This is a genomic window from Paraburkholderia monticola, from assembly GCF_001580545.1.
Classification (GTDB): domain Bacteria; phylum Pseudomonadota; class Gammaproteobacteria; order Burkholderiales; family Burkholderiaceae; genus Paraburkholderia; species Paraburkholderia monticola.
Genome location: NZ_LRBG01000004.1, coordinates 1 through 111,938 on the forward strand (window position 1 = coordinate 1; position 111,938 = coordinate 111,938).

The 111,938-nt window shown below is 65.1% G+C and carries 110 protein-coding genes and 1 riboswitch (1 of these 111 running past the window's edge); of the genes, 46 read left to right on the forward strand and 64 right to left on the reverse strand.

Annotated elements, in window-relative coordinates:
• The 4 genes from CI15_RS04905 to CI15_RS04920 form a co-directional block, all read left to right on the forward strand.
• A partial coding sequence (locus CI15_RS04905) for a 2Fe-2S iron-sulfur cluster-binding protein (RefSeq protein ID WP_153041048.1) occupies positions 1-674 on the forward strand: 674 nt, incomplete at its 5' end.
• 176 nt (positions 675-850) lie between these two features.
• Positions 851-1,666 carry a DUF1835 domain-containing protein gene (locus CI15_RS04910; RefSeq protein WP_062124876.1) on the forward strand — a complete coding sequence of 272 codons (816 nt, stop codon included), beginning with the start codon at positions 851-853 and terminating at the stop codon, positions 1,664-1,666.
• A gap of 17 nt (positions 1,667-1,683) precedes the next feature.
• Positions 1,684-2,295: a TetR/AcrR family transcriptional regulator gene (locus CI15_RS04915; protein ID WP_062124878.1), complete on the forward strand. Its 612-nt coding sequence runs from the start codon at positions 1,684-1,686 to the stop codon at positions 2,293-2,295.
• 278 nt (positions 2,296-2,573) lie between these two features.
• The gene (locus CI15_RS04920; protein WP_062124880.1) at positions 2,574-3,242 is read left to right on the forward strand and encodes a GNAT family N-acetyltransferase; all 669 of its coding nucleotides are present in this window, start codon (positions 2,574-2,576) and stop codon (positions 3,240-3,242) included.
• 84 nt (positions 3,243-3,326) lie between these two features.
• Here CI15_RS04920 and CI15_RS04925 read toward each other — a convergent pair whose 3' ends face one another.
• Positions 3,327-3,824: an Lrp/AsnC family transcriptional regulator gene (locus CI15_RS04925; protein ID WP_062124882.1), complete on the reverse strand. Its 498-nt coding sequence runs from the start codon at positions 3,822-3,824 to the stop codon at positions 3,327-3,329.
• A gap of 189 nt (positions 3,825-4,013) precedes the next feature.
• Here CI15_RS04925 and hppD point away from each other — a divergent pair, with 189 nt between their 5' ends.
• The gene (gene hppD / locus CI15_RS04930; protein ID WP_062124884.1) at positions 4,014-5,111 is read left to right on the forward strand and encodes a 4-hydroxyphenylpyruvate dioxygenase; all 1,098 of its coding nucleotides are present in this window, start codon (positions 4,014-4,016) and stop codon (positions 5,109-5,111) included.
• A 138-nt stretch (positions 5,112-5,249) separates the two neighbouring features.
• On the opposite strand, the gene CI15_RS04935 is transcribed toward hppD, so the two are convergent.
• Positions 5,250-5,450 (reverse strand): hypothetical protein, encoded by a 201-nt coding sequence (locus tag CI15_RS04935; protein ID WP_062124886.1) that lies wholly within the window; start codon positions 5,448-5,450, stop codon positions 5,250-5,252.
• 388 nt (positions 5,451-5,838) lie between these two features.
• On the opposite strand from CI15_RS04935, the gene CI15_RS04940 reads away from it, so the two are divergent.
• On the forward strand, positions 5,839-9,441 hold the full coding sequence (locus CI15_RS04940; protein WP_062124888.1) for an indolepyruvate ferredoxin oxidoreductase family protein: 3,603 nt from the start codon (positions 5,839-5,841) through the stop codon (positions 9,439-9,441).
• A 160-nt stretch (positions 9,442-9,601) separates the two neighbouring features.
• On the opposite strand, the gene CI15_RS04945 is transcribed toward CI15_RS04940, so the two are convergent.
• Together CI15_RS04945 and CI15_RS04950 are read right to left on the reverse strand one after the other, a co-directional pair.
• Positions 9,602-11,884, reverse strand: coding sequence for an NADP-dependent malic enzyme (locus CI15_RS04945; RefSeq protein ID WP_062124890.1), 2,283 nt, complete (start codon positions 11,882-11,884; stop codon positions 9,602-9,604).
• Positions 11,885-12,258: 374 nt separating this feature from the next.
• The gene (locus CI15_RS04950; protein WP_062124892.1) at positions 12,259-13,497 is read right to left on the reverse strand and encodes an MFS transporter; all 1,239 of its coding nucleotides are present in this window, start codon (positions 13,495-13,497) and stop codon (positions 12,259-12,261) included.
• A gap of 302 nt (positions 13,498-13,799) precedes the next feature.
• Here CI15_RS04950 and CI15_RS04955 point away from each other — a divergent pair, with 302 nt between their 5' ends.
• Positions 13,800-14,486 carry an orotate phosphoribosyltransferase gene (locus CI15_RS04955; RefSeq protein WP_062124894.1) on the forward strand — a complete coding sequence of 229 codons (687 nt, stop codon included), beginning with the start codon at positions 13,800-13,802 and terminating at the stop codon, positions 14,484-14,486.
• A gap of 148 nt (positions 14,487-14,634) precedes the next feature.
• Here CI15_RS04955 and CI15_RS04960 read toward each other — a convergent pair whose 3' ends face one another.
• Positions 14,635-15,324: a response regulator gene (locus CI15_RS04960; RefSeq protein WP_062124896.1), complete on the reverse strand. Its 690-nt coding sequence runs from the start codon at positions 15,322-15,324 to the stop codon at positions 14,635-14,637.
• Positions 15,325-15,593: 269 nt separating this feature from the next.
• On the opposite strand from CI15_RS04960, the gene CI15_RS04965 reads away from it, so the two are divergent.
• The 3 genes from CI15_RS04965 (at position 15,594) to argC (ending at position 18,048) form a co-directional block, all read left to right on the forward strand.
• Entirely contained in the window at positions 15,594-16,190 is a 597-nt protein-coding gene (locus CI15_RS04965) for a YbhB/YbcL family Raf kinase inhibitor-like protein (protein WP_062124897.1), read from the forward strand.
• 91 nt (positions 16,191-16,281) lie between these two features.
• Positions 16,282-16,854 (forward strand): flavodoxin family protein, encoded by a 573-nt coding sequence (locus tag CI15_RS04970; protein WP_062124899.1) that lies wholly within the window; start codon positions 16,282-16,284, stop codon positions 16,852-16,854.
• Between the two features lie 246 nt (positions 16,855-17,100).
• Positions 17,101-18,048: an N-acetyl-gamma-glutamyl-phosphate reductase gene (gene argC / locus CI15_RS04975; protein ID WP_062124901.1), complete on the forward strand. Its 948-nt coding sequence runs from the start codon at positions 17,101-17,103 to the stop codon at positions 18,046-18,048.
• A gap of 146 nt (positions 18,049-18,194) precedes the next feature.
• Here the strand turns inward: argC and CI15_RS36335 are convergent, their stop codons facing one another.
• The gene (locus CI15_RS36335; protein WP_153041049.1) at positions 18,195-18,482 is read right to left on the reverse strand and encodes a hypothetical protein; all 288 of its coding nucleotides are present in this window, start codon (positions 18,480-18,482) and stop codon (positions 18,195-18,197) included.
• Between the two features lie 66 nt (positions 18,483-18,548).
• Here CI15_RS36335 and CI15_RS04980 point away from each other — a divergent pair, with 66 nt between their 5' ends.
• From CI15_RS04980 to CI15_RS04990, 3 genes are all read left to right on the forward strand, one after another.
• Positions 18,549-19,937 carry a DUF2957 domain-containing protein gene (locus tag CI15_RS04980; RefSeq protein ID WP_062124903.1) on the forward strand — a complete coding sequence of 463 codons (1,389 nt, stop codon included), beginning with the start codon at positions 18,549-18,551 and terminating at the stop codon, positions 19,935-19,937.
• A gap of 121 nt (positions 19,938-20,058) precedes the next feature.
• On the forward strand, positions 20,059-21,315 hold the full coding sequence (locus CI15_RS04985; protein ID WP_062124905.1) for a DUF2957 domain-containing protein: 1,257 nt from the start codon (positions 20,059-20,061) through the stop codon (positions 21,313-21,315).
• 153 nt (positions 21,316-21,468) lie between these two features.
• Positions 21,469-22,293 (forward strand): OmpW/AlkL family protein, encoded by an 825-nt coding sequence (locus tag CI15_RS04990; protein ID WP_062124907.1) that lies wholly within the window; start codon positions 21,469-21,471, stop codon positions 22,291-22,293.
• 243 nt (positions 22,294-22,536) lie between these two features.
• On the opposite strand, the gene CI15_RS04995 is transcribed toward CI15_RS04990, so the two are convergent.
• Together CI15_RS04995 and CI15_RS05000 are read right to left on the reverse strand one after the other, a co-directional pair.
• Positions 22,537-23,172, reverse strand: a complete 636-nt coding sequence (locus CI15_RS04995) for a LysE family translocator (RefSeq protein ID WP_062124909.1) — start codon at positions 23,170-23,172, stop codon at positions 22,537-22,539.
• A 109-nt stretch (positions 23,173-23,281) separates the two neighbouring features.
• The gene (locus tag CI15_RS05000; protein ID WP_062124911.1) at positions 23,282-24,151 is read right to left on the reverse strand and encodes an NAD(P)-dependent oxidoreductase; all 870 of its coding nucleotides are present in this window, start codon (positions 24,149-24,151) and stop codon (positions 23,282-23,284) included.
• 92 nt (positions 24,152-24,243) lie between these two features.
• On the opposite strand from CI15_RS05000, the gene CI15_RS05005 reads away from it, so the two are divergent.
• Positions 24,244-25,002, forward strand: a complete 759-nt coding sequence (locus tag CI15_RS05005; RefSeq protein ID WP_062124913.1) for a Mut7-C RNAse domain-containing protein — start codon at positions 24,244-24,246, stop codon at positions 25,000-25,002.
• Positions 25,003-25,055: 53 nt separating this feature from the next.
• Positions 25,056-25,334 (forward strand): hypothetical protein, encoded by a 279-nt coding sequence (locus CI15_RS05010; RefSeq protein ID WP_062124915.1) that lies wholly within the window; start codon positions 25,056-25,058, stop codon positions 25,332-25,334.
• A gap of 148 nt (positions 25,335-25,482) precedes the next feature.
• On the opposite strand, the gene CI15_RS05015 is transcribed toward CI15_RS05010, so the two are convergent.
• Together CI15_RS05015 and CI15_RS05020 are read right to left on the reverse strand one after the other, a co-directional pair.
• Entirely contained in the window at positions 25,483-25,692 is a 210-nt protein-coding gene (locus CI15_RS05015; protein ID WP_062124917.1) for a hypothetical protein, read from the reverse strand.
• Between the two features lie 267 nt (positions 25,693-25,959).
• Positions 25,960-26,712: an IclR family transcriptional regulator domain-containing protein gene (locus CI15_RS05020; RefSeq protein ID WP_018418696.1), complete on the reverse strand. Its 753-nt coding sequence runs from the start codon at positions 26,710-26,712 to the stop codon at positions 25,960-25,962.
• Between the two features lie 209 nt (positions 26,713-26,921).
• On the opposite strand from CI15_RS05020, the gene CI15_RS05025 reads away from it, so the two are divergent.
• Positions 26,922-27,851, forward strand: a complete 930-nt coding sequence (locus CI15_RS05025) for a DMT family transporter (protein WP_062124919.1) — start codon at positions 26,922-26,924, stop codon at positions 27,849-27,851.
• A 68-nt stretch (positions 27,852-27,919) separates the two neighbouring features.
• On the opposite strand, the gene CI15_RS05030 is transcribed toward CI15_RS05025, so the two are convergent.
• The 4 genes from CI15_RS05030 to CI15_RS36020 all read right to left on the reverse strand — a co-directional run bounded on the left by CI15_RS05030 (position 27,920) and on the right by CI15_RS36020 (position 30,903).
• A complete protein-coding gene (locus CI15_RS05030) occupies positions 27,920-28,171 on the reverse strand; it encodes a hypothetical protein (RefSeq protein ID WP_062124921.1) in 252 nt (83 codons plus the stop codon).
• Between the two features lie 779 nt (positions 28,172-28,950).
• Entirely contained in the window at positions 28,951-29,790 is an 840-nt protein-coding gene (locus CI15_RS05035; RefSeq protein WP_062126086.1) for a DUF2242 domain-containing protein, read from the reverse strand.
• Between the two features lie 153 nt (positions 29,791-29,943).
• Complete coding sequence (locus tag CI15_RS05040; protein ID WP_062124923.1) at positions 29,944-30,645, reverse strand: lytic transglycosylase domain-containing protein; 702 nt, start codon at positions 30,643-30,645, stop codon at positions 29,944-29,946.
• Between the two features lie 63 nt (positions 30,646-30,708).
• A complete protein-coding gene (locus CI15_RS36020; protein WP_062124924.1) occupies positions 30,709-30,903 on the reverse strand; it encodes a hypothetical protein in 195 nt (64 codons plus the stop codon).
• Between the two features lie 235 nt (positions 30,904-31,138).
• Here CI15_RS36020 and CI15_RS05050 point away from each other — a divergent pair, with 235 nt between their 5' ends.
• Positions 31,139-31,399 carry a DUF6723 family protein gene (locus tag CI15_RS05050; RefSeq protein ID WP_062124926.1) on the forward strand — a complete coding sequence of 87 codons (261 nt, stop codon included), beginning with the start codon at positions 31,139-31,141 and terminating at the stop codon, positions 31,397-31,399.
• A 52-nt stretch (positions 31,400-31,451) separates the two neighbouring features.
• On the opposite strand, the gene CI15_RS05055 is transcribed toward CI15_RS05050, so the two are convergent.
• The 6 genes from CI15_RS05055 to CI15_RS05080 all read right to left on the reverse strand — a co-directional run bounded on the left by CI15_RS05055 (position 31,452) and on the right by CI15_RS05080 (position 37,929).
• The gene (locus CI15_RS05055; protein WP_062124928.1) at positions 31,452-32,051 is read right to left on the reverse strand and encodes a rhomboid family intramembrane serine protease; all 600 of its coding nucleotides are present in this window, start codon (positions 32,049-32,051) and stop codon (positions 31,452-31,454) included.
• A gap of 176 nt (positions 32,052-32,227) precedes the next feature.
• Positions 32,228-34,045 (reverse strand): glutamine--fructose-6-phosphate transaminase (isomerizing), encoded by a 1,818-nt coding sequence (gene glmS, locus CI15_RS05060; protein ID WP_062124930.1) that lies wholly within the window; start codon positions 34,043-34,045, stop codon positions 32,228-32,230.
• A gap of 59 nt (positions 34,046-34,104) precedes the next feature.
• Positions 34,105-35,466, reverse strand: a complete 1,362-nt coding sequence (glmU, locus tag CI15_RS05065) for a bifunctional UDP-N-acetylglucosamine diphosphorylase/glucosamine-1-phosphate N-acetyltransferase GlmU (RefSeq protein ID WP_062124932.1) — start codon at positions 35,464-35,466, stop codon at positions 34,105-34,107.
• A gap of 141 nt (positions 35,467-35,607) precedes the next feature.
• The gene (ttcA, locus tag CI15_RS05070) at positions 35,608-36,609 is read right to left on the reverse strand and encodes a tRNA 2-thiocytidine(32) synthetase TtcA (RefSeq protein WP_062124934.1); all 1,002 of its coding nucleotides are present in this window, start codon (positions 36,607-36,609) and stop codon (positions 35,608-35,610) included.
• A gap of 3 nt (positions 36,610-36,612) precedes the next feature.
• The gene (locus tag CI15_RS05075) at positions 36,613-37,008 is read right to left on the reverse strand and encodes a dihydroneopterin aldolase (RefSeq protein WP_062124935.1); all 396 of its coding nucleotides are present in this window, start codon (positions 37,006-37,008) and stop codon (positions 36,613-36,615) included.
• 93 nt (positions 37,009-37,101) lie between these two features.
• The gene (locus CI15_RS05080; protein WP_062124937.1) at positions 37,102-37,929 is read right to left on the reverse strand and encodes an SDR family oxidoreductase; all 828 of its coding nucleotides are present in this window, start codon (positions 37,927-37,929) and stop codon (positions 37,102-37,104) included.
• A 13-nt stretch (positions 37,930-37,942) separates the two neighbouring features.
• Here CI15_RS05080 and CI15_RS05085 point away from each other — a divergent pair, with 13 nt between their 5' ends.
• The gene (locus CI15_RS05085) at positions 37,943-39,145 is read left to right on the forward strand and encodes a class I SAM-dependent methyltransferase (RefSeq protein ID WP_062124938.1); all 1,203 of its coding nucleotides are present in this window, start codon (positions 37,943-37,945) and stop codon (positions 39,143-39,145) included.
• Positions 39,146-39,176: 31 nt separating this feature from the next.
• On the forward strand, positions 39,177-39,371 hold the full coding sequence (locus tag CI15_RS05090; protein ID WP_008919451.1) for a DUF2905 domain-containing protein: 195 nt from the start codon (positions 39,177-39,179) through the stop codon (positions 39,369-39,371).
• 31 nt (positions 39,372-39,402) lie between these two features.
• Here CI15_RS05090 and CI15_RS05095 read toward each other — a convergent pair whose 3' ends face one another.
• From CI15_RS05095 to CI15_RS05110, 4 genes are all read right to left on the reverse strand, one after another.
• Positions 39,403-40,635, reverse strand: a complete 1,233-nt coding sequence (locus CI15_RS05095) for a multifunctional CCA addition/repair protein (RefSeq protein ID WP_062124940.1) — start codon at positions 40,633-40,635, stop codon at positions 39,403-39,405.
• The gene (locus CI15_RS05100; protein ID WP_062124942.1) at positions 40,632-41,285 is read right to left on the reverse strand and encodes a glutathione S-transferase family protein; all 654 of its coding nucleotides are present in this window, start codon (positions 41,283-41,285) and stop codon (positions 40,632-40,634) included. The genes CI15_RS05095 and CI15_RS05100 overlap by 4 nt, the downstream gene beginning before the upstream one ends.
• 29 nt (positions 41,286-41,314) lie before the next feature.
• Entirely contained in the window at positions 41,315-42,268 is a 954-nt protein-coding gene (locus CI15_RS05105; RefSeq protein WP_062124944.1) for a complex I NDUFA9 subunit family protein, read from the reverse strand.
• A 94-nt stretch (positions 42,269-42,362) separates the two neighbouring features.
• Positions 42,363-44,330, reverse strand: a complete 1,968-nt coding sequence (locus tag CI15_RS05110; protein ID WP_062124946.1) for a lytic transglycosylase domain-containing protein — start codon at positions 44,328-44,330, stop codon at positions 42,363-42,365.
• Between the two features lie 77 nt (positions 44,331-44,407).
• On the opposite strand from CI15_RS05110, the gene CI15_RS05115 reads away from it, so the two are divergent.
• Positions 44,408-44,950, forward strand: coding sequence for a 5-formyltetrahydrofolate cyclo-ligase (locus CI15_RS05115; protein WP_062124948.1), 543 nt, complete (start codon positions 44,408-44,410; stop codon positions 44,948-44,950).
• A gap of 50 nt (positions 44,951-45,000) precedes the next feature.
• Here CI15_RS05115 and CI15_RS05120 read toward each other — a convergent pair whose 3' ends face one another.
• Complete coding sequence (locus CI15_RS05120) at positions 45,001-45,513, reverse strand: winged helix DNA-binding protein (protein WP_062124950.1); 513 nt, start codon at positions 45,511-45,513, stop codon at positions 45,001-45,003.
• A gap of 211 nt (positions 45,514-45,724) precedes the next feature.
• On the opposite strand from CI15_RS05120, the gene pxpB reads away from it, so the two are divergent.
• From pxpB to CI15_RS05145, 5 genes are all read left to right on the forward strand, one after another.
• Positions 45,725-46,378, forward strand: a complete 654-nt coding sequence (pxpB, locus tag CI15_RS05125; protein ID WP_062124952.1) for a 5-oxoprolinase subunit PxpB — start codon at positions 45,725-45,727, stop codon at positions 46,376-46,378.
• Positions 46,375-47,427, forward strand: coding sequence for a 5-oxoprolinase subunit C family protein (locus CI15_RS05130; protein ID WP_062124954.1), 1,053 nt, complete (start codon positions 46,375-46,377; stop codon positions 47,425-47,427). The genes pxpB and CI15_RS05130 overlap by 4 nt, the downstream gene beginning before the upstream one ends.
• A gap of 16 nt (positions 47,428-47,443) precedes the next feature.
• Positions 47,444-48,196: a 5-oxoprolinase subunit PxpA gene (gene pxpA, locus CI15_RS05135; RefSeq protein WP_062124956.1), complete on the forward strand. Its 753-nt coding sequence runs from the start codon at positions 47,444-47,446 to the stop codon at positions 48,194-48,196.
• 281 nt (positions 48,197-48,477) lie between these two features.
• Entirely contained in the window at positions 48,478-49,245 is a 768-nt protein-coding gene (locus CI15_RS05140) for a DUF969 domain-containing protein (RefSeq protein WP_062126089.1), read from the forward strand.
• Positions 49,242-50,198 (forward strand): DUF979 domain-containing protein, encoded by a 957-nt coding sequence (locus tag CI15_RS05145; RefSeq protein WP_062124958.1) that lies wholly within the window; start codon positions 49,242-49,244, stop codon positions 50,196-50,198. Before CI15_RS05140 ends, CI15_RS05145 begins: the two co-directional genes overlap by 4 nt.
• A 55-nt stretch (positions 50,199-50,253) precedes the next feature.
• On the opposite strand, the gene CI15_RS05150 is transcribed toward CI15_RS05145, so the two are convergent.
• The 15 genes from CI15_RS05150 to CI15_RS05220 form a co-directional block, all read right to left on the reverse strand.
• Complete coding sequence (locus CI15_RS05150) at positions 50,254-50,532, reverse strand: hypothetical protein (protein ID WP_062124960.1); 279 nt, start codon at positions 50,530-50,532, stop codon at positions 50,254-50,256.
• A complete protein-coding gene (locus CI15_RS05155) occupies positions 50,529-51,011 on the reverse strand; it encodes a DUF2778 domain-containing protein (RefSeq protein WP_062124962.1) in 483 nt (160 codons plus the stop codon). Before CI15_RS05155 ends, CI15_RS05150 begins: the two co-directional genes overlap by 4 nt.
• A 4-nt stretch (positions 51,012-51,015) precedes the next feature.
• Positions 51,016-51,492: an Hcp family type VI secretion system effector gene (locus CI15_RS05160; RefSeq protein WP_062124969.1), complete on the reverse strand. Its 477-nt coding sequence runs from the start codon at positions 51,490-51,492 to the stop codon at positions 51,016-51,018.
• A gap of 189 nt (positions 51,493-51,681) precedes the next feature.
• Entirely contained in the window at positions 51,682-52,908 is a 1,227-nt protein-coding gene (locus tag CI15_RS05165) for a TraB/GumN family protein (protein WP_062124971.1), read from the reverse strand.
• The gene (locus CI15_RS05170; protein WP_062124973.1) at positions 52,901-53,920 is read right to left on the reverse strand and encodes a peptide ABC transporter ATP-binding protein; all 1,020 of its coding nucleotides are present in this window, start codon (positions 53,918-53,920) and stop codon (positions 52,901-52,903) included. Before CI15_RS05170 ends, CI15_RS05165 begins: the two co-directional genes overlap by 8 nt.
• Positions 53,917-54,921, reverse strand: a complete 1,005-nt coding sequence (locus tag CI15_RS05175) for an ABC transporter ATP-binding protein (protein WP_062124975.1) — start codon at positions 54,919-54,921, stop codon at positions 53,917-53,919. Before CI15_RS05175 ends, CI15_RS05170 begins: the two co-directional genes overlap by 4 nt.
• A gap of 2 nt (positions 54,922-54,923) precedes the next feature.
• Positions 54,924-55,841 carry an ABC transporter permease subunit gene (locus CI15_RS05180; RefSeq protein WP_062124977.1) on the reverse strand — a complete coding sequence of 306 codons (918 nt, stop codon included), beginning with the start codon at positions 55,839-55,841 and terminating at the stop codon, positions 54,924-54,926.
• Positions 55,842-55,847: 6 nt separating this feature from the next.
• The gene (locus CI15_RS05185) at positions 55,848-56,858 is read right to left on the reverse strand and encodes an ABC transporter permease subunit (protein ID WP_062124979.1); all 1,011 of its coding nucleotides are present in this window, start codon (positions 56,856-56,858) and stop codon (positions 55,848-55,850) included.
• 154 nt (positions 56,859-57,012) lie between these two features.
• Positions 57,013-58,644 (reverse strand): ABC transporter substrate-binding protein, encoded by a 1,632-nt coding sequence (locus tag CI15_RS05190; protein ID WP_062124981.1) that lies wholly within the window; start codon positions 58,642-58,644, stop codon positions 57,013-57,015.
• A gap of 202 nt (positions 58,645-58,846) precedes the next feature.
• Complete coding sequence (locus tag CI15_RS05195; RefSeq protein WP_062124983.1) at positions 58,847-60,505, reverse strand: ABC transporter substrate-binding protein; 1,659 nt, start codon at positions 60,503-60,505, stop codon at positions 58,847-58,849.
• A 166-nt stretch (positions 60,506-60,671) separates the two neighbouring features.
• Positions 60,672-61,502 carry a methylenetetrahydrofolate reductase [NAD(P)H] gene (metF, locus tag CI15_RS05200; protein WP_062124984.1) on the reverse strand — a complete coding sequence of 277 codons (831 nt, stop codon included), beginning with the start codon at positions 61,500-61,502 and terminating at the stop codon, positions 60,672-60,674.
• A gap of 2 nt (positions 61,503-61,504) precedes the next feature.
• Positions 61,505-61,867, reverse strand: a complete 363-nt coding sequence (locus tag CI15_RS05205) for a phage holin family protein (RefSeq protein WP_062124985.1) — start codon at positions 61,865-61,867, stop codon at positions 61,505-61,507.
• Between the two features lie 160 nt (positions 61,868-62,027).
• A complete protein-coding gene (ahcY, locus tag CI15_RS05210; RefSeq protein WP_062124986.1) occupies positions 62,028-63,446 on the reverse strand; it encodes an adenosylhomocysteinase in 1,419 nt (472 codons plus the stop codon).
• A gap of 33 nt (positions 63,447-63,479) precedes the next feature.
• A riboswitch (S-adenosyl-L-homocysteine riboswitch) is annotated at positions 63,480-63,614 on the reverse strand.
• A gap of 65 nt (positions 63,615-63,679) precedes the next feature.
• On the reverse strand, positions 63,680-64,405 hold the full coding sequence (locus CI15_RS05215; protein ID WP_062124987.1) for an LrgB family protein: 726 nt from the start codon (positions 64,403-64,405) through the stop codon (positions 63,680-63,682).
• Positions 64,402-64,893 carry a CidA/LrgA family protein gene (locus CI15_RS05220; RefSeq protein WP_062124988.1) on the reverse strand — a complete coding sequence of 164 codons (492 nt, stop codon included), beginning with the start codon at positions 64,891-64,893 and terminating at the stop codon, positions 64,402-64,404. Before CI15_RS05220 ends, CI15_RS05215 begins: the two co-directional genes overlap by 4 nt.
• A 112-nt stretch (positions 64,894-65,005) precedes the next feature.
• Here CI15_RS05220 and CI15_RS05225 point away from each other — a divergent pair, with 112 nt between their 5' ends.
• Positions 65,006-65,974 carry a LysR family transcriptional regulator gene (locus tag CI15_RS05225; protein ID WP_062124989.1) on the forward strand — a complete coding sequence of 323 codons (969 nt, stop codon included), beginning with the start codon at positions 65,006-65,008 and terminating at the stop codon, positions 65,972-65,974.
• A 47-nt stretch (positions 65,975-66,021) separates the two neighbouring features.
• Here the strand turns inward: CI15_RS05225 and CI15_RS05230 are convergent, their stop codons facing one another.
• Complete coding sequence (locus tag CI15_RS05230) at positions 66,022-67,683, reverse strand: GMC family oxidoreductase (protein ID WP_062124991.1); 1,662 nt, start codon at positions 67,681-67,683, stop codon at positions 66,022-66,024.
• Positions 67,684-68,023: 340 nt separating this feature from the next.
• Here CI15_RS05230 and CI15_RS05235 point away from each other — a divergent pair, with 340 nt between their 5' ends.
• Together CI15_RS05235 and CI15_RS05240 are read left to right on the forward strand one after the other, a co-directional pair.
• Positions 68,024-69,712 (forward strand): isovaleryl-CoA dehydrogenase, encoded by a 1,689-nt coding sequence (locus tag CI15_RS05235; protein WP_062124993.1) that lies wholly within the window; start codon positions 68,024-68,026, stop codon positions 69,710-69,712.
• A gap of 107 nt (positions 69,713-69,819) precedes the next feature.
• Positions 69,820-71,238, forward strand: a complete 1,419-nt coding sequence (locus tag CI15_RS05240; RefSeq protein WP_062124995.1) for a coniferyl aldehyde dehydrogenase — start codon at positions 69,820-69,822, stop codon at positions 71,236-71,238.
• A 605-nt stretch (positions 71,239-71,843) separates the two neighbouring features.
• On the opposite strand, the gene CI15_RS05245 is transcribed toward CI15_RS05240, so the two are convergent.
• The 5 genes from CI15_RS05245 to fliE all read right to left on the reverse strand — a co-directional run bounded on the left by CI15_RS05245 (position 71,844) and on the right by fliE (position 75,092).
• Positions 71,844-72,182 (reverse strand): EscU/YscU/HrcU family type III secretion system export apparatus switch protein, encoded by a 339-nt coding sequence (locus CI15_RS05245; protein ID WP_062124997.1) that lies wholly within the window; start codon positions 72,180-72,182, stop codon positions 71,844-71,846.
• Positions 72,182-73,600 carry a flagellar hook-length control protein FliK gene (gene fliK, locus CI15_RS05250; RefSeq protein ID WP_062124999.1) on the reverse strand — a complete coding sequence of 473 codons (1,419 nt, stop codon included), beginning with the start codon at positions 73,598-73,600 and terminating at the stop codon, positions 72,182-72,184. The genes CI15_RS05245 and fliK overlap by 1 nt, the downstream gene beginning before the upstream one ends.
• A gap of 104 nt (positions 73,601-73,704) precedes the next feature.
• Positions 73,705-74,031, reverse strand: a complete 327-nt coding sequence (locus CI15_RS05255) for a flagellar protein FliT (protein ID WP_062125001.1) — start codon at positions 74,029-74,031, stop codon at positions 73,705-73,707.
• Complete coding sequence (gene fliS / locus CI15_RS05260; protein WP_062125003.1) at positions 74,028-74,462, reverse strand: flagellar export chaperone FliS; 435 nt, start codon at positions 74,460-74,462, stop codon at positions 74,028-74,030. The genes CI15_RS05255 and fliS overlap by 4 nt, the downstream gene beginning before the upstream one ends.
• A 294-nt stretch (positions 74,463-74,756) precedes the next feature.
• Positions 74,757-75,092: a flagellar hook-basal body complex protein FliE gene (fliE, locus tag CI15_RS05265; RefSeq protein ID WP_062125005.1), complete on the reverse strand. Its 336-nt coding sequence runs from the start codon at positions 75,090-75,092 to the stop codon at positions 74,757-74,759.
• Between the two features lie 236 nt (positions 75,093-75,328).
• On the opposite strand from fliE, the gene fliF reads away from it, so the two are divergent.
• The 13 genes from fliF to fliR all read left to right on the forward strand — a co-directional run bounded on the left by fliF (position 75,329) and on the right by fliR (position 87,657).
• The gene (gene fliF, locus CI15_RS05270) at positions 75,329-77,116 is read left to right on the forward strand and encodes a flagellar basal-body MS-ring/collar protein FliF (RefSeq protein WP_062125008.1); all 1,788 of its coding nucleotides are present in this window, start codon (positions 75,329-75,331) and stop codon (positions 77,114-77,116) included.
• Positions 77,106-78,101 (forward strand): flagellar motor switch protein FliG, encoded by a 996-nt coding sequence (gene fliG / locus CI15_RS05275; RefSeq protein WP_062125010.1) that lies wholly within the window; start codon positions 77,106-77,108, stop codon positions 78,099-78,101. Before fliF ends, fliG begins: the two co-directional genes overlap by 11 nt.
• Entirely contained in the window at positions 78,094-78,777 is a 684-nt protein-coding gene (fliH, locus tag CI15_RS05280; protein ID WP_062125012.1) for a flagellar assembly protein FliH, read from the forward strand. The genes fliG and fliH overlap by 8 nt, the downstream gene beginning before the upstream one ends.
• A complete protein-coding gene (gene fliI / locus CI15_RS05285; protein ID WP_062125014.1) occupies positions 78,771-80,366 on the forward strand; it encodes a flagellar protein export ATPase FliI in 1,596 nt (531 codons plus the stop codon). The genes fliH and fliI overlap by 7 nt, the downstream gene beginning before the upstream one ends.
• A gap of 17 nt (positions 80,367-80,383) precedes the next feature.
• Positions 80,384-80,833: a flagellar export protein FliJ gene (gene fliJ, locus CI15_RS05290; protein WP_062125016.1), complete on the forward strand. Its 450-nt coding sequence runs from the start codon at positions 80,384-80,386 to the stop codon at positions 80,831-80,833.
• A gap of 61 nt (positions 80,834-80,894) precedes the next feature.
• Entirely contained in the window at positions 80,895-82,439 is a 1,545-nt protein-coding gene (locus CI15_RS05295) for a flagellar hook-length control protein FliK (RefSeq protein WP_062125018.1), read from the forward strand.
• Between the two features lie 727 nt (positions 82,440-83,166).
• A complete protein-coding gene (gene fliL / locus CI15_RS05300; RefSeq protein ID WP_062125020.1) occupies positions 83,167-83,667 on the forward strand; it encodes a flagellar basal body-associated protein FliL in 501 nt (166 codons plus the stop codon).
• Between the two features lie 58 nt (positions 83,668-83,725).
• Positions 83,726-84,724: a flagellar motor switch protein FliM gene (gene fliM / locus CI15_RS05305; RefSeq protein WP_062125022.1), complete on the forward strand. Its 999-nt coding sequence runs from the start codon at positions 83,726-83,728 to the stop codon at positions 84,722-84,724.
• Positions 84,717-85,181 (forward strand): flagellar motor switch protein FliN, encoded by a 465-nt coding sequence (fliN, locus tag CI15_RS05310; RefSeq protein ID WP_062125024.1) that lies wholly within the window; start codon positions 84,717-84,719, stop codon positions 85,179-85,181. Before fliM ends, fliN begins: the two co-directional genes overlap by 8 nt.
• Entirely contained in the window at positions 85,178-85,708 is a 531-nt protein-coding gene (fliO, locus tag CI15_RS05315) for a flagellar biosynthetic protein FliO (protein WP_062125025.1), read from the forward strand. Before fliN ends, fliO begins: the two co-directional genes overlap by 4 nt.
• Positions 85,708-86,517 (forward strand): flagellar type III secretion system pore protein FliP, encoded by an 810-nt coding sequence (fliP, locus tag CI15_RS05320; protein WP_062125027.1) that lies wholly within the window; start codon positions 85,708-85,710, stop codon positions 86,515-86,517. The genes fliO and fliP overlap by 1 nt, the downstream gene beginning before the upstream one ends.
• A 43-nt stretch (positions 86,518-86,560) precedes the next feature.
• Positions 86,561-86,830 carry a flagellar biosynthesis protein FliQ gene (gene fliQ / locus CI15_RS05325; RefSeq protein ID WP_062125029.1) on the forward strand — a complete coding sequence of 90 codons (270 nt, stop codon included), beginning with the start codon at positions 86,561-86,563 and terminating at the stop codon, positions 86,828-86,830.
• A gap of 44 nt (positions 86,831-86,874) precedes the next feature.
• The gene (gene fliR / locus CI15_RS05330) at positions 86,875-87,657 is read left to right on the forward strand and encodes a flagellar biosynthetic protein FliR (protein WP_062125031.1); all 783 of its coding nucleotides are present in this window, start codon (positions 86,875-86,877) and stop codon (positions 87,655-87,657) included.
• Between the two features lie 81 nt (positions 87,658-87,738).
• Here the strand turns inward: fliR and flgL are convergent, their stop codons facing one another.
• From flgL to flgB, 12 genes are all read right to left on the reverse strand, one after another.
• Positions 87,739-88,965 (reverse strand): flagellar hook-associated protein FlgL, encoded by a 1,227-nt coding sequence (flgL, locus tag CI15_RS05335; protein ID WP_062125032.1) that lies wholly within the window; start codon positions 88,963-88,965, stop codon positions 87,739-87,741.
• 11 nt (positions 88,966-88,976) lie between these two features.
• Entirely contained in the window at positions 88,977-90,971 is a 1,995-nt protein-coding gene (gene flgK, locus CI15_RS05340; RefSeq protein ID WP_062125033.1) for a flagellar hook-associated protein FlgK, read from the reverse strand.
• Positions 90,972-91,195: 224 nt separating this feature from the next.
• Positions 91,196-91,969, reverse strand: coding sequence for a flagellar brake protein (locus CI15_RS05345; RefSeq protein ID WP_174543209.1), 774 nt, complete (start codon positions 91,967-91,969; stop codon positions 91,196-91,198).
• A 337-nt stretch (positions 91,970-92,306) separates the two neighbouring features.
• Positions 92,307-93,305, reverse strand: coding sequence for a flagellar assembly peptidoglycan hydrolase FlgJ (flgJ, locus tag CI15_RS05350; protein ID WP_062125035.1), 999 nt, complete (start codon positions 93,303-93,305; stop codon positions 92,307-92,309).
• A gap of 12 nt (positions 93,306-93,317) precedes the next feature.
• Positions 93,318-94,487: a flagellar basal body P-ring protein FlgI gene (locus CI15_RS05355; RefSeq protein WP_062125036.1), complete on the reverse strand. Its 1,170-nt coding sequence runs from the start codon at positions 94,485-94,487 to the stop codon at positions 93,318-93,320.
• 2 nt (positions 94,488-94,489) lie between these two features.
• Positions 94,490-95,188, reverse strand: coding sequence for a flagellar basal body L-ring protein FlgH (gene flgH / locus CI15_RS05360; protein WP_062126090.1), 699 nt, complete (start codon positions 95,186-95,188; stop codon positions 94,490-94,492).
• Positions 95,189-95,217: 29 nt separating this feature from the next.
• Positions 95,218-96,006 carry a flagellar basal-body rod protein FlgG gene (flgG, locus tag CI15_RS05365; RefSeq protein ID WP_062125037.1) on the reverse strand — a complete coding sequence of 263 codons (789 nt, stop codon included), beginning with the start codon at positions 96,004-96,006 and terminating at the stop codon, positions 95,218-95,220.
• Between the two features lie 27 nt (positions 96,007-96,033).
• Entirely contained in the window at positions 96,034-96,792 is a 759-nt protein-coding gene (flgF, locus tag CI15_RS05370) for a flagellar basal-body rod protein FlgF (protein ID WP_062125039.1), read from the reverse strand.
• A 17-nt stretch (positions 96,793-96,809) separates the two neighbouring features.
• Entirely contained in the window at positions 96,810-98,336 is a 1,527-nt protein-coding gene (locus CI15_RS05375) for a flagellar hook protein FlgE (RefSeq protein ID WP_062125041.1), read from the reverse strand.
• A gap of 43 nt (positions 98,337-98,379) precedes the next feature.
• Positions 98,380-99,102 carry a flagellar hook assembly protein FlgD gene (locus CI15_RS05380; RefSeq protein WP_062125043.1) on the reverse strand — a complete coding sequence of 241 codons (723 nt, stop codon included), beginning with the start codon at positions 99,100-99,102 and terminating at the stop codon, positions 98,380-98,382.
• Between the two features lie 10 nt (positions 99,103-99,112).
• Positions 99,113-99,538: a flagellar basal body rod protein FlgC gene (gene flgC, locus CI15_RS05385; protein WP_062125045.1), complete on the reverse strand. Its 426-nt coding sequence runs from the start codon at positions 99,536-99,538 to the stop codon at positions 99,113-99,115.
• 125 nt (positions 99,539-99,663) lie between these two features.
• The gene (flgB, locus tag CI15_RS05390; RefSeq protein WP_062125047.1) at positions 99,664-100,161 is read right to left on the reverse strand and encodes a flagellar basal body rod protein FlgB; all 498 of its coding nucleotides are present in this window, start codon (positions 100,159-100,161) and stop codon (positions 99,664-99,666) included.
• Positions 100,162-100,379: 218 nt separating this feature from the next.
• Between flgB and flgA the strand changes: the two genes are divergently transcribed.
• The 5 genes from flgA (at position 100,380) to CI15_RS05415 (ending at position 103,804) form a co-directional block, all read left to right on the forward strand.
• Positions 100,380-101,849, forward strand: coding sequence for a flagellar basal body P-ring formation chaperone FlgA (gene flgA / locus CI15_RS05395; RefSeq protein WP_062125048.1), 1,470 nt, complete (start codon positions 100,380-100,382; stop codon positions 101,847-101,849).
• 177 nt (positions 101,850-102,026) lie between these two features.
• Positions 102,027-102,386 carry a flagellar biosynthesis anti-sigma factor FlgM gene (gene flgM / locus CI15_RS05400; protein WP_062125049.1) on the forward strand — a complete coding sequence of 120 codons (360 nt, stop codon included), beginning with the start codon at positions 102,027-102,029 and terminating at the stop codon, positions 102,384-102,386.
• Between the two features lie 94 nt (positions 102,387-102,480).
• Complete coding sequence (locus tag CI15_RS05405) at positions 102,481-102,927, forward strand: flagella synthesis protein FlgN (RefSeq protein ID WP_062125050.1); 447 nt, start codon at positions 102,481-102,483, stop codon at positions 102,925-102,927.
• 287 nt (positions 102,928-103,214) lie between these two features.
• On the forward strand, positions 103,215-103,397 hold the full coding sequence (locus tag CI15_RS05410; RefSeq protein WP_062125051.1) for a type II toxin-antitoxin system HicA family toxin: 183 nt from the start codon (positions 103,215-103,217) through the stop codon (positions 103,395-103,397).
• On the forward strand, positions 103,394-103,804 hold the full coding sequence (locus tag CI15_RS05415; RefSeq protein WP_062125052.1) for a type II toxin-antitoxin system HicB family antitoxin: 411 nt from the start codon (positions 103,394-103,396) through the stop codon (positions 103,802-103,804). The genes CI15_RS05410 and CI15_RS05415 overlap by 4 nt, the downstream gene beginning before the upstream one ends.
• Positions 103,805-103,897: 93 nt before the next feature.
• Here CI15_RS05415 and CI15_RS05420 read toward each other — a convergent pair whose 3' ends face one another.
• From CI15_RS05420 to CI15_RS05445, 6 genes are all read right to left on the reverse strand, one after another.
• On the reverse strand, positions 103,898-104,632 hold the full coding sequence (locus CI15_RS05420; RefSeq protein ID WP_062126095.1) for an RNA polymerase sigma factor FliA: 735 nt from the start codon (positions 104,630-104,632) through the stop codon (positions 103,898-103,900).
• A gap of 30 nt (positions 104,633-104,662) precedes the next feature.
• On the reverse strand, positions 104,663-105,532 hold the full coding sequence (locus CI15_RS05425) for a MinD/ParA family ATP-binding protein (protein WP_062125053.1): 870 nt from the start codon (positions 105,530-105,532) through the stop codon (positions 104,663-104,665).
• Positions 105,525-107,567 (reverse strand): flagellar biosynthesis GTPase FlhF, encoded by a 2,043-nt coding sequence (flhF, locus tag CI15_RS05430; protein ID WP_062125055.1) that lies wholly within the window; start codon positions 107,565-107,567, stop codon positions 105,525-105,527. Before flhF ends, CI15_RS05425 begins: the two co-directional genes overlap by 8 nt.
• A 302-nt stretch (positions 107,568-107,869) precedes the next feature.
• Positions 107,870-109,972, reverse strand: coding sequence for a flagellar biosynthesis protein FlhA (flhA, locus tag CI15_RS05435; protein WP_062125057.1), 2,103 nt, complete (start codon positions 109,970-109,972; stop codon positions 107,870-107,872).
• Positions 109,969-111,201, reverse strand: a complete 1,233-nt coding sequence (gene flhB / locus CI15_RS05440) for a flagellar biosynthesis protein FlhB (protein WP_062125059.1) — start codon at positions 111,199-111,201, stop codon at positions 109,969-109,971. Before flhB ends, flhA begins: the two co-directional genes overlap by 4 nt.
• A 175-nt stretch (positions 111,202-111,376) precedes the next feature.
• Positions 111,377-111,938, reverse strand: the final stretch of a protein-coding gene (locus CI15_RS05445) for a DUF3443 domain-containing protein (RefSeq protein ID WP_062125061.1). 755 nt of this gene lie beyond the right edge of the window; only the last 562 of its 1,317 coding nucleotides appear in the window; its start codon lies beyond the right edge, outside the window; its stop codon occupies positions 111,377-111,379.

The window sequence follows — 111,938 nt, forward strand, 5'->3', positions numbered from 1 at the left end:
CGACGCTCGAAGTCGAGCCGCGCAGCACCTTCACGCTGGTGTACGGCAACCGCAGCGTCGAGCAGATCATGTTTGCCGAAGAGCTCGAGGATCTGAAGAACCGCTTCATGAACCGCTTCGTGCTGTATCACGTGCTGTCGGACGATCTGCAGGACGTGGAGCTGTTCAACGGCGTGCTCGACCAGCAAAAGTGCGCGGCGTTCATCGAGCAGCTGCTGCCGGCCGACGCGATCGACGAAGCGTTCATCTGCGGCCCCGCGCCGATGATGGACGCGGCCGAAGCCGCGCTGAAAGCGGCCGGCGTGCCGCAGGCGAAGGTGCACGTGGAGCGCTTCGGCACGCCGCTGCCGCAGGCGGGCGTGCCGGCGGTCGAGATCACCGAGGACACCCCCGCGGCCGACCTCGAAATCGTGCTCGACGGCAAGCGGCGCCGCCTGCGCCTGCCGTATCAGGGCGTCAGCGTGCTCGACGTCGGGCTGCGCGCGGGCCTCGCGCTGCCTTATGCGTGCAAGGGCGGCGTGTGCTGCACCTGTCGCGCGAAGGTGCTCGAGGGCGAAGTGAAGATGGAAAAGAACTACACGCTCGAAGAGCACGAGGTCCGCGACGGCTTCGTGCTGACGTGCCAGTGTCATCCGGTCAGCGACAAGGTCGTCGTCAGTTACGACGAACGTTGAGCCGAAGACTGTCGTGACTCGAGCGTGGACTGGCTTCGCGTGATAGCCGTCGCCGCTTTCGGCCGTTTCGCGATCCGCTTACACTAGGGGCCGCTCATCGATGGGGACATGGATCTCCGGTCGATGAGCGGCCTCTTTCCGTTACAGCTGCTGGCGTCATAGCAAGCCCCTTGCCCATGAGTACGACTCACCTCACCAACGGCGACGTCGCCGCCGAGTCGCTGCGCACCGCGCTGGCCCAGGCGGGTCGCGACGATCGCGTGCAGCCTTTGCGAGACGATCTGGCGGTCGGTCCGTTACGCGGCGCCGACGACGGTCCGCACGAGCGTGCCGACTTCTGGGAACGTGTCAGCGCCGACCCTCAACGCGACTTCGTGCGCGAGTTCCGCGAACAGGCCGCGGTGCTCGACGGCCTCGCAAGCAGCACCGCCAATCTGGTGGTGTGGCACGGCGAAAGCTCGTCCGATCAACTGATGCTGCGCCGTATCGGCTACCTGCTGCGCGATAGCCCGCAGCGTTTGAACGAAGTGCGTCTGTCGATCGCCGACCTCACCGACCGCCAGGCGTGGGCGCATACCCGCAAGGATCGCGCGACGTCGGTCGGTATGTTCGCGCCGGACGTGCTGCAGACCCACCTGCCGGACGCCGCGCCGATTTCCGTGCTGCGCATCAGCCGCCTCGCGCTCGAATGGCAGGAGGTCAAGCAGGCCAACGGCGAGACGCGGCCCTGGCGTGACAACACGTTCACGAGCAGCAGCTTTGCCGAGATCGACGCGTTGATCCTCGAACGCACGACCGCCGACTGGCAACCGGCCGCCCGCCTCGCCGCTCACGTCATGAGCGCCGAGTTGTGGTTCCTTGTCAGCGACAGCATCGTGCTGTGGCGCATGCGCGAACTCGCGGCGCAGCGGCGCATTCACCTGCGCGGCGACGCGAACGCATGGCGCTCGCTCGAATTGCGCGCGGCGCCCGCCCCCTGCTCACCTCAATAACATAAGAACACACGACTATGGCCCGCACCCGAGCCCCCGACCACGAAACCCAACGCGAACAGATTCTCGAACTGGCCGCGGCGAAATTTGCGCAGAGCAGCTATCCGAGCACGTCGATGGCCGATCTCGCCGCGGCGAGCGGCACGTCGAAGGCGCGCCTCTATCACTATTACGAGAGCAAGGAAGCGATCCTGTTCGACCTGCTCGATCGCTACACGAAGCGACTGATGCTGATCATCGCCGAGGTGGAAGGCGCGAGCCAGCGGCGCGGGCTCAGCGAGCGCGAAACCTTCGCGGAGCTGATTCGCGCGTTCCTGTCCGAGTACGAGACATCGCACAGCCGGCACGTCGCGCTGCTGAACGACGTCAAGTATCTGGTCGACGCGCAGCGCGAGATCATCCTGAACCGCCAGCGCGACGTGGTCGCGGCGTTCGCGCGGCAACTCGCGCGCGCCTACCCCGAACGCGCGAAGCGCGACAACCAGACCGCGCTGACGATGATGGTGTTCGGCATGATCAACTGGACCTTCACGTGGCTCAAACCCGATGGCCCCATGGGCTACAGCGAGTTCGCCGAGCAGGTGGTCGACATGGTCGAGCATGGTCTGGGGACGTCGTCGGGCAGGTGAAGTGGCAGCCTGACTGCGCCTGCAGCCAACCAGATGACGCAAAGCAACAACATCCAGACCACAGAAACCGGTCGATTCGATGCATGCGGCATTGTGTCACGAACGTGCGTTCATTTTCATTTTTTTTGATTTAAATCAACGATTTAAAATTTTTACTGGTGCATTTTAGGTATTCACTTCGGATTTTGATACGGGTTTTCCCTAGTGAATGACTTGGGTTTCCGCTAGAATCGGTTTTGCGGTGCACAACACCGCCTGATTAAAAGGAGAACCCGACCATGAACACGCTGACCCATAGCACCGCCGAGCCGATCGCATTGAACGATCGTGCGTCGCTGTCTGCAGGACGCGCGCCCGTTCTGGTCCGTGAACTCACTACGCTCGATCGCGAACGCCTGCTCACCCACTTCCTCGCCCTCGAGGAAGACGACCGTCTGCTGCGCTTCGGCCAGGTCGTGCCGAACCACGTGATCGAAAACTACGTGCGCTCGATCGACTTCACGCGCGACACCGTCTTCGGCGTGTTCAATAGCAAGCTGGAGTTGAGCGGTGTCGGCCATCTGGCCTATCTGCCGGCCGAAGGCGACAAGCGCACCGCCGAATTCGGGGTGTCGGTGCTCGAAAGCGCGCGCGGCCGGGGCATCGGTACGAAGCTGTTCGAGCGCGCGGCGATCCGCAGTCGCAACACGCATGTGACGATGCTGTACATTCACTGCCTGTCGCGCAATTCGACCATGATGCACATCGCCAAAAAGGCCGGCATGAAGATCGAATACGCGTACGGCGAAGCCGACGCCTATCTGACGCTGTCGCCGGCCGATCAGTCGAGCATCCTCGCGGAAATGCTGCAAGAGCAGGCCGCCGTGTTCGACTACGCAATCAAGCGCCACGCACGCCAGGCATCGCGACTGTTCGAGTCGTTCATGCCGGTGGCTGTCGCTGCCTGAATAATCGCTACGGGGAAATGAGAAGGGGGCGGCCGCAAGGTCGCCCTTTTTTCTATCTGCGAACTAGGGACTAAAGTCTAGGGCCTAAAGAATCGGCAGCGCTGTCGTTTCCTTGATCTTTTCCAGCGAGAAGCTCGATCTCACGTCGATCACCGACGGATGCCGCAGCAACTGATCCTGCACGAAGCGCGAAAAGTGCGCCATGTCCTCGACCTGCACGCGCAGCAGGTAATCCATCTCTCCGGTCATCGCGTGACACGCCACCACCTCGGGCCACGTCTGCACGGCCGCGCCGAACAGATCGGCATGCGTGGCCTCGCCATGCGGGCTGAACGCGCGGCCACCGCCCTTCTCCAGCCGCACGCTGACATACGCGAGCAGGTCGAGCCCGAGACGCTGCGCGTCGAGTAGCGCGACGTAGCCGCGAATCACGCCGCTTTCCTCGAGCCGGCGAATCCGCCGCAGGCACGGACTCGGCGACAGATTGATCCGCTCCGCTATCTCCTGATTCGACAGCCGGCCATTCTCCTGAAGGATCGCCAGAATGCGCCGATCGATCGCATCTATCTCACTATTAGCCATGTTCTGCCGCACACTGCGCGAATGGAGCCATAAACTGGCTCAAGCGTATCGATGCGCGATTAAGTTCGCAAGTTTTCGCCTCCATCGCAGTTCTACACTTGCCCTATCCGGTCGCGTTCAGCCGACCGTCCGCGCGCTCCCCGCCAGCGCACCTCGGCAATGCCATTTGCATGGGAATGGAGACAGACAATGCAGGTATCAACTTGGGAAAACCCCGTCGGCACCGACGGCTTCGAATTCATCGAGTACACGGCGCCGGACCCGAAAGCGCTCGGCAAGCTGTTCGACCGGATGGGCTTCACGGCCGTTGCGCGGCACCGTCACAAGGATGTGACGCTGTATCGCCAGGGTGGGATCAACTTCATCGTCAATGCGGAGAAGCATTCGTTCGCACAGCGCTTCGCGCGCCTGCACGGCCCGTCGATCTGCGCGATCGCGTTTCGCGTGCGGGACGCCGCGAAAGCCTATAGCCAGGCGCTCGAAAAAGGCGCGTGGGGCTTCGACAACAAGACCGGCCCAATGGAGCTGAACATTCCGGCGATCAAAGGTATCGGCGATTCGCTGATCTATTTCGTCGACCGCTGGCGCGGCAAAAACGGCGCGGCGCCGAACAGTATCGGCGACATCGACATTTACGACGTCGACTTCGAGCCGATTCCGGGTGCGAACCCGAACCCGGTCGGCCACGGCCTGACCTACATCGATCACCTGACGCACAACGTGCATCGCGGCCGCATGCGGGAATGGGCCGAGTTCTACGAGCGCCTGTTCAACTTCCGCGAGGTGCGCTACTTCGACATCGAGGGCAAGGTGACCGGCGTGAAGTCGAAGGCGATGACTTCGCCGTGCGGCAAGATCCGCATTCCGATCAACGAGGAAGGCTCGGACACCGCCGGCCAGATCCAGGAATATCTGGACGCGTACCACGGTGAAGGCATCCAGCACATCGCGCTCGGCACCAGCGACATTTACCGCACCGTCGACGGCCTGCGCGCGTCGGACATTTCACTGCTCGACACGATCGACACCTACTACGAACTCGTCGACCGGCGCGTGCCGAATCATGGGGAGCCGCTGGAGGAACTGCGCAAGCGCAAGATCCTGATCGACGGCGCACCGGACGATCTGCTGCTGCAGATCTTCACCGAAAACCAGATCGGCCCGATCTTCTTCGAGATCATCCAGCGCAAGGGCAACCAGGGCTTCGGCGAAGGCAACTTCAAGGCGCTGTTCGAATCGATCGAACTCGACCAGATTCGCCGCGGCGTCGTGCAGGACAAGACCTGATCACGATACCTCGCGGGTAAGCAGCGTGCCGATGCAAAAAGGGCGAGGATCACAGGATCCTCGCCCTTTTATCTTGCTACGCCGCCGCTCGCGTCGGAACGGCGGCCGGTTGTCAAAAGACGCACACGATGTGGCGCGTCATGAATTCTGCCGGTACTCGTCGCCGCCGACCGAAGCGTCGATCCGGCTCGTCCCGGCACGCGCCGGCGCGACCTGCGCGGTGCGGATGAGCGCGTTCGACAGCGCCCCCGTGCTGCCCGGATTCGAGCGCAGCGGCGCGCTCATTGCGAAGAAAGCGGCGGAAACCATCAGGAAGGTCTGGACGTTTCTCGTGTTCATGCGTACTCCTTTTCTAACTTTCCCTGCTGTCCTGAAGCCGCGCAGAATGCGCGACGTTCGGCATCGCTCGCAGGTCGGGGTTAGACAGTGGTTTTCACTACAGTTCCGCGAATTTGTAGGTTTTACAGCTTGTTACATGCGCAATCGCAATAGAAGCCAATTTCAATGGAAATGCAGTGCAACTGCCTGCAACACGTAAGCAATTTGCCGCGAAACCGCGCGAATGTGGGCACGGCACGACCGATTTTTGATCCGCTGCGGCGGGTTTCCACCAGTGCTACCATCGTTTAAAACCCGTCAATATGACGACCCCGGCCCCAGCATTCACGAGATGCCGGGGGCCAGAAAAGTTTTGGTGATCCCAAGCTGAAGTGGAGGAGTACACATAATGAATGCCCCGCTAGACGCAGGTCAGCGAGCCTCGCTCGAAGCCGCGTTGTCTTCCGTCACGCTCGACGACAAATACACCCTCGAACGCGGCCGCGCGTACATGAGCGGCATCCAGGCGCTCGTGCGTCTGCCGATGCTGCAGCAGGAACGCGATCGCGCCGCCGGCCTCAACACCGCCGGCTTCATCTCAGGCTACCGCGGATCGCCGCTCGGCGGACTCGACCAGTCGCTGTGGAAGGCGAAAAAACATCTGTCCGCGCATCAGGTCGTGTTTCAGCCCGGCGTCAACGAAGACCTGGCCGCCACCGCCGTGTGGGGCTCCCAGCAGGTCAATCTGTACCCGAGCGCCAAATACGACGGCGTGTTTTCGATGTGGTACGGCAAGGGCCCCGGCGTCGACCGTTCCGGCGACGTCTTCAAGCACGGCAACTCGGCCGGCTCGTCGCGGCACGGCGGCGTCCTCGTGCTCGCCGGCGACGACCACGCAGCCAAATCCTCGACGCTCGCGCACCAGTCCGAACACATCTTCAAGGCGTGCGGGCTACCGGTGCTGTTTCCGTCGAACGTGCAGGAATATCTCGACTTCGGCCTGCACGGCTGGGCGATGAGCCGCTACTCGGGCCTCTGGGTCGCGATGAAGTGCGTGACCGACGTGGTCGAATCTTCCGCCTCGGTCGACATCGACCCGCACCGCACGAAGATCATCCTGCCGGAAGACTTCCTGATGCCCGACGGCGGGCTGAACATTCGCTGGCCCGATCCGCCGCTCGTGCAGGAAGCGCGCCTGCTCGACTACAAATGGTACGCGGGGCTCGCCTACGTGCGCGCGAACAAGCTCGATCGCGTCGAGATCGATTCGCCGCATGCGCGCTTCGGCATCATGACCGGCGGCAAGGCCTATCTCGACGTGCGTCAGGCGCTGACCGACCTCGGTCTCGACGACGAAACCTGCTCGCGCATCGGCATCCGGCTGTACAAGGTCGGCTGCGTGTGGCCGCTCGAAGCGCAAGGCGCGCAGGCATTCGCGCGCGGTCTAGACGAGATTCTGGTGGTCGAGGAAAAGCGCCAGATCCTCGAATACGCGATCAAGGAAGAGCTATACAACTGGCCCGACGCGCAACGCCCGCGCGTATTCGGCAAGTTCGACGAAAAGGACGGCGCGGGCGGGGAATGGTCGGTGCCGATGGGCAACTGGCTGCTGCCGGCGCATTACGAGCTGTCGCCCGCGATCATCGCGAAGGCAATCGCCACGCGGCTCGACAAGTTCGATCTGCCGTCGGACGTGCGCGCTCGCATCGCCGCGCGCATCGCCGTGATCGAGGCGAAGGAAAAGGCGCTCGCGCGGCCGCGCGTCGAAGTCGAGCGCAAGCCGTGGTTCTGCTCGGGCTGCCCGCACAACACCTCGACCAACGTGCCGGAAGGCTCGCGCGCGATGGCCGGCATCGGCTGTCACTACATGACCGTCTGGATGGACCGCAGCACCAGCACGTTCAGCCAGATGGGCGGCGAAGGCGTCGCGTGGATCGGCCAGGCGCCGTTCACCAACGACAAGCACGTGTTCGCCAATCTCGGCGACGGCACCTACTTCCACTCGGGACTACTCGCAATCCGCGCGGCGATCGCGTCGAAAGCGAACATCACGTACAAGCTGCTCTACAACGACGCGGTCGCGATGACGGGCGGCCAGCCCGTCGACGGCGTGCTGACGGTGCCGCAGATCACGCACCAGCTCGCCGCCGAAGGCGCGGTGAAAATCGTGATCGTCACCGATGAGCCTGAGAAGTATCAGGCGAACGTGGGCCTCGCGCCCGGCGTCGACATTCATCACCGCGACCAGCTCGACGACGTGCAGCGCCAGCTGCGCGAGATTCCTGGCACCACGATCCTGATCTACGACCAGACCTGCGCGACCGAAAAGCGCCGTCGCAGGAAGCGCGGCGCGTTTCCCGATCCGGCGCGGCGCGTCGTGATCAACGAGGCGGTTTGCGAAGGCTGCGGCGACTGCTCGGTGAAGTCGAACTGCCTGTCGGTCGAGCCGCTCGACACCGAGTACGGCACGAAGCGCCAGATCAACCAGTCGACTTGCAACAAGGACTTCTCGTGCGTGAACGGCTTCTGCCCGAGCTTCGTCTCGGTGGAAGGCGGTCAGTTGCGCAAGCCGAAGGCGGCGTCGGGCGTCGGCGCGGAAATGCCCCCGGTGCCGGACCCCGAGTTGCCGGCCATCGACCGTCCGTACGGCGTGCTGGTGACAGGCGTCGGCGGCACGGGGGTCGTCACGATCGGTGCGCTGCTCGGTATGGCCGCGCATCTGGAGAGCAAGGGCGTCACCGTGCTCGACGTCACCGGCCTCGCGCAGAAAGGCGGCGCCGTGATGAGCCACGTGCAGATCGCGAACCAACCCGCCGATATCCACGCGACCCGCATCGCGATGGGCGAAGCGAGCCTCGTGATCGGCTGCGATGCGATCGTGACCGCGAGCGACGAATGCGTGTCGCGCATGCATGCGGAGCACACGCGCGTCGTGCTGAACAGCGCGCACACGCCGACGGCCGAGCTGATCAAGAACCCAAACTGGCGCTTCCCCGGCACCAGCACCGAAGCGGACGTGCGTGCCGCGGCCGGCGACGACAACGTCTCGACCGTCGACGCGAATCACTTCGCGGTGGCGCTGCTCGGCGACGCGATCTACACCAACCCGTTCGTGCTCGGCTACGCGTGGCAGCGCGGCTGGGTCCCGCTCACGCACGAGTCGCTGACTCGCGCGATCGAACTGAACAACGTGCAGGTGGAGAAAAACCTCGCGGCGTTCGAATGGGGCCGGCGCGCCGCGCACGATCTGGCTGCCGTGCGCCAACTCGTGCAGTCGCAGGGACGCGGCATGGCAGCGGCAGATGCGGCAGGCGGCAAGATTATCGCGCTGCACACACCGAAGGCGCTCGACACGCTGATCGACAAGCGCGCCGACTATCTCACGGCGTGGCAGAACCGTGCGTATGCGGAGCGTTATCGCGCGCTGGTGTCGCAGGTGCGGGCCGCGGAACAGGCGCTCGATGCCGCCGACGGCCAGCTACCGCTCACCGAAGCGGTCGCGAAGAATCTGCACAAGCTGATGGCGTACAAGGACGAATACGAAGTCGCGCGTCTGTACAGCGACCCGGCGTTCATCGAAAAACTGAACGCAACGTTCGAAGGCGACTGGAAGCTGCATCTGCATCTCGCGCCGCCGACGCTATCCAAGAAAGACGCGCACGGCCATCTGGTGAAGAAGAAGTACGGTCCGTGGATGTTCCGCGCCATGCACCTGCTCGCGAAGCTCAAATTCCTGCGCGGCACCGCGTTCGACGTGTTCGGCAACACCGAGGAGCGTCGCACCGAGCGCGCGCTGATCGGCGAATACGAGGCGCTGGTGCGCGAGCTGATCGGCGGGCTGACGACACAGAAACGCGATCTCGCGGTCGAGCTGGCGAATCTGCCCGATGCGATCCGCGGTTATGGGCACGTGAAGGAGAACAACCTGAAAGGCGTGCGCATCAAGTGGAACGAGTTGCTGGCGCGTTGGCGTTCACCGGATGCGGGCAAGACGACGCAGCACGCGGCTTGATCGACTCTCACGGCTGAACTGAAAAAGCGGCGGTCTTCACGGACCGCCGTTTTTTTTGCCAGAAAAAAAGCGCTACGGAACCGCAGTTCCGTAGCGCTTTTGCCGAGGCGACGCGCGAGCGCGTGACTACCGCGCCAGCGTCAACCTCACCCGATGCACCTTACTTCGCGTTCACCGACTTGCGCGCGTTCGCCGAAGCGACCGCCGTCATGTTGATGATCCGGCGCACGGTCGCGGCCGGCGTCAGGATATGCACCGGCTTTTCCGCGCCGAGCAGGAACGGGCCGACCGTCACGCCCTCGCCGCCGACGACCTTCAACAGGTTGTACGCGATGTTCGCCGCTTCGACGTTCGGCATGATCAGCAGGTTCGCTTCGCCGGTGAGCGTCGTGCCGGGGAACGACTGCTTGCGGATCAGCTCCGAAAGCGCCGCGTCGCCGTGCATTTCGCCGTCGATTTCGAGCGACGGCGCGCGTGCCGTGATCAGTTTGCGCGCGGCGGCCATGCGCTGCGACGACGACGACGGCGCGCTGCCGAAGTTCGAGTTCGACAGCAGCGCGACCTTCGGCGTGATGCCGAACTTCTCGATTTCGCGCGCGGCGAGCATCGTCATGTCGGCGAGCTGCTCTGAGGTCGGCACTTCGTTCACGTACGTGTCGCAGATGAACAGGTTGCGGCCCGGCAGCATCAGCAGGTTCATCGCGGCGAAGTTCTGCACGTCGTCGGCCTTGCCGAGCACCTGCTCGATGAAGTTCAGGTGCGTGTGATACTGGCCGATCATGCCGCAGATCATGCCGTCCGCTTCACCGAGGCGCACGAGGATCGCACCGATCAGCGTGTTGAACTTGCGCATCGCGGCCTTCGCGACGTCCGGCGTCACGCCCTGGCGCGCGCCCAGTTCGTGATACGCCTGCCACGCCCGCTGATAGCGCGGATCGTCTTCCGGATCGACGATCTCGAAGTCGTCGCCGCACTTCAGCTTCGAGCCCATCTTCTTCAGACGCATCTCGATCACCGACGGACGGCCGACCAGGATCGGCTTCGCGATCTTTTCGAGCAGCACGAACTGCGCGGCGCGCAGCACGCGCTCGTCTTCGCCTTCCGCGAACACGATGCGCGCCGGCGCCGACTTCGCCGCCGCGAACACCGGACGCATCACCATGCCCGTGCGATAGACGGTCGCGCCGAGCTGTTCGCGGTACGCGTCCATGTCCTGGATCGGACGGGTCGCGACGCCCGAGTCCATCGCGGCTTGCGCGACGGCCGGTGCGATCTTGATGATCAGGCGCGGATCGAACGGCTTCGGAATCAGGTATTCGGGACCGAATTCGAGCGAATGGCCTTCGTACGCCTTCGCGACCTCATCGCCCTGGTCGGTTTCCTCGGCCAGCTCGGCGATCGCGCGCACGCAGGCGAGCTTCATTTCCTCGGTGATCGTCGTCGCGCCGACGTCGAGCGCGCCGCGGAAGATGAACGGGAAGCACAGCACGTTGTTGACCTGGTTCGGATAGTCCGAACGGCCAGTCGCGATGATGCAGTCCGGGCGCACCTTCTTCGCATCTTCCGGGCGGATTTCTGGCTCGGGATTGGCGAGCGCGAGAATCAGCGGCTGGGTGCCCATTTCCGCGACCATCTCCGGCTTCAGCACGCCGGCGCTGGAGCAGCCGAGGAACACATCGGCGCCGCGAATCGCGTCAGCGAGCGTGCGCGCGTCGGTATTGACCGCGTAGCGTTCCTTCGACGCATCGAGATTGCCGCGCCCTTCGTAGATCACACCCTTCGAATCGGTGACGAGAATGTTCTTCTTCGACAGGCCGAGATTGACGAGCAGGTCCAGACACGCGATGGCCGCCGCGCCCGCGCCCGAACAGACGAGCTTCACTTCCTCGAGCTTCTTGCCGACCACCTTGAGGCCGTTGAGGATCGCCGCCGACGCAATGATCGCGGTGCCGTGCTGGTCGTCGTGGAAGACCGGAATCTTCATACGTTCGCGCAGCTTCTTCTCGATATAGAAGCACTCCGGCGCCTTGATGTCTTCGAGGTTGATGCCGCCCAAGGTCGGCTCGAGCATCGCGATCGCCTCGACGAGCTTGTCCGGATCCGACTCGGAGAGCTCGATGTCGAACACGTCGATACCCGCGAACTTCTTGAACAGACACCCCTTGCCTTCCATCACCGGCTTCGCGGCGAGCGGGCCGATATTGCCGAGGCCGAGCACCGCGGTGCCGTTGGTGATCACGCCGACCAGGTTGCCGCGCGAGGTGTACTTCTGCGCGTCGAGCGGCTCGTCGTAAATCGCCATGCAAGCCGCGGCAACACCCGGCGAATACGCGAGCGACAGATCCAGCTGGTTCGACAGCGGCTTGGTGGGCGTCACCGAAATCTTGCCAGGTTTCGGATTCTGGTGATATGCGAGAGCGCTTTGCTTGAGTTGTTCGTCCATTTCTGTGCCTGCGAGACGTAAGTGATTGGGCCCGGTGCCCCACACCGTTGCAGCGCTTTCATCTGTCGGACGGATAGCCGACCGAGGCGGTTTTCGCACGCGCCCGGTCAGGCGCGATGGCTTACCTCGACGAAGACGGGACGATGTGGAGTGCTTCGCGGGTCGATCAGTGTACACCCCGCATGCGTCGATGCACTGAGTGGTTAACAGGACTCACCATCGGCGAAACAGGACTGAAGTTGGTGTGGCGCCGCGGCGCCGGCCGTCGTTTTTCGGCGACACGGTGGCGGCATGGCGCGCACGACATTTCCGTACGTTCGCACTTATTTTCGGCATTCGTCGCAGGCGGCGATTCGCGCTGCCATCCGACGCACTCAGTCGAGTTCGGCGCCGCGTCGCTCAGGAATCAGAAACAGTGTCGCGACGATGTCGAGCAGATAAATCGACGCCAGCAGCCCAAGCGCCGCGCCGAACGAGTAGCGCGCCGCCAGCGCGCCCACGACGACCGGCCCAAAGCCGCCCACCGCGCGGCCCGCGTTGAACAGCACGTTCTGCGCGGTGGCGCGCGCTTCAGTGGGATAAAGCTCCGAGATCAGCGCGCCATAGCCGCCGATCATGCCGTTCACGAACACCCCCATCGCCGCGCCGCCGATCAGCAACGCCATTGGCGTCGTCAGTTGCGCATACACGAACACCATCACGACGGCGCCCGCCTGGTAGAACAGGAACGTCGGCTTGCGGCCGAAGCGGTCGGCGGCGATGCCGAATAGCCAGATGCCGGACGCCATGCCGAGAACCGTCGCGGCGGTCCAGAGCCCGGATTTGGTCAGCGAATAGCCGAAGGTCTTCGACAGATAGCTCGGCAGCCAGATCATCAGCCCGTAGTAGCCGAAGTTCTGCACCGAGCACAGAATCGTGACGCCGACGCTCGCGCGCGTCGTGCGCGCATCGGCAAACAACAGTTTCAGCGGCAGCTTGCGCATGCCGCGCGCGGCGCGCTCTTTGAACAGCGCCGGCTCCTCGACGCGGCGTCGCACGAAGAACGACACGAGCGCCGGCAGCAGCCCAAGCGCGAACATGCCGCGCCAGCCGATCACCGGCAGCAACAGCGGCGTCAGTAATGCCGCGGCCAGCACGCCAAGCTGCCAGCCAAGCCCGACATACGACGAAACCCGCGCCCGCTGCGTCGCCGGCCACGCCTCCGCGACCAGCGTCATGCCGATGCCGAACTCACCGCCCAGCCCGATGCCGGCGATGGTCCGGTAGATCAGCAGATCCGTGTAGCCTTGCGCGAGCGCGCACAGACCGGTGAACACCGCGAAGATCAGGATCGTCCACGTCAGCATCCGCACGCGTCCGAAGTAATCGCTGAGCACGCCGAAGATCACACCGCCCGCGACGGCGCCGATCAGCGTCCACGTGACGAGCGCGCCGGCCTGCGACGAGCTCAGATGCAGGTCGACGGCGATCACCGGCAGCATGAAGCCGAGAATCAGCAGATCGAAGCCATCCATCGCGTAGCCGAGCACCGCCGCGAGCAGCGCGCGGCCCGCATAGCCCGGTTTGGCGGCGGGGCGGGTGTCGGTGACGGAGGCGGGCGGGGCGGCGTTCATTGAAAGCATTCCGTAGGTCTGAAGGCGGCTGCATGGGCAGCCACCCGGGAAAGTCGCGTGAGTGTAAAGGCGGCCTCACCCGCTCACAAGACGATGCGCCCGCCCGGGCGCATCGTCGCCGCACTCGACGGCCTCGTCGGTGAGGCCCATTTCGGGTAAAATAGCCGCCCACGCGCGCAGCAAAAGCCGGTCTGTTCTTTGCCCGGCCGCGTATTCCGCCCAGCATGGCGCGGCATACCCCGCTTGCTGCGCCACCGGGCCCGGCGCCCGCTTCTCCCCCGCTCACTCCGAAGGATCCGCCCATGACAGGCTTCGATCGCCAGACGATCTCCGACACCACCGCCAAGATGCTGCTCGAAGTGCAAGCAGTGCATTTCAACGCGGAGAAACCGTATATTTTCACGTCCGGCTGGGCGAGCCCGGTGTACATCGACTGCCGCAAGCTGATCTCGTATCCGCGCGTGCGCCGCGGCCTGATGGAAATGGCCGAAGCGACGATCCTGCGCGACGTCGGCTATGAGCAGATCGACGCGGTCGCCGGCGGCGAAACCGCGGGCATCCCGTTCGCGGCGTGGCTGTCCGACCGCCTGATGGTGCCGATGCAGTACGTGCGCAAGAAGCCGAAGGGCTTCGGCCGCAACGCGCAGATCGAGGGTCTGCTGACCGAAGGCCAGCGCGTGCTGCTCGTCGAGGACCTGACCACCGACAGCCGTAGCAAGATCAACTTCATCAACGCGCTGCGCACCGCGGGCGCGACGGTGAACCACTGCTTCGTGCTGTTCCACTACAACATCTTCAAGGAAAGCGTGTCGGTGCTGAAAGATATCGACGTCGATCTGCACGCGCTTGCCACGTGGTGGGACGTGCTGCGTGTCGCCAAGCAAAACAACTACTTCGACACGAAGACGATCGACGAAGTGGAGAAATTCCTGCACTCGCCGGCCAAATGGTCCGCTGCGCATGGCGGTGCAACGGCTACGCCGCAATAAAGTTACTGCGGTAAAGCCGCACAATAAAGCGATCGGAATAGAACAATAACGCCGGCCGATTTATGCGGAATGAATGAAAAAGCCGCCTGTTGCGAAACAGGCGGCTTTTTTATCGCCGACGACTCAACGGACAAAACGAAGCGCGATTTCAGGACTCGCTTGCAATGTCCTGACGCGCATTCGACGACGGGTTCAGCAAACCATTGCTGTGCGCATACTGGAATAGTTCGGAGTCTCGCTCGATTCCGAGCTTGCGCATGGCCGCATTTTTCTGCGTGCTGATCGTCTTGATGCTGCGATTCAAATGCAGCGAAATTTCCTTGATCGTCATGCCCGACACGAACAGCCGCACGACTTCGAGCTCGCGCCGTGACAGCTTCGAGTCGTCGCGCCTGCCGGCGAAGTTGACCCGCAACCCATCGAGCACCACCTTCACGGACGGACTCATATAGCTCATGCGACGGCCGACGTGCTGCACCGCGAGCGCAATATGGCTCATATCGTCCGCTTTATTCACGACCGACGTCACGCCAAGCTCCTTGAGTCGTTTGAGCAGCGCGGCGTTTTCGAGCATGGTGAGCACGACGATCAGCAGCTTCGGGAAATTGCGGCGCAAATAGTCGATGAGTTGCAAGCCATCGCCGTACTGGCCACCCGGCATGGCCAGGTCGGTGACGAGCACGTCGCATTCGGTGGACCGCAGCATGTTGACGAGTTCAGTCGACTGCCTCGCAGACCCAACGACTTGTATACCTGGAAACTTGTGCAGCGCATGTTCGGCGCCAAACAGAATGACCGGATGATCATCGGCCACCACGACCCTGAGTGAAACTTGCATCGACCTCCTCTGGACAGATAAATCGGTCTCCACAACTTCTAACACTTATCTCAACACTCGCAACTTAAACGAGTGAAACCCAGTCACGGTCGCGCGACAATACCATGCACTATAGCTGATTTCCTATCTGCTAATTCCGCGAACGCAAACAAAATGCATCGCAGAGCTAATCAGCGCCAATGTTAGACTTGAGTCGACCTTGGGGCACAATTAAGGACAACGACCATCGCGAGGACATACGCCTCGCGCCCTGACAGGAGAACCGGCCTATGCGCGTGCGTTGCCTGGTTGTTTCGTTGGCTTCATCGTGGCGGCATCGAACGCTCGCGGTCGGCGCGATGCTCGTGCTATTCGCGGCGCCCGGTACCGGAGCCAGGGCTGACGGCGCGTTCACGCTGACGAGCGCGACCGTGCGCGCGGGCGGCACCATGCAGAATGCGCAGGTGTTCGACCAGAACGACTGCAAGGGCGGCAACCGTTCGCCGCAGCTGACATGGCGCGACGCGCCGGCCGGCACGCGCGGCTTCGCGATCACGATGTTCGACGAGGACGCGCCGGGGCGCGGCTGGTGGCACTGGGCGGTCGCGGGCCTCCCGGCGACCGTCGACAGCCTGCCCGAGAATGCGAGTTCGTCCGGTTTCCTGCAAAAACTCGGCGCGGTCGAAGCGCGCAACGACTTCGATACCGTCGGCTACGGCGGCCCGTGCCCGCCGCCCGGCAAACCGCACCGCTATATCATCACTGTGTATGCCCTGAACTCGGCCGATCTGCGTCTCGCGCAAGGACGTCCCGCGCTGATGTTCGATCACGAGATCGGCACGGCCACGATCGGCAGTGCGCGACTGGTGGTCAATTACGGGCGCTAGTCGGGTTCGTCGCGGCCAACGCGGCGCGCAGTCGCGCAGCATCGCGTTGCCTGTCCCGTTCACCTTTCTGATTGGTTTGCTGGAGCGCTCCATGTCGAAAATCGTCATCGTCTATCACAGCGGCTACGGCCACACGAAGAAAGTCGCCGAAGCGGTACTCGCCGGCGCGCTCGAAGCCGGTGCCGAGGCGAAGCTGATGCCGGTCGGTGAGCTCGACGACACCTCGTGGGACGAACTGGCCGCGGCCGACGCGCTGATCTTCGGCGCGCCGACCTACATGGGCGGTCCGTCGGCCGACTTCAAGAAGTTCGCCGACGCGAGTTCCAAGCCGTGGTTCGGCCAGGCGTGGAAGGACAAGATCGCGGCCGGCTTCACGAACTCCGCGACAATGAACGGTGACAAGTTCTCGACGATCCAGTACTTCGTCACGCTGGCGATGCAGCACAGCATGATCTGGGCGGGCACCGGCATGATGCCGTCGAACACGAAAGCCGCGACGCGCAACGATCTGAACTACGTCGGCGGCTTTACCGGGCTGCTCACGCAATCGGCGGCCGATGCCTCGCCCGAGGAAGCGCCGCCGCCCGGGGACCTCGAAACCGCTCGTCTGTTCGGCGCACGCATTGCGGGCGTAACGGCGCGCTGGATCGCGCAGCGGGGCTAGCGGCGCGCGGGTAGCGGCGCACGGCTCGCGGCTGAACGGCGCCGCGCTGGCGCCGCTGTCCATCTGCGACTGATTTTCTGCTCATCTGCGCTCATCGGCTCGCATTCACGCGCAACAGGTCACGCCGGTGTCACTTTCTGCGCGCATCGTCGTTTTTTCGCGCTGCACCGCACGTGCGCCGCGATCACGCCTTAAAATATCGTTCCGGCGCGGCGTCGCGCCCCGTTTCCAGCGAGTGAGATCGAGATGAGCACGAAAGTTTTTGTCGACGGACAGGAAGGCACGACCGGCCTGAAGATTTTTGAATACCTGTCGCAGCGCGCCGACGTTGAAATCCTGCGTATCGAAGAAGCGAAGCGCAAGGACCTCGACGAGCGCCGTCGTCTCATCAACGCTTCGGACGTCACGTTCCTGTGCCTGCCCGATGTCGCCTCGCGCGAATCCGCTTCGCTCGTCGAGAACGACCACACCGTGCTGATCGACGCGAGCACCGCGTTCCGCACGTCGGCCGACTGGGCTTATGGCCTGCCCGAGCTGGCCCGCTCGCAACGCGAGCGTCTGCGCACCGCCAAACGCATCGCCGTGCCGGGCTGCCACGCATCGGCCTTCGTGCTCGCCATGCGCCCGCTCGTCGAAGGCGGCGTCGTCGCGCCCGAGTTCGCCGCACACGCCTACTCGATCACAGGCTACAGCGGCGGCGGCAAGAAGATGATTGCCGACTACGAAGCCGGCGGCAACGACCGGCTGAAGAGCCCCCGCCCGTATGCGCTCGGTCTCACCCACAAGCATCTGCCGGAAATGGCCGCGCACACGGGCCTGAAGGCGGCGCCGATCTTCACGCCGATCGTCGGCGACTTCTACAAGGGCCTCGCGGTCACCACCTACTTCTCGCCGGCCCAACTCGCGAAGAAGACGACACCGCAAGACGTGCAGGCTCTGTTCGCCGAGTACTACGCGGGTGAAGCGTTCGTGCACGTCGCCCCGTTCGACGCCGACGCGAATCTCGACAACGGCTTCTTCGACGTGCAGGCCAACAACGACACCAATCGCGTCGACCTGTTCGTGTTCGGCAACGAGGAGCGCTTCGTGACCGTGGCGCGTCTGGACAACCTGGGCAAGGGCGCATCGGGTGCCGCGATCCAGTGTATGAATCTCGCGATCGGCGCAGCCGAGGGCAGCGGTTTGAAACGCTAGTCGAATCAACCCGCGGACGTCGATACCTGGTCGAACGTCCGCAGTCTCCCCGGAAAAGCCGGTCTGTAAAAGACCGGCTTTTTTGTTTTCAAACGCGCCCATTTAAATTGGCGAAAAAAATCCACCCCGCAGCATTCCGCATTACTTCAAATAAAAAAATAATTATTTATTTGAAATCGGTAATTCATTCCTGCCAATTGCATTGTGCTGCATAGTTTTCCGCATAGGGAAATTCCGAATTTTTTTGCGAACGGGCGTGCCAGGATGATAGAGCCTTTTTGCCAAAAGGCTTGCCCTACAAGGTGCTGCGGCAAAACAACGAGACCGCGTTCAGCGTGAAAAATCCTTTTTTGTTTAAAAGTCCCACGCATGTCCGCACAGTGCGCATCTGCTGAAAATCCTGCTGTTTGAATCAGTCTTTTTAGACGACTCATTCAATTGACAGCTAATCAACGCACATCAAAATGACTCCGCACAATTAAACAAAGGGAGACAACGACATGTCGCATGCCATGACTCGCGGCCTCGCAATGGCCATTGCCATTGCACCTTTTCTGATCGCTTGCGGCGGCGGCAAGGCCGACAATCCGGGCCCGGTCACGCCGACGCAATGCTCGGGCGCGAGTTGCGGCACGCAAGGTGCGCCGACGCCGAACGCGGCCACCGCGGCGCTGTGTCCCGACACCGCGGACATCGTCAAAAGCACTTACCTCGGTGGCGCGGGCAGCGGTGAGATCGTGCGGTTGAATATCGACGCCACCGCGATGACCTACACGCTGAAGTGGCTCGAGTCGCCTATTCCGCTCACCAGCGCGAGCGTCTCCGTCACGCGCGCGGGCACGCAGATCACGGGCGCGGTGATTCATCCGCCTACCGGCATGCTGCCGACCGTCGAGCAGACGCGCTGCGCGTTCATTCTCGGCGCGGGCACCGGCACCGCGTCGGATGGCACGACCTATACAACGCCCGACTTCGTCAACAACCCGAACCCGCCGATGATTCTGATCGGCAAGGGAGCCGCGGGCGGCGGCATTCCGGGCGCAACGGTCCAATACGCGGGCGTCACGCTGCTGCCAGGCCTGACCCTCGGCTCGGTCAACAAGCGGCACTTCGACTTCTATCCGTTCCTCGGCTTCGCGAGCACGACCACCGACATCACGAAGCTGCCCGGCACCTATAACGCGCTGCTCTATCACCTGTCGCCGACCGCGAACTACGAAACCATCGCAACGAACTCCGTCGAAACCTTCGACGCAAGCGGCAACTGCACGTCGTCGAGTTCAAGCGGGTGTCTCAGCACGGGCAACGCGCTAACGCTGAACAGCAACGGCTACTTCGACAGCAGCAGTCCGCCGCAGATCGTGCCGGGCACGGGTGCCACCACCAACCCATTCCGCACTGGCAACTACGGCACCGCGCACATGATCCTCGGCCAGCTCAACGGCTTGACCGTCCCGCTGGTCGTGCGCACCGGCTACGCCTACGTCGATCCCAGCAACCCCCTGACCGCGAAGGTCGACGACGAATCCGGCATCGCGATGCTCGCCGCGGCGACGCCGCTCGCCTCAGGTGGCTTCGATGGCGGCTACGTCGGCGCGGATTCGAACTTCAGATACACGGCGACGCTGGTCGAGGGCGTGGCCGCGACGTTCATCAATCCATCGACGTCGGCCGCCGAAGGCACGGTCGGTCTGGGCTACGGCGCATCGAGCCCCGGTCTCGTCAACGTGCAGGACGGCAATGGCAAAGCCGGCCTCGCGATCGCCTCGGGCGGCTTGTACGCGACCGTGATCCAGGGCGAAGAAAACGGCGGAATCACGTCGACGTCGGCGAATGCGGACACACCGAGCGCGCCGTACTTCGGCATCGGCGCGCAGATCAGCAAATAAAAGCAACAGGCACCAGCTGCGCGCAACGCGCAGTCGACCCGCACTTCTCAGCGCGGGACATAAGCAGAAGGTGGCCGGAATGGGAGCCGGCCACCGACAACGAGAACATCAGGGAGGCGGCATGAACTGGAGAATCATTTCGGCGCTCGCTCTGTGCGCGCCGTTGCTGGGCGCGTGCGGCGGTGGAGGCGGCGGCAGCAATGGTGACGGACCGATGACCGAAACGCGGCTGTGCCCCGCGTCGCTCGACTATGGCACGGTCTTCACGGGCGGCGGCGGCGACGGTGAACTCGTCAAGCTGCAACTCGATACGATAAAGATGACCTGGCAGATCAGCTATATCGAGTCGCCGATTCCCGCGACGACCGGCACGGTCACCCCAACGCGTGCGGGCGAGACCGCGAGCGGCACGCTGACCCAGGAAACCCAGCTGCCGACGAACAAGCTAAACCAGTGCGCGTTCCGCCTGAATGGCGCAAGTCTCGATGCGAGCCGGCCGGCGCGGATTTTCGTCGGCGAAGGTGTCGCGGGCGGCACGATTCCGGGGGCTGAAATCTCGTTCGGCGGTGTACTCGGCGTCGGCGCCGTACCCGACACCACGTTCCCGTACTACCCGTTCATCGGATTTTCGTCGATCGAGACGAGTCTTGCGAACGTCGCGGGCACGTATAACCAGGTCGGCTATCACCAGGTCCCGTCGCAAAACTTCGCGCCGGTCGCGGTCGATTCGAAGATCACGATCGACAAGGACGGCACCTGGACCGAGTGCGACAACACGGGTGTCAACGCCGGCACCTGCCAGCAACCCGGCGGCAACTTCCCGGTCACGGCCGACAGCAGCACCGGCGCATTCGAAACCGACAACTTCGCCGGCCAGGCGAAGCCAACGAGCGCGACGACGCCCAAAGCGCGCGGCTACATGATCGTCGGCAAGCTGAAGGGCCAACTGGTACCGATCCTCGTGCGCACGGGCGCGGCGAACCCGTCGGCGACGACGCCGGTCAACGGCTCGCTTGGGCCCTACGCCGACGACGAATCCGGCATCTCGATCCTCGCGCCCCAAACCGCGACCGCGGTGAACGCCCAGAACGGCGAGTACATCGGCGTGGATAGCCAGTTCGACTACCGCACCACCGCGCTCGAAGGCGCCGAGGCCACGCTGCTCGATCCGTTCAACGCCTCGCAGGCCGCGCTCGCGACCGCGCTGAATCTGGACTTCGCGCAGACCGTGCCAGGTGTCGTGACGACCACGCAGGTGGGTGCCTCGACGGGCACGAAGCCGACCGGAAAGATGATCTTCACGGGCGGTGTGCTCGGCTACCTCGACATGACCGACGCCGCTTCGCCGTACTTCACGATCGGCGCCTTCGTCCAGTGACCGGCGCCGCGTGCCGCGGTGCTTGCCTCGCTGGCAGCACCCGCGGCGATGCGGCGGCCGGCATCCCCCGAATATCCAGCGCTGCGGCCGGGCCGAGCCCCGCCGCCGCCCGCCGCGCGCGGCAGAACGCAGCCGCGCCCGAGGAGCAAAACGATGAAAAAAATCTGTCTCACGATACTGGCGACGCTGCTATCAGCCAGTGCCTACGCCCAACACGCGGGCGACAACGTCGCCGCGCTCGGCTGGTTCCACGTGATGCCGCAGGATTCGAGCACACCGCTCACGACCTACGTCGCGCCGTCGCCGATCAACACGCCGCTGCGTCTGCCCAGTTCGTTCACGTCGCCCGGCACGGGTCTGTCGACCAACTCCGCCAATACGGTCGGCCTCGTGTTCAGCCACTACCTGACCGATCACATCGCGGTGACCACGGTTGCGGGCCTGCCGCCGACGTTCAAGATCTATGGCCACGGCACGATCCAGCCGCCGGGACCGGCCGGCGCGCTCGGCCAGCAGAACCTCGGCGATCCGCAGGCGAATCCGATCGTGAAGAGCGTGCGCCAGTGGAGCCCGGCGCTGCTGTTCCAGTACTACTTCAACGCGCCGAGCGCAAAGCTGCGGCCGTTCGTCGGCATCGGCGTGTCGTACAACTGGTTCTCCGATGTCCAGCTCAGCCAGAACTTCGTGCAGTCGACCCAGGAGAATCTCGGCGCCGTGCTCGCCGCCGGCGCGGGCAAGCCGGGGCAGACGCAGATCTCGGCGAAGGCGTCGTCATCGTGGGCGCCGGTGTTCAACGCGGGGCTCGCGTACAACATCACCGAACACTGGGGACTCGTCGCATCGGTCACGTATATCCCTCTGAAGACGACGTCGTCGGTCATCATCAAGGCGGCGGATGGAACGGAGCTTGGCGTGTCGAAGGCGGATCTCAGCGCGGATCCGATCATTTCCTACCTGGCCGTGTCGTATAAGTTCTGAGCTCGGCTGTGCGGATTACGGCGCCGCTTGCGGCGCGCCCGGCAAATTGCGGGCAAAAAAAAGCCCGCCTAGGTTGGCGGGCTGAATCCATATCAGAGGAGACATGGAGGAGACAAGACGTACTATAGCAAACCGCTTGGTGCGTTGCAACATGCAAATTAGGGTTGACCCTCGATGTTGCGAACATACAACGGTCACATTTATACCGGCCAGTTTCCGCTTGTCTGTCCAGACGCGAGGTGCTTAGTGGCGCACCAGCGCCATCATCGCGCCGAAGCCGACGAACACGCCGCCCGTCAGGCGGTTGAACATCCGCGCGACGCTGCGGCTTTTCAGCTTCGCGCCGATGCGTGTGCCGAAACCCGCATACACCAGATACCAGCTGACCTCGATCGCCGCGAACGTCGCGACCAGCACGCCGAACTGCGGCAACTTCGGCTGCGTGGCATCGATGAACTGCGGCAGCAGCGCGGCCGCGAACAGGATCGCCTTCGGATTGCTGCTCGCGACCAGAAAGCCGTTGCGAAACAGCGCGAAGCGCGAACGCACGGGCTTGGCGCCCAGTTCGTCGACGTTTTGGGCGGCGGCTTCGTCGGCCGGTGCGCGCCATGCCTTGATGCCCAGATACACGAGGTAGGCTGCGCCGATCATGCGCAAAGCATTGAACATGGTCGGCCACGCCGCCAGAAACACGCCGAGCCCCGCCGCCGATACCGCCAGCATCAGCACCAGCGCCGACAAACAGCCGGCCATCGTCGCGCTCGCGCGGCGCAGGCCGTGCTGGGCGCCATGCGTCATCACGAGCAGCATGTTGGGACCGGGAATCGCGGAAACGACAAAAACGGTGGCGGCGAACAGCCACCAGGTATGCAGAGTCATCGAAATCGGGGAGAAAGGAAATCGGGCGGCTATTATGCCTTGCCGCCTCGCGGCACTCCACGTGGCCACGTGGTGTCGATCGCAGGCGCCCGGCGATCGACAGGCCTCGTCAACGGCCGGCGCGCCGCACCGCTACCTGACCCAGCACCGCGAAATCCTTCTCGCCGTCGCCGTGCGCGATCGCCTCGATCAGGCTGTCGCGCACCACGCTCGCGACCGGCATCGGCGTGTTTACCGCATCGGCGGCGGCGAGCGCGAGGCGCACGTCTTTCAGACCGAGGCGGGCCTTGAACAGCGCCGGTTCGAAGCGCTGCTCGGCGATCAGCTTGCCGTAACCCGAGTACACCGGCCCCTGGAACAGGCCGCTCGTGATCACGTCGAGGAAATCCTGCATCGCAAGACCGTGGCCCGTCACGAGCGCGGCCGCTTCGCCGAGCGTCTCGATCGCCGCGCCGAGCATGAAGTTCGCGGCCAGTTTGATCACGTTTGCCTGCTGCGGCAGCGAGCCGATGCGCCAGGTCTTCTGGCCGAGCGCGTCGAAAATCGGCTGGATCCGGTCGATCGATTCGGCCGGGCCGCCCGCGACGATCGTCAGCTTGCCCGCGGCCGCGACGTCCGGCCGCCCGAGCACCGGTGCGGCGACGTAGTGCACGCCCCGCGACGCGTGCGCGGTCGCCAGTTCCTCGGCGAGTGCCACGGAAATCGTCGCCATGTTCGCGTGGATCAGCCCGCGCGGCGCATGTTCGAGCAGCGACGCGGTGATGACTTCGCGCAGCGCGGCATCGTCGGCGAGCATCGAGAACACGGCGTCGCCCGCAAACGCTTCAGCCGGCGTCGCGACGATCTGCGCGCCCAGCGCGGCCAGCGGCTGCGCTTTTTCCGGCGAGCGGTTCCACACGCGCACCTGGTGCCCGGCTTTCAGAATGTTTGCAACCATCGCGGCGCCCATCTCGCCGAGACCGATAAAACCGATGTCCATCTATCGCTCCGTCTTCTAAAGAACCCGAAGTAAAGCACACTCATGCGACACGTGCAGGACAACACGCAACTGCGCGGTGCCATACTGCCGACATGGTCACCGCGACATTCCGCTTCTACGAGGAGCTGAACGACTTCATCGCCCGGCCGCTGCGCCGGCGCGCGTTCACCTGCGCGTGTGCGCGCGGCGCGACCACCAAACACATGATCGAAGTGCTCGGCGTGCCGCATACCGAGGTCGAGCTGATACTGCTGAATGGCGACTCGGTCGGTTTCGATCACCCGATCGCCGACGGCGACCGCGTCGCGGTGTATCCGAAATTCGAGGCGCTCGACATCCAGCCGCTGCTGCGCGTGCGCGAGCGGCCCTTGCGGGTGATGCGCTTCATCGCCGATGCGCATCTCGGCGGCCTCGCGCCGCTGCTGCGGCTCGCGGGCTTCGACACGCTGTACGACAACCATTATCCCGACGCCGATATCGAGGCGCTCGCCGCCGCGCAGCAGCGCATCGTGCTGACGCGCGACCGCGAGTTGCTCAAACGCCGCAACATCACGCACGGCTGCTACGTGCGCGCGCTGCGCCCGCGCGAGCAGCTGCGCGAAGTGTTCGAACGGCTCGATCTCGCGCGCAGTGCGCAACCGTTCCGGTTATGCCTCGTCTGCAACGCCCCGCTGCGGCGCATCGGGCGCGAGGAAGCCGGCCCGCGCGTGCCGCACGGCGTGCTGCAGCGGCATAGCCGTTTCGTCACGTGTGACGTGTGCAAACGCGTGTTCTGGGAAGGCACGCATTGGCAGAGGATGCGCGCGTTGATGGACAGCGTCGCCGCCGGCGAACCGGACCGCATCGGCTGAGCTCGCGCGCTTGCGTACAATGCGGGTTGATCTATTTGGCAGAGGCCTTTCCGATGGCGATGAAAAAAACCGACCTTGAAAAGAACAAGGCGCTGAAACTGGGCAACGCGATGAAGCAGGCGGCCGCGAGCCGCGCCGGCAAGGGCGCGGCGACCGAGCCGAAGCTCGACCGACGCGAGCAGCGCAAGCTCGATCAGGCGCAAGGCCTGGTCGCATTTGCGTGCAAGCTCAACAGCGACCTGGTGGAAGAGCTGAAAACGCGTGCCGCCGCGCATCCGGAAGGCCTGAACGGGCTGTTGGATGAAGTGATCCGACGCGGGCTCGCGGGCTGATTTTTTCGCGCGAAACCCGCCGCAAATGCAAAAAGGCCAGAGCGCGAGCTCTGGCCTTTTTGTTGGCAACGCATCGGCCGCAACTGGCTGCATCGACCGTAAGCGGCCCGGCGCAGCGGTACGGCGCGCCCGACTGGCGGGCGTCAGCTTAGTTTTGCGTGCCCTTGTCGTTCGTGCCAGCGGCCGAAGCTGCAGCGGAAACCGGAGCTTTCTTGCCGTGGGTCTTCAGCTGCTTGATGTGGTGCTTCTTCGGTGCGCTTGCAGCTGCCGCGGGAGCAGCATCCGATGCCTGCGCGAAAGCTTGAACGGAAACGAGCGCGATCGAAGCGGCTGCGAGCGAGACGATAACTTTTTTCATGTGTAGATCCCCAAACCAGACGACTGAGTCAATGTGAATGAATACAGCTGCACGGTAGAGCAGGCTGGACTTCGAGGCGCCTTACGCTCCCCGCGGGAGAGTATTACCCAAGCGTAGGCCGTTTGTCATGCGCAAAACTCGATATGTATTTTCTGAGAGACAGCCTTCTTTCAGTTTCATTTCATGGGTCCGGCAGGCCGTACCAGGGACACTACCGAGTCCAACTAAAGCCGGTCGCCGCGGCTTTCGCCGCTCGCTTCGACGCGCTCAAACCAGATTGCGCAGCAGGCTGGCGGTCTCCTGCAGCGCCGGCAAAACGCGATGCAGCGCGGCGTTCGCCGACTCTTCGCCGATCGGCATGCTGACGCTGATCGCGGCGACCACCGTACCGTGCCGGTCGCGCAACGGCACCGCGACGCCCCGCACCCCGATCTCGAGCTGCTGGTCGGTGACCACGTAGCCGTTGCGGCGGATTTCGCCGAGCACCTCTCGCAACCGCTCGACCGTCGAATAGGTGTACGGCGTAAAAACCTTGATCGGATACGACGCGAGCCACGGGTCGATGCTGTCGGGCGGCTGGAACGCGAGCAGCACGAGCCCCGCCGAGGACAACGGCGCCGGCGCACGCGAGCCGGTCACGAAACCGACCGCCATCGCGCGATTGACGCCGTTGCGCGCGACATAGACGACGTCGTGCTCGTCGAGGATCGCGACCAGCGCGGTTTCCTGCACCGTCGCGGTGATGCGCTGCAGGAACGGCTGCACCGTGCGTGGCAGGCGCGCCGAGTCGAGGTAGGACTGGCCGAGCCGCAGCACGCGCGGTGCGAGCCAGAACAGCTTGCCATCTGTGTCGACGTAGCCGAGTTCGCGAAGCGTCAGCAGATAGCGGCGCGCCGCCGTGCGCGACAGGCCGGCGCGCGCGGCGACCATCGTCGGCGTCATGCGCGCGTGCTCTTCGTCGAATGCTTCGATGATCGCGAGCGCCTTCGCGGCGCCGGCGATCCAGTCCTTGTCGTCCATTTCGCTTGCTCTTGAAGGAGCCGAATTTCACGGTCAGGTTGGCGATCTGCCTGACCACGGCGACCGGCGCAGCCGTTGCGCGATTATCGCGCGACTCGTGCGCCTTGCCTGCCCACTGCGCGAGGCCCGGTATCATGTGAGCGATTCCTTACCGGCTGGACACAGCGTGGCGCGCCGGCACGATCCACACAGCAAATCAGAAGAACACCTTGAATCCCGATACCCGCCAACACCTGCGCGCCAACCTGCTGATGCTGATCGCCGCGATGATCTGGGGCTCCGCGTTCGTCGCGCAGCGATTGAGCCTCGATACGATCGGCCCATTTCTGTTCACCGGCTTGCGCTTCCTGCTCGGCGCGCTCGTCGTGCTGACGATGATCGTCTGCGTGCGCCGCGGCGCGCTCGCCGAACTGACGAAGCGCGCACCGGGGGGCGCCCGCGAACTGCTCGGCGCGGGCGCGCTGCTCGGCGTCGTGCTGGCCGTGTCGATCTCGCTGCAGCAGATCGGCCTGCAATACACGAAGATCGCGAATGCGGGCTTCATCAGCTCGCTTTATGTGGTGATCGTGCCGCTACTCGGCGTGCTGTTTCGCCATCGGACCGGGCTCGGCACCTGGCTTGGCGCGCTGCTCGCGAGTGTTGGCATGTACTTCCTGAGCGTCGACGAACATTTCTCGATGTTGTACGGCGACTGGTACCAGCTCGCCGGGGCGCTGGTCATTTCCGCTCAGATGATGCTGGTCGGCCGCTTCGCGGCGCGCCACGACACGCTGATGCTCGCGCTCGTGCAGTTCGTGACCTGCGGGCTCGTGTGTCTGTCGATTGGCCTCGCCGTCGAGCCGGTCAGCGCCGCGGTGATCGCGCGCGCCGCGCCCACGATCGCGTACGGCGGGGCGTTGTCGGTGGGCATCGCGTATACGATCCAGGTGGTCGCGCAGCGCTACGCGGCGCCCTCGCACGCGGCGGTGATCTTCAGCATGGAAGGGGTGTTCGCGGCTTTCGCGGGCTGGCTCGTGCTCGGTGAAACGCTGACGACTCGTGCGTTGTTCGGCTGTGCGCTGATGCTTGCGGGATTGATTGTCTGTCAGCTATTGCCGGGCTGGCAGCGCGCTCGACAACGTGCGCCGCAGACGTCGTAAACAGGTTTGTTGAGGTTTGTTGCGAGGCGGACGAGTCGAGCGTCCGCCGGTCTCGCCCATTCGCCCTACTATGCCGCGCGCGGATGAGCGAACAGGCTCGGCTTGTCGGCGGTCGGCGGAAACACGCACCAGCAGCCGTCGTCGTGACGGAAGAAGAACAGACCGCGCCCACCCTCTTCCGATGAGGTCTCCACCCGCACATATCGCCGCCCGCCCGTGCGCGTGCGGCTGAACTCCGTTACGTGAACCGGCTCGGCAGCCGATGGCGCAAGCCACTTTTCGACCAGAAACCGTAAAGACTGCTCGCTCGCGGCTCTCATGATCTGCTCCGGAACAGCTTGTCCCGATACGCGTCGCGCGTGGACTCGGGGCTGTCGGCCTCCTCGGCGGCGAGGTTCTCGTCAGCCTCGACGGCCGCAAGCGCCATCACCCGATTGGTCGCGGCCGCGCGTAACGTACTGCAATGGGCCGCATGCCGAAGGTCCGAAAGAAGACGAACTAGCTGTCGTGCTGATCTGCGTTTCATACATCCCCCGCACTGCACCAGAAACCTCAGAAATCACTTTAACTCTATGCCGGATTGGTCGCTGGGCAAATGGTTTTGACGAAATAGCAACAGTTGCGTTTGCATAAAGAAGACACGCAATCTTCGTACCGCGTCTTCAATGTGCGCGTTCGGCAAGCGCAAGTCTGTGCGTTGGCGAGCGCTTCGCATCGCGCGAAGCGTTGGTGCGGACATGGCGGAAAGCGTTGTCCAGCGGCGCGGGTTATCCACAGCGACCTCTGGACAACTTCGGGATAGCGCGATGAACAGCCTGTGCGCCGAATCTTGATAAGAGGGGCGTCGGTTAACGAGTGTTGGAACTTATCCAACTTATGTAGTTTTTCTACCGACTTGTTCCGCAGGGTTATAGGTTTCGCATGACGTTGAAGCGGCGGAACATTTGGGAGTTATCCACAGAATCGGTTAACCCTTGTTAACTACTACTACATATGTATACGTATACGGTAAACACCATAAGGTGAAGATCACGGCTCGCTTGAATCACAGGCTGATCGGCTCGTGACCAGCCTCGATCCGAAAGCCGGCTCCCCGCTGTTATCGCGCGAGCGCCGTGCCGCTCGCGGGTTCGATCGCCGCAGCCTGGCCGATCGGGTCAATGGGTTCAGCGTTCGGCGACGGGGTCGTCAGTGGAACGGGTGCAGGCGCGGTTAACTGCACTGGATTGGGCATTGGCGGCGTCGTCAGAAACGGTGCAGTCGTTGTCGTTTGAACGGCGGCGGGAGTGGTGGCCAGCAGCGGTTGCGGCACCGGTTCGGGCGTCGTCACCTGGAGCGGCGTAGCGACCGGCATCGGCAATGCGCGTGTTTCAATCGAGCTACTCGTCACCGGCTGCGTGCGCACGACGGTCTGCAAATAATGATCGACGAGGCCGAAGAAGCGGTCGTAGAACTTGCCCGAGGGAATCGTCTCGCTCGAGATCTTCACCATCGCGTCGCTATTCGAGCGGATCGGCAGCGACAGCGAACCGAGCACGCTGAGTCCGACGCTCGCCGACGTATCGCTTTTCTTCAGCGCGAAGCCGTTTTGCACCGCGTTCACATAAACGATGCTGGTATCGGCCGCCTCTTCGCCCGGTGTGCAAACGACGTGAAATTCGACGACCAGATGCGAATCCGCGTTCGGCTGAAAATTCTTCGTGCCATCGACGGTATCGGGGCGCGACATCGTCGTCAGATAGCCTTGGCTCAACAGGGCTCGACGCGCGGCTTCGCAGCTATCGTTCGTACTCGAATTGAAATTGCGCGCGTACGGGCTTGCGCCAGTTTGAAACAGTTCCTGGGCGAATTGAGGTTTCGGCGTGCTGCTGTTGCATGCCGTGAGCGCGAGCAGGCCGAACACGGCCGCGGCGGTGGTGCGGGAAAAGGGGATCTGCATGATCGGGTGCAAGAAGCGCCTCGTGAGCGCGAATGGAAATGCATTGTAGAGCGCTCAGCGGCACGTGCGTAACTACCGCGGAACGCGCGACCGGCACCTTATTCCTGGCAGTGGATCCGGATGCAAACGGGAAAAGAAACCACGCGAGCGTGTCTAGTTCGACGCCGAGCGCGTCGGGCCCACTGTCGCGGCTGGAGACGCCCCAGACGCCCCAGACGCCCCAGACGCCGCAGCCGGCGATGCCGCGACAGCCCCGCTCGCCGCGGGCGCGGTGAGCATCGCCGGCACGCTGAACGCGTCGGCCCACTGGTTTGCGCCGACGCAACGATCGGCCTCGCACGGCGCAACCCGGCCATCGGCCCCGGACGCGCCATCAGCGGGTGGCGCAACCGCCACAAAATCCTCGACGCGCAAACTCACCTTCTGCGCATAAGCCTTCGAGCCGCCATAGCTTTTGAGCGCGGCGCTCAGATCGCCGTTGGCCGAGCGCATGTAGCCGTACAGAATCGCCGAGCCGGCTTCGATGTTCGCGCCCGGCTCGGTCAGGTCCTTCACGTTACGCAGCAGCCCGCGATGTGCCTGCGGCACGACCTGCATCAGCCCGGTCGCGCCATTAGCACCGCGGGCTTTTTCCTTGAAGCGGGATTCGATCGAGATGATGGCGAGCAGCAGCGCCGGAGGGAGGGAGTATTTGGAGGCGGCGGATTGCACCGCGTCGGAAATCTTTTGCGCCTTGTCCTTCGTCAGCCCGAACTTCTGCGTCAGATAGGCCGATATTCGATCGCCGTTTTCGTCGGCCGCTGCGGTTTGCGCGAGGCCGAGCGACAGCACGATCAGACAGAGTAACCGGCTCATGACGAACGATCGAAGAATGCGAAGATCGGCGCATTATAGCGCCGCTGTGCCCGCCGGCGTCGGTCATCCACAATTTTTGTCTTTTAAATCAAGGGCGACCGGAATTCTCGGTGGAAATCGGGCCTGCTTCGTCTTCGGATCGTAGCCGTCGGTCAGCGTCGCGAGGAACGCGGCGACATCGTCGATATCGTGCTCGGCCCGGACTGGACGCTCGAACGCTTTGCGCGTCAGCGGCTCGTCGGGCGTGTCGATGTTCACGCGGGATGAGCGCTGTTCAAGCCGGGCTGGTTGATATGACAGGATGCGCAATTGCCGCCGGCGGGGTCGTCGAACAGTTTCTTGCCGTGCAACCATTTTCAGTTAGTTGCATTTTTACTTGAGGTAGCTGTTGCGGGTGACCCGCTCAATTCAAGCTTCGCGCGGATTTGAGACAATGCGCGTCGGCCGACCTAACGTTGCGCGCCGCTTCAATGAACAACCGATGTTTTCAGCTATGAGCAAGATCGCGTTTATTCCCAGCGTCCCCGGCACGTCGGAGGACGACTTCGAGATTTCGGCGAGCGCGAAGATGGCCGGCTACCGCCGCTTCTTCGGCGTGTTGAAGGTGGTGCGCACGACCGACGGCCGCGTGCTGTTTCCGTTCGATGGCGCACCCGAACTGGGCCCGCACCCGAGCCGCCTCGAAGCGCTCGCGGCCGCGCAGGTGTACGGCGAACATATCGTCGCGAGCGATCTGGCGCGGCCAGAGTTGTAGGATTTCGTCGATTACCCGGCGATAGGCCGACGCGCGAATCGACGCGGGTCGCTCAGCGCACGCGCACCCGGCTTGCCGCCCCAGTCCCCGCACGCGCGGCGAGCACACCACCGAGCACGCCGCCGATATGGCTCTGCCACGACACATCCGGATAGATAGGCAGCACGCCGAACAGCAGGCTCAGACCGTAGCTGCTGACGACCACCAGGGCCACGAGAATCGACACGAGATTGCGCGTGTAATAGCCGCGCGCGACGAGATAGCCCGCATAGCCGAACACCAGCCCGCTCGCGCCGATATGCACCGAATACGACGCGCCGAACAGCCACGCGCAAAGACCCGCGCCGAGCATCGCACCGAAGGTCGCGCGCCAGAAGCCAGCGATGTCCGGCCACGTACACAGCCAACCAAGTACGATAAGCCCGCTCGTGTTGGCGGCGATGTGCCCGACGCTCGCATGCAGCCACGGGGCGAACAGGATGCCTTGCAGGCCGCCGAGCGAACGCGGCACGACACCGTGCTCTTGAAGATGCAGGAACGGCAACGCCACCGACAGAAAGAATACCGCCCACATCGACCCGACGAACAACGCGATCAGGACGATTCGCGACTTCAGCTTTGCGCTTAGCGTGTTGGGGGATGAGGTATTCATAGTGACGAGGCCACGGGGATGTCGACAGAGGGTAGTCGATGTGGCGTCGTCACGTCGAGGCATCGTGGATCAACAGATGCCGATTGAAGCAGTGGATGTTTCGTCAGCCGCAGCGCATGGCGGTGCGGCTGATTGCGCCTGAGCCTTTGACCCAGTTTGCCGTCAAGCCGTCTTCGTCACTCCACCGTCACCGACTTCGCCAGGTTACGCGGCTTATCCACATCCGTGCCACGCGCACAAGCGGTGTGATACGCGAGCAACTGCAGCGGCACGACGTGCAGGATCGGCGACAGCAAGCCATAGTGCTCCGGCATCCGGATCACATGCAGCCCTTCGCCGTTGACGATCTTCGTATCCGTATCGGCAAACACATACAGCTCGCCGCCACGCGCGCGCACTTCCTGCATGTTCGACTTCAGCTTTTCGAGCAGCGCGTCGTTCGGCGCGACCGTCACCACCGGCATCGCTTCGGTCACGAGCGCGAGCGGCCCGTGCTTCAGCTCGCCAGCCGGATACGCCTCGGCGTGGATATACGAAATCTCTTTGAGCTTCAGCGCGCCTTCGAGCGCGATCGGATAGTGCAGGCCGCGTCCGAGGAACAACGCATGTTCCTTGCGCGAAAACTCCTCCGACCACGCGATGATCTGCGGCTCCAGCGCGAGCACGCTATTGAGCGCGGCCGGCAGGTGGCGCAACTGCTTCAGATAACCGGCTTCCTGCTCGTCATTCAGGCGTCCGCGCAGCTTCGCAAGCGTTGCCGCGAGTGTGAACAACGCGACCAGCTGTGTCGTGAACGCCTTGGTCGACGCGACGCCGATCTCGCGTCCCGCGTGCGTGAGGAACGACAGCTCGGTCTGCCGCACCATCGCGCTCGTGCCGACGTTGCAGATCGCCAGCGTGTGCTTGTGGCCGAGCTCCTGCGCGTGCTTGAGCGCCGCGAGCGTGTCCGCGGTTTCGCCCGACTGCGAAATCACCACCACCAGCGACTTCGGATTCGGCACCGACTCGCGATAGCGATACTCGCTCGCGATCTCGACCTGAGTCGGAATCTTCGCGAGCGATTCGAGCCAGTACTTGGCGGTCAGCCCCGAGTAGTAGCTCGTGCCGCACGCGAGAATCAGCAGGCTGTCGATGTCCGCGAACACCTGGCCTGCGCCTTCGCCGAAGATCGACGCGTCGAACGCATCGGCCTGCGGAATCGTGTCGGTGATCGCGCGCGGCTGCTCGAAAATTTCCTTCTGCATGAAGTGGCGATACGGGCCGAGCTCGACCGCGCCGCCGTACGCCGCGACCTGACGCACCTCGCGTTGCGCGGCCTCGCCTTGGCGATCGACGATCCGCACGCCATCGAGCGACAGTTCACAGACGTCGCCTTCCTCGAGGAAGATGAAGCGCTCGGTGCTGCCCGCGAGCGCGAGCGCGTCCGAGGCGAGGAAGTTCTCGCCGTCGCCGAGTCCGACCACGAGCGGCGAGCCCTGGCGCGCGCCGACCACCGTGTGCGGCTGGTCCTTGTGCAGCACCGCGATCGCGTACGCGCCATGCAGTTGCGCGATGGCTTCGCGCACGGCCGCGAACAGATCGCCGCGATACAGGCTGTGGATCAGGTGCGCGATAACCTCGGTGTCGGTCTGCGAGACGAACTCGTAACCCTTGCCCCGCAGCATTTCGCGCAAGGTCTCATAGTTCTCGATGATGCCGTTGTGTACCAACGCGAGCGCATCGCGCGAGAAGATGGGATGGGCGTTGTCGGTGACCGGCGCGCCATGCGTGGCCCAGCGTGTATGCGCGATGCCCGTCACGCCTTCGAGGTGCCCATCGCGCACCTGGCCTTCGAGGTCGGCGACGCGCGCGACGCTGCGCGCGCGGCTCGGTCCGCGAGCGCCGAGTACGGCGACGCCGCACGAATCGTAGCCGCGATATTCGAGGCGCCGCAGTCCTTCGATCAGGACGGAAACGATATTACGTTGCGCAACCGCGCCGACAATGCCGCACATGGTGTATTCCTTTTCAGTGCCGGATTCAGTGAGCGCGCCTCGTGGGCGCGCCATCTCGATCAGCTTTTCTTTTTGACCGGGCGCACGTAGCCCGTCTTGCTCGTTTGAGTCTTGTCGTTCAACACCAGCGCGTCGGCGGCGACGTCTTTCCACACCGTGGTGCCGGCCGCGATCGTCGCGCCGCGCTGCACGCGCACCGGCGCGACCAGTTGCGTGTCCGAGCCGACGAACACGTCGTCCTCGATCACGGTGCGGAATTTGTTGGCGCCGTCGTAGTTGCAGGTGATCGTGCCCGCGCCGATATTCACGCGCGCGCCGATATCCGCGTCGCCGATATAGGTGAGGTGGTTGGCTTTCGAGCCATGACCGAGCACCGCGTTCTTGACCTCGACGAAGTTCCCTACATGAGACTCGTCTTGCAGCGACGCGCCTGTGCGCAAACGCGCATACGGACCGAGAACGACCTTCGCGCCCACTTCCGCACCATCGATGTGCGTGAACGCGTCGACGCGCGTGCCGGCACCGATGCTCGCGTTGCGGATCACGCAGTTCGGCCCGATGGTGACGTTATCGGCCAGCGTCACGCGGCCTTCGAACACGCAGTTCACGTCGATCGACACGTCGCGCCCGCATTCGAGCGTGCCGCGCACGTCGAGACGCGCCGGATCGGCGAGCGTCACGCCAGCGACGAGCAGCGCCTCGGCGACATTGCGCTGATGAATCCGTTCGAGCTCGGCAAGCTGTTGCTTGCTGTTCACGCCGAGCGTTTCCCAGTCGTCCTCGGGCTGCGTGGTGACGACTTCGAGCCCGGCTTCGATCGCCATCTCGACCGCGTCGGTCAGATAGAACTCGCCTTGCGCATTGTCGTTTTTCAGCGCCGCGAGCCAGCCGGCGAGGCGCCCGGTCGGCGCGACGATGATGCCGGTGTTGATCTCGGCGATCTGCAGTTGCTCGGGGCTCGCGTCCTTCTGTTCGACGATGCGCTGCACCTTGCCATGCTGATCGCGCACGATGCGGCCGTAACCGGACGGATCGTCGAGCGTGACGGTGAGCACGCCATAGCCGTCCTGGCCGGCGCGTTCGGTCAGCGTATGCAGCGTCTGCGCGCGCGTGAGCGGCACGTCGCCGTACAGCACGAGTGTGGGTAGCGTTGGATCGAGCAGCGGCAGCGCCTGCTGCACCGCGTGACCGGTGCCGAGCTGCTGCTCCTGCACCGCGAATTGAATGTCAGGCGCCGCGACGGCTTCACGCACGGCTTCGGCGCCATGGCCGATCACGACGATCAGACGCGCGGGCTTCAGCGCGCGAGCGGTGTCGATGACATGAGCGAGGAGCGGCCGGCCGGCCAGAGGATGGAGCACCTTGGGAAGCGCGGACCGCATGCGCTTGCCGGTACCTGCCGCCAAAATAACGATGTTCATGGCGTCGGCAAATAGACGAGTTTGGAGCGGACGATTCTATCATGCTGCACCTGCAAAAAAGGCCGCTGACGCGGCCTCGGCAGGGCTTGCACGCCGGCGGAAAACCGCCGGAATGCCCGTGGAACGGGCATTGTTTGCGGGTTACAGGTCGTCGAACTGGACCAGCGAGATGGTCTTCGCGCCGCCGAGCGGCGCGCCTTCGTCGCTGGTCGAACACGGCTCTTCGTCGAAGGCGATATCGCCTTGCGGATCGGCCTCGCCGGTCGCGCGCAGCCCCGCGAACGGAAACAGCTGATGATCCATCAGATGCGACGGCACCACGTTCGACAGCGCGTTGAACATGTTCTCGATACGGCCCGGGAAACGCTTCTCCCAGTCGCGGATCAGCGCCTTCATTTCCGCGCGCTTCAGGTTCGGTTGGCTACCGCACAGATTGCACGGAATAATCGGGAATTCGCGCAGTTCCGCGTACTTCTCCAGATCGGTTTCCTTCACGTAGGCGAGCGGCCGGATCACGATGTTCTTGCCGTCGTCCGATTGCAGCTTGGGCGGCATGCCTTTCAGCTTGCCGCCGTAGAACAGGTTCAAAAGCAGCGTCTGCAGGATGTCGTCGCGATGATGGCCGAGCGCGATCTTGGTCGCGCCGAGTTCGCCCGCGACGCGATACAGGATGCCGCGCCGCAGCCGCGAGCACAGCGAGCAGGTGGTCTTGCCCTCCGGCACGAGCCGCTTGACGATGCTGTAGGTGTCCTGGTTCTCGATGTGAAACGGGATGTCCAGTTGCTTCAGGTATTCGGGCAGCACGTGCTCGGGAAAGCCGGGCTGCTTCTGGTCGAGATTCACCGCGACGATGTCGAAATTGATCGGCGCGCGCTCGCGCAGCCGCATCAGGACGTCGAGCATCGCGTAACTATCCTTGCCGCCCGACAGGCACACCATCACCTTGTCGCCGTCCTCGATCATGTTGTAGTCGCCGATCGCCTGGCCGACCTGGCGCGCGAGGCGCTTGAACAGCTTGTTGTTCTCGTACGCTTCCTTCTGCTCGCGGCGCGTGAGCGGCGATTTCGTTGCGCGGGCGGCGCTCGCGGCTTCGGCGGCTTCCGCGGCTTCGTTGCCCTGGTTCAGCATTTCCGGTGCATTCATCGCTCAATCCTCCTTGATGCGGAAGACTTCGACACCGACCGCGTCGCAGTCCGGATACACGTCCGGCTTCTCGGTCGACACACGCGCGCCGCGCACCTGCGGGTGTTCGAGCATCGCGCGCACGAGGTCATCGCACAGCGTTTCCTGCAGATGGATATGGCCTTGCGAGACGCGCTTGGCGATCGTCGAGCGCATGAAGTCGTAGTCGACGACTTCGTTGAGCTTGTCGTGCACCGGCGTGGACATCGCGAGCGGCACGAACAGTTCGACGTTGATCACGACGCGCTGTTCGCCGCGCTTTTCGAAGTCGTGCACGCCGATATTGATGTGCACTTCGTAATTGCGCAGAAAGAGCCGGCGGCAATCGGCGAGCCGGGGGTGCGAAAGAGCGGCAAACATGTTCGTTCCAATCAAAAAGGCGTGCGCTTGCACGCAAAGGGGCACTTCACCACACGCGACGGCCGCCTCGGCGAGGCAAGCCGCGCGCGCGTGTCAGGCGCCCGTCAAAAACATCACGTCGCGCGGCAGGGGCACGAGATGCTGCCCGCCGTCGACCACCAGCGTCGTTCCGGTGACGCCGGCTGCATCCGCGAGATACAGCGCGGCGGCGACGATATCCTCGGGCCGCGACGCACGGCCAAGAGGCGTCATTCGGTGAGCGACCTCGAACCCGTCCTGGGTCTGGTCGCCCGATTGCATGGTCAGGCCGGGCGCGAGCCCGACCACCCGGACCTTCGGCGCGAGCGCCTGAGCGAGCGCGACCGTCGCGGTCTGCAGCGCCGCCTTCGACAGCGTGTACGACAGATAGTCCGGATTCATGTTGTAGAGCTTCTGGTCCAGCACATTGATGACGACGCCGCGTTGGCTTTCGTCGCGCAACGCGGCATCGGGCGTCGCGTCGAACAGCATGCGCGCGAGCACGAGCGGCGCGCCGACGTTCATCGCGGTCAGCTTCAGCAGCAGTTCGTAGCCGACGTCGCGCGCCGTGTCTTCCTCGAAGCGCGACGCGTTGTTCACGATACACGACGGCCGCCCGAGCGCCGCGGTGCAGTCCGGCAGCAGCCGCGCGACCTGCGCTTCGTCGCCGAGCTCGGCGTGCAGCGCGACCGCGCGACGGCCGAGCGCGACGATTTGCGCGACGACTTCGTCGGCCTCCTCGCGCGACGCGCCATAGTGCACGGCCACGTCCCAGCCGCGCGCGGCAAAGCCGAGCGCGAGCGCGCGTCCGATGCGGCGCGCGGCGCCGGTTACCAGCACGACGCGGGGCATGGCGGGCGGCAGTTCAGCCGCGCGGGCGGCGATGTCCGAAGAGACGGTCATTTACAATGCGGGGATGAATCCGAAAGCTCACCAACCCGATAGTTTACCTGCTCCCGGCCCGAGCGCGCTCGCGCAGTCCGACGCACTCGTCGCCGAGATCCGCGCGCAGCTCGACGCGGCCGGCGGCTGGTTGCCGTTCGACCGCTACATGGAGTGCGCGTTGTACGCTCCGGGGCTCGGCTACTACAGCGGTGGTGCGCGCAAATTCGGCCTGCGCGCCGACGACGGCAGCGACTTCGTCACCGCACCGGAACTGTCGCCCCTGTTCGCGGCGACGCTCGCGCGCCCGCTCGCCGAAGCATTGGAGGCGAGCGGCACGCGCGCGGTGATGGAGTTCGGCGCCGGCACCGGCAAGCTCGCCGCGGGGGTGCTCAATGCGCTCGACACGCTCGGCGCGGAATTCGAAAGCTATTCGATCGTCGATCTGTCGGGCGAGCTGCGCGAACGGCAGCGCGAAACGATCGCGGCGGCCGCGCCCGCGCTGCTAGCCAAAGTGCGCTGGCTCGACGCATTGCCGGAGCGTTTCGAAGGCGTGGTGATCGGCAACGAGGTGCTCGATGCGATGCCGGTGCGGCTCTTCGCGCATAGCGGCGGCGCCTGGCACGAGCGCGGCGTGGTGGTGCGCAACGGCGCATTCGCATTCGACGACCGGCCGGTCAAGGCCTCCGCGGATCTCGCGCTGCTCGAGGAAATCGATGCGACCCGCGAGAACGCCGGCGACGACTACGTGACCGAAACGCACGAAGCCGCGCGCGCCTTCACCCGCACCATCTGCACGATGCTCGCGCGCGGCGCGATCTTGCTGATCGACTACGGCTTTCCCCACCACGAGTACTACCACGGCCAGCGCGCGCAGGGCACGCTGATGTGTCACTACCGGCACCGCGCGCACGGCGACCCGTTCCTGTACCCCGGTCTGCAGGACATCACCGCGCACGTCGAATTCACCGGGATTGCCGAAGCGGGCGTCGAAACTGGCGCGGACCTGCTCGGCTTCACGTCGCAAGCGCGCTTCCTGCTGAACGCGGGCGTCACCGAGGTGCTCGGCGAAATCGATCCCGCCGACACCGCTCGCTTTCTGCCCGCGGCCAACGCGGTGCAGAAGCTGCTCTCCGAGGCGGAGATGGGCGAACTCTTCAAGGTGATCGCGTTTTCGCGCGGCCTCGACGACACGCTGCGCGCCTTTTCGAGCGGCGACCGCTCGCATACGCTGTGATGGTGAATCGGCTCTGGCTCAAGGACTCGCGATGATCCGCTGGCTTCTGACTACCTTCGTTGCCGTCGCGGTGCTGTCGTCGTGCTGGCCGTGGCTGAGGAAGCTCGGCATCGGCCGGATGCCCGGCGACGTGACCTTGCGCCTGTTCGGCCGCGAGTATCCGTTTCCGTTCATGTCGACGCTGGTGCTGTCGATATTGTTGTCGCTGCTCGCGCGGGCGTTGTAGGCGCCGCGCGCCACTTTTCACCCGCGCGGCTTCACGCCAGCGCCGCTTCTACCGCGCGCACCCGCTCCTCGTGCACGGCGTCCTTGATGCCGGCCGGCGCCTCGGCGAGCCGCTTCGCAACGGCCCCCGCATCGACTCCGCGCGCGGCGACCAGCGCCACCCTCAGCCGCTCCGCCTGCGGATAGTCGCGCGTCTCGAAGCCGAGCCGCCCACGCAAGTCGGATTCGCAGGCCTGCAACGCCTCGGCAAAGCGCGCCGGCTTCCGGATTGCATCGCTGCGCTCGATCAGGCGCACCAGCGCAGCCGCCCCCATCTCCATCACGCGATGAATATTGCCGTGCTCGCGCGCGACCAGCACCGCGAGATCGCGGCACTCGTTCGGCACGCGCAACCGCTCGCACAGCGGCTTGAGCAGATCGACGCTGCGCCCTTCGTGACCGATGTGCCGCGGCAGCACCTCCTCGGGCGTGGTCGCCTTGCCGAGGTCGTGCGTCAGCGCCGCGAAACGCACCGGCAGCGTGTAGCCCTGCTGCGCGGCATGGTCGATCACCATCATCACGTGCACACCGGTATCGACCTCGGGGTGGTAGTCGGCGCGCTGCGGCACGCCGAACAGTGCGTCGATCTCCGGCAGGATCCGCGCGAGTGCGCCGCATTCGCGCAGCACGTCGAACATGCGCGACGGCTTCTTCTCCATCAGTCCGCGTGACACTTCCTGCCACACGCGCTCGGCAACCAGCGCATCGGCTTCGCCTTCGGCGACCATCTCGCGCATCAGCGACATCGTTTCCGGCGCGACCGTGAAATCGACGAAACGCGCCGCGAACCGCGCGACACGCAGAATCCGCACCGGGTCTTCGAGGAACGCCGCGCTGACATGCCGAAACAACCGCGCCCGAAGATCGGCCTGGCCGCCGAACGGATCGATGACCGGGCCGGTCAGTTCGCCGTCCGGGCGCACCTCGCGCGCCATCGCGTTGATCGTCAGATCGCGGCGCGCGAGGTCCTCCTCGAGCGTCACGTCAGGTGCGTAGAAGAACTGGAAGCCGTGATAGCCGGCGGCCGTCTTGCGCTCGGTGCGCGCGAGCGCGTACTCCTCGTGGGTCTGCGGATGCAGGAACACCGGAAAGTCCTTGCCCACCGGCCGATAGCCCTGCGCGACCATCTGTTCGGGTGTCGCGCCCACCACCACGTAGTCGCGGTCCTGCACCGGCACGCCGAGCAGTTCGTCGCGGATCGCGCCGCCTACCGCGTAGATATTCATGGGCATTCGTCTTGATAGGCGATCGCGTGCGTTTCGCGGCGCGCGGCGTCGATCCACGCATTGACAGCGGGCAGCGCGGTAAGTCGCTCGACATAGGCAGCCGCGCTCTCCGACAACGCCGGCTTCCAGGTGTTGAAGCGCATCGCGACCGGCGCGTACATCGCGTCGGCAATGCAGAACTCGCCGAACAGGAACGGGCCGCCGTAGGTTTCGAGGCAATCGCCCCAGATCGTCCCGATTCGCGCGATATCGGCAAGCGCGCCCGGCGTCGCGTTCTTGCCCGGGAACGACGCGCGGATGTTCATCCACATGTTCGAGCGCAATTCGCCGAAGCCCGAATGCATCTCGGCGCTGACGCTGCGCGCGTGCGCGCGCGCCGCCGCGTCGCGCGGCCACAGCGCATGCTGCGGATAACGCTCGGCGAGCGTTTCGGCGATTGCGAGCGAGTCCCACACGGCCTGCCCCGCGTCGTCGATCAGGCACGGCACCTTGCCCGGTCCGCGCGGCGCCTGGGCGAAGACCTTCGCGTTCGTGTCCGGCTCGTTCAGCAGGATCAGCTCCTCGTCGAACGGGATGCCGAAGTGTGTGAGCAGCAGCCACGGACGCATCGACCATGACGAATAGTTCTTGTCACCAATCAGTAGTTTCATGCCTGTTATCAGGGAAAGGGGAATGGGTTTCAACGCCCGGCGCTGGCGCGGAAGGTGTCGAGCCGCGAACCCGTGGATGCGCCGGTCAGATAGGTCGGCACGATCGCTTCGATGCTGACCGGCTCGAGTTCAAGCTCGGGCGCGAGCGGTCCGCTCAGAATATTGGCGACTTTCATCGAGTCGAGATTGTCGCGCGAAATCACCGGTTCGCCGGGCGCCATTTCGAAGCTCAGCGCCTGCAGGCGCGCGAGCGGCTCGGGCAGACGGACGATGCGCGCATGCTTGCCGATCACGTCGCCGCAATAGGAGACCAGGTCTTCGAGCGTATAGACGGTCGGGCCGCCGAGCTCGTAAGTGCGGCCGCTGGCGCCATCGAGATCGACCACGTTGACGATCGCCTTCGCGACGTCGCCGGCATAGACCGGCTGGAACTGCGCGTCCGGCATCGCGAGCGGGATGACCGGAAACACGCGCTGCAGGAACGCGAACTTGTTCAGAAACGCGTCTTCGGGGCCGAACACGACGGACGGCCGGAAGATCGTCCACGCGACGCTCGCCGCATGCACGGCTTTCTCGCCGTCGCTCTTCGAGCGCGAGTACATGCTCGGGCCGTTCGGATCGGCGCCGAGCGCACTCAAATGGATCAGGCGATGCACGCCCTTGCCTTCGCAGGCGGCGACGATGCGCGTCGGCAATTCGACGTGGGCATGCGCGAACTCCGGTCCGTAGGGCTTGCCGCGTTTGCCGTTGAGGATGCCGACGAGGTTGATCACGCAATCCGCGCCTTCGACGAAGCGCGCGAGCTGGACCGGATCGAACACGTCGGTTTCGAGCACGTCGATCGGCAGCATGGTCAGGTGGCGCGCGTTGTAGCGTCGCCGCGTGGCGACGCGCACGTCCTTGCCCATCTCGACGAGCGCGTTGACGACGTAGCTGCCGATAAACCCGGATCCGCCGATGATGGCGATGGCTTGATGTCGCATTTTCGACTCCCTGATGGAAGCCGCGGCAACGGCTGGCGAGGCGCACCGCAACCTCGCGTCTGTTGACAGACCCGAGGTCACGGCGGCTAGGCGCTTACGGTGCGATGTAACCCAGGCGCGCCTTCAGCGATTGCGGACGGCCTTCGAACAATGCCGCGTAGTAGACCGTGTTGGACAGCACATTCTTTACGTAGTCGCGAGTTTCCTGGAACGGAATCGCCTCGGCGAAGATCGCGCCTTCGACCGGGCGCTGCAACGACTGCCGCCAGTTGCGCGGACGGCCCGGACCTGCGTTGTAGCCAGCGGTGGCCAGCACGGCGGACCCGTCGAACTGATTGTAGATCATCGCCAGGTAGTTGGTGCCGAGCAGGATGTTGGTGTTGATGTCGTTCATCTGCTCGCGCGATACCGGGCCCAGACCGATCTTCTTGGCGACCAGTTGCGCGGTGGCCGGCATCAGCTGCATCAGACCGCCGGCGCCGACATCCGAGCGCGCGTTGATGATGAAACGCGACTCCTGGCGGATCAGCCCGTACGCCCACTCGACGTCGAGCCCGCTCGACTGCGCGTCCTGCTCGACGATATCGCGGAACGGCGACAGGTAACGCAGCGAGAAATCGTGCTCGCTCTTCGTGCGATCCGCTGTGTTGACGGTGCGGTCGTACAGCTGGATGCGGCGCGCGTACTCCGCGGTGGCCAGCAGTTGCCGGTCGGTCATGGTGCGCAGCGGCCAGTTCCACTCGCGGTTGCCTTCGAGCCGCAGATTCAGCGCATAGAAACGCTGCGCGAGCTCGAAGCCCGGCGTCGCGCCCGCCTGCTGCACTTCGGCGTCGGTCACGGTGGTTTTTGGCGGCACGGTGATCTTCTGGCCGAGTTCTTCGAGCGCGAGCTGGCCGTAGAAGCTGAAGTTCGACGCGATCGACTGGAACTCCTGGCTGGCCGTGGCCGTGTCGCCGGCCTGCTTCAGTGCGCGCGCGTGCCAGTACACCCACGACGGCTGCTTGCGCAGCGACTCGGGCATCTGCTCGATCGACCAGCGCACCATGTTCCAGTCGCCGGCGAGCAGCGCGCTGCGGGTGCGCCATTCGTACGCGGGATTCGACAGCGGCGCGTTCGCCGACAGCCGGAACCAGTCCACCGCGCCCGGCATCTGCTTGAGCGCGCCCTGATAGCCGATGGTGCCCCAGCCGATCGCGCGCTCCGGCGAATTCAGCGACGGCGCGACCGACGCGAACGTCGCCGCGGCCATGGCCGGATCGTTGCGGGCCATGCGCGTGATGGCGAGCAGCGCCAGTTGATGCGATTGCGCGTCGGACCCGACGCCGCGCGCGAGCAACAGCGGCGGCGTATTGACCGCCTGGCCGAACAGCACCGGGTCGGGCGGCTGGTCGCCGAGCGCGTCGACGAGCTTGCTGCCGGTGCTCGTGTAGTTCTGCTCGTAGGAGAGACGAATCTGCTGCCAGATGTCGTCGGCGCTGAACTGGCGGTTCACGCCGAGCACCGTGATCAGATCGACGCAGCCGTCGCCGTACCATTTCGGATCGACGAGCAGCGCGCGCGCCGCGTCCGCGACGTTCTCGCCGCGCGACGCGCGCGATTCGAGCGCGTAGCACTTCACCTGGGTGTCGTCGTCGAGCACGAACTTCGCGTACTGCTGGTCGAAGTTGCGCCAGTCGTGGCGCGTGCCGAGCACGGTCAGATAGTCGTTGCGCATGCGATCGGCGATTGCCTGACCGTCGTACTTCTGCAGGAACGCGAGCACCGGCGCGTCGGGCGCGTCGACCCGCGCATGGCCGGTCGAATCGAACAGCTGCGGCTTGATCTGGAAATACTCCAGATACGAGGGCGCCGGGTAATCCGGGATCATGCTCGCGAGCTGGGCTGCGCGCGGCGCGTCGTTATTGCGCGCGGCTTCGCGAAGCTGGATGAAAATCTGATCGTCGTTCGTGAGCTGCGAGATCGGAAGGGGCTTGACGGCCGAGGCGGTACTGCAGGCAACGAGTGCCGCAGCGGCCAGCGCGATACCGGCCGCGCGATATACTCGAAAAAGGCGTTTTGACATCGTTGTTTCTGGAGCGCGAATTGGACCCAAGCATAGCATGCAACCCTGTCCCGACAACGAAAAAGGCGTTGCGCCGAATGTTGCTGGAAAGCCGTCTGCAAGCGGCTTCCGAGCCCGCCAGCAACGCCGCGCTCGGGCGCCGGGTGCTCGACGCGCTGAAGCACTACGCGGTGCGGAGCGTGGGATTCTACTGGCCGCTCGGCGGCGAGTTCGATGCGCGCGGTGCGATCGGGATCTGGCTCGCGGCGAATCCGCATCACGAGGCCAGTCTGCCAATCATTAAAGAACGTGGCATGGCGCTCGAATTCCATGCGTGGACACCCGCGACGCCAATGAAAATCGGCCATCACAAGATTGCCGAGCCGACCTCGGGGCGCGTGGTGCTGCCCGAGCTGCTGTTCGTGCCTTGCGTGGGTTTCGACGCCGACGGCTATCGCCTCGGCTACGGCGGCGGCTACTACGACCGCACGCTGGCCGCCTGGCCGGCCGCGCATAGGCCGATCACGGTCGGCATCGCGTACGAGGCGTGCCGCACCGATGCGCTGGAACGCGAGGCGCATGACATTGCGCTCGATCTGATCGTCACCGAGGCGGGGTTTCATCCGGCGCTGCCGGCGTGATCACGTCACGCACGGCGCGTGACGCGCGGTGCTGGCGTGGTAGTACGTGGTTAGAGCGAAGCCGCCGCGCGCGCCGCCGTGTCGTACAAACCCGACGCGTTGCGCATCAACTGCGCGGCATCGCCGATCTGCTGGTTGGTCAGGCCGCTTTCCTTCAGTGTGGAGATCAGGCAGCTTTCGCGCACCTCGCGATACTTCAGGCAGAGCTCGCGGCCCGCCTCGGTTGCGGAAAAGAACACTTCCTTGCCGGTCTTTTCGCTTTTTACGTACCCTCTAGCTACGAGCTTTTTCAACGCGTAAGTCGCGACGTGCGTGTCTTCGATGTTCAGCACGAAGCAGATGTCCGCCAGTTTCTTGCGACGCTCGCGATGGCTCACGTGGTGCAGCAGCGACACCTCGATCGCGGTCATGTCCTTGTCACCGGCCGCCGACATGCAGCGCACCATCCAGCGGTTGAACGCATTGCCCGCCATGATCAGCGCGTATTCGAGCTCGGACAGTTCCGCGCTGGTCTCGGAGACGAGATGTTCCGACGAAACGATCTTGGTGGGATGACGCGTCATGCGAGGTTCCGAGGACGAAAATGGGCTGGAAAAGTGTCGCAAGTGTACGACGATGCCCCGCCGCCGACGAGCCTGGCAAAAACGCTTATTGGTAAATCGTCGATATTTTATTGATAATGTACGCTCCAAACCTCGCCGACTCCGTGCCGGACTTGCGCCAACGCAGGGCACTGTCCGCCTCATTCTCCGACTCGATCCGGGCCGCCCTGTCATGAGCCAACCACGAATCTTTCCGCTCGGCGATGCCGCGCTCGTCTGCGAAGCGCCGCCGCCCGCCACGCTGGAGTGCCAGCAGCGCGTGTGGGCCGCAGCGCTTGCCGCGCGCGACTGGCCGCAGGTGCTCGAAGTCGTGCCTGGCATGAACAATCTGACGCTCGTGTTCGACCCGCTCGCGACCGACGTCGACGCGCTCGGCGAACAGTTGCTCACGGCCTGGAACGCGGCCGCCCAAACCGCCGCGCCGGGGCGCGAGGTCGCGATTCCGGTGCAGTACGGCGGCGAATACGGCCCCGATCTGCAGACGGTCGCCGAACACACGGGCCTGAGTGCGCGCGAGGTCATCGAGCGTCATGCGGGCGGCGCCTACGTGGTGTTCTTTCTCGGCTTCCAGCCCGGCTTCGCTTATATGGGCGGGCTCGACGGCGCGCTGCACACGCCGCGCCGCGCGTCGCCGCGGCTCGAGGTGCCGGCGGGCTCGGTCGGTATCGGCGGCGAGCAGACCGGCATCTATCCGGCGGTGTCGCCGGGCGGCTGGCAGCTGATCGGCCGCACCGAGGTGCCGCTGTTCGATCCGGCGCGCCGGCCGCCCACGCTGCTGCAACCCGGCGACCGGGTGCGCTTCACGATCGCGGGGATGCACGCATGATCGACGTGATCCGCGCGGGTCTTCTGACCACGATCCAGGACCTCGGCCGCCACGGCTACCGGCATCTCGGCGTCGCGATGGGTGGCGCGCTCGACCGGCTGTCGCTCGAAGTCGGCAACCGGCTGGTCGGCAACCGCCCCGACGCGGCCGGCCTCGAAATCACCTTCGGCCCGACCGTGCTGCGTTTTCTGCGCGCGACGCGCGTCGCGATCACCGGCACCGAGTTCGGCGCGACGCTCGACGGCAAACCCGTCTACTCATGGTGGAGCCTGCCCGTGCAAGCTGGTCAGGAACTCGTGCTCAACGCGGCGAAGCGCGGCATGCGCGGCTATGTCTGCGTGGCGGGCGGCATCGACGTACTGCCGATGCTCGGCTCGCGCAGCACCGACCTCGCCGGCCATTTCGGCGGCCTTGGCGGCCGCGCGCTGAACGACGGCGATCGTCTGCCGGTCGGCGCGCCGCCGCAGCGCGGCCAGCACGGCTTCACGCCCGAGGCGCCCGAGTTCGGCGTGAAGGCCCCCGCCTGGTGCAAGTTCGTGCTGGTCCAGGAGCCGCTGCGGCGCGGCCGGCATCCGTCGGGCGTGCCGTGGGCCATACCGATCCGGGTGCTGCGCGGCCCCGAATACGACAGCTTCACCGCCGATGCGCAGCAATCGTTCTGGTCCGACGAGTGGCTCGTGACGCCGAACAGCAACCGCATGGGCTTTCGCCTCGCCGGCACGGAATTGAAACGCACGCACAAGGCCGATCTGCTGTCGCACGCGGTGCTGCCCGGCACGATCCAGGTGCCGCCGAACGGCCAGCCGATCGTGCTGATGAGCGATGCGCAGACCACCGGCGGCTATCCGAAGATCGGCGCGGTGATTCAGGCCGATCTGTGGAAGCTCGCGCAGGTGCGCCTGAACGGGGCGGTCCGTTTCATCCCGACGACGCCCTACGAAGCGCGTCAGGCTTTGCTGGAAGAACGCACGTATCTGCGGCAGATCGATGCCGCGATCGCGATGCACGAAGAGCGTTGCGCGCGCCAGGCGGCGCTCGCGGCGCTGTAACACTAAAGGAATCCCCATGGAAATCGATCTGAACGCCGATCTCGGCGAAGGCTGCGGCTCCGACGAGGCGCTGCTCGACCTCGTGAGCTCCGCCAACATCGCGTGCGGCTGGCATGCGGGCGGCCCCAACGCGATGCGCGACTGCGTGCGCTGGGCGGTGCAGAAAGGCGTGTCGATCGGCGCGCACCCGAGCTTCAACGATCCCGAGAATTTCGGCCGCAAGGAAATGGATTTGCCGGCCGAAGAGATTTACGCGGGCGTGCTGTACCAGCTCGGCGCGCTGTCGGCGATCGCGCAGGCCGAGGGCGGGCGCATCGCGCACGTGAAGCCGCATGGCGCGCTCTACAACCAGGCCGCGCGCGACGCGAAGATCGCCGACGCGATCGTCTCCGCGGTGCACGACTTCGATCCGTCGGTGGCGGTGTTCGCGCTCGCCAACAGCGGGCTCGTGAGCGCCGCGCGCAACGCGGGCCTGACCGCGATCGAGGAAGTGTTCGCCGACCGCGGCTATCGCGCGGACGGCTCGCTCGTGCCGCGCAAGGAGCCGGGCGCGCTGCTCGACGACGAGGACGAAGTGCTCGCGCGCACGCTTGCGATGATCCGCGAGCAACGCGTGAAGGCCGTCGACGGTCAATGGGTGCCGCTGAACGCGCAGACCATCTGCCTGCACGGCGACGGCCCGCATGCGCTGGCATTCGCGCGACGCATCCGCGCCGCGCTCGCCGACGCCGGCATCGGCGTGCATGCGGCGGGCGCCGCACGCGTATGAGCGTTCGCATCACCGCCGTCCACACCGCGCGCGTCCAGCCGATCCAGCGCGCGTGACCGATCCAGCGCCCCGCTTCCACGCGGGGCGTTTGCCAGCCGGGGCATCGATCGCGATGCCCGCTGCAAACCCACGGCTGCCGACACACGTGCATCCGCGGGGCAGGTAAAGAGAGTTCGACGCGGCCGCAGAGCCGCGGCAGCACGCCGGCGCATGAAGCCGCATGCTCCGGTTCAGATCAGCCGCCACCCGCGGCGAAGTTGAATAACCTCTTGGAGATCCTGATGCAGACAACTGTCAGTCTATGGCCGCTCATCGGTGTGGCCGTCATCATCGTCGGCTTTCTGCTGCGCTTCAATCCGATGCTGATCGTGGCCGTCGCCGCGATCGTCACCGGCTTCGCCGCGCACTTTCCGCCAGACAAAATCCTCGCCTTGATCGGCACCGGCTTCATCAAGACGCGCAACATCCCGCTGATCATCCTGCTGCCGCTCGCGGTGATCGGCCTGCTCGAACGACACGGCCTGCGCGAGCGCGCTCAGGCGTGGATCAGCGGCATCAAGGCGGCGACCGCCGGGCGGCTGTTGATCGTCTATCTGGCCGTGCGCGAACTGACCGCCGCGGTCGGCCTGACCGGCCTGGGCGGCCACCCGCAGATGGTGCGTCCGCTGATCGCGCCGATGGCCGAGGGCGCGACCGAGAACCGCTTCGGCAAGATCGGCGACGCGGTGCGCTTCCGGCTGCGCGCGTTCTCGGCCGCGACCGACAACGTCGGCCTCTTTTTCGGCGAGGACGTCTTCGTCGCGTTCGGCGCGATCGTGCTGATGACGACCTTCCTGAAGGAAGCCGGCATCGTCGTCGAACCGATCCACGTGGCGGTGTGGGGCATTCCGACCGCGATCAGCGCGTTCATCGTGCATGGCTTCCGGCTCTGGCTGCTCGACCGCTGGCTCGAACGCGAATTGCGCGGCAACGTGCCGGGTGGCAGTTCGAAGGCGGCAGCGGCATCGACGCCCTCTTCGGCCACGCGCGCCACCGGAGACGAAGCATGACCTTCACGATCACTTACCTGTTCTGGTTGCTCGGCATCGTGATGCTGATCGTCGGCGGCATGATCATCACCGACCGCGAGCATCCGCGCCGCCTGAGCGCGGGCGGCTTCTGGATTCTGTACGCGCTGATCTTCCTGATCGGCGACCGACTGCCGCCGGCCGTGGTCGGCGTCGCGGTGATCGCGATGGCGGTGATCGCGGGCTTCGGCGGCGTCACCGCGGGCAAACCGAAGACGCTGTCGCTCGAAGCGCGTCAGGCGAGCGCCGCGCGTCTGCGCAACAAGCTGTTCGTGCCCGCGCTGACGATTCCGGTCGTCACCGTGATCATCACGCTGGCGGCGAGCCACCTCGTGTTCGGCGGCGTGCCGCTGATCGAGAAGGCCAACGTCACGCTGATCGGCTTCGGCCTCGGCTGCGTGATCGCGCTCGCGATCGCTTGCGTGATCACGCGCGACACGGTCGGCCAGTCGATGAAGGAAGCGCGCCGTCTCGTCGACGCGCTGTCGTGGGCCGCGGTGCTGCCGCAGATGCTCGGCATGCTCGGCCTCGTGTTCTCGGACGCGGGCGTCGGCAAGGCGGTCGCGCACGTGACCACGTCGTATATCAGCCTCGACTACCGCTTCGTCGCGGTGGCCGTGTACTGCATCGGCATGGCGCTGTTCACGATGGTGATGGGCAACGGCTTCGCCGCGTTTCCGGTGATGACGGGCGGGGTCGGCGTGCCGATCCTCGTCGGCGTGTTTCACGGCAACCCCGCGGTGATGGCCGCGATCGGCATGTTCTCCGGCTACTGCGGCACGCTGATGACGCCGATGGCCGCGAACTTCAACATGGTGCCGGCCGCGCTGCTCGAATTACCGGACAAGAACGCGGTGATCAAGGTGCAGATTCCGACAGCGCTGCCGCTGCTGGTGATCAATATCTTTCTGTTGAATTTTCTGATGTTTTTGTAGCGGACCGGTTTGCTGTCGTACGGATGAGGCGCCGGCCGTCGTGGGCGGCGTCAACTCAACGGCGATCCATACGACGCAAACCGCTAACAATTGCCCAAGCCGCAATGGCTAACGCCAGCGACACGACGAAACTGACGACGTACAGCGTTCCGAAGATGATGTCCGAGGTGCTTTCGCCGCCATCCGCACCGAATGCGTTGAAAAACGGGTCAAAGAACTCATAGCCCTCGCCGCTCGCAAACCATTCAGCCACGCCCGGTACGTGTGCAATCCCCACTCCGACGGGCAGGGTCAGCACCAGTGCGATCAGGATGCAAATCAATATGGTTTTCAACGCACCTCCACCGTGCCGTAGTATCGCGTCACTGTTCCAGGGATAAATGCAGGCGGTTGTGTTTTCAAATATGAGCGCAGCGCCTTGAACTGCTCACGGGACGAAAGGGTAATACAGCCGTCACTTTCCCCATACCGCCCAACCGGATGTAAGCGAAAGTTGCTACGCCGCACGCCGTCTATCAACGTCCAGTCATCAATGGCGCCATCATCGCGATACAAAGCAAACCACTCCGCGCGATGTGTGTCCGCCCCGAGGTCCTTGACTCCATCCCAGAGCCAGCCGAGATGCCCTCCACTTTCGCGATCGACGATGTAATACATACCTTTGGGAATGGCGCCCGCGTTTGCCACATTCGTGGAATCTGGACTATTGATATGCCGCCCGTTGCCCGAAAACGCGGTAACGCTGCCGAAACCCGCGCAAACCAGCGTCGAGGTTGAGCGTCGATTCAATGTGAACGTGCAGGACGCCGGCATCTCGCTAGCCTTGTCTATTTGCCCTGACGTCGATGAGCGCGGTGATGGTGCCGCCGCTTCCGCCCAGGTTGTTCTGCAAAACGTACTCGTGCTTCATGCGTGCAAACGACAGACGCACCTGCTCGTGGCAACAATGGCCACCGCCAACGGGTTCAACGTAAGAAACGATGACATCGTATATGGTGATTCGAGCGTACTCGTGAGGAACCCCTCCGGCTCTTCGCATGGTGAGCTTCGCTTCGGAAATATGCTCGCCGGAGAAGCAATATCTAGCCAGATTTGGACTCGCCCGGTCCATCAGATGAGTAAACTCAAGGTCGGAGACAGACGCTTTTGGAATACCACCGCTTGAGCCTGAGAGCATCGCCGAGGGCTGTGCAACCTGCCACCGCCATCCGATTACATCGATCTCGTTGAGATGAGCCGAGTCCTGCGATTCGCCATCGATACCGTTGATCTTGATAAAGATATCCTGCGCCATCCTCGCATCTCCTTCCCGTTAATCGCTCGACGAATAATCCCGACGAAGCTAACAGACTGGGGATGAAACACGACTAGGAGCTCTCCGAGAAATGCGAGACGCGGGGCGTCAACTGTCATGCCATTGGCAAAACATCGGCAGCGAAGCACGAACCCGCACTCGCCGCGAAGGCTCGAGCTTCAACCCGCCTCAACCCGCCTCGACGATGAAGCCGTGCTGCCGCAACAGCTGCAGCACGCCTTTCGGTCCACCGAGGTGCAATGCACCGATCGCGACGAACACCGGTTTGTTCGGCGCCGCGAGCTGCAGCATCCTTGTAGTGAAGCGGCGATTACGCTCGTAGACGATCCGGTTATCGATCGAATTGGAGACACGCTGGTCGCGCGCGAGCTTCTCCGATTTCGCGGCCTGCCACGCGGCGATCGCATCGGCATCGCCGACCTGCCACAGTCGATGCAACGTACGCACGTCCTCGACGTTCTGCGCGGGCGTCTGCACCAGATCCTGCGCGAGCATCTCGCGCTGCTGCGCGGCCGACAACCCGGTGAACGCGCGCATCTGCTGCGCGAGCGTTTCGAGCCCGACGATCTTGCCGCGCGTCTTCAGATACACGTTCTGCAATTGCGCTTCGGTGCCGTACTCGGTTTGCAGACCCGCCGATAACGAGTCGTAGGTCTCGACCACCAGCGACGCAAGCCACGGCCGCATTTTCTTGATCGCGTCGAGCGCGGCCGGATTGCCGCGCAGCCGCAACGCGAGCTTGTGCCACAGCGGCTCGGGCAATGCAGCCGGCAGGCAGTCGTGCTTGCACACCCCGTACTTCGACACATCGTCCTGCGACACCAGCAGTTCATCCGGCGACAGTTCGAGCGCGAGCGTCGGCGACGCGGCGAGCGCCGCGAGGATCGGCGCGCGGAACGGCTGTCCCGCCGGATAGTCGACGGGATCGCCGACGTGCAGCGTGCCGAGCACGTAGATGGTGACGTTGCCGCGCGTCGCGACATAGAAAGGCATGCGCGCCGGTTGCTGGCGCACCGGTCCGCTCGCCGTGGTGCCTGGCACCGGCGGCGGCGCAATCGAAGGCGGTGGGGTAGCGGGCACCGTGACGGACGGCCGACCCGCCTGGCCCGGCGCATTGGCCGCCGCCCCGGCGGCGTGAGCGATGCCGGGTACGGTCGCGCTCATCGTCAACGCGCAGGCTGCATGAAAAAAAGCGGTAAAGGAGGCGCGACGCAAGACGGAGAAAAAAGCCCGCGCGAGCGCCTGAAACACCATACCGGCGAAGCTGCCGGCAAACGCGCCGCGGAGCGCGGCGCCTTCCAGCGCACGCGCTCCGCAGCGCCGCGCGAAGGCGGCGAGGTAACCGCCCTCACACAAGCGGCGCGCAAGACGACGCGCCGCCACCGCATCAGGCATCCACGTCCCCCACCTCTTCGGCGCGGTGACACGAGACGAGGCGCCCATCCACTTCACGCAGCTTCGGCTCCTCGCTGCGGCAGCGGTCGATCGCGTACGGGCAGCGCTGATGGAACGTGCAGCCCGATGGCGGATTCAGCGGCGAGGGCATTTCGCCTTGCAGCTTGATCTTGATCGTGCGGTCCGCCTCGAAGATCGACGGAGTCGCCGACATCAGCGCGCGCGTGTACGGATGGCGCGGCTTCGAGAAGATGCGCTGCTTGTCGCCCAGCTCCGCGACGCCGCCGAAGTACATGACCATCACGTCGTCGGCGATGTGCTCGACCACCGACAGGTTGTGCGAGATGAACACGTAGCTCGTCTTGAACTCGTCCTGCAGGTCCATGAACAGGTTCAGGATCTGCGCCTGAATCGACACGTCGAGCGCGGACACCGGTTCGTCGGCGACCACGATCTGCGGATCGAGGATCATCGCGCGCGCGATCGCGACGCGCTGACGCTGGCCGCCGGAGAACATGTGCGGATAGCGCTTCGCGTGCTCGGGCCGCAGGCCGACCGTGCGCATCATCTGCGCGATGCGTTCGGCGCGCTCGGTCGCGCTCATCTGCGTGTTGATCGCGAGCGGCTCGCCGAGCGTCTGCTCGACGGTCTTGCGCGGATTGAGCGACGCAAACGGGTTCTGGAACACCATCTGCACGCGCCGCCTGAGCGCCGCGATCTTCTCGTGATTCGCGCCGGCCACGTCCTCGCCGTCGATCAGCAGGCGGCCCGCGCTCGGCGTTTCGATCATCGTCAGCTGACGCGCGAGCGTCGACTTGCCGCAGCCGGACTCGCCGACCACCGCCAGCGTCTTGCCGCGTTCGAGCGCGAACGACACGCCGTTCAGCGCCTTCACCGTGCCGTGCGCGAACATGCCGCGCTTGACCGTGTAGTAGCGCGCGAGCTGGTCGGCGACGAGCACGTGATCGCCCGCATGGCCCGACTGGCGCCGCGTTTCGAGTACTGCGTTCATCGTGCGCCTCCATGGGTGTGAACGTTGGCGTCGCCGCTCAGGTTCAAGGGTTTGATGCAACGCACCCGCGCCACTTCGGCGTGGCCTTGCATCGGCGCGAGCGCCGGCCGCGCCTTCATGCAGTCGTCGACCACGTACTTGCAGCGCGGCGCGAACAGGCAGCCCTTGGGCCGGTCGTCGCGGCCCGGCACCATGCCCGGCAGCGCCGCGAGCCGCACGGCGCCCACGTTGTGCTCGGGAATCGCGGCCAGTAGCGCTTCCGTGTACGGATGATGCGGCGCGGCGAAGATGTCCGGCACCTTGTTCGTCTCGATCACCTCGCCCGCGTACATCACGGCGACGCGCTGCGCGACTTCGGAGACCACGGCCAGATCGTGCGAGATCAGCACGAGCGCCATGCCGCGTTCCTTCTGCAGGCGCATCAGCAGCTCCATGATCTGCGCCTGGATCGTCACGTCGAGCGCGGTGGTCGGCTCGTCGGCGATCAGCAGCTTCGGGTTGCAGGCGATCGCCATCGCGATCATCACGCGCTGGTTCATGCCGCCCGACATCTGATGCGGAAACGAGCCGATGCGGTTTTTCGCGTCCGGGATGCCGACCTGATCGAGCAGTTCGAGCGCGCGTTTGTCCAGCGCGGCGCCGCGCAGGCCTTCGTGCAGCTTCAGCACTTCCTTGATCTGATAGCCGACCGTGTAGCTCGGATTCAGGCTCGTCAGCGCGTCCTGGAACACCATCGCGATGTCCTTGCCGATGATCTTGCGGCGTTCCTTCGCGGAGGCCTTCAACAGGTTCTTGCCGTCGAACGTGATTTCGTCGGCGGTGACCTTGCCGGGCGCGTCGATCAGGCCCATCAGCGCCATCATCGTCACGCTCTTGCCCGAGCCCGATTCGCCGACCACGCCGACCACTTCACCGGGCGCGACGTCGAGATTGATGCGGTCGACCGCCGGCAGGCCGCCGAAGTTGACCGCGAGATTGCGGATGGTCAGTAGAGTGCTCATGGTCAGGCCATCCGTTTCAGTTTGGGGTCGAGCGCGTCGCGCAGCCCGTCGCCGAGCAGGTTGATCGCCAGCACCGAGATCAGGATGGACAGGCCCGGCATCGTGACGATCCACCATGCGCTGTCGATGTAGTCGCGCGCCGACGCGAGCATCGCGCCCCACTCCGCCGACGGCGGTTGCACGCCGAGGCCGAGGAAGCCGAGCGCGGCGGCATCGAGAATCGCCGACGAAAAGCCCAGGGTGGCCTGCACGATCAGCGGCGCGGTGCAGTTCGGCAGCACCTGCGAGAACATCAGTCGCAACGTGCTCGCACCCGCGACGCGCGAAGCGGTCACATACTCCTTCTGCAACTCGCCTTGCGCGGACGCGCGCGTCAGACGCACATAGCCCGGCAGCGCGACGATCGCGATCGCGAACATCGTGTTGAGGAGACCCGGACCGATGATCGCGACGACCGCGACCGCGAGCAGCAGCGACGGCAGCGCGAGCAGCACGTCCATGATGCGCATGATCGGCGTGTCGGCCCATTTCTCGAAGAACGCGGCGACGAGGCCGAGCACGACGCCCGGAATCAGCGCGAGCACCACCGAGACAAAGCCGATCCAGAACGACAGCCGCGCGCCGTACATCAGACGCGAGAGGATGTCGCGGCCCGCTTCGTCGGTGCCGAGAATGAACTTCCAGTTGCCGCCGTCGAGCCATGCGGGCGGGATCTTCACCGAGTCGCGGTACTGTTCGATCGGGCTGTGCGGCGCGATCAGCGGCGCGAAGATCGCGATAAAGACCAGCACCAGCACGATGATGCCCGCGCCGACCGCGCCGCGGTTGCGCGAGAAGTTCGCCCAGAATTCGCGCGCCGCGATGGCGCGGCCGCTCGGCGGGGTGACCGATTGGGGGACGGTGTTTTGAATGTCAGCCATAGTGATTTACCTCGTATGGCGAATGCGCGGGTTGAGCACGCCGTACAACAGATCGACGACGAGGTTCACGACGATCACCAGCGTCGCGATCAGCAGGATGCCGCCCTGCACGACCGGATAGTCGCGCCGGCCGATCGCGTCGATCAGCCATTTGCCGATGCCCGGCCATGAAAACAGCGTTTCGGTCAGCACCGCGCCCGCCAGCAGCGTACCGACCTGCAGACCGATCACCGTGACGACCGGAATCAGCGCATTGCGCAGCGCATGCACGACGATCACGCGGCCCGGCGACAAGCCCTTCGCGCGTGCGGTGCGGATGTAATCTTCGCGCAGCACTTCGAGCATCGACGAGCGTGTCATGCGCGCGACGACCGCGAGCGGAATCGTGCCGAGCACGATCGCAGGCAGGATCAGATGGCTGAGCGCCGACTTGAACGCGCCTTCGTCGGTGGACATCAGCGAGTCGATCAGCATGAAGCCGGTCAGGTGCGGAATGTCGTATTCGACCGCGATGCGGCCCGACACCGGTGTCCAGCCGAGATCGACCGAGAAGAACATGATGAGGATCAAGCCCCACCAGAAGATCGGCATCGAGTAGCCGGTCAACGCGGTGCCCATCACGCCGTGATCGATCACCGTGCCGCGCCTGAGTGCCGCGAACACGCCCGCCGGCAGGCCGACGATCAGCGCGAACAGCATCGCGCAGATCGACAGCTCGACGGTGGCGGGAAAGCGCGCGAGGAATTCGCCCATCACGCTGGTGTTGGTGATGATCGAAGTACCGAGGTCACCGTGCATCGCGCGGCGGATGTAGTGGAAGTACTGCAGTGGCAGAGGCTCGTCGAGCCCGAGGCGGTGCATCGCGGCCGCATGCATGGCCGGATCGACACCGCGCTCGCCCATCATGACTTCGATAGGGTCGCCCGGGATCAGGTGAATCAGCGCGAACGCGAGGATGGTGATGCCGATGAACGTCGGAATCACCATGCCGATGCGGCGCAAAACGAAGCGGAACATGGTTCGCTCCCATGGTACTGGTGATGAAAAAGCGCAACCGGCGACGAGGGCTCGTGACCCCGGTCGCCGGACCATTTCGACCAGTTTTCTAACCGTGCGAAAAGCGTACTGTATTGCGGCGTACTGTGCGAACTTTACGAATGGCTTGACCGAATTACTTCACACTCACGCCGTCGAAGCGTGCGTAGCCGAGCGGTTCGATGCGCATGTCGACCACCTTCTTGCTGACCGGCTGATAGACGGTCGAGTGGGCGATCGGCGAGAACGGCAATTGCTGCGCGAAGATATGCTGCGCGTCGCCGTAGACCTTCGTGCGCGTCGGCACGTCCGACGTCGTGCGGCCCTTCTGGATCAGCTCTTCGAACGGCTTGTAGCACCACTTCGAGAAGTTGTTGCCGTTGACCGCCTCGCAGCCGAGCAGCGTGCCGAGCCAGTTGTCCGGATCGCCGTTGTCGCCGGTCCAGCCGATCAGCATCGTGTCGTCTTCGCCCGCGTGCGCGCGCTTGATGTACTCACCCCACTCGTACGTGACGATCTTCGCCTTCACACCGATCTTCGCCCAGTCCGCCTGGATCATTTCCGCCATCAGGCGCGCGTTCGGGTTGTAGGCGCGTTGCACCGGCATCGCCCACAGCGTGATGTCGAAGCCGTTCGGGAAGCCGGCCTTCGAGAGCAGATCCTTGGCCTTGGCGGGATCGTACGAGGCGGCCGGCAGGCCCTTGACGAACGACCATTGCGTCGGCGGCATCGGGTTCGTGGCCAGTTGGCCCGCGCCCTGGTAGACCGAGTCGATGATCGCCTTCTTGTTGATCGCCATGTCGAGCGCCTGACGCACTTCGAGCTTGTCGACCGGCTTGTGCGTCACGTTGTACGCGAGGTAGCCGAGGTTGAAGCCCGGTTGCGACGGCATGTCGATATTCGGCTCGGCCTTCAGCGGCGCGATATCGGCCGGGCGCGGATAGCTCATCACCTGGCATTCGTCGCGCTTGATCTTCTGCACGCGCACGCCGGCGTCCGGCGTAATCGAGAAGATCAGCTTCGAGATCTTGACCGCGTCCGGCTTCCAGTAATCCGGATTGCCGTCGAAGCGGATCGTCGCGTCCTTCGTGTAGCTGCGGAAGATGAACGGACCGGTGCCGACCGGGAACTGGTTGATGTCGGCGGCCTTGCCCGCCTTCAGCAACTGATCCGCATATTCAGCCGACAGGATCGACGCGTATTCCATCGCCAGATTCTGGATGAACGGTGCGTTGACTTCCTTCAGCGTGAACTTGACCGTGTACGGGTCGACCTTCTCGACGCTCGTGATCAGCTTGTCGAGGCCCATGTCGGTGAAGTACGGGAACTGCACCGGATACGCCTTGCGGAACGGCTGGTTCGGGTCGAGCATGCGCTGGAACGAGAACACCACGTCGTCCGCGTTGAATTCGCGCGTCGGCTTGAAGAACGAGGTGGTCTGGAACTTCACGCCATGACGCAGATGGAACGTATAGGTCTTGCCGTCGGGCGAGACATCCCACTTCTCCGCGAGGCCCGGCTCGACCTTGGTGCCGCCGCGCTCGAATTCGACGAGGCGGTTATAGACGGTGAACGTGTTGGCCGTGAAGTCGACGCCCGTCGTGTATTGGGCCGGATCGAAACCCGCGGGACTGCCTTCCGAGCAGTAAACGAGGGTTTTGTTCGGAATCCCAGCGGCCTGCGCGCTCGTGACGCCAAGCAGGGATGCCGCTGCGGCTGCGACGAGCGTAGTCACACGCGCGACGCGCAACAGATTGTTTTGCTTCATGTTTCCTCCAGGTTCAGGGCCGGCTTGCGCCGGCGTAGCGGGATATTACTTGAGCTTGAGCCGGCCACCAAGCAGAGCAAAATCCCTCTGTTGACGATAGGAAACACTTAGTGCAAACGTTTTGCCGCGGTTTTGCATGCGCCGGGCAGGCCCATTGGGCCGCCCCGCGACAAAAGCGGCGCAAAAGTCGCGCCGCATCCCCTTATTTCACGCCGACCTCCAGGAATTGCGTCGGCCCGAACGGGTCGATCTTGAAGCCCGTCACGTTCTTGCTGATCGGCTGATAGACGGTCGAATGGGCGATCGGCGTGAACGGCACCTGATCCTTGAAGATCTCCTGAGCCTGCGTGTAGGCCTTGGTGCGATCGGCCATGTTGGTGGTGCTGCGGCCCTGCTTGATCAGATCGTCGTAGGGCTTGTAGCACCACTTCGAGAAGTTGCTGCCGTTGACCGCGTCGCAGCCGAGCAACACCCCAAGCCAATTGTCAGGATCGCCGTAGTCGCCGGTCCAGCCGATCAGCATCGCCTGATGCTCGCCCGCGTGCGCACGGCGAATGTACTCGCCCCACTCGTAGGTGGCGATATTCACCTTGACGCCGATCTTTGCCCAGTCCGACTGCAGCATTTCGGCCATCAGGCGCGCGTTCGGGTTATACGGGCGCTGCACCGGCATCGCCCACAGCGTCAGCTCGAAGCCGTCGGGGTAGCCCGCCTGCTTCAGCAGCGCTTTCGCCTTGTCGGCGTCGTACGGTGCGTCCTTCAGGTTCTTGTCGTAGCCCCATTGCGTCGGCGGCATCGGGTTGGTCGCCGTCTGGCCCGCACCCTGGTAGACCGCCTCGATGATCGCCTTCTTGTTAACCGACATGTCGAGCGCGCGGCGCACGAGCACGTTGTCGAGCGGCTTCTTGGTCGTGTTGTAGGCGATATAGCCGAGGTTGAAGCCCACTTCGCTCGGCATCGCGAGCGATGCATCCGTCTTCACGGTGGGGATGTCGGCGGGGCGCGGATACGCCATCACCTGACATTCGCCGCGCTTCAACTTTTGCAGGCGCACGGCCGGATCGACCGTGATCGCGAAGATCAGCTTGCCGACCTTCGCGACACCGGGCTTCCAATAGTCCGGATTGCCGTCGAAGCGGATCGTGTCGTCCTTCGTGTAGCTGCGGAAGATGAACGGACCGGTGCCGACCGGGTACTGGTTGATGTCGGACGCCTTGCCCGCTTTCAACAGCTGATCCGTGTATTCAGCCGACAGGATCGACGCGAACGGCATCGCGATCTGCTGCAGGAACGGCGCGTCGACTTCCTTCAGCGTGAAGCGCACCGTGTACGGATCGACTTTCTCGATCTTCGCGATGTTCTTCGCGAGGCCGAGGTCGTTGAAGTACGGGAAATTGACCGGATACGCCTTGCGGAACGGGTTCTCGGGATCGAGCATGCGCTCGTAGGTGAACACGACGTCATCCGCGTTGAATTCGCGGGTGGGCTTGAAATACGACGTGGTCTGGAATTTGACGCCGCGGCGCAGATGGAACGTGTAGGTGAGGCCGTCGGGCGACACGTCCCACTTTTCGGCGAGACCCGGCTCGATGTCCGTGCTGCCATGCGCAAATTCGACCAGCCGGTTATAGACCGTGTACGAACCGGCGCTGAACTCCACGCTGGTCGTGTATTGCGCGGTGTCGAACCCCGCCGGACTACCTTCGGAGCAGAAGACCAGCGTCTTGTCCGGCAGCGAGGCCGCCTGCGACACCGCGGGCGCGAGGCCGCTCGTGGCAACCGCGAGCGCGGCGAGAGCCGGCACGCAGAACTGGTGAAGCGCGAACAGTCGGTGTGCCGCAGTCTTTCTTGTCACTGTCATATCGTCCTCCGCACAGCAGCCGGGTTAGCTGCATTTCGATGATAGACAGCGCAAAAATGTGCTTCAACAGGGACTTACCACGCTATTGGACGCGAATATGAGACAAATTCCAGACTGGAACAAGCCGCGCGGCCATTGCGGCCGCGCGGCTGGGCGGGCGTGACGGCTACGCGCCGAGCCGTTCGCAGATCGCCTTCGTCGACGCGGCGGCGTTCAGCGTATAGAAGTGCAGGCCCGGCACTTTTGCATCGACGAGCCGTTGACACAAATCCGTCACCACGTCGAGGCCGAACTCGCGGATCGACTCGCGGTCGTCACCGAAGCTCTCGAGCCGGCGCGCGATCCAGCGCGGCACTTCGGCGCCGCACATTTCGGAGAAGCGCATCAGCTGCGAGAAGTTCGTGATCGGCATGATGCCGGGCACGATCGGCACGTCGACGCCGAGCTGGCGCGCATCGTCGACGAAACGGAAATACGCGTCCGCGTTGAAGAAGTACTGCGTGATCGCCGAGTTCGCGCCGGCCTTCACCTTGCGCGCGAAGTTCTCCAGATCGTGACGCGGCGAGCGCGCCTGCGGATGGTATTCCGGGTAGCCGGCCACCTCGATCCAGAACCAGTCGCCGAACTCGGCGCGGATGAAGCTGACGAGCTCCGACGCATAGCGCAGCTCGCCGACCGCGCCCATGCCCGAGGGCAGATCGCCGCGCAGCGCGACGATATGGCGGATGCCGTGCGCCCGGTACTCGTTGAGGATCGCACGCAGGCTTTCCTTCGACGAGCCGACACACGACAGATGCGGCGCCGCCTCGAGCCCTTCCTTCGCCATGTCGACGACGGTATCGAGCGTGCCTTGTTGCGTCGAGCCGCCGGCGCCAAACGTGACGGACACGAACTTGGGCTTGAGCGGCACGAGTTGCGCGCGCGTCGCGCGCAGTTTGTCGACGCCTTCCTGCGTTTTCGGCGGGAAGAATTCGAATGAGAGTTCGATCGGATTCATAGTCAGAAGGCAGCCCCTAAACTGCGGTTGCCGAAAATGAGTGCGGACAGCAGCCACGACACGATGCTGTACAGGATCGAGCCGAAGAACGCCGACCAGAAGCCCGACACCTCGAAGCCCTTCAGCAGCGACGCGCACAGCCAGAAGCACAGCGCATTGACGACCAGAATGAAGAGTCCGAGCGTGAGGATCGTGACGGGCAGCGTCAGCAGGATCAGCACCGGCCGCAGCACCGCATTGATGAGGCCGAGCACGATCGCGACGATCAGCGCGGTGCCGAAGCTGCGGATATGGATCGACGGAACGATGTAGGTGATGATCAGCAGCGCGAGCGCGTTGATGAGCCAGGTCAGCAGCACGGTCATGTAGAGCTCCTTGTAAGCACCAGTGCGGAGAAGATGTCCAGCAAACGAAAAACGACGCTGGTGAACAAAGCGGCGCATTGCGCGCCGCCCTGTGATCAGACCGTCAAGCGTTGAATTCCGCCCGCGCGAGCCGGTATCGACCCCGCGGGCGGCCGCGTGCTTAGTAGCGGTAGTGATTCGGCTTGAACGGGCCGTTCTTGTCGACGCCGATGTAGCCGGCCTGCTCGTCCGACAGCACGGTCAGGTTCGCACCGATGCGCGCCAGATGCAGACGCGCGACCTTCTCGTCGAGATGCTTCGGCAGCACGTACACCTTGTTCTCGTACTTCTTGCCCTGCGTGAACAGTTCGATCTGCGCGAGCGTCTGGTTCGTGAACGAGTTCGACATCACGAACGACGGATGGCCCGTCGCGCAGCCGAGGTTCACGAGGCGGCCTTCGGCCAGCAGGATCACGCGCTTGCCGTCCGGGAAAATGATGTGGTCGACTTGCGGCTTGATGTTTTCCCACGTGTACTGACGGGTCGACGCGACATCGATTTCCGAGTCGAAGTGGCCGATGTTGCAGACGATCGCGTTATGACGCATCGCCTTCAGGTGGTCGTGGCTCAGCACATGGTAGTTGCCGGTCGCGGTCACGAAGATGTCGGCCTTGTCGGCCGCGTATTCCATCGTCACGACGCGGTAGCCTTCCATCGCGGCCTGCAGCGCGCAGATCGGATCGATTTCGGTGACCCACACGGTCGCGCCCAGACCGCGCAGCGATTGCGCGCAGCCCTTGCCCACGTCGCCGTAACCGGCCACGACCGCGATCTTGCCCGCGATCATCACGTCGGTCGCGCGCTTGATGCCGTCGACGAGCGACTCACGGCAGCCGTACAGGTTGTCGAACTTCGACTTCGTGACCGAGTCGTTGACGTTGATGGCCGGGAACGGCAGGCGGCCTTCCTTTTCCATCTGGTACAGACGATGCACGCCGGTCGTGGTTTCTTCCGTGACGCCCTGGATGTGCGCGAGGCGCTTCGAGTACCACGTCGGGTCGATCTCGAGATGCGCGGCAATCGACTTGTACAGCGCGACTTCTTCCTCGTTGGTCGGCTTGGCGATCACCGAGCGGTCCTTCTCGGCCTTCGAGCCGAGAATCAGCAGCAGCGTCGCGTCGCCGCCGTCGTCGAGGATCATGTTGGCGAACTCGCCGTTCGGCCATTCGAAAATGCGGTGCGAGAACTCCCAGTATTCGTCGAGCGATTCGCCCTTGAACGCGAATACCGGCGTGCCGGCTTGCGCGATCGCGGCAGCGGCGTGGTCCTGGGTCGAGAAGATGTTGCACGAGGCCCAGCGCACGTCGGCTCCGAGCGCGGTCAGCGTCTCGATCAGCACGCCGGTCTGGATCGTCATGTGCAGCGAACCTGCGATGCGCGCGCCCTTCAGCGGCTGCTGCGCCTTGTATTCGTCACGCGTTTGCATGAGGCCGGGCATTTCGGTCTCGGCGATCGTGAGTTCCTTGCGGCCCCAGCCGGCGAGCGACATGTCGGCAACAATGTAATCCTGCTTCTGGGAATCGATAACTGCGGCGTTCATCACGCCCTCCTTTCTAAGAAATTGACTAGAAATGTGACGTGAGCGCGGTTCGAGGCAGCGATCGGAAACGCACGATGCGCCTTCCATGCTGCCAATTGAAGCCTTCGAGCCTGGCGGGCGGCCGGCGAATGCGGATTCGCGGTACCCGTCGCAACGCTCCTCGAAGACGAACGGCGATTGTAGCAAATCGGGATGACTTCGGCGCACGTGGGACGGCGCCGGCGCACCCCCGCTCAGATCGGCAGCAGCCCGAGCAACGGCGCGAGCAGCACCATCGCGACGCCGGCGATCATCATCGTCAGGCTGGACACGACGCCCTCCTCGCTGCCGAGTTCGCGAGCCTTCGCGGTGCCGACGCCGTGCGCGGCCGCCCCGAACAGTGCGCCGCGCGCGAGCCGCGTGCGCAGCGGCACGAACGCGAGCACGAGCTCACCGAACAGCATGCCGCAGACGCCCGTTGCGATCACGAACAGCGCGGTCAGATCCTTCGGCGCATGAATCCGGTCGGACACGGCGAGCGCGAACGGCGTCGACACCGAGCGCGTCATCAGGCTGCGCTGCAATTCCGGCGACAGGTGCAGCAGCTTCGCGAGCATCAGCGAGCCGCCGACGCCGACCAGAATGCCCACCGTCACGCCGACGGACAGCGAGATCCAGTGACGCGCGAGCAGTGCGCGGTACTCGTAGATCGGCACGGCGAACGCGACCGTCGCGGGGCCGAGCAGCCACATCAGCCAGCGCGTGTCCTCGAAATAGAGCGAATACGGAATGTGCGCGAGCACGACGAGCGCGACGAGCGCCGCCGGCACCGTCAGCATCGGCGTGAGCCACGGCGAGCGCACGCGCGCGTGCAACGCCTTCGAGGCGAAATACAGCGCGATCGTCAGCACGAGGCAGCCCGCCGCGATCAGGCGTGAGGCATCGTCGGCCAGCAGCGACTTAATAAGGGAGGGGTTCATCGGCACTCGCGCGAATGACCACGTGTGTCGCGCGCGACCCGCGCGCGGTGCAGCGCCAGACGCCGTTCGACGCGCGCGGCCTGATCGACCGCGAACGCCACCGCGACCATCACCATCAGCGTGCCGGCGATCACGACCAGCGCGAGGCGCCAGCCATCCGCGCGAAACAGGCCGCCGTATTGCACGGCGGCGACAGCGGCCGGGATGAAGAACAGCAGCATGTCGGACAGCAGCCAGTCCGCGCCGGCCTTGACCCAGCGCGGCGCGATGCCGCCGCAGAACAGCAGCGCGAGCAGCACGACGAGGCCGACCACACCGCCCGGCACCGGCAGATGCAGCCGCCGCACGGTGAAATCGGCGGCGCTCCACAGCGCGGCGATCGCGGCGCTCTGCACGGCGATGCGTGCGACACGGCCGATGCCACCCGTGCTGCCGTTTGCGTCGCCGCCGGCGGAAGGCGTCGACCGGGCAAAAACTGGCGTGGACATGGGGTTCCCTGACTGACTCGGAGGGAACTCAGTATGAAGTGCGCTGCATCATAAACAAAATGACTTACAATCATTCAAGTCATTCCAATATGGAATTCTGGAGACCACGATCATGGAACTCCGCGCGCTGCGCTATTTCGTCGAAGTGGTCCGTCAGCAGAGCTTCACCGTCGCCGCCGAGCAGATGTTCGTCACGCAGCCGACCATCAGCAAGATGGTCAAATCGCTCGAGGATGAGGTCGGCTCACCGCTACTACTGCGCGACGGCCGCCAGATGGTGCTCACCGACGTCGGCCGGATCGTCTATCAGCGCGGCCAGGACGTGCTCGCCGCCCATGCCCAGCTCCAGGCGGAGCTGAACGATCTCGACACGCTCGGGCGCGGCGAGCTGACGATCGGCATCCCGCCGATGGGCGGAGCACTCTTCACACCGGCGATCGCCGCGTTCCGCCAGCGCTATCCGAAGATCGAGCTGAAGCTGTTCGAACAGGGTTCGCGCGCGATCGAAGCCGCGCTGATCGACGGCGAACTCGAACTGGGCGGGGTGCTGCTACCCGTCGACCCCGACAGCATCGACGTGCTGCCGATGTCGCGCCAGTTGCTATGGCTCGTCGCGCGCACCGGCTCACGCTGGGACGGGCTGAACGAAGTGCCGCTCGGGCAGCTTGCGAACGAGCCGTTCGTGTTCTACGGCGAGAGCCTCGCGTTGAACGACGTCGTGCTGAACGCATGCCGCGCGGCGGGATTTGCGCCCGCGATCGTCGGCCGCAGCGGGCATTGGGACTTCATGGCGGCGTTGGTGCTGGCCGGCGTCGGCATCGCGCTGCTGCCGGCGCCGTATTGCCGGCGGCTCGATCCCGCGCAGTTCACGTGCCGGCCGGTCGTCGAACCGGAGATTCCGTGGGAAATGGCGATCGGCTGGCGCCGCAACGGCTATCTGTCGCACGCGGCGCGCGCCTGGCTCGACGTCGCGCGCGAAACGATCCCGACCCACGTCAGCGACGATTTCATCATCGGACCTGGGATCGGGTTCAACGGCATCACGGCGCCGAACGCAGCGAAGACGGCCGCGGGCGAGTGATGTGAAACGCGGGCGGCGTCGTGCAACCCGCGTTTAGCCAACCTCCGTCACGCCGCCTGCGCCGGCGCGTCGTCCGCACTCGGTGGCGTCACCGTCGTCGACATCCCCACGCCCTCTCGCCGGCTCGCCGCGATCAACGCCGCCGCCCGTTCGCCGATCATCACCGTCGGCGAATTGGTGTTGCCGCCGATCAGGGTCGGCATCACCGACGCATCGACGATCCTCAAGCCCGTCACACCGCGCACCCGCAATTGCGGATCGACGACCGAGCGCGCGTCGCCGCCCATCCGGCAGGTCGCGACCGGGTGATAAATCGTGTCCGCGTGCTCGGCGATCGTCTGGCGCAGTTCGGCATCCGTCTGGCCGGGCCGCGTGTACAGCTCTCGGCCACCGTGCAGCGCGAGCGACGGCGCGTCGAGAATGCGCCGCGCCATCTTCACGCCGTCGACGAGCAGATCGAGATCGCGCGCGTCGCTCAGAAAGCGCGGATCGATCAGCGGCGCGACGCGCGCATCGGCGCTCGCGAGCGTCACGCTGCCGCGGCTATGCGGACGCAGCACGCATACGTGCAGCGAATAGCCGTGGCCCCAATGCAGATGGCGGTTGTGATCGTCGACGAGCGCCGCGCAGAAGTGCAGTTGCAGATCGGGGCGTTCGAGCGTCGGTCGGCTCTTCAGAAAACCGCCCGCCTCGGCGACGTTGCTCGACAGCATGCCGCGCCCGTGTCGCATGAACGTGACGAACTGCGGCAGCATCCGCGCGATGCCGCGTACCGAGAAGCCGGTCGGTTCGATCGATCTCGTGCGCTTGTTGATCGTGAAGTCGATGTGATCGATCAGGTTCTGGCCGACTTCGGGCGCATCGTGCAGCACGTCGATGCCGAGCGCGCGCAACTGCGCGGCCGGCCCGATGCCCGAGCACATCAATAGTTGCGGTGAATTGAACGCGCCCGCGGCGAGCACGACCTCGGCGCGCGCCGCGAGCGTTTCGGTACGGCCGCCGCGCACGATCTCGACGCCGCTCGCGCGCTTGCCGTCGAACACGACGCGCAGCACGGTCGCGTCGGCGATCGTGTGCAGGTTGGCGCGCGGCCGGTCGTAAATATAGGCGCGCGCGACGCTGCAACGACGCCCATCGCGTTGCGTGACCTGATAAAAGCCGACGCCTTCCTGGTCCGCGCCGTTGAAATCGTGGTTCGCCTTGTAGCCCGCTTCGAGCGCGGCCTGCACGAAGCGTTTCGAAAACGGATTCCTGAAGCGCAGATCGGACACCGTCAGCGGACCCGCCTCGCCATGCCACGCATCGGCGCCGCGCTGGTTATCTTCGGCGCGGCGGAAATACGGCAACACGTCGGCCCACGACCAACCCTCGCAACCGAGCTGCGCCCACTCGTCGTAATCGAGCGGATGACCGCGCGTGTAGATCATCGCGTTGATCGCGCTCGATCCGCCGAAGCCGCGTCCCCGTGGCTGATAACCCCGGCGACCGGCGAGACCCGGTTGCGGCGTAGTCAGATAGCCGTAGTTGGTCTTCAGCTTGTTCGGCACCACCGCCGCGACACCGACCGGCATGTTCACCAGCAGATTGCGCTCGGTGTGCGGACCGGCTTCGATCAGCGCGATGCTCGCATCGGGGCAGCGATCCGCGAGACGGCTCGCGAGCGCACAGCCGCCCGAGCCTGCACCGACGATGATGTAGTCATATTGCATGCGCTCCTCCAGGTGGGCCGCGTTGCTCGCGGACCCTGTCTCGTGCACACTTGTCTACGTGTGTTTTCTGCGCATTGTAGGGAGCGTTGCGGGCCTGCGGCGGCTTGCTGACAGAGCGATTCCTCTAAACGCCGGCGGCTTCGCGCCCCTATGATGAAAGGCGCGCAGGACCCGCGCGAGCAGCCGTCGGCGGGCCGCGCGCGGCATTCAAACATGGCGCGATTCGCGCCCTCCTCCCCGCATGCGGCAGCACGCGCGGCGCTCGACACAGCGCCTCGACATGCAGCGCGGAACGCCGTCGGCAAACCGGCGCACAATAGACAAAGCACGGAGACAGCAGATGGAACGGCACGGCTTCGGTCAGACTCACGAGGTGACGAATCAGACACCGCCGCTCGCAGACTACAACCTGTTCGCGAGCGATGTCGCGCTTTGCGCAGCCGTCGAACGCGACGGTGCGCAGTGGCATCGCGAGGCGCTGCTGCGGCACGGCGCGGCCCTCACGACGCCCGATACGCTCGTGCTCGCCGAGCTCGCCAATCGCCACACGCCGGAGCTGGTCACGCATAGTCCGCGCGGCGAGCGCATCGACGCGCTCGAGTTTCATCCGGCGTGGCACGCGTTGCTCACGCTGCTACGCCGCGAAGGGCTGCACGCGCTGCCGTTTTCCGATCCGCGAAGCGGCGCGATGGCCGCGCGCTGCGCCGGCTACTTCATGCATGCGCAGATCGAATCGGGCTCCCTGTGTCCACTGACGATGACCTTCGCGAGCATCCCGGTGTTGCAGCGCGAACCCGCGCTGTTCGCGACGCTGCGCGAGCCGCTGTACACGCGCGAGCACGATGCGCGCGACGTGCCGCTCACGCAGAAGCGCTCGGCCATGATCGGCATGGGCATGACCGAGAAACAGGGCGGTTCGGACGTGCGCAGCAACCAGACCCGCGCGCATGCGCTCGACGGCGCCGGCGGACGCGGCGGCGCCTACCGGCTCATCGGTCATAAGTGGTTTTTCTCGGCGCCGCAGTGCGACGCGCACCTGGTGCTCGCGCGCACCGACACGCACGAGGGGCTGTCGTGCTTTTTCGTGCCGCGCTTCGCGCCCGACGGCAGCAAGAACGCGGTGCAGATCCAGCGTCTGAAGGACAAGCTCGGCAATCGCTCGAACGCAAGCAGCGAAGTCGAATTTCTCGACGCATACGGCGTGATGATTGGCGATGAAGGACGCGGCGTGCCGACCATCATCGAGATGGCGAACTACACGCGGCTCGATTGCGTGATCGGCAGTGCCGCGTTGATGCGCGCCGCGCTCGTGCAGGCGATTCATCATGCGCGGCATCGCAGCGCGTTCGGCCGACACCTCGCCGAGCAGCCGCTGATGCGCAACGTGCTCGCCGATCTCGCGCTCGAATCCGAGGCGGCGACCGTGCTGTTCATGCGTCTCGCGCGCGCCTTCGAGGACTCCGCGGATGCGTCCTCGGCGACGTCGGCCGAACGCGCTTGGCGGCGCATCGTGACGCCGGCGGCGAAGTACTGGATCTGCAAACGCGCACTCGAATTCACCGGCGAGGCGATGGAGGTCTGGGGCGGTAACGGCTACGTCGAAACCGGGCCGATGGCGCGCTTCTATCGCGAGGCGCCGGTCAACTCGATCTGGGAAGGCTCGGGCAATGTGATGTGCCTCGACGTGCTGCGCGCGATGGAGCGCGAGCCGCAAGCCGCGCAAGCCCTGTTCGCCGCATGGCAAGAGGTCGCGCGCGCGCATCCGGCGTTGGGCGCGGCGCTCGCTCGGCTCGCAGCGGCGCTGAACGGGCCGGCGGAGCAACGCGAGGCATCGGCGCGCCGCATCGCGCAGCAGATCGTGCTGATCGCGCAAGCGACGCTGCTCGCGCAACACGCGCCGGCCGATGTCGCCGATGCGTTCATCGCGACACGTCTCGCCGACGGCTGTGGGGAAAGCGGTCGCGTGTACGGCACGCTGCCGGCCACGTTCGATCACGCGGCGATCGTCGAACGCGCGTTTGCCGCCTAAGCGCGGCGCCCACGCAAACGCGGCGCACACTGCGCGCAATACCGACGCCAGCTCAAACCAATAAGCGCGTTCGACGCGCATCGTCATCGATCTGGGAGTGGACTCACATGAAGCACGATCTGCCGGAGGTCGCCGCGCTCGAAGCGTTGCTGCGCGATCAACGTCACGCGTACCTGCGCGCGCCGTATCCGTCATGGGACACGCGCGCGACCCATCTGCGCGCGCTGCGCAAGCTGATGCTCGACAATCGCGACATACTCGCCGACGCGATGCACGCGGACTTCGGCAACCGCGCGAAGGAAGAAGTGCTGCTCGCCGAATTTCTGCTCGTGAAGGAAGAAATCGACGCCGCGCTGCGTCACGGGAAGCGATGGATGAAGGCGCAGCGCCGTCGCACCAACAAGTGGCTGCTGCCGGCGCGCGCGAAGGTCGTGCCGCAGCCGCTCGGCGTGGTCGGCATCATCGTGCCGTGGAATTATCCGGTGCTGCTCGCGGTCGGGCCGTTGATCAGCGCGCTGACGGCCGGCAATCGCGCCATCATCAAGATGTCCGAGCTGACACCGCGCACCTCGGCGCTATTCGAGCAGCTGATCGGCCAGACCTTCGCGCGTAATCACGTCGCGGTCGTCAACGGCGATGCGGCGCTCGCCGCCGCGTTCAGCGCGCAGCCGTTCGACCATCTGCTGTTCACCGGATCGACGAAGGTCGGCCACGAAGTGATGCGCGCGGCGGCCGAGCATCTGACGCCGGTCACGCTCGAACTCGGCGGCAAGTCGCCGGCGCTGATCGGCGCGCATGCGCGATTCGACAACGCGGTCGACAACCTGGTCGCCGGCAAGACGCTGAATGCGGGGCAGACCTGCATCGCGCCCGACTATGTGCTGGTGCCGCGCGGCAAGGAGCAAGCGTTCATCGAACGGGCGCGTGTGCGGATGGCGCGGATGTATCCGGACTTCGCGCAAAACCCGGACTACACGTCGATTATTTCGGCGCGGCACTTCGAGCGGCTCGAACGGCTGGCCGACGAAGCGAAGGCCGCTGGCGCGGAGTTGCATCCGCTGACCGACGCGACGCCCGATGCCGCGACCCGGCGCTTTCCGCTTGTCGCCGTGACCGGCGCGCCGGACGGATGCGCGCTGATGCAGGAAGAGATTTTTGGGCCGCTATTGCCGCTCGTGCCTTACGACACGCTCGATGACGCGATCGCGTGGATCAATGCGAGGCCGCGGCCGCTGGCGCTTTATCTTTATGCCGACGATGCGCGGACGGTTGAGCGTGTCACGCTCGAAACGATTGCGGGTGGGATGGCGGTGAACGAGACGCTGATGCATCTGGCGTGTGAGAGTTTGCCGTTCGGCGGGGTTGGGGCGAGTGGGATGGGGGCGTACCACGGGTATGAGGGGTTCGTTACTTTTTCCAAGATGAAGCCCGTGCTGATGCAGGCGCGCTTGAATGCGCGCGGGTTGATTTCGCCGCCGTATGGTGCGCGCGTGAACGCGCTGTTGAAGTTGATGATGAGGTTCTGAATTAGCCCTTGGGGCCGGGGGTGCCTTTTCTGTCGTTGTTCTGGCGGTGTTGGCCTTTCCTTGTTGTCTTATCGGTCTATTAGCGTTGCCCCTGTGCGGGGCGGCACCTACTTTCTTTGCTGCTGCAAAGAAAGTAGGCAAAGAAGACAGCTCAAACCGCCAGCTCATAAGTGGGCACCTCGGTACGCACACGGCAGTGGTGCATCTGGAATCCGTGCTCCCGCACATTCGACGGTAGTGACAAAGCCGTCATTCTTCCGGCGGCGCTACGCGCGCCGAAGTGTCCTTCCAAAACCGTCGGTTTGCCTGGCAGACCCGTCCGCGACGCACGCAGTGCGGAGTGGGTGCGGATGACGGCTTTGTCACCAAGGCGGAATGTGCGAAGACACAGATTCCAGATGCACCACTACCCCTGCCAAGCCAGGGGACCCGCTTAAGAGTTAGCGGTTTGAGCTGTCTTCTTTGCCTACTTTCTTTGCAGCAGCAAAGAAAGTAGGTGCCGCCCCGCACAGGGGCAACGCTAATAGACCGACAAGACAACAAGGAAAGGCCAACACCCCAAGAACACCAACAAAAAAAGGCACCACCCTGCCCAAAGGGTACCCCTACTCCCGCACGTCAGTGGCCACAACATCAACCACATCCCGCGCGCCAGCGCCATCGCCCGGCTCGGCATCCGCCCGAGCCTCCAGCCGATGCAACCACGCCAACAACTCGGCGACAGCCTGATACAGCTGCGGTGGAATCCGCGCATCCAGATCGACCTGCATCAGCAGCGACACCATCTCGGGCGCCTCGTGCACATACAGCCCCGCTTCCTTCGCGCGCTGCACGATCATCTCGGCGAGCAGCCCATACCCCTTCGCGACAACACGCGGCGCGGGCTCGCCGCCATGAGCGTCATACACGAGTGCAGCCGCGCTGCGGCGATGGGTGCGGCTCATCAGATGTCCCAATCGAAGTCGTCGCGCGACGCGGTGCTCGACGCCGCCGCCGCCGTGACAGCCGCTGCCGCCGACCGCGCATACGCCGACGCCGCCTGCGCCCCCGCCGCCGAGCCACCGGCGGCCGCACCCGGCACCCCGCCGCCGATCTCCCGGATCGTCAATCCCTGTAGCTCGATCCCCGCCGCCATCAGCCGCTGACGGAAATCGTCGCCCTGCGTCGCGAGCCGGGCGGCGCCCCGCGGGCTCGCCTGCACGCGCGCACTGAGCCGCATGCCGGTCAGCGTCAGTTCGGCGTCGACGGTGCCGAGCGTCGGCAGCGACAGCGTCAAGCGCGTGCGCCACGGCTGGTCGTCCTCGCTCGCGAGGCCGCCGCCGCTGCGGTCCCATTCGTCGCCGTCCTGCTCGATCGTCCAGTCGAGTCGCGCCCCTGGCCACGCCTCACCGGTCCAGCGAAACTGCCCGGTCGCGAGCAGATCGAGTTGCTGGCGCACGAGCGGCACGGTCGCCGGATGCACCGCCGCCGCCATCGCCTGCGCACTCTGCGACGAACCGGCCTCGCCCGCCTGCGGCGCCCCGCTGTGCAGCCCCGCGTGCGTGGGCTGGCCGTTCAGATCGGATACCGAGTTGGCCAGCAGTTCGCCCGCGACGAGGCGCGCGGCCTGCGCAGTCAGGATCGACGGCATCGCGTGCGCGGCGGGATTGTTCTCGGCAGCGTTAGGCGTGCCAGCCGCCTGGCCGTTCGGTGCGCCGCGCGGCGCGCCGTCCGGTGCGGCGTTCGCCGAAGCGGACCACGCGTTCGCGGCGCCATCGTCGGTGCCCCAGTCAAGCGGCAATTGCGACTGTGCAACGAGCTGGTTCTGCGCCTCGTTCGCCAGCTCGGCCGGCGCGCGCTGACCGATCAGCCAGGCGGCGAGATGGGCCTCGTAGAACAGGCCGCTGTCGGCGACCGTTTGTTCGAGCGCGGCCGCGAGCGCCGCGACCGGCACTTCGGTCGCCGCCACGCTCGCGGTGACGTTGGCAGCAGCGTTGGGATTGGTATTGGGAGCAGCGGAGGAATTGGCGGCAGCGGCATTGCCCGCTGCGGCATCCGCCGCATCGATGAGCGGCAAGCTCTCGGCGGCGACGGCGACGTCGAGCGCCGGCGCGGCCGCCCAGATCGGCGCGCGGCCGAGCACGGCGGGTGTCGCATCGCCGCCTGAGCGGGCGATCGCATTCAGTGTCAGCGCGACGGCCGACAGCGCGGTTTGCGCGGACGGCTGCGGCGCGGGCGTCGCGTTCAGGGGCGCCGCGGTAGCCGCGGTATCGACGCCGGCGGCGCCAGTCTGCGAGGTGGTCGAGGTTCCCGGCGCGATGCTGAGCAGGCTGTCGATCCGGCTCGACAGCACTGAAGCGAGGGCCGTATCGATTCCGTTCATGCCGGTTCCTTGGTCGCATCGGCGGCAACCCGCGCGATGCTCTGATTGCTCCGATCCTTCAGACGCGCGCGGCGCGGCGCCAGCTCAGATGCACGCGCCCACACTCAGCGTGCTCCGTACAGCTCCTTCAGCACACGCGTCGGCCGGCCGGCGAACAGCGCCGACAGATGCGCCATGCGCGGATTCGCGAGGTCGCGGATCGCGGCATCGTCGGCGAGGATCTGGCGGATCAGCGCGTATTTGCGCAGGCGTTCAGCCTCGTCGAGCTTGACGCCCACGTCGGCTTCCCGCAGCGCTTCGACCAGCTGCCGGTACTCCTCCTGCAGGTCGACCAGGTCGTTCCACAGCGCACGCCGGGCCGCCATCAGCATGCGGCAGGACAGCGAGGCGACCGCTTCATAGCGGGCAAAATATTCTGCGTTCGATGTCATCTCAGGCTTTCCGCGGCTGGCTGGGCTGCCATCCGCGCGACCTCCGGGGCAATCCCGATCCATGCCTCTTCGAGCGTCGCGAGCAGTCCGTCCACTTCCACGAGCATCGCCTCGCTCTGATTGATATTTGCTTGCAACAACCGACGCGCCATATAGCTGTACAACGCGTTGAGCCGTCCCGCGATTTCGCCGCCCACTTCCAGGTTGAGCGACTGCTGCAGCCCGCTTTCGATGATCCGGATCGCCTTGCTGATTGCCATGCCACGCTCGGCCACATTGCCCTGCTGCAAATGCAGGCGGCTTTGCGCGATCGCCTGCCGCGCGCCCTGATACAGCAACACGATCAGACGATGCGGACTCGCGCCCATCACGGATGTCTCGATGCCGACACGCGCATAGGCGTTGGCTCCAGCGTGGCCCGGGGAAAACATCGGCGCTCCTCCTCTGATACTGACTGCGGTTTAGTCGTGGCGTGGCCGCGCGGCGCGTCACCGCGCCGGTCGCCGACCTGTAATTTGGTTATCGGATCCGCAACGACAAAGCTTTAGTCCGGTGTAAGGAGGAGCAGGAGCGCCGCTGGGCGCGCACAGGGACGCGGCACGCAGCCGCCGGCGCAAAGGCCGGCTGCTGCGTGCCGAACGTCGGAGCGTCGGAGCGTCGGGCGGGCTGATGCAGACCTGCACGCAGACCTGCAAGCAGGCCTGCGCAAACCCGCGCGACGCCGCTCAGATCGACAACTGCGCGATGTCGTTGTACGCGGCGACGAGCTTGTTGCGAACCTGCAGGCCGAACTGGAAGCCGATGTTGGCCTTCTGCATGTCGACCATCACGTCGTTCAGCGACACGTTCGACGAACCGAGTTCGAACGCCTGCGATTCGCCGATCGCCGTCTGCTGGTCGCTGCTGATCTTGTCGAGCGAGGCCTTCATCGCCGCCGCGAAGCTGGTGGGTGTCGCCGCGCCGGACTGCTCCGCCGCCGGGCTCGCACCGCCGGCCGCCTGCGCCGCCATCGCCTGCATCTGTTGCAGCGCCGACGATAGCGCGTTCACGGGCATGGTCATGTTTTCTCCGTTGAATGTGCGATCGGACCGCCGGAAGGTGTACCGATCTGGACGAAAGCATAGCAGCGGCCTCTCGCGGAAAGTCCCGAAACTAGGGGGGAAACCCTGCTCTATTCAAGCAATCGGGTTGAGCGGCGCTGCGGATAATTTCAAACGTGAAAGTCTCTGTCCGTCCGCCGAGCCTCGGCGCGGCATCACGGCAGAACGCCAAGGCATCCCCCGGAGAAACCCGACGCATGGATTCGTCAGCCAACTCGTTGATCAACCCCGACGCCCGCATGGGGCTCGCCGGCGCGCAGCCCGCGGCCGCTCAGCCCGGTAGCGGCCAGGCCGGCGGCACCGCCGACCTCGGCGGCCTCGGTGGTATCGGCGGCAATTTCGGTCAGCGTCTGTCAGGGCTCGCGCAGATGCGCGGCAACCCGCGCGCGCCGCTCGTGTTCGCGGTTGCGCTGCTGGTGGCGGTCGTCGCGGGCCTGTTCCTGTGGTCGCGCTCGCCCGACTACAAGGTGCTCTACAGCAATCTGTCCGACCGCGACGGCGGCTCGATCATCGCCGCGCTCCAGCAGGCAAACATTCCGTACAAGCTGTCCGACAGCGGTGGCGCGATCCTCGTGCCGGCCGAGCAGGTCCACGAGATGCGCCTGCGCCTCGCCTCGCAGGGTCTGCCCAAGAGCGGCTCGGTCGGCTTCGAGCTGATGGACAACCAGAAATTCGGCATCAGCCAGTTCGACGAGCAGATCAACTATCAGCGCGCGCTCGAAGGCGAACTCGAACGCACGATCGAATCGATCTCGAGCGTCAAGTCCGCGCGCGTGCATCTCGCGATTCCGAAGCCGAGCGTGTTCGTGCGCGACAAGGAACCGCCGTCGGCGGCCGTGCTTGTGAACCTGTATCCGGGCCGCGTGCTCGACGAAGGCCAGGTGGTCGCGATTACGCACATGGTGGCGTCGGCGGTGCCGGAAATGCCGGTGCGGGGCGTGACGATCCTCGACCAGGACGGCAACCTGCTCACGCAGCCGAGCAGCGGCAGCGGGCTCGATGCCACCCAGCTGAAGTTCCGCCAGCAAATCGAGCGCAACACGCAGCAGCGCATCGACGCGATCCTCGCGCCGCTGTTCGGCGCCGGCAACGCGCGCTCGCAGGTCAGCGCCGACATCGACTTCTCGCACAGCGAACAGACCTCGGAGAACTACGGCCCGAACGGCAATCCGCAACGGGCCGCGATCCGCAGCCAGCAGCAGAGCAGCGCCACCGAGATGTCGCAAGGCGGCGCTTCGGGCGTGCCGGGCGCGCTGTCGAACCAGCCGCCGCAGCCGGCGTCCGCGCCGATCGTGGCCGGCAACGGTGCGAGCTCGGTCGCGACGACGCCGGTCAGCGATCGCAAGGATTCGACCACCAACTACGAACTCGACAAGACCGTGCGCCACGTCGATCAGCCGATGGGCGGCATCCGCCGGCTGTCGGTCGCGGTGGTCGTCAACTATCTGCGCGTCGTCGACCCGAAGGGCCATGTGACGATGCAGCCGGTCAGCGCCGACAAGCTCGCCCAGATCACGCAGCTCGTGAAGGACGCGATGGGCTTCGACGAGTCGCGCGGCGACTCGGTCAACGTAGTCAACAGCGCGTTCAGCACCGAGCTCGACCCGAACGCCGACCTGCCGTGGTGGCGCACGCCGGACATGCTCGCGCTCTACAAGCAGATCGCGACCTACCTCGGCATCGGCGCGGTCGCCCTGTTCCTCTACTTCGTGATGGTGAAGCCGGCGCTGCGCCGCGCGTTCCCGCCGCCGCCCGAGCCGGTTGCCGCGCTCATGTCGCCCGACGAGCCGGTGCTGCTCGACGGCATCCCGGCCGAAGAGCGCGATGGCGCGGTGGTCGACATCGAAACGGACAGCGAGACGCTCGCGCTCGAAAACGCGAAGCACAAATATGAGCGGAACCTGGAGTTCGCGCGCAGCATCGCGCGTCAGGATCCGAAGATCGTAGCAACCGTCGTCAAGAACTGGGTGTCCGATGAGCGCTGAAGGCGTAGTGAAAAGCGCGCTGCTGCTGATGTCGATCGGCGAGGAAGAGGCGGCGCAGGTGTTCAAGTTTCTGGGCCCCCGTGAGGTCCAGAAGATCGGCGTCGCGATGGCCGCGCTGAAGAACGTGACCCGCGAGCAGGTCGACGAGGTGCTGCAGGAGTTCGTGAAGGAAGCCGAGCAGCACACCGGCATGTCGCTCGATTCGAGCGAGTACATCCGCTCGGTGCTGACCAAGGCGCTCGGCGACGACAAGGCCGGCGCGATCATCGACCGGATCCTGCAGGGCAGCGACACGAGCGGTATCGAGGGCCTGAAGTGGATGGACTCGGCGGCTGTCGCCGAACTGATCAAGAACGAGCATCCGCAGATCATCGCGACGATCCTCGTGCATCTGGACCGCGATCAGGCCTCGGAGATCATCGCCTGCTTCACGGACCGTCTGCGCAACGACGTGCTCCTGCGGATCGCGACGCTCGACGGCATCCAGCCGGCCGCGCTGCGCGAACTCGACGACGTGCTGACCGGCCTCCTCTCCGGCAGCGACAACCTGAAGCGCAGCCCGATGGGCGGGATCCGCACGGCGGCCGAGATTCTCAACTTCATGTCGAGCAGCCACGAAGAAGGCGTGCTCGAAAACGTGCGGCAGTACGACGCCGAACTCGCGCAGAAGATCGTCGACCAGATGTTCGTGTTCGAGAACCTGCTCGACCTCGAAGACCGTGCGATCCAGCTGCTGCTGAAGGAAGTCGAATCCGAGGCGCTGATCATCTCGCTGAAGGGCGCGCCGCCCGCGCTGCGTCAGAAGTTCCTCTCGAACATGTCGCAGCGTGCGGCCGAGCTGCTCGCCGAAGACCTCGACGCGCGCGGCCCGGTGCGCGTGTCCGAAGTCGAGACGCAGCAGCGCCGCATCCTGCAGATCGTGCGCAACCTGGCCGAGAGCGGGCAGATCGTTCTAGGCGGCAAGGCGGAAGACGCGTATGTCTGATCCGAACGCCCCGGCAAAGGAAAGCCTCTCGGCCTACCAGCGCTGGGAGATGGCGTCGTTCGACCCGGTCCCGCCGGCGCCGCCGCCGCCCGAGCCCGAATTCGACGAACGCGCGTTCGAAGCCGAACTCGAGCGCCGCCGCGAAGCCGCGCATGCGCAGGGCGTCGCCTCCGGTCATGTGGCCGGCCAGGCGCTCGGCTATCAGGCCGGCTACGACCAGGGGCACGCGCAAGGTTTCGCGCAAGGCCAGACCGAGGCACGCGAGGAAGCGATGCGACTCGCCGCGCTCGCTGAAACCTTCAAGACCGCGCTCGATGGCGCGCAGCATGCGATCTCCGAAACGCTGATCGCGCTCGCGCTCGACATCGCGCAACAGGTCGTGCGCCAGCACGTGCAGCACGATCCCACCGCGCTGATCGCGGCCGCGCGCGAAGTGCTCGCGGCCGAGCCCGCGCTCGCCGGCGCGCCGGCGCTGATCGTGAGTCCCGCCGATCTGCCGGTCGTCGAGGCGTATCTGCTCGAAGAGTTGCAAACGCGCGGCTGGACCGTGCGCACCGATCCGGCGGTGGAGCGCGGCGGTTGCCGCGCGCAGGCCGGCACCGGCGAGGTCGACGCGGGCATCGACACGCGCTGGCAGCGCGTCGCCGCCGCGCTCGGCAAAGTGAGCACGTGGTGAAGCCGACGCTCGCCGAGATCCGCGCCAGCGACCTGACGCCGCTCGAACGCGAGCTCGCGTTGGCGTCGTTCGGCGCCGAGGCGCTGGCCGATGTCGAGCCGGTCAGTCCAGCCGAAATTGCGGATGCGGCCGCGCCCGTTGCGGTGCTGGCGCATCCCGCGCCAGGCGCCGCGCCGGACCACACGCCGCACCTGCCGCCCTACGATCCCGCGCTCGACATCAATCCCCACATGCAAGTGTGGCGTGGCCAGCTCGACGCGCTGCGCGCGCGCAACGCGATCGCCAAGCCGCTGCGCGCGTGCGGACGTCTGACCCGCGCGGCCGGTCTCGTGCTCGAAGCGGTCGGCCTGCGCCTGTCGGTCGGCGCCGAAGTGATGATCGAACTGCCGCCCGGCAGCTCGTTGCCGATGGCCGAAGCCGAAGTGGTCGGCTTCTCCGGCGACAAGCTGTTCCTGATGCCGACCACCGAAGTGATCGGCCTGCTGCCCGGCGCGCGCGTGTTTCCGCTCGAAAGCGCGCCGATCGCCGATCCGCTCGCGGGCGCCAAGCGTCTGCCGGTCGGCTGGGAATTGCTCGGCCGCGTGCTCGACGCATCGGGCCGTCCGCTCGACGGACTCGGCCCGCTCGGCACGAGAACCGACGCACCACTGTCCGCGCCGGTCATCAACCCGCTCAATCGCGAGCCGATTCACAAGGTGCTCGACGTCGGCGTGCGCGCGATCAACTCGCTCCTGACCGTCGGCCGGGGACAACGCATGGGGCTGTTCGCGGGCTCGGGCGTCGGTAAATCGGTGCTGCTCGGCACGATGGCGCGCTACACCAGCGCCGAGGTGATCGTGATCGGCCTGATCGGCGAACGCGGCCGCGAAGTGAAGGAATTCATCGAACAGATTCTCGGCGAGGAAGGTTTGGCGCGCTCGGTCGTGATCGCAGCTCCTGCCGATGTGTCGCCGCTGTTGCGGATGCAGGCCGCCGCGTACTCGACCTCGCTCGCCGAATACTTCCGCGACCAGGGCAAGCACGTGCTGCTGCTGATGGATTCGCTGACCCGCTACGCGATGGCGCAACGCGAGATCGCGCTGGCCGTCGGCGAGCCGCCCGCGACCAAGGGCTATCCGCCTTCGGTGTTCGCGAAGCTGCCGGCGCTCGTCGAGCGCACCGGTAACGGCCCGGCGGGCGGCGGCTCGATCACCGCGTTCTACACGGTGCTCACCGAAGGCGACGATCAGCAGGACCCGATCGCCGACTCGGCGCGCGCGATTCTCGACGGCCATATCGTGCTGTCGCGCTCGCTCGCCGAAGCCGGCCACTACCCGGCGATCGATATCGAAGCGTCGATTAGCCGGGCAATGACCGCGTTGATCGACGAAAACCACCTGAATAAAACGCGTATGTTCAAGCAGATGCTGTCGCGCTATCAGCGCAACCGCGATCTGATCAACGTCGGCGCGTATTCGAGCGGGCGCGACCAGGTGCTCGATCGCGCGATTGCGCTGTATCCGCGGATGGAAGCGTTCCTGCAGCAAGGCTTTCGCGAATGCGCGAACTTCAAGCCGAGCGTCGACATGCTGAACGCGCTGTTTGCCTAGGGCCGAGGAGGCTGACGATGTCGAAACACTTTCCGATCAAGACACTGATCGGTCTCGCGCAGGACGACGTGGACGCCGCCGCGCAGCGACTCGGCCGCGCGCAGCGCGAGCGCAACGACGTACAGGCGCAACTCGATGCGCTCGTGCAGTACCGCGACGAATACTACGCGCGCTTCACCGCGAGCGCGCAGTCGGGCATGCCGGCCGGCAACATGCGCAACTTCCAGGCGTTCATCGACACGCTCGACTCCGCGATCGAGCAGCAGCGCAAGCTGCTCGTCACGGCGAGCGCGCGCGTCGAGGCGGCGAAGCCCGACTGGCAACGCCAGAAGCAGAAGCTCGGCTCGTACGAAGTGCTGCAAGCGCGCGGCGAAGCGGCCGAGGCGAAGGTCGCCGCACGGCGCGAGCAGCGCGACGCCGATGAATTCGCGGCGCGGATTCTGCGCATGCGTGCCGACGGCGCGTGAGGCGTTGCCTCGCGGCTAAAGCCTGAACGCATACCCGTTTGACAGATTCACAGGATTTCTTATGTCGCTTCTTTCCCAGATCGGCTCAGACCTGAGCGCATTGCTCGGCACGGGCGGCAACGCGTCGAGCGCTGCCGCGAACGCCGCGGCCAGCTCGAGCTCGTTCGCGCAGACCTTGCAGCAGAGCATCGACCAGCAGAACAGCGCGAATCAACAGCAGGCGAGTTCGTCGACGCCGCCGAGCGCGCCTCCTGCGTCGCGACCCGCGCCCGCTGCCTCGCAGCAGAGCGCGAGCAGCAGCCAGAACGGCAGCGGCGCGGCGAACGGCAGTGCGTCGTCCACCTCGTCCGCCTCGTCCGCCCCGTCTACTTCGTCCGCGACGTCGCCGACGCAAACGCAACAGGCCTCGAACGGCCAGACGAGCACGACGCAGGCGCAGCAGGTCGGCAAGAAGGCGCAGACCGACGCCGGCGCGCTCGCCGCCGCGGCGGCGGCCGTGCAGGCTCAGGTGCAAGCGCAGGCACAGGCTGCCGCCAACAACGCCGACACGAACGCGACCAGCACGACCGATGCGGCAAGCGCCGCCACTGATGCATTGAGCGCGCTGGCCGGCACGAGCGCGACCGCGCTCACGGCCACCGCCACTGCCGCGGCCGGCAAGAAAGGCGCGGTCGATCCGAAGACCTTGCAGGATGCGTTGCACAGTGCGCTGTCCGCACTGGCGAGCGGCCAGGGCGCGGTGCCTGCGCAGGCGCTCGCAAGCGGCGCGGCAGTGAAAGCCGCGAGCGTGTCGAACTCGGCGGGCGGCCTGGGTGGCACGAAAAACGGCTTGAACGCCACCTCGGACGACAAGACGGCGAGCAACGGCCTGTTCGGCGACGGCAAGGCCGCCTCGACCACGCATACGACGCTGACGACGGCGACGGCCGCCGCGACCGCGCTGGCCGATCCATCGACAGCGAAATCGGCCGCCGATGCGCTGAGCGCCGCGGCCGCGACGAGCGGCCAGGCGGACAACCTGGCGTCGGCGCGCAGCGCCGCGGATGCGGCGAACGCCGCGCTGGCCGCGACGCAGGCGGCCGCGAATGCCGCGAGCACGACGGCGGCGGTGCAGAGCACCGGCAACGCGAGCGCGGCGGCGGCTGCGAACGCGCTGACGCCGCAGGTCGGCACGGGCGACTGGGAAGACGCGCTGAGTCAGAAGGTGGTGTTTTTGTCGAACGCTCATTCGCAGAGCGCCGAGCTCACGCTCAATCCGAAGGACCTGGGGCCGTTGCAGGTCGTGTTGCAGGTTGCGGATAACCATGCGCATGCGCTGTTTGTTTCGCAGCACCAGTCGGTGCGGGAGGCGGTTGAGGCGGCGTTGCCGAAGCTGCGCGAGGCGATGGAGTCCAATGGGATTGGGTTGGGGAGCGCGAGTGTGAGTGATGGGTTTGCCCGGCAGAGCGGGCAGCAGCAGGGCGCTGGCGCGGGTGGGTCTGGAGGTAAGGGGGGCAGTGGCGGCAGTGGTGGCGGTCTTGCCGGGGACAGCTCGGTGGACTCCGGCGATGCCGTTGGTAATGTTGCCGTGCGGCAGCAGGTGGGGTTGGTCGATACTTTTGCCTAAAGGGCTAGGTCTTTTTGGCGGTGTTCCTGGGGTGTTGGCCTTTCCTTGTTGTCTTATCGGTCTATTGGCGTTGCCCCTGTGCGGGGCGGCACCTACTTTCTTTGCTGCTGCAAAGAAAGTAGGCAAAGAAGACAGCTCAAACCGCCAGCTCATAAGTGGGCACCTCGGTCCGCACATGGTAGTGGTGCATCTGGAATCCGTGCTCCCGCACCTTCCGCGGTAGTGACAAGGCCGTCATTCTTCCGGCGGCGCTCCGCGCGCCGAAGCGTCGTTCCAAAACCGTTGGTTCTCCTGGCAGACCCGTCCGCGACGCACGCAGTGCGGAGTGGGTGCGGATGACGGCTTTGTCACTAGCGCGGAAGGTGCGGGAGCACCGACTCCAGATGCACCACTACCCCCTCCAAGCCAGGGGACCCGCTTAAGAATTAGCGGTTTGAGCTGTCTTCTTTGCCTACTTTCTTTGCAGCAGCAAAGAAAGTAGGTGCCGCCCCGCACAGGGGCAACGCTAATAGACCGATAAGACATCAAGGAAAGGCCAACACCCCAATAAGACAACAAGGAAAGGCCAACACCCCAGGAAAACCAGCCAGAAAAAAATTAAAAAAACACCAAAAACCTGAGATAGCCAGAAATAGCCCTTCTTTTCGACCCATAGCGCCGCAGGCAAATCAACAACAATCACCCTAACCCTTACTAGGCTAGCCGCAAGGCTAACAACCCACACCCCATGGCAACCACGACCGCCCCGCAACAAGCCGCGCCCGCCTCGCCGGGCCCCATGAAGCGCATCATCCTGATCGTCCTCATTGCGTTGATCGCCGCGGGCGCTGCCGGTGCGGGCGTGTGGTTCTTCATGTCGAAGCGCGCACCCGTCGCCGCATCCGCCGAAGCCGCGCCGGCGGCGCCCGCCGCGCCGCTGTTCTTCCCGCTCGAATCGATGACCGTCAACCTCCAGTCGGACGACGGCCAACAGCACTTCCTGCGCATCGGCCTCACGCTGAAGCTCGGCGACGCCGCTACCCAGCAGATCCTCACCGATCACATGCCGGAAGTCCGCAGCCGCATCCTGCTCGCGTTGTCGAACCATCATCCCGACGAACTCGCGCCGCTCGAAGGCAAGCGTGCGCTCGCCGAAGAACTGAAGACGCTGATCAGCGATCCGACCGAAAAGGGCTCGGCGCCGATCCGCGTGCAGGACGTGCTGTTCACCGAGTTCGTCGTGCAGTGACGTGACGTTGAAAAGCACTGCCATCATCAATCGCCAAGGGACGCACGAGGAATAAGCAATGGGCCACGAAGAGTTCATGTCCCAGGAGGAGGTCGATGCCCTTCTGAAGGGCGTCACCGGCGAATCCGACACGGAATCCGATCAAGGCGACCGCACGGGCGTACGCCCGTACAACATCGCCACGCAGGAACGGATCGTCCGTGGCCGGATGCCAGGCCTCGAAATCATCAACGACCGTTTCGCGCGCCTGTTGCGCGTCGGCATTTTCAACTTCATGCGGCGCTCGGCGGAAATCTCCGTCGGCCCGGTGAAGGTGCAGAAGTACAGCGAATTCACCCGCAATCTGCCGATCCCGACCAACCTGAACCTGGTCCACGTGAAGCCGCTGCGCGGCACGTCGCTGTTCGTGTTCGACCCGAACCTCGTGTTCTTCGTGGTCGACAACCTGTTCGGCGGCGACGGCCGCTTCCATACGCGCGTCGAAGGCCGCGATTTCACGCAGACCGAGCAGCGCATCATCACGAAGCTGCTCAACCTGACGTTCGAGCACTACACGGCGTCGTGGAAAAGCGTGCGCCCGCTGCAGTTCGAATACGTGCGATCGGAAATGCACACGCAGTTCGCCAACGTCGCGACGCCGAACGAGATCGTCATCGTCACCCAGTTCTCGATCGAGTTCGGCTCGACGGGCGGCACGCTGCACATCTGCATGCCGTACTCGATGATCGAACCGATCCGCGACGTGCTCTCGTCGCCGATCCAGGGCGAGGCGATGGACGTCGACCGCCGCTGGGTGCGCGTGCTGTCGCAGCAGGTTCAGGCGGCCGAGGTGCAACTGACCGCCGACCTCGCGCAGGTGCCGGTCACGTTCGAACAGATCCTGAACATGCGCAAAGGCGATGTTCTGCCGCTCAACATCCCCGAGCACATCACCGCGAAAGTCGACGGCGTGCCGGTGATGGAATGCGGCTACGGAATTTTCAATGGTCAGTACGCGTTGCGGGTCCAGAAGATGATCAGCGCAGCCGACACGATGAAGGAAGGTGGATATGAGTGACCTGAACGCAAAGCCCGAGACCGATCTCGCGGCAGCCGAGCAGCTCGCCGCGGGCGAGCTGTCCGCCGCGGAAGCCGACGCAGACATGGACGACTGGGCCAGCGCGCTCGCCGAACAGAACGGCAACGCCGAAATCAATCCCGCAGCGGGCGGCGTGTTCCAGCCGCTGTCGAAGGTCGAGCCGACCTCGACGCACAACGACATCGACATGATCCTGGACATCCCCGTCCAGATGACGGTCGAGCTCGGCCGCACCAAGATCGCGATCCGCAATCTGCTGCAGCTCGCGCAGGGCTCGGTCGTCGAACTCGACGGCCTCGCCGGCGAGCCGATGGACGTGCTCGTCAACGGCTGCCTGATCGCCCAGGGCGAAGTGGTCGTCGTCAACGACAAGTTCGGCATCCGGCTGACCGACATCATCACGCCGTCCGAACGCATCCGGAAGCTCAATCGATGAAACGTTTGGCTGGTCGCGGCGTGTTGCTCGCGGCGAGCGCCATGGCGCTCGTCGCATCGCGCGTCGCGTACGCCGCCGACATCAACGCGGTCAACAACGCGGCGAAGCTCGCCTCGGGTGTCGGCGCGGGTAGCGCGGTGCCCGCGCTCGGCGTCGGCGCGGTGCTGCAAACCTTCGTCGGACTCGCGGTCGTCATCGCGCTCGTGTTCGGCTGCGCGTGGCTCGCGCGCCGCTTCGGCCTGCAACCGGGCCAGCGCGGCGGCCTCGTGAAGACGATCGGCGGCGCTTCGCTCGGCGGCAAGGAGCGGGTCGCGGTCGTCGAAATCGGCGACACCTGGCTCGTGCTTGGCGCCGCGCCCGGCAACGTACGGCTGCTGCATACGATGCGGGCGGGGTCGGCCGCCGCCGATACGGTTGCCGCTTCTTCGCCCGCACCGCTTTCCGGCACCTTTGGTCAACGCTTTCGCGACGCCCTGAAAGGCGAAGTGGGCAAACGTTTCAACGCGCACGGCGGCGGGGATCGGTAATGCAGGTCAGTTTCAGGCAGTCAGGTTCCTTCTTCACGCTGGTGCGGCGCCTGTCGGGCGTGCTGCCCGCGGTGCTTTCACTCGCGCTGCCGGCGCTGCTGTTGGCGCTGCCGACACTATCGTTCGCGCAAACCGCCGGCCTGCCGGCCTTCACGACGAGCCCCGGCCCGAACGGCGGCACGACCTATTCGCTGAGCGTGCAGACGATGCTGCTGCTCACGATGCTGTCGTTCCTGCCCGCGATGGTGCTGATGATGACGAGCTTCACGCGCATCGTGATCGTGTTGTCGCTGCTGCGCCAGGCGCTTGGCACCACCACGACGCCGCCGAACCAGGTGCTCGTCGGCCTCGCGCTGTTTCTCACGCTGTTCGTGATGTCGCCGGTGCTCGACAAGGCCTATAACGACGGCTACAAGCCGTTCTCCGAAGGCACGATCTCGATGGACCAGGCGGTGTCGCGCGGTGTCGCGCCGTTCAAGACCTTCATGTTGCGCCAGACCCGCGAAAGCGACCTCGCGCTGTTCGCGCGCATCTCGCACGCGGCGCCGATGCAAGGGCCCGAAGACGTGCCGCTGTCGCTGCTGGTGCCGTCGTTCGTGACGAGCGAGCTGAAGACCGGCTTCACGATCGGCTTTACGATCTTCATTCCGTTCCTCATCATCGACATGGTCGTCGCGAGCGTGTTGATGTCGATGGGGATGATGATGGTGTCGCCGGCGACGATTTCGCTGCCGTTCAAGCTGATGCTGTTCGTGCTGGTAGACGGCTGGCAGTTGCTGCTCGGCTCGCTCGCGCAGAGCTTCGTCTGAGCCGCGCTAATCCCGTGACTTCTCCCGTTTTGAGGCACTCACGATGACACCCGAAGCAGTCATGACCCTGGCCCACCAGGCCATGTATGTCGGCCTCGTGCTGGCCGCCCCGCTGCTGCTGGTCGCGCTCGTCGTCGGTCTGGTCGTGAGCCTGTTCCAGGCCGCCACGCAGATCAACGAGAGCACCCTGTCGTTCATCCCGAAGTTGCTCGCGATCGCAGTCACGCTGGTGATCGCCGGGCCGTGGATGCTGACCACGATACTCGACTATCTGCGCCACACGCTCACCAGCATTCCGACGCTCGTCAACTGAGCGCCGCTGGCACGTCGACGCGCGCACTCTGCCCTCCTCGCCCCATGTTTACGGTCACCTACGCGCAACTGAACGTCTGGCTGACCGCGTTTTTGTGGCCGTTCGCGCGCATCGCCGCGCTGGTCGCGACGGCGCCGGTGTTCGGCAACACTTCGCTGCCCTCGCGCGTGAAAATCGGCCTTGCCGCGTTCACGACGATCATCGTCGCGCCGACCATCGGCGCGCTGCCGCAGGTCACCGTGTTTTCCGCGGCCGGCGTGTGGATTCTCGTCAACCAGTTCCTGATCGGCATCGCACTCGGCGTGACGATGCAGATCGTGTTCCAGGCGATCGACGCAACCGGCTACTTCATTGGCCTCGGCATGGGCCTCGGCTTCGCGACCTTCTTCGACCAGCAGGCGACCGGCTCGGGCGTCGTGATCTCGCGCTACATGACGACGATCGCAACGCTGGTGTTTCTCGCCGTCGACGGTCATCTGCAGATGATCGCCGCGCTCGTGACGACGTTCCAGTCGGTGCCGGTGTCGGCGAACCTGATCGCGCCGAACGGCTGGCAGACGCTCGCGAACTGGGGCGGATCGATCTTCTCGGCGGGGCTGCTGCTTTCGTTGCCGGTCGTCGTCGCGCTGTTGATCGCCAACCTCGCGCTCGGCATTCTCAACCGTGCGGCACCGCAGATCGGCGTGTTTCAGATCGGCTTTCCGCTGACCATGCTGGTCGGCCTGCTGCTCGTGCAGCTGATGTTGCCGAACATGATCCCGTTCTTCGTGCGGCTGTTCGATGGCGGCATCGACGAAATGGGGCGGATCGCGGCGGGGCTGAGGTAACCTCGCAGCCCTCCTCGCTGACCCTCAGGCATAAAAAAACCGGCTCGCGCCGGTTTTTTTTATTTCTGCGCCGAAGCGGCATCAGTTGTTGATGTACTGGAACAGCGACATGTTCTGGACCTGCACGAACGCCTGCTGCGACGCCTGCAAGGCATTCTGCTGCTGCTCGTATTTGCTGATCGTCGAAACCATGTCGGTCTGGGTCAGGTCCGACAGATTGCTTTGCGTTTGCAGCGTGTTGGTTTGCGTGACCGTTTGCAGCGCCTTGACTTCCTGTTCGCGGCCGCCCACCGAAGCCTGCACCGTGGTGACGTTGTTCAGCGTGTTGCCAAGCTGCGAGAGCCCCGTGTTCAGCGCGTTCTGCAGCGTCGCCGCGGCCGTGGGGTTGCCGCTCACCGGCTGCTGGAGCGCGGCGATCATCGCGTTCAGGTTCGCGAACACATCGGTGCCCGCCTTGTTGGCCGGCTGCACGGTGAACGTGTCGTTGGCGGACGGCGTGCCGGTGATCTCCACGGTCTGGCCGCCCATCGTGATGTCGGAGCCCGCCGTGTACGGTTGCGTCGTTCCCGCCACGCCGGTCGTCGTGTCGGTGACCGTGTAGCTCAGCGTCGAGCCGCTGCCGCTGAACAGGACCTGGTACGTGTCCGCGTTTGCCGCGTTGGTCGGATCGGTGACCGTCACCGCGCCGATCACGCCCGTGCCCGTGTTGCTCGAACTGGCCGAGGCGATCGGCTGCGCGTTGGTGCCGCCGACGCTCATGAACACCGCCTGCCCGTTGTCGCCGGTCGCGACCGCGTTGCTATCGGTGACCTGCACGGTGCGCGTGCCGGTGTCGCCCGCATAGACCACGTTGCCGGCCGCATCGGTCGTGAAGGCCTGAGCCGTGTTCTGGAAGCCGGAGAACAGCGAGTTGCCCGAACCATCGGTTGCATTCGCGTAGGTCACGAGCTGGTCGCGCAGGGTGGTCAGCTGCGCGGCGATCGCGGTCCGGTCGGAGTCGTTCAGGCCGCCGTCGCCGGCGCGCAGGCCCAGCGTGTTGGCGCTCTGCAATGTCGTGATGACCGTGGAGAGCGTCGAGTCTTCGGCTTGCAACGACGTGAGCGCCGCATTCTGGTTCGTCGCGTACTGCGACAGCGCGGCCGCCGTCGAGCTGAGCGTCACGGCCTGCGCGGCGCCGAGCGGATTGTCGGCGGGCGAGGTCAGACTCTGGCCGCTCGAGATTTCCTGATAGATCTGCGACAACTGAGCCTGCTGATCGCTCATTGCCGCGACGTTCATGCTGAAGTACTGCGAGGTGGAAATTCGCATGGTTCAACGCCTTACGAAAAGATGCCAAGCAGAGTCTGGAACAGCGTCTCTGCGGTCTGGATGACCTTGCTGTTGGCCTGATAAAGCTGCTGGTATTGAAGCAGGTTGGCCGCTTCTTCATTGGTATTGACGCCCGACACCGACTGCTGCGCCGACGTGATCTGCGTGACGAGCGTGCTTTGCGCGGTCGCCGACGCCTGGATCTGCGCGGTCTGGTTGCCGATGTCGTTGACGTAGCTCGCGTACGCGTCCGTCAGCGTCGCGCTGCCGCCCGAGAGCACCTGAGCCGAGGTCAGGTTCGAGAGCAGTTGCGCGTTGCGTCCGTCGTTGGTCGCGCCGGTATTCGGTCCGATCGTGAACGAGTCGCCGTTGGCGGGCGTGCCGCTCAGCGTGACCGTCACGTTGTTCATCACGCCCGTATTCGTCGAGTTGGTCGGGTTGGTGATCGTCAGCGTCGCGCCGGAACCCGGCGAGTACGGCACCGCGGTCGTCGTCGAGCCGATCGTGTACGAGGTGGACGGCGAGCCGGCGACCGTCACGACGGTGCCGACCGGGAAGCCGGTGAGGCCGGTGCCCGCGGTATAGGTAATCGTCGAGGCGCTGGTCGGCGCGCTATAGCCCGCCGAGACCGTGCCCTGCGTGACCGTCATGCTGCCCGTGTTCGAGGTCGACGCCGACGCGAGCACCGGCGCCGCGGCCGCGATCGCCGAGGCCGACGTGGTGGTCAGCTTGAAGCTGTCGAGCGCGCCGCTGGTCGGCTTGACCGAGAACGAGTCGCCGGCGTTCATCGTGCCGCTCGGGATCGAAAACTGCAGGCCGTCGATCGGATTGTTCAGGTTCGCCGCCGAGCCGACGACGCTGCCGGTTTCCTGGTCGGTCAGCGTATAGGTGCTGCCGTTGTACGACAGCGTGTAGTTGCCCGTGGTCGGCTGCGTCGCGTCGGCGAACGATACGGAGAGCGCCGCGGTGCCCGTGTTCTGCGGATTCGCGTACACGGTCGGCGAGCCGACCGAGAACAGCGCGCCGCCCGCGGTACCGTTCAGGGTGAGGCCGAGTTCGTTCTGCGCGTTGACCTGCGCGGCGAAGCTCGTGGCGATCGCGCCGAGTTGCGCCGCGGCAGGATCGAGCGTCTGGGAGCGGAATTCCAGCAGGCCGCCGAGCGTGCCGCCGGACACGGCCGTGTCGGAAAGCGTCTGCGGGGTCGGCGTCGCCTTCGCGCCCGCCTGGCCGAGATACGTCACCGACAGCTCGCTCGGATCGCTCGTCGAAGTCGCCGTGCCGAGGTTGAAGCTGTTGCCGGCCAGCACGAGCGGCTTGCCGTTCGACATGAACAGGCTGTAGTTGCCGTTGTCCTGCACGACCGACACGCCGACCAGCTGCGACAGGTTCGAGACCGCTTGGTCGCGCTCGTCGAGCAGCTGGTTCGGCGGCTGGCCCTGGCTGCTCGCCTGCGTGATCTGCGTATTGAGCGATGCGATCTGCGCGGTGAAGGTGTTGATCTGCGTCACCGTGCTGCTCAGCTGCGTGTTGACGCTCGAACGGAGTTGGTCGTACTGCTGGCCCGCCTGGTTGATCTGGTTCGCGAGCGTCTGCGCGTCGCTGATCGCGGTCTGCCGCGTCGAGATGCTCGACGCGTTGTTGGCGACGTTCTGCAGACCCGTGAAGTAACCGCTGATCGAGCTTGCTATCCCCGTGGTCGGACTGCCGACCAGGTTGTTCAGCTGCGAGATCATCGTGTTGTACGTGTTGAGCGAGCCGCTCCACGACTGCGCGTTGTTCAGCTCGGTCGTGAGGTACTGGCTGTACTGGCGCACCACGGTGTCGGTGGAGACGCCCATCGGCATGTAGCCGGAGCCGGTATAGGTGCCGCTCGACTCCGAATACTCCGGGGTTTCGAGCGAATAGCCGGGCGTCGACACGTTGCTGATGTTCTCACCAGTCACCGTCAAACCCCACTGCGCGGCGTTCAGGCCGCTAAGGCCGATAGTCAAGAGATTGCTGGACATGCGTCATCCTGAGGGGCGGCATCGCAGACATGCCGCCACGTTGCTGGAACATCCTCTTTAACGGCCCGTCACGCGAAAAATTGAGGGCCATTCCACTTCGTTTGCGCCACCCGCGATGCCGTTGCGACGTCGCCTCAGGTGCGAGTGCAACGTTTTCCCTGCGGGCCAAAGCGTTCGCGCGATGCCGTGCGTCATGCACCCGGCACCGCGCGTTGTTGCGCCGCTCAGCGTGACAGCGAGCGACGCTTCATTTCGAGCTGGGTGATCAGCCGTTGCAGCGTGTTTTCCGCGCTGCCCGGCAGCGTCAGGAAACGGAAGCCGAGCTGATAGCGCTGCGTGCCGTTCGGCAGCGCGAGCGAGCGATGCGACACCAGCTGCAGATCGAGCGACAGACGGCCGAGCGCGCCGAGCGTGAGTTCGCAGTCCATCAGACGCGCGCCCATCGGCAGCTGGGCGACGCGCATATCGGTCGTGCGCATGCCGACGCCGCCGAGCGACAGGTCGTGCACCTCGAAGCGGAACGAATCGCCCTCCGGCAGGCGGCCGGTGCACATGTACGGATCGAGAATCGGCGCGGCGACGCGGAAGTACTCGCGGCGCTGCACGTAGAACAGCACCTCGGGGAAGTCGGCCTCGAACGCCGGCCGCCCCTCGAAACGCGTCTCGCGCGGCGTCTGGGTCGAGAAGTCGACGCGCACGCCGTCGGGCGACGCGTGGAACTGGCAGCGCGGCGCGCTGAGCAGCCCCTTGTTCTGATCGGAGAGCGCGCCCCAATCGAAGGTGAAGGTACGCTCTCGCACGTCGACGTCGAGCAGCTTCGTGACGAGTTGTCCGCCCGCATATTCGACGGTGAGGAAATCGCCGCGATTGACGAGATTGCGCAGCTGCACGCCGATTTCCAGCGGATTGCGGCGGCCGAAATCGGGAACACCTTCGTCTTGCGAGACGTGCGGCTGACGGTTCGTGTCAATCAGGCCGTTCGACTGGTTCATATCCATGGGCTTGCCGGTAAGCATGTTCTTGCGGGCACGTGCCGGGGCCTGGCCGTCGACTCGGAGGGTCGTCATGCAAAGCCGCAACACGCGCGTTCGACCGGACCTTACTGCGTTTATCCGGTATCGGGTCTAACTCTTTAGCGGCAGCATCCGGCCAAAATTTAGGGGCTTCTACTAAATATTCGGCGGCCGTGACCCGCAAACGTTAAATCCGTATCCGCCCCATTTTCGCGATTTTGCTGGCGCGGCAGTTTAATGCCGCCTTTTACCGCTTACCGATTTGCGGCCACTACCTTTGTGCCGATTATTGCAACTCGCCCGTCGCGTGCATTGATTTTAATCAGCCCATTTTCTGCATGATCGACAGCAGTTTTTTCGCGTAATGCGGGTCGGTCGCATAACCGGCGCGTTGCATGCCGTTGGCAAAACCGTTCACGTCGCGCGACGAATTGATCACCTGGGCGTAACGCGGGTTGCTCTTCAACATGCTCGCGTAGTCGGTCATCGCTTCCTGGTAGGAGTCGTACGCGCGGAATTTCTCGACCGTGCGATGCGGCTTGCCGTTCACGTATTCGGTCGTGACCGTCGATACGGTCTTGCCGGTCCAGTCGTTGCCCGCCTTGATGCCGAACACGTTGTGGCTCGTCGAGCCATCGGCCTTCTTGATCTCGCTCTTGCCCCAGCCCGATTCGAGCGCGGCCTGACCGATGATGAAGCGCGCCGGAATCCCGGTCGCCGCGCTCGCGGCTTGCGCCGGCGCGGCGAGCTTGTCGACGAATGCGTCGACCTTTGGCGAGCTGCCGTCGCCGCGCACCGGCGGGGTCAGCGCGCTATTGGCCGAGTAGGCCCGGCCGAGCGCGAGCTGACCGTTCGCCTGGGCGTTGCCGTAGGCGCGGGCCAGCGCGTTGAGCGCAGCGGTCTGGCCTTCGTCGCCACCGCTGCCGCCGCCGAGCGCGTTGGCCATGCCGGCGAGACCACCCGCCGCGCCATTCGCGCCGCCCACCTGCATGCCCTGGTTGCGCATCAGCTGCTTGAGCATCGCGTCGGCGACGCCGATGCCCTTCTTCGAGAGCTGCTGCGCCATCTGCTGATCCATCATCGACGTGAAGGTCGCCGTGTCGTGCGAATCGAACGGGCCGTCCTGCGGCGTCGCATCGCGCATGCTCTTGAGCATCATCTGCGTGAACACGGCGTCGAACTGCTGCGCGGCCATCTTCATGCCGGCTTGCGGCGAGGCCTTCGCCTGCGCGCTCAGTGCGCCGAAGCCCTGCACGTCGAGCGCGAAGCGGCTGGTCAGATCGTTGGCGGAATTGACGCTATTGGTCGGATCCGAGTTCATCTCTCGTGCTCCTTAGATGATTTCCAGGTCGGCGCGCAATGCACCGGCTGCCTTCATGGCCTGCAGGATCGACATCAGATCCGCGGGCGTCGCGCCGAGCGCATTGAGCCCCTTCACCACTTCGGCGAGGTTCGCACCGGCGTTCACCATTTTCAGCGAGCCGTTGTCCTGCTTCATCTGGATCTGCGACTGCTGCGCGACCACGGTGCGGCCGTTCGAGAACGCGCCCGGCTGGCTCACCACCGGCTGCGTGTTGATCACGACCGACAGATTGCCGTGCGCGACCGCGCAGTTTTGCAGCGTGACCATCTGGTTCATCACGATCGAGCCGGTACGGGCGTTCAGGATCACCTTCGCGGGCGCCTGCCCGGGACGTACGTCGAGATTCTGCAATTGCGCCATGAACGCCACCTGCTGTTGCGCATCGGCCGGCGCGCGCAACTGGATCGTGCGGCCGTCGAGCGCGGTCGCGGTGCCGCTGCCGAACGTGTTGTCGATCGCGGCGACGACGCGCTGCGTGGTGTCGTAGTCCATGTCGTTCAGGTCGAGCTGCATCGTGCCCGCCTGCGCCACCGCGGTCGGCACCGAGCGCTCGACGATCGCGCCGCTGGTGATGCGCCCCGCGGCCAGCTGGTTCACCTGCACCTTGCTGCCGTTCGCGCTCGCGCCCGCGCCGCCTACCGCGACGTTGCCCTGGCCGAGCGCATACACCTGGCCGTCGGCGCCCTTCAGCGGCGTGAGCAGCAGCGTGCCGCCGCGCAGGCTCTTCGCATTGCCGAGCGACGACACCGTAATGTCGATCGCTTCGCCGGGCCGCGCGAACGGCGGCAGCACCGCGGTCACCATCACCGCGGCGACGTTCTTCAACTGAATGTTCGACAGCGACGACTGCGAGTTGCTCGAACCCGCCGCCTGGTTGTTGATCGAGATGCCGAGGTTCGCCAGCATGTTCGCGAGCGTCTGCGTCGTGAACGGCGTCTGGGTGGTCTGGTCGCCGGTGCCGTCGAGGCCGACCACGAGACCATAGCCGATCAGCGGGTTGTCGCGCACGCCCTGGATTTGCGCAAGGTCCTTCAGGCGCTCGGCATGCGCTGGCGTCACGGCCGGCAGCGCCGCGCCCGCGAGCGCGACGAACATGAGCGCGCGGCCCGCGCGCGACAGCGTGTTGAAGACGGTACCCATGATCACCACGGCGCCACGTTGAGGAAGAACCGCTGCAGCCAGCCCATGGTCTGGGCTTCGTCTATGTAGCCCTTCGCGGAGTATTCGATTTTCGCGTCGGCGACCTGGGTCGAGTACACGGCGTTCAGACTCGAAATCGTGTTCGGATTCACCACCCCGGAAAAACGCACGAATTCATTGCCCTGATTGATCAGCATCTGCTTCTCGCCGCTCACGATCAGATTGCCGTTCGCCTGCACGCCGGTCACGGTCACGGTGATCGTGCCGTTGAACGTATTCGACGCGTTCGCGCCGCCGGTACCGGCAAAGCCGTTGACGCCGGACGCGCTCAGGTTGGTCTTGGCGAACAGCCCGCCGAGAAAGCCCGCGGTCGGCACGTTGAAGTTCGTGGTGCCGTTGCGGGTCGCATTCGCGCCCGAGTTCTTGGTCGCGTTGATGTTCTCGGCGATCACGATCGTGATGATGTCGCCCACGTTGCGCGGCCGCTGATCTTCGAACAGCGGCCGACCCGCATAGCCCGGGTTGTAGATCGAGCCCGGCGCCTGCGCCTGCGGGGGCACCGGCGGCAGCGCGGTCATCGGCTGCTGCGTGATCGGTTGCTTCGGCACGAGGGCGCAGCCGCCGAGCGCCGCGAGCAGCGTGAGCTGCACGAGGGCCTCGGCCGTGCGCGAATGAACCGGAGTGCGAGTGGAGTGCGACATCATCGTTTACCGCCTTAAATTTCCAGTCCTCAAACCTGCATCTGGCTCAAGGTCTGCAACATCTGGTCGGAGGTCGACACGGCCTTGCTGTTGATTTCGTACGCGCGTTGCGTCTGGATCATGTTGACCAGCTCCTGCACGACGTTCACGTTCGACGCTTCCACGTAACCCTGGTTGAGCGAGCCCGCCCCATTCAGGCCCGGCTGCGCCACGTTCGGCGCACCCGACGAGGAGGTCTCCGCGAACAGGTTCTCGCCCTTCGCGTCGAGGCCGGCCGGGTTGATGAAGGTTGCGATCTGCATCGTGCCGAGCTGCTGCGTGTTGCTCGAGCCGGCCACGGTGATCGACACCGCGCCGTCGCTGCCGATCGTCAGCGAGGTTGCGTTCGCCGGGATCGTGATCGCCGGAATCACCTGGTAGCCGCTCGAGGTGACGAGCTGCCCCTGCGCGTTGGTCTGAAACGAGCCGTCGCGCGTGTAGGCGGTCGTGCCGTCGGGCATCTGCACCTGGAAGAAGCCCGCGCCGTTGATCGCGACGTCCTTCGAGTTGCCGGTCTGCTGCAGGTTGCCCTGGGTGTACAGACGCTCGGTCGCGACCTGCTGCACGCCGGTGCCGAGCTGGATGCCGGAGGGCAGCTCGGTCTGCTGCGTCGAGTTCGCGCCCGGCTGGCGGATGGTCTGGTACAGCAGATCCTCGAACACCGCGCGCGAGCCCTTGAAGCCGTTGGTGCTGACGTTCGCGAGGTTGTTCGAGATCACGTCCATCTGCGACTGTTGCGCATTCATGCCGGTAGCGGCGATGTAGAGTGAGCGGTTCATTTATGGTTCTCCAATGTCAGCAAGCCGTTAGCTGAAGCTGAGCAGCTGGTTGGCGGACTGGTCGTTCTTGTCGGCGTTTTCCAGCAGCTGCGTCTGCATCTGGAATTGACGTGCGTTGGTGATCATCGAGACCATCGCGCTGACCGGATTCACGTTGCTGCCTTCGAGCGAAGCCGGGGCGAGCGTCACGGTCGGATCGGCGTCGGCGGGGTTGCCGTCGGCGGTGCGAAACAGACCGTCGTCGCCGCGTGAGAGCGACTGCGGATCGGGATTCACGAGCTTCAGCTGATCGACGGTGACGACCGCCGTGGGCGGATCGCCCGGCGTCAATGCCGACACCGTGCCGTCCTTGCCGATCGTGATCTGCGCACCCGGCGGCACCGACACCGGGCCGCCGTTGCCGAGCACGACCTGATTGGTCGCGTTCACGAGCTGGCCGTTTTCGTCGATGTGCAGATTGCCCGCGCGCGTGTAGGCCTCATTGCCGTCGGCGGTCTGCACCGACAGCCAGCCCGGCCCCTGAATCGCGACGTCGAGCGGATTGCCCGTCTGCTGGATCGGCCCCGGCGTGTAGTCGGCGCCCGGCGTCGACGACAGCACGAAGGTGCGGGTCGTGTCGTCGTTGATCGAGCTGCCGTCGCCGAACGACATCGGCACGGCGCGGTAGGTTTCGAGCTGCGCGCGAAAACCCGTGGTCGACGCGTTCGCGAGATTGTTCGCGACGATCGCCTGCTGTTCGAGCGCCTGCGCGCTGCCCGACATCGCGGTGTAGATCAGCCGATCCATGAAGAGGTCCCGTTGGCTTACAGGTTGATCAGGGTCTGGTCGACGGTCTGCTGGGTCTTGATCGTCTGCGCGTTCGCCTGATAGTTACGCTGCGCGGTGATCAGGTTGACCAGCTCGCTCGTCAGATCGACGTTCGAGTTCTCGACCGCGCCGCCTTGCAGCACGCCGTGATTGGTCGAGCCCGGCGTCGAGATCTGCGCGACGCCCGAGGCCGAGGTCTGGCCGTACTCGTTGTTGCCGAGATCGACGAGACCGTTCTCGTTCGAGAAGTTCGCGAGCACGATCTGGCCGAGCGCCGCGGTCTGGCCGTTCGAGTAATTGCCGGTCAGCGTGCCGTCGGCCGCGACCGTGAAGCCGGTCAGCTGGCCGGCCGCGAAGCCGTCGGTCTGCAGGCTGTTCACGCCATCCTTGCCGCCGTACTGCGTGGTGGTGCCGATATTCAGCGTGAGGTTCTGCGGCGTCGACGAACCATCGGAGGTCGGGATCGAGAAAGTGAAGCCGCCCAGCGTGGCGGTAGCGACGTTCCCAGGCGCGGCCGGCGGAACGGTGGGCTGGGTCGTGCTGACCAGCTTGCCCGACGAATTGAAGGTCGCCTGCCCGACTAGCGACGCCGTGCCGGTCGAGGTGCCCGCGTAGACGTTCCACGTACCCGCGCCGGTCTTGGCGAAATACATGTTGACCGTCTGCGAGCCGCCGAGCGAATCGTAGGCCGTCGTGCTGGTCGAGTAGTTATAGGTCGTCGAATCGTTCTGGTTGAACGCGGTCGGTGTGGGCGTGACGGTGTAGGCGGTGGTGGCCGACGGTGTGCCGGTAAAGGTCACGCTCTGGCCGTTGCCGAGCGTGATCGCCGTGCCGGCCGTGTAGGTGCCGGAAACCGGAGCGGTGCCGGCCGTAGTGTCGGTCACCGTGTAACCACCGGCGCCGTCGAAGGCAATCTGGTACGTGTCGTTGTTCGTGCTCGCCGTGGCGTCGGTGATCGTCGCGCCGGTCGTCGTCAGCGCCGTACCGCCGGTGTTGGTCACCGTCGGCGCGCTCAGCATGATGGAGTCCTGCGCGTTCAGGTTCAGGCCGGCGGTGATCGTGGTGGTCGGCGTCGGCGCGATATTCGCGGTCGGGATTTGCAGCGGCACGGTCTGCGCGGTGTTGATGATGCCCGTGCTGTTGGCCGCGTAGCCCATCAGGTCGAGGCCCTGCGCGTTCGTGATGTAGCCGTTCTTGTCGAGCTGGAACACGCCGTTGCGCGAATAGGTCAGCGTGCCGTTGTTCGACATCTGGAAGAAGCCGTTGCCGTTGATCGCGACGTTCAGCGCCTGATTGGTCGTGGTGATCGTGCCTTGCGCGAACTGCTGCTGCACTTCCGAGAGCTGCGTGCCGATACCGATCTGCTGGTTCACTGCGGTCGCGATCGAATTGGCGTACATATCGGCGAATTCGGCGGTGCCGCTCTTGAAGCCGACTGTGTTGGCGTTGGCGATGTTGTTGCCGATCACGTCGAGATCGCTCGACGACGCGGACAGACCGCTCAAACCTTGTTGATAACCCATGACGTGCTCCGTATCTGGAAATTCGTAGCTGAATTGATCTGAATCAGAGGATCGCGGCGACGCTGGTCAGCCCGACCGTCGAGCCGTTCGACAGCACGAGGCCCGGGGTGCCGCCGCTCTGCTGCACGACGGCCTGGACCGTCGCGCTGGTGAGCGTGGTGGCCGTCGCCTGCTGGCCGTTGATCGTGCCGGTTGCGGTGATCGTGTAAGTGCCGTCGGCGAGCGTGTTGCCCGACGTGTCGGTCGGCGTCCAGCCGATTGGAATCGTGCCGGCCGACTGCTTGCCGAGATCGATCGTATTGACGATCTGGCCGGCCGAGTTCTTGACGACGACTTGCAGATCGCTGACCGAGTTCGCGAGCTGCACGCCGAACTCGTTGGCCTTGCCGCTCGACACCGTGATCGAGTTGCCGGATGCGAGCACGGTCGAGCCGATCAACAGCGCGGACTGCGACTGCTGCCCCGCCGACAGCTGCGTCGACAGCGAGCTCAACGACGTATTGAGCTGGCTGATGCCCTGCACCGTGCTGATCTGGGCGAGCTGCGAGGTCATCTGCGAGCTGTCCATCGGATTGGTCGGGTCCTGGTTCTTCAACTGCGCGACGAGCAGTTGCAGGAAGGTGTTCTGCAGGTCCGAGGCCGAGGTGCCCGAGGTGCTGCTCGTCGAGCCGGTCGCGCTCGAGCTGCTGCTCGTGCCGTTCATGGTGTCGAGCAGCGTTTGCGAGACGGTCGTGCCGTTGCTGCCGATCGTGGTGTTGGTGGTCAAGGTTCTCTCCTCAGGTTCCGATCGTGAGCGTTTTCAGCATCAGGGTCTTGGCCGTGTTCAGCGTTTCGACGTTGGCCTGGTACGACCGCGACGCCGAGATCATGTTGACCATCTCCTGCACCGGGTCGACGTTGGGCAGCGTCACATAGCCATCCGCGTCGGCGGCCGGATTGCCGGGTTCGTACGCGGTCTTCATCGGCGATGGATCGTCGACCACGCCGGTCACCTGCACGCCGCCGACCTGCTGGCCGGAGCCCGAACGTGCGCCGCCGAGCGGATTGACCGCGAACACGACCTGCTTCGCCTTGTACGGCTGACCATCGGGGCCCGTCGTGCTGTCCGCGTTGGCGAGGTTCGACGCGGTCACGTTGAGCCGCTCCGACTGCGCCGACATCGCGGAACCCGCGACACCAAAAATATTCATCAGGGATGGCATGTTTCCTGACCTCTCCTGCCGGTTCGCACCGGCTTCACGTTAATTCCCGTAGCGTTTCTGTTCGTGCGTGCTGCTTGTATCCAGCTGCTATGCGCTCTGCTTGTGTGCGGTGCGGCGTGCCCGGCTCAGGAGCCCGACGTGATCGCCGACAGCATCGTCTTGACCTGGTTCGATACGACAGTCATGCCCGACTCGAAGTGCACCGTGTTGTCGGCGAACTGCACGCGCTCGGTGTCGACGTCGACGGTGTTGCCGTCGAGCGACGGCTGCAGCGGAAGCCGGTATTGCAGGTTGCCGTAGTCGTCGGGGCTGCCGCCCGTCGCCGTCAACGTCGCCTTGCCGCTCATGTGGCCCGCCTCGGTCGTGTTCATCGACATGCCGCTCGTCACGCCGGCCGGTTGCGTCATCGCGAGCGTCGAGCTGTTCGATGCCCCCTGGCCCGCGGTGCTGCCGCCCGTCTTCTTCAGCGCGCCGGCCAGTGACGACGCGAAGTCGATGTCGCGTGCCTTGTAGCCGGGCGTGTCCGCATTCGCGATATTCGACGACAGCAGTTCCTGGCGGTACGCGCGTACATCCATCGCCTGCCGGCCGAACGCGAATTCGGCATCGAGTTTGTCCAGCATGGAAATCTCCCGAGAACGTTTCCAAGGCCGACCCGTGTGCGCAGCGTGAGAGATACGCGGCGGGCGCAAAGGCCTTTTTGCATGTGGTGCATCTTATGGGCCGGGCGCAAGCGGCAATCGGACGAATAACCGGGAAAGGGGGCTTCTATTCAACGTTTGCGCGAAAGGGGGGCTCTCTAGAATGCAAGGCGTACCGATGCATTCGATGGAGACTCGCGATGGACCAGCCCACACCCCCCTTGCCGCAGCGTGCTAGCGGCACGACGATGCGTCGCGCGGGGAGCGGTCGGGTCGACGGTTCGCCGGGCGCGCCCGCCCGGCCTGTGCTGCGCTCCATCGCGCGTTGCCTTGGGCGCTGCCTGACGCGCGTGATCGTGAACGTCGCGGTGTGGGTGGCGGGCGGCATCGTGCTGCTGCCGGCCACGACCCAGGCGCAGGATGCGGGTGGTCCGATCGTGATTGCCGGGCCGGGCGAGAAAAATCCCGCCGCGCTGAACGAGCTCGCGCAACGGATTCAAACGCCGGCGCAGCGTAACGCCTCGGCCGCGTCGCTCGCGGCGGCCACCGCGCAGTCGATTGGCCGCGCCCCCGCCGCGCGTGATACCGACGCCTTCACGCGTGCCGCGAGCGCGAGCGGCGCGATCGTCGTTCCGGGTGCGGGCGAGCCCCCTGCCACCGCGCCGGCCATGATCCGCACCAACTTCAAACCGGACGCCAATGGCGTCGTGACGATTCCGCCGTCGGCCAGCATGGGCGCGTCGGGCGTCGCGCGCGTCGAGGTCGAACCCGCCACGGCCGCCAGTCTCGCGAATTCGCGCGCGGTCGCGGCCCCTGCGCCGCAAGGCGACGGTTTGGACAGCCTCGCGTCGCGCGGCGAGCCGCCCGAGTTCGGCGTCAATGGCAAGCCGATCGCGGCCGCGGCTCCGCAGCCGGCCCGTCCCGCAGTGGCGAGGATGGCTGCGATGTCGTCGCCGTTGCGCCAACCTGTCACCGCCCTCACGCAGAGAACGTCGCAGAGCGCCGCCGCCGGCGCCGCGACGCCCGCACAACCCGCCCCGCTGCCCGGCCAGCAAGACCCTGAAGCGATTCACTCGGCCGCGCTCGCGTTCCTGCAACAGCAGGCCGTCGGCCTGCCCGGCAAGGTCGACATCACGGTCGCGCCCGCGTTTCCGCGCGGCCTCGCCGCGTGCACCTCGCTCGAACCGTTCATGCCGAGCGGCGCGCGCCTGTGGGGCCGGCTGACGGTCGGCGTGCGCTGCGCGGGCGAGCGGCCGTGGACCATCTATCTGCAGGCGCGCATCTCGCTGCATGCGACCTACTACCTCGCCGCCCGCGCGATGGCGCCTGGCGAAGTGCTTGGCGCCGCCGACCTCGTCGCGCGTGACGGCGACCTGACCGGCCTGCCGCAGGCGATCGTCACCGACCCCTCGCAGGCGGTCGGCTCGGTCTCGCTCGTGCGGATCGCCAGCGGCATGCCGCTGCGCCGCGACATGCTGAAGAGCGCGTCGGCCGTGGCGATCGGCCAGACCGTGCGGGTCGTCGCGGCCGGCGACGGTTTCTCGATTTCGTCCGAGGGCAGCGCGATGAACAACGCGTCGCCGGGCCAGCAGGTGCGTGTGAAGACCGCGAACGGCCAGATCATCTCCGGCATCGTCAAGGACGGCGGAACGGTCGAGATCCAGATGTGAGCGCGCGGGTGGCAAAGATCATGATTGAATCTGCCGCCGGGGCGGCGGTGAGAGCGGGCGAACCGGCATTGAAAGGGCCGGATGGCCGCGCATCGGCGGGCCGGGTGTCGAGCGATTGCGCTAAAGTTTTGATCAGCGGTTGCCGTTATCAGGATCAAATCGTTAGGGAAGCCAATCGTGAAAGTCGATTCCACCACCTCTTCGAATCTGGCGTCGTTGAAGGACGCTGTGTCCCGCTCGCAGCAGAGCGGCGAAGCCACGCCGGTAGCCGGCGTCACGCAGGACACGACCAGCGCGGGCGCATCATCCGCGGCCGGCGCGTCGGGCGACACGAGCGTGAACCTGTCGGGTCTGTCGCAGCATCTGCGCAGCCTCGCGGCCTCGGGTTCGGCCGATATCGACACCGCGCACGTCGAGTCGATCAAGCAGGCGATCAAGGACGGCACGTTGCAGATCGACTCCGGCAAGATTGCCGATGGCGTGCTGCAGACGGCGCGCGACCTGTTGCAGAGCAAAACCTCGTCGACCGGCAACTGATCGGCATTTCGCCGCGCGGTGAACTGCCGGGCGGCATCCGACCAACTCGGCTCGCCGTTCGTGCGCGAGCCGGTGTGCGTAGCGAGTTGTAGACATGAAAGACGCCCTGGTTGCCACCCTGATCGAAGAATATTCGACCGTCGAGGCGTTCGCCTCGATCCTCACCCTCGAAACCAAAGCGCTGACCGCGATCTCGCCACTCGAGCAGTTGCCGGCGATCGTCGAGAAGAAGACCGAGCTGATCGGCGTGCTCGCGCGGCTCGAAGCCGCGCGCGACACGCAGCTGGCCGAGCTCGGCTTTCCGGCCGGCTGGTCCGGCATGGAGCTCGCGGCGAGCACCGACTCCCGCGTCGCCACGCAATGGAAGCTGCTGCAGAAAGCGGCCGAGCGCGCGCGGCGCGTCAACAGCAACAACGGCGAGCTGATTCGCGTGCGAATGGAGTACAACCAGCGCGCGCTGAAGGCGCTGCAGGTCAACGTGCCGCGCAAGACGAACCTGTATGGGCCGGATGGGCGAATTCCGGCTTATTCGGGGCTTTGACCGACCCGTCTGCCCGGCCTGCAATCAGGCACTGTCCGCAATGAACGAGAAGGCCCGTCATCGACGGGCCTTCTGCTTTTCCGTCACCCTTTTTCACACTCTTCCTTCCCTCTTCCACGCTGCGTTAGCCATTCGGCCAGCTAGCGCTAGTCCACCTCGTCACGCTGAAATGATGACTTCGCTCGAGGGTTCGCCGATGCCGCGGCTTCGACTCCGCCGCGCATCGATAGTGAAAACTCGCCACTCGTTAAGTTGTGTATGTGTGTGTATGATGGAGGGTATGATGTATGAACAGTGCCGAGGTCGTCAAATTGATTCAAGCGAATGGCTGGCAGCTCATCCGCATCACGGGCAGTCACCATCATTTCAGGCACGCGGGAAAACGGGGGCTCGTGACCGTCCCGCATCCGAAAAAAGATTTGCCGGCCGGCACCCTGAACAGCATTCTGAAACAGGCGGGGCTCAAATGAAGCATCTGATCTACCCGATCGCCATCGAACTGGGGGACGACACGCACGCGTTCGGCGTCGTGGTGCCCGATATTCCGGGTTGCTACTCCGCGGGCGACACGCTCGAAGAAGCGTACGCAAACGCGAAAGTAGCGATCGAATCTCATCTCGAAACCTTGCTCGACGAAGGGTTGCCGCTGCCCGAGCCGCTTACGCTCGGCGAGCACCGGCGCAATCCCGAATTCGAGGGTTTTGCATGGGGGTTCGTGACAACGCGCAATATTCCCGCGTTGAAGAAGGCGGTCCGCATCAACATCTCGCTGCCCGAAGTGCTCGTGCAGGAGATCGACGCGTATGCACAGGCGCGCGGCATGTCGCGCTCGGCTTTTCTTGCGCTCGCCGCCGAGCATGAGATGGCGGACGCATGAGCTACGCCAGGCGGCACAGACACGCATCGGCATCTGCGCGCTGCCGCGTCTGAAGGCGTCACACGCCATACGGCGGGCCGCCCCGCCACGGCATCAGTTCGTTTCGGTGTTCGCCCAGGCCATTTCCCGCAGCCGGGCGCGCAGGCGTGACACCGCCTGGCTGTGCAGCTGGCACACGCGCGATTCGCTGACTTCCATGACCGCGCCGATCTCGCGCAAGTTCATGCCGCGCTCGTAGTACAGCGACATCAGCAGCTTCTCGCGCTCCGGTAGCCTGTCGATCGCCTCGACGAGCGCCGAGCGCAGGCTGTCGTCGAGCAGCGCCGAGAGCGGATCGGAATGATCGACGCAGTAGCGGTCCAGAAAAGGTTCGTCGTCGGCGGAGCGGTCGAAGTCTTCGTAGTAGATCAGCTGGCTGCCGTGCAGGTCTTGCAACATCGACTGGTATTCGTCGAGCGGCATTTGCAGGTGTTCGGCGATCTCGGTCTCGCTCGCCGAGCGGCCGAGGTTCTGCTCCACCTTATGCACCGCCGTTTCCACTTCCCGCGAGGTGCGCCGCAGGCTACGCGGCAGCCAGTCATTGCTGCGCAGCTCGTCGAGCATCGCGCCGCGAATCCGCTGGCTCGCATAGGTCTCGAATTGCGCGCCCTGGTCTTCCTTGTAACGGCCGGCGGCATCCAGCAAGCCGATCATGCCGGCCTGGATCAGGTCATCGAGATCGACGCTCGCCGGCATTTTCGCGACGAGCTGCAAGCCGAGTCGACGCACCAGCGGTGCGTACTTCGTCAAAACTTCGGCCTGAGAAATCTTTCCCTGAGCGTTGTACATCGTGCTCCCCTTGTCCATCGTGCGCGCCTTTTAAGCGTGCTGCGCGGACGGTTGGTCGGCGTGGTGCGCCGCTGTAACTGTCGCAGGCGCCCGCCAGGGCGTTTGCGACGACATCGCTGGCCGCATCGGCCAGTACTGCAATTCGGCGGCGAGATGGCGGAAGTCGCGCGCGGCCGGCGTCGACGGAAATGCGTCGACCACGCAGCGCGACAACTCGAGCGCCCGGGCCATGCGCACGTCGGCCGCGATGCAGCCGGCGTCTTCCAACGCGACGCTCAGATAACGACCAGCCACCCCGGCGAGCTTCGCGAACGCGGCTTGCGCGTCGTTGGCGCTTTGCACGTGAGTCGCGAGCACGCGCAGCTGCGCGATCGCGTGCGCGTAATGCAAACGCTTGACGCACGCATACGCGTTGGTGATCGCCTCGCCCGACACGCGCGCGACGATCATCACGTCGTGCGCCTGCTTCGCGAGCGGCGACAGATGCCCTTCGTCGTCGAGCTGCGCGTCGATCAGCACGATGTCGGCCGAGCCGCCGAGCAGCACGCTGAATTCGGCCTCCGTATGGCCCTCGCGGTTGTTGCGCGAGGCGGCCAGCACCGAAAAACCGAGCGCGTGACGCGCCGCGGCGAAGTCGACCGGGGTCTCGCCGCGCATCACCGCCGCGAAGTTGCCCGCGCCGCGCAAGCCGCCGAGCATCGAGCTCACCGATCTTTCACCGACGCATTCGTCGATCACGAGCACGTCCTTGCCCTGCTGCGCGAGCGCCGCGGCGAGATTGACCGCCACGGTGGTATTGCCCACCCCGGCCGACGCGCCAGCCAACGCGATCACGCGCGCGCCGCTGCGCGCGAGCAGCCGCCGCAGGCCTTCGGCCTGATCCGAAACGAACTTATCCAAAGCGAACCTCGTGCAGCTCGGCCGTCGAACGTGCGGACAGCGAGGACAGCAAAGCGGGAATGTCGTCGTCGTGCGGCACGAACGGTGAGTTGTCGCGCGGTATGCAGAACGTGCTCTTGATCAGGAATTTCTTCGTCGCGATGTACAGGTTCTCCGGCACCTTCTGTCCGGTCGATACGTAGTGCACCGGCAGCTTGTAGCGGATCACCGCGTCGAGCACGCCGCCGAGGTTGGTCGCTTCGTCGATCTTGGTGAGGATGCAGCCGGCGAGCGGCTGCTGGTCCGGCGCGCGCTGATAGGCCTGCACGACTTCGTTCAACGTGTCGCCGTGGCTCGTCGCGTTGAGTAGCAACAGGCGCTGCACCGGCTGGCCGGCGCGGCACAGCATCGCGATCTGGTCGGACACGAGACGGTCGCGCTGGCTCATGCCGATCGTGTCGATCAGCACGATGTGCTTGTTGCGCAGCTCCGAGAGCGCGAGTTGCAGATCGGCGCTGTCCTTCACCGCATGCACCGAGACGCCGAGAATCTTGCCGAAAATGCGCAGCTGTTCGTGACCGCCGATGCGGTAGCTGTCGGTCGTCAGCAGCGCAACCTTGCTCGCGCCGAAGCGCATCACGCAGCGCGCGGCGAGCTTCGCGGTGGTCGTCGTCTTGCCGACGCCGGTCGGCCCCATCAACGCGAACACGCCGCCACGCTCCATCAGCGCGTCTTCGTCTTCCATCACCGGCAGGTTCGATTCGAGCACCGAGCGCACCCAGTCCATGCCGCCTTCCATCGACTCGATGTCGTCGGGCATGTTCTCGACCATCATCTGCACGAGCTGCGCGGAAAAACCCGCCGCGAACAGATGCTTGGTGAGCGCGGCGCGCGCGGGGTTGCGGCGCTGTCGATCGCTCCACAACAGCCCCGCGAAGTGCTCTTCCATCATGTCGCGCATCGACGTCAGCTCGGTCATCACGGTGTCCTTGACGACCTGCTCCATGCGCGCCTTGATCGCTTCGGCGACGGCGGCCGGCGTGCGGCTTTCGTCGGTGACGGACGGCACGGGCGCGATCTTCTGCGCGGAGCGGCGCGCAGCGACTTCGGCGGCTTCGCGCGCCCAGTCGGGCGTGTCGATGACCGGCCGCGCGTCGACCGCGCTGCCCAGGCCTTTGGCGGTCGCGACCGCGGGCGTCATTGCGGCGGGACGGGCGCTGTACTCGCCGCGCTGTTGCTGCTGTTCGGCCGCGATGCGGCGCGCGTGATCGATGAGCCACGGATTCGATTCGGCCATCGTGCGCGGCACGGCGGCTTCGCTGGATGTGCCGGCCGACGGCACCGGCACCCCGGCGGCTTTCAGCAGATCCGCGCGGATGTCTTCCGACAGGCGCACGGCCGCGGCGCGGGCGCTGGGGCCGGACGGTGTGGCGGCAGCGGAAGTGGCCGCTGCGTTGAACGGGGCGACTGCGGACGCCGCCGTTGTGTTGTTCGTGCCCGGCATCGTCGCGCTGCCTGGCTGATTGACGGGCAACGCGGTCGTTGCTGCGGATGCCGCGCTGAGCGCGGCATGCGTCGTCGGATAAGTAGCCAGGCTGCCAGCCGGATTGGCGGCGCTCAGCGGCGCTTCATTCGCGGATGCATTCAGCGATGTCTTGACCGCTGCGCCGCCCATGAAATCCGCAGGCGCATGCGCCGCCGATTTCGCCGGCTCGCCCAGCGGCATCGCGTCCGCGCCCGCTTCCGGGCTCGCGCCGAACACCGACGAAAACACGTCCGGCATTGCGCTCGCGTACGGATTCAGCGGTGCCGCGGGCACGCCGCGCGGCGTGCCCATCGATGGCGCCCCCGCGCCCGCGCCGAACGCCGCGGCTTGCGCGCCCTGGCGAGCTTTCGGCGTGATCGCGGCAAGGTCGCTATCGGCGAGCGCGACGATTTCGACACTACCGTCGTCCATCGTGCGATTCGACAGCACGACCGCATCGGGGCCAAGTGCTTCGCGGACGAGACGCAACGCATCGCGACTGGTAGCACCGACAAATTTACGAATGTTCAAGCTGGACCCCCGATGAGGTAAACGGACTGACGGGCTGGCAATACACCGCTTCCCATTGCAATCAATTATTGCGAAACGAGTCGAGCGACGATCGATGGATAAAGACCGTTAAAGGTCGGCAATTCGCGTGATGGAGACGCGGCGGATGCGTCGTTCGACGAGCCCCGCCAAGGCGTCTTTACCGGCCCAACGGCATGCGCGATCAGAAGCGGAAATGAAAACCGGCGCCCCACTGGAGCGCCGGTCCGATAGCCATCGATAGCCATCGATCACCATCGATAGCCGCAAGCGGGCGGCCTTCCTCAGCCGTGCGCGCCGATCAGATTCACCACCTTGACGTTGCGCGTATCGGGCACTTCCGCATACGACAGCACCTTCAGCTGCGGCAGGCTGCGGCGCAGGAAGCGCGCGAGCATCGGCCGCAGCGCGTGCTGCACGAGCAGCACCGGAGCGAGGCCGAGGTTCTGCTGACGCGTCATCGCCTTCTGTGTTTCGGTGAGCAGCGTGTTGGCGAGACCCGGCTCGAGACCCGGGTTCGGCCCGGTCGACAGCGCCTGCGACAGCACCCGTTCGAGGTTCGCGTCGAGGCCCATCACCTGCATGTCGGCGGTGCCGGGGAACCACTGCTGCGTGATCGCGCGGCCGAGCGCGAGCCGCACCGCGGCGGTCAGGTCGTGGGCGTCGGTGATCTTGGTGGCGTGCTCGGCGAGCGCTTCGAGGATCGTGCGCAGGTCGCGGATCGGCACGCCTTCTTCGAGCAGGTTCTGCAGCACCTTCTGCAGCGTGGTGAGCGGCAGCACCTTCGGCACCAGATCGTCGACGAGCGACGGCGTGTCCTTCTGCATCCGCTCGATCAGCGACTGCACCTCGCGGCGGCCGAGCAGCTCCGACGCGTGGGTGACGACGAGGTGATTCAGGTGCGTCGCGACCACCGTGCTCGAATCGACGACCGTATAGCCATACACCTGCGCCTGCTCGCGCAGATTCGTGTCGATCCAGATCGCGGGCAGGCCGAACGCCGGGTCCTGGGTCGGCGTACCCGGCAGCGCGGCCGAGACCTGACCGGGGTTGATCGCGAGCCACTGGCCCGGATACGCTTCGCCCGAGCCGACCTCGACACCCTTCAACGCAATGCGATAGCCGTTCGGCCGCAATTCGAGGTTGTCGCGGATATGAATGACCGGCGGCAAAAAGCCGATTTCCTGAGCGAACTTCTTGCGGATGCTCTTGATCCGCTTCAGCAGTTCGCCGTCCGAGTTCTTGTCGACGAGCGGTATCAGCCGGTAGCCCACTTCGAGGCCGAGCGTGTCGATCATCGTCACGTCGTCCCAGCTCGCCTCGGCGTTTTCGACCGGCGCCAGCGCGGCCGGCGTGACGTCGACGAGGGCCGGCGCGTTCTTGCGCTCCTCGCTGCGCTTCTTCATCGTGCGGCCGAGCTGGATCAGGCCGCCGCCGAGAATCAGGAACGCGAAGTGCGGCATGCCCGGAATCAGGCCCATCAGCACGAGGATGGAGCCGGTGATCATCAGCACGCGCGGATTCGTGAACAGCTGGCCGGTCAGCTGCGTGCCGATGTCTTCGTTGGTGGCGACGCGCGACACGATCACACCGGCTGCCGTCGAAATCACCAGCGACGGAATCTGCGCGACGAGGCCGTCGCCGATCGTCAGCAGCGTGTAGTTCTTGCCCGCCGCCGCAAAACTCATGTCGTGCTGGACCATCCCGACGATCAGCCCGCCGATGATGTTGATCACCATGATCAGCAGACCGGCGATCGCATCGCCCCGCACGAACTTGCTCGCACCGTCCATCGAGCCGTAGAACTCGGCTTCCTGCGAAATATCCGAGCGGCGCTTGCGGGCCTGCTCTTCGTTGATGAGGCCGGCGTTCAGATCGGCGTCGATCGCCATCTGCTTGCCGGGCATCGCGTCGAGCGTGAAGCGCGCGGACACTTCGGCGATCCGCCCCGCGCCCTTGGTGATGACCATGAAGTTGATCACCATCAGGATGACGAAGACGACGATACCGACCGCGAAGTTGCCGCCCACGAGGAAGTGGCCGAACGACTCGATCACCTGGCCGGCCGCGTCCGGACCGGTGTGGCCTTCGAGCAGCACGATCCGCGTCGACGCGACGTTCAGCGACAGCCGCAGCAGCGTCGAGAACAGCAGCACGCTCGGGAACGCGGCGAAGTCGAGCGGCTTCATCGTGTACATGCTGACGAGCAGCACCATCACCGACAGCGCGATATTGAACGTGAACAGCAGATCCAGCAGGAACGGCGGCAACGGCAGAATCATCATGCCGAGGATCATGCAGATCAGCACCGGCCCGGCGAGGGCGCGCAGGTTGGTGCTGCTCAGGGCATCCGGCCGTCGGGCGAGGAAACCGGCGCGAGCGTTCATGCGGAGGCTCCGTTATTGTTGTTGCTCGTGTCGTCGTTGGCGTCGTCGCCGGGGTTCAGCGCGTCTTCGGCTTCGTCGGCGGCGTCTTCGTCCGACACGCCGCCCTTATCGAGTTCGGCCGGCACGTCGAGGTCGGTCGGCGCGACAGGGGCGTCGCCGCCCTCGGTCTTGAAGCGACGTAGCTGATAGACCCACGCGAGCACTTCGGCCACCGCGCCATACAGCGGCCCCGGAATCTCGCGATTCAGTTCGACGTTGTGATACAGCGCCCGCGCGAGCGGCGGCGCTTCGAGCAACGGCACGTTGTTTTCGGCGGCGATCTCGCGAATCCGCGCGGCCACGAGGTTCACGCCCTTCGCGACCACCTTCGGCGCGCGCATCTCGCCGTCCGTGTATTGCAGCGCGACCGCGAAGTGCGTCGGGTTCGTCACGACCACGTCGGCCTTCGGCACCTGGGCCATCATGCGGCGCCGTGCGATCGCACGCTGCTGCGCGCGAATCTTGCCCTTGATGTGCGGATCGCCTTCACTCTCGCGATGCTCGCGCTTCACTTCTTCCTTCGTCATGCGCAGCTTCTTGTGGAACGACCACAGCTGGTAGGGCACGTCGAGCGCGGCCACGACGAACATGCCGGCCACCGTCGTGCCGCAGCACACCGCGATCAGATGCACGGAGTTGGCGAGCGCGAGATGGAGCGGCTGCGTGGCGAGCGCGAGGAGTTGCTCATGGCGAGTCCAGATGGCCGTCCCGCCGATGACACCCACCACGAGCGTCTTCGCGAGCGACATGCCGAGCTGGATCGGCCCGTTGATCGAAAACATGCGGCTCAAGCCCTCGATCGGATTGAGCCGGCCGAACTTCGGTTCGAGCGCTTTCGTCGACAGCAGCCAGCCGCCGAGCGCCATCGGCGCGAGCAGCGCGGCGAGGCCGGTGAAGGCGAGGATCGGCAGTAGCGCGTAAAGTCCTTCGCGGCTCGCGGCGCCCGCGCCGATCAGCATGCGGCTGGTGTCGAACGTGCTCGCGTGATTGAACGTGAGCGACGCACGCAGCATGTTCTGCAAATGGTCGCCGATGCTGCCGGACATGCCCCACACGCCATAGAACCCGGCTGCGAGCAGCGCGAAGGTCGACAACTCCCGCGAACGCACGATCTGCCCCTCCTCGCGCGCCTTTGCCAGGCGCCGAGGGGTGGCTGATTCGGTTTTTTCGAGGTCGCTGTCCTCTGCCACAAAGCTCTCCGGTCGGACGAGGCACGACGCCTCTTTCCAGTGACAGCGATTATTCCCGCTCGACGCAAGCGCCGATCGGCGGATAAGGGCGGAGAAACGGGGGTATTTCGACGGATGGCCGGACGGCCCGCGTGTGTCTCACACGCGCCGTCCGGCATCGATTTGACGCGCGGCTTCAGTAGCCGACGTAGGGGGAGGCGCCGCCGCTCGCGGTCTGGTCGAGGTGGTAGTACACGTAGCGGCCGTAGAAGAACGGCAGACCGACGTCGAAGCTGGCATTGCCGCCGATCTGACCGGCGAGGTCGTTGAACGCGTAGTTGCTGCCGTTGTTGAACAACGTCTGCGCATTCAGGATGCCGATGCTCGCGACCGCCGACACTTTGTTCAGCCCCACCAGCGTGACCGTGCGGGTCTGCGCCGAGGACGGGCAATAGAAGCCCGCGAATTGGCTGCCGCACTGCGTGAGCGTGCCATCGCCGAAGAAATAGGCGTTCGAGCCGGAATCGAGGAACGCCTGAACCGTCGTGCCGTTGAAGGTGCTGTTGTTCAGGTCGCCGAAGGCATCGGTCGTGAAGACGTTCGACGCGGCGAGCTGGTTGTTGCCCTGCGTGCCGATGCCGAACACGAGCGTGCCGCTCGCCGAAGCGGCGCCGGTGTTCGACACGGGCGCCATCTGCACGATCACGCCGTTGTTGTCGAGCGGGAAGCTCGCGACCGGGTTGGCGACCTGCTGCGCG

What these genes read in the sequence shown, in the direction of transcription:
- flgC (WP_062125045.1), bottom strand. Translation starts at nt 99,538, where the DNA reads ATGCCATCCCTGATGAATATTTTTGGTGTCGCGGGTTCCGCGATGTCG.
- CI15_RS05175 (WP_062124975.1), bottom strand. Translation starts at nt 54,921, where the DNA reads ATGAGCACTCTACTGACCATCCGCAATCTCGCGGTCAACTTCGGCGGC.
- CI15_RS05005 (WP_062124913.1), top strand. Translation starts at nt 24,244, where the DNA reads ATGGTCACCGCGACATTCCGCTTCTACGAGGAGCTGAACGACTTCATC.
- metF (WP_062124984.1), bottom strand. Translation starts at nt 61,502, where the DNA reads ATGAATCCGATCGAACTCTCATTCGAATTCTTCCCGCCGAAAACGCAG.
- CI15_RS05035 (WP_062126086.1), bottom strand. Translation starts at nt 29,790, where the DNA reads ATGCAGATCCCCTTTTCCCGCACCACCGCCGCGGCCGTGTTCGGCCTG.
- pxpA (WP_062124956.1), top strand. Translation starts at nt 47,444, where the DNA reads ATGGAAATCGATCTGAACGCCGATCTCGGCGAAGGCTGCGGCTCCGAC.
- CI15_RS05145 (WP_062124958.1), top strand. Translation starts at nt 49,242, where the DNA reads ATGACCTTCACGATCACTTACCTGTTCTGGTTGCTCGGCATCGTGATG.
- CI15_RS05105 (WP_062124944.1), bottom strand. Translation starts at nt 42,268, where the DNA reads ATGCGACATCAAGCCATCGCCATCATCGGCGGATCCGGGTTTATCGGC.
- CI15_RS05110 (WP_062124946.1), bottom strand. Translation starts at nt 44,330, where the DNA reads ATGTCAAAACGCCTTTTTCGAGTATATCGCGCGGCCGGTATCGCGCTG.
- fliS (WP_062125003.1), bottom strand. Translation starts at nt 74,462, where the DNA reads ATGTTTTCCCCGGGCCACGCTGGAGCCAACGCCTATGCGCGTGTCGGC.
- glmS (WP_062124930.1), bottom strand. Translation starts at nt 34,045, where the DNA reads ATGTGCGGCATTGTCGGCGCGGTTGCGCAACGTAATATCGTTTCCGTC.
- CI15_RS04960 (WP_062124896.1), bottom strand. Translation starts at nt 15,324, where the DNA reads ATGCAAGTTTCACTCAGGGTCGTGGTGGCCGATGATCATCCGGTCATT.
- CI15_RS05215 (WP_062124987.1), bottom strand. Translation starts at nt 64,405, where the DNA reads ATGAACCCCTCCCTTATTAAGTCGCTGCTGGCCGACGATGCCTCACGC.
- CI15_RS05095 (WP_062124940.1), bottom strand. Translation starts at nt 40,635, where the DNA reads ATGAATATCTACGCGGTAGGCGGCGCGATCCGCGACGAACTGCTCGGC.
- CI15_RS05165 (WP_062124971.1), bottom strand. Translation starts at nt 52,908, where the DNA reads ATGCCTGATGCGGTGGCGGCGCGTCGTCTTGCGCGCCGCTTGTGTGAG.
- CI15_RS05160 (WP_062124969.1), bottom strand. Translation starts at nt 51,492, where the DNA reads ATGGCGCAGGATATCTTTATCAAGATCAACGGTATCGATGGCGAATCG.
- CI15_RS04915 (WP_062124878.1), top strand. Translation starts at nt 1,684, where the DNA reads ATGGCCCGCACCCGAGCCCCCGACCACGAAACCCAACGCGAACAGATT.
- flhA (WP_062125057.1), bottom strand. Translation starts at nt 109,972, where the DNA reads ATGAACGCTCGCGCCGGTTTCCTCGCCCGACGGCCGGATGCCCTGAGC.
- CI15_RS05120 (WP_062124950.1), bottom strand. Translation starts at nt 45,513, where the DNA reads ATGACGCGTCATCCCACCAAGATCGTTTCGTCGGAACATCTCGTCTCC.
- fliL (WP_062125020.1), top strand. Translation starts at nt 83,167, where the DNA reads ATGGCAACCACGACCGCCCCGCAACAAGCCGCGCCCGCCTCGCCGGGC.
- CI15_RS05000 (WP_062124911.1), bottom strand. Translation starts at nt 24,151, where the DNA reads ATGGACATCGGTTTTATCGGTCTCGGCGAGATGGGCGCCGCGATGGTT.
- glmU (WP_062124932.1), bottom strand. Translation starts at nt 35,466, where the DNA reads ATGAACATCGTTATTTTGGCGGCAGGTACCGGCAAGCGCATGCGGTCC.
- CI15_RS05030 (WP_062124921.1), bottom strand. Translation starts at nt 28,171, where the DNA reads ATGAGAGCCGCGAGCGAGCAGTCTTTACGGTTTCTGGTCGAAAAGTGG.
- CI15_RS05020 (WP_018418696.1), bottom strand. Translation starts at nt 26,712, where the DNA reads ATGGACGACAAGGACTGGATCGCCGGCGCCGCGAAGGCGCTCGCGATC.
- CI15_RS04970 (WP_062124899.1), top strand. Translation starts at nt 16,282, where the DNA reads ATGTCGAAAATCGTCATCGTCTATCACAGCGGCTACGGCCACACGAAG.
- CI15_RS05015 (WP_062124917.1), bottom strand. Translation starts at nt 25,692, where the DNA reads ATGAAAAAAGTTATCGTCTCGCTCGCAGCCGCTTCGATCGCGCTCGTT.
- fliG (WP_062125010.1), top strand. Translation starts at nt 77,106, where the DNA reads ATGAGCGCTGAAGGCGTAGTGAAAAGCGCGCTGCTGCTGATGTCGATC.
- fliE (WP_062125005.1), bottom strand. Translation starts at nt 75,092, where the DNA reads ATGACCATGCCCGTGAACGCGCTATCGTCGGCGCTGCAACAGATGCAG.
- CI15_RS05155 (WP_062124962.1), bottom strand. Translation starts at nt 51,011, where the DNA reads ATGCCGGCGTCCTGCACGTTCACATTGAATCGACGCTCAACCTCGACG.
- fliJ (WP_062125016.1), top strand. Translation starts at nt 80,384, where the DNA reads ATGTCGAAACACTTTCCGATCAAGACACTGATCGGTCTCGCGCAGGAC.
- CI15_RS05190 (WP_062124981.1), bottom strand. Translation starts at nt 58,644, where the DNA reads ATGAAGCAAAACAATCTGTTGCGCGTCGCGCGTGTGACTACGCTCGTC.
- flgJ (WP_062125035.1), bottom strand. Translation starts at nt 93,305, where the DNA reads ATGAACTCGGATCCGACCAATAGCGTCAATTCCGCCAACGATCTGACC.
- CI15_RS05420 (WP_062126095.1), bottom strand. Translation starts at nt 104,632, where the DNA reads ATGTACAACGCTCAGGGAAAGATTTCTCAGGCCGAAGTTTTGACGAAG.
- CI15_RS05235 (WP_062124993.1), top strand. Translation starts at nt 68,024, where the DNA reads ATGGAACGGCACGGCTTCGGTCAGACTCACGAGGTGACGAATCAGACA.
- fliN (WP_062125024.1), top strand. Translation starts at nt 84,717, where the DNA reads ATGAGTGACCTGAACGCAAAGCCCGAGACCGATCTCGCGGCAGCCGAG.
- CI15_RS05080 (WP_062124937.1), bottom strand. Translation starts at nt 37,929, where the DNA reads ATGACCGTCTCTTCGGACATCGCCGCCCGCGCGGCTGAACTGCCGCCC.
- ttcA (WP_062124934.1), bottom strand. Translation starts at nt 36,609, where the DNA reads ATGAATGCACCGGAAATGCTGAACCAGGGCAACGAAGCCGCGGAAGCC.
- CI15_RS05140 (WP_062126089.1), top strand. Translation starts at nt 48,478, where the DNA reads ATGCAGACAACTGTCAGTCTATGGCCGCTCATCGGTGTGGCCGTCATC.
- flgA (WP_062125048.1), top strand. Translation starts at nt 100,380, where the DNA reads ATGGACCAGCCCACACCCCCCTTGCCGCAGCGTGCTAGCGGCACGACG.
- CI15_RS05075 (WP_062124935.1), bottom strand. Translation starts at nt 37,008, where the DNA reads ATGTTTGCCGCTCTTTCGCACCCCCGGCTCGCCGATTGCCGCCGGCTC.
- pxpB (WP_062124952.1), top strand. Translation starts at nt 45,725, where the DNA reads ATGAGCCAACCACGAATCTTTCCGCTCGGCGATGCCGCGCTCGTCTGC.
- CI15_RS05405 (WP_062125050.1), top strand. Translation starts at nt 102,481, where the DNA reads ATGAAAGACGCCCTGGTTGCCACCCTGATCGAAGAATATTCGACCGTC.
- flgF (WP_062125039.1), bottom strand. Translation starts at nt 96,792, where the DNA reads ATGGATCGGCTGATCTACACCGCGATGTCGGGCAGCGCGCAGGCGCTC.
- CI15_RS05130 (WP_062124954.1), top strand. Translation starts at nt 46,375, where the DNA reads ATGATCGACGTGATCCGCGCGGGTCTTCTGACCACGATCCAGGACCTC.
- fliH (WP_062125012.1), top strand. Translation starts at nt 78,094, where the DNA reads ATGTCTGATCCGAACGCCCCGGCAAAGGAAAGCCTCTCGGCCTACCAG.
- fliK (WP_062124999.1), bottom strand. Translation starts at nt 73,600, where the DNA reads ATGAACGGAATCGATACGGCCCTCGCTTCAGTGCTGTCGAGCCGGATC.
- CI15_RS04995 (WP_062124909.1), bottom strand. Translation starts at nt 23,172, where the DNA reads ATGACTCTGCATACCTGGTGGCTGTTCGCCGCCACCGTTTTTGTCGTT.
- CI15_RS04945 (WP_062124890.1), bottom strand. Translation starts at nt 11,884, where the DNA reads ATGGACGAACAACTCAAGCAAAGCGCTCTCGCATATCACCAGAATCCG.
- CI15_RS05415 (WP_062125052.1), top strand. Translation starts at nt 103,394, where the DNA reads ATGAAGCATCTGATCTACCCGATCGCCATCGAACTGGGGGACGACACG.
- CI15_RS05010 (WP_062124915.1), top strand. Translation starts at nt 25,056, where the DNA reads ATGGCGATGAAAAAAACCGACCTTGAAAAGAACAAGGCGCTGAAACTG.
- CI15_RS05230 (WP_062124991.1), bottom strand. Translation starts at nt 67,683, where the DNA reads ATGCAATATGACTACATCATCGTCGGTGCAGGCTCGGGCGGCTGTGCG.
- CI15_RS05255 (WP_062125001.1), bottom strand. Translation starts at nt 74,031, where the DNA reads ATGACATCGAACGCAGAATATTTTGCCCGCTATGAAGCGGTCGCCTCG.
- flgG (WP_062125037.1), bottom strand. Translation starts at nt 96,006, where the DNA reads ATGAACCGCTCACTCTACATCGCCGCTACCGGCATGAATGCGCAACAG.
- CI15_RS04935 (WP_062124886.1), bottom strand. Translation starts at nt 5,450, where the DNA reads ATGAACACGAGAAACGTCCAGACCTTCCTGATGGTTTCCGCCGCTTTC.
- CI15_RS05295 (WP_062125018.1), top strand. Translation starts at nt 80,895, where the DNA reads ATGTCGCTTCTTTCCCAGATCGGCTCAGACCTGAGCGCATTGCTCGGC.
- CI15_RS05055 (WP_062124928.1), bottom strand. Translation starts at nt 32,051, where the DNA reads ATGAATACCTCATCCCCCAACACGCTAAGCGCAAAGCTGAAGTCGCGA.
- CI15_RS05180 (WP_062124977.1), bottom strand. Translation starts at nt 55,841, where the DNA reads ATGGCTGACATTCAAAACACCGTCCCCCAATCGGTCACCCCGCCGAGC.
- fliR (WP_062125031.1), top strand. Translation starts at nt 86,875, where the DNA reads ATGTTTACGGTCACCTACGCGCAACTGAACGTCTGGCTGACCGCGTTT.
- CI15_RS36335 (WP_153041049.1), bottom strand. Translation starts at nt 18,482, where the DNA reads ATGAGTCGTCTAAAAAGACTGATTCAAACAGCAGGATTTTCAGCAGAT.
- CI15_RS04910 (WP_062124876.1), top strand. Translation starts at nt 851, where the DNA reads ATGAGTACGACTCACCTCACCAACGGCGACGTCGCCGCCGAGTCGCTG.
- CI15_RS05245 (WP_062124997.1), bottom strand. Translation starts at nt 72,182, where the DNA reads ATGAGCCGCACCCATCGCCGCAGCGCGGCTGCACTCGTGTATGACGCT.
- CI15_RS05050 (WP_062124926.1), top strand. Translation starts at nt 31,139, where the DNA reads ATGAGCAAGATCGCGTTTATTCCCAGCGTCCCCGGCACGTCGGAGGAC.
- CI15_RS04925 (WP_062124882.1), bottom strand. Translation starts at nt 3,824, where the DNA reads ATGGCTAATAGTGAGATAGATGCGATCGATCGGCGCATTCTGGCGATC.
- CI15_RS04990 (WP_062124907.1), top strand. Translation starts at nt 21,469, where the DNA reads ATGAAAAAAATCTGTCTCACGATACTGGCGACGCTGCTATCAGCCAGT.
- CI15_RS05040 (WP_062124923.1), bottom strand. Translation starts at nt 30,645, where the DNA reads ATGAGCCGGTTACTCTGTCTGATCGTGCTGTCGCTCGGCCTCGCGCAA.
- ahcY (WP_062124986.1), bottom strand. Translation starts at nt 63,446, where the DNA reads ATGAACGCCGCAGTTATCGATTCCCAGAAGCAGGATTACATTGTTGCC.
- CI15_RS05355 (WP_062125036.1), bottom strand. Translation starts at nt 94,487, where the DNA reads ATGGGTACCGTCTTCAACACGCTGTCGCGCGCGGGCCGCGCGCTCATG.
- CI15_RS04985 (WP_062124905.1), top strand. Translation starts at nt 20,059, where the DNA reads ATGAACTGGAGAATCATTTCGGCGCTCGCTCTGTGCGCGCCGTTGCTG.
- fliO (WP_062125025.1), top strand. Translation starts at nt 85,178, where the DNA reads ATGAAACGTTTGGCTGGTCGCGGCGTGTTGCTCGCGGCGAGCGCCATG.
- CI15_RS05220 (WP_062124988.1), bottom strand. Translation starts at nt 64,893, where the DNA reads ATGTCCACGCCAGTTTTTGCCCGGTCGACGCCTTCCGCCGGCGGCGAC.
- hppD (WP_062124884.1), top strand. Translation starts at nt 4,014, where the DNA reads ATGCAGGTATCAACTTGGGAAAACCCCGTCGGCACCGACGGCTTCGAA.
- CI15_RS05240 (WP_062124995.1), top strand. Translation starts at nt 69,820, where the DNA reads ATGAAGCACGATCTGCCGGAGGTCGCCGCGCTCGAAGCGTTGCTGCGC.
- flgH (WP_062126090.1), bottom strand. Translation starts at nt 95,188, where the DNA reads ATGTCGCACTCCACTCGCACTCCGGTTCATTCGCGCACGGCCGAGGCC.
- fliF (WP_062125008.1), top strand. Translation starts at nt 75,329, where the DNA reads ATGGATTCGTCAGCCAACTCGTTGATCAACCCCGACGCCCGCATGGGG.
- argC (WP_062124901.1), top strand. Translation starts at nt 17,101, where the DNA reads ATGAGCACGAAAGTTTTTGTCGACGGACAGGAAGGCACGACCGGCCTG.
- CI15_RS05375 (WP_062125041.1), bottom strand. Translation starts at nt 98,336, where the DNA reads ATGGGTTATCAACAAGGTTTGAGCGGTCTGTCCGCGTCGTCGAGCGAT.
- fliM (WP_062125022.1), top strand. Translation starts at nt 83,726, where the DNA reads ATGGGCCACGAAGAGTTCATGTCCCAGGAGGAGGTCGATGCCCTTCTG.
- CI15_RS04980 (WP_062124903.1), top strand. Translation starts at nt 18,549, where the DNA reads ATGTCGCATGCCATGACTCGCGGCCTCGCAATGGCCATTGCCATTGCA.
- flgB (WP_062125047.1), bottom strand. Translation starts at nt 100,161, where the DNA reads ATGCTGGACAAACTCGATGCCGAATTCGCGTTCGGCCGGCAGGCGATG.
- CI15_RS05085 (WP_062124938.1), top strand. Translation starts at nt 37,943, where the DNA reads ATGAATCCGAAAGCTCACCAACCCGATAGTTTACCTGCTCCCGGCCCG.
- CI15_RS04965 (WP_062124897.1), top strand. Translation starts at nt 15,594, where the DNA reads ATGCGCGTGCGTTGCCTGGTTGTTTCGTTGGCTTCATCGTGGCGGCAT.
- CI15_RS04940 (WP_062124888.1), top strand. Translation starts at nt 5,839, where the DNA reads ATGAATGCCCCGCTAGACGCAGGTCAGCGAGCCTCGCTCGAAGCCGCG.
- flgL (WP_062125032.1), bottom strand. Translation starts at nt 88,965, where the DNA reads ATGCGAATTTCCACCTCGCAGTACTTCAGCATGAACGTCGCGGCAATG.
- CI15_RS05205 (WP_062124985.1), bottom strand. Translation starts at nt 61,867, where the DNA reads ATGACCGTGCTGCTGACCTGGCTCATCAACGCGCTCGCGCTGCTGATC.
- CI15_RS05410 (WP_062125051.1), top strand. Translation starts at nt 103,215, where the DNA reads ATGAACAGTGCCGAGGTCGTCAAATTGATTCAAGCGAATGGCTGGCAG.
- flgK (WP_062125033.1), bottom strand. Translation starts at nt 90,971, where the DNA reads ATGTCCAGCAATCTCTTGACTATCGGCCTTAGCGGCCTGAACGCCGCG.
- CI15_RS05345 (WP_174543209.1), bottom strand. Translation starts at nt 91,969, where the DNA reads ATGGATATGAACCAGTCGAACGGCCTGATTGACACGAACCGTCAGCCG.
- CI15_RS05090 (WP_008919451.1), top strand. Translation starts at nt 39,177, where the DNA reads ATGATCCGCTGGCTTCTGACTACCTTCGTTGCCGTCGCGGTGCTGTCG.
- CI15_RS04950 (WP_062124892.1), bottom strand. Translation starts at nt 13,497, where the DNA reads ATGAACGCCGCCCCGCCCGCCTCCGTCACCGACACCCGCCCCGCCGCC.
- CI15_RS05195 (WP_062124983.1), bottom strand. Translation starts at nt 60,505, where the DNA reads ATGACAGTGACAAGAAAGACTGCGGCACACCGACTGTTCGCGCTTCAC.
- CI15_RS04920 (WP_062124880.1), top strand. Translation starts at nt 2,574, where the DNA reads ATGAACACGCTGACCCATAGCACCGCCGAGCCGATCGCATTGAACGAT.
- CI15_RS04955 (WP_062124894.1), top strand. Translation starts at nt 13,800, where the DNA reads ATGACAGGCTTCGATCGCCAGACGATCTCCGACACCACCGCCAAGATG.
- CI15_RS05170 (WP_062124973.1), bottom strand. Translation starts at nt 53,920, where the DNA reads ATGAACGCAGTACTCGAAACGCGGCGCCAGTCGGGCCATGCGGGCGAT.
- CI15_RS05115 (WP_062124948.1), top strand. Translation starts at nt 44,408, where the DNA reads ATGTTGCTGGAAAGCCGTCTGCAAGCGGCTTCCGAGCCCGCCAGCAAC.
- fliP (WP_062125027.1), top strand. Translation starts at nt 85,708, where the DNA reads ATGCAGGTCAGTTTCAGGCAGTCAGGTTCCTTCTTCACGCTGGTGCGG.
- fliQ (WP_062125029.1), top strand. Translation starts at nt 86,561, where the DNA reads ATGACACCCGAAGCAGTCATGACCCTGGCCCACCAGGCCATGTATGTC.
- CI15_RS05100 (WP_062124942.1), bottom strand. Translation starts at nt 41,285, where the DNA reads ATGAAACTACTGATTGGTGACAAGAACTATTCGTCATGGTCGATGCGT.
- CI15_RS05185 (WP_062124979.1), bottom strand. Translation starts at nt 56,858, where the DNA reads ATGTTCCGCTTCGTTTTGCGCCGCATCGGCATGGTGATTCCGACGTTC.
- CI15_RS05225 (WP_062124989.1), top strand. Translation starts at nt 65,006, where the DNA reads ATGGAACTCCGCGCGCTGCGCTATTTCGTCGAAGTGGTCCGTCAGCAG.